This window comes from Pseudoduganella sp. SL102, from assembly GCF_027856995.1.
In the GTDB taxonomy this organism is placed as follows: domain Bacteria; phylum Pseudomonadota; class Gammaproteobacteria; order Burkholderiales; family Burkholderiaceae_D; genus Rugamonas; species Rugamonas albidiflava.
The window spans coordinates 6,655,755-6,769,570 of record NZ_CP115554.1; the positions used below are offsets into that span (position 1 = coordinate 6,655,755).

Sequence of the window (113,816 nt, forward strand, 5' to 3'; positions counted from 1 at the left end):
GTGGACGACGTGATCCAGGTACCCGACGACGACGCCGTTGCCTGGTGCCACCGCCTGGCGCGCGAGGAAGGCATCCTGGCGGGCGGCTCGTCCGGCTGCGTGGCGGCCGGCATCGCGCGCCTGCTGCCGAAGCTGTCCGGCCGCGTGGTCACGGTTTTCCCGGACTCCGGGGTGAACTACCTGTCCAAGTATTTTTGACCGGCGCCAGCCAGCGCAGGCACAGCGCCAGGCCCGCGATCACGTAGGCCAGCCCGCCCGGGATCCACATCACCAGGCCGCCCAGCTGCTGGTCTTCCAGCGGCATCAGGCCGAAGGCCAGCGGCCCGTCGCCATAGGCCGGATACCAGACAGTGCCCGACAGCGCGAACAGCGCGCCGAGCGCACCGGTGTGCATCATCGTCGTGAACAGGTACAGCATCGCCGCGCCCGGCGCCGGGCCGCGCGCGCCCAGTACCGCCCACCAGAACAGCAGCGCCGGGAACAGGAAGCTGGCGTGCTGCCACGCATGCACGGTGTCGTCGCGCAGCGCCAGCTGGAACAGGGCCGGCGCATGCCATACCCACAGCGCGGCGAAGTGGATCAGCCAGGCGGACATCGGCCGCGTGATGGCTTGCCAGGTTACCGCCCAAGGCCGCCAGTGCACGCCGTGGCCGATGGCGCGGCGCCAGGCGGCCGGCAGCGCCCACAGCCACGGCCCGAACGGCCGGCCCAGCACCAGCAGCGGCGCGGCCACGATCATCAGCAGCTCGTGCTGCACCATGTGGGCCGCGAACAGCATGGCACCGGCCGGATCGAGCGGCGAGGCCAGCGCCGCCGCCATGGCCAGCCAGCCGGTGCCGAAATACGCGGCGCGGCCCAGCGCCGGTCCCCTGCCCTGCCCCAGCCGCGGCCACAGTTTCGCCAGCCCGGCCGCGTACAGCAGCAGCGACAGGGCCAGGCAGGCCAGCACCCACCAGTCCGCGCCCCAGCGGAGTGCTTCTGGCTGCGCTTTCGACACGATGTGCGCATGACCAGGCAAAGGAGCCACCAGCAAGATTGCAACCCCCAAGGCAAACCCCGGGGTCGGACCCGGCGGGTCTGACCCCCGTTTCTGATGTGGGGTTGAACAGCATCTCCCGCCCACACCCATCACATCCTCGCCCCGAAGTACACAGTGGCATAGATCGGCAGCCAGCTGCCCACCACGAAATACCAGTAGCCGGCATTTTCGCTGACGTCGACGAAGCGCTTGCCGTCGATCGGCCCGGTGTGCATCAGCACCGCCAGCACGCCGGAATCCCACATGTCCGTGACCAGGTGCAGCGTGTGCAGGCCCATCATCATCCACACGACGGAGCCGTAGGCATCGTCGTCCCATGCGCAGTTGAGCGCCGTGAACTCCAGCGCGCGCACGGCAAGGAAGGCGACGGAGAACGCCATGCACCAGATCAGGCTGGTGCGCACGCGCCGCAGGTCCAGCCGTTCCGCGGCGCGCCGGGCCATTTCGTTGGGGATCATGCTGAGCAGCAGCACGGCCGTATTGAGCGTGCCCCACAGCAGGTCCGGCGGCGGGCTGCCCGACAGCGGCCACGCATCGGCCAGGCCGCGCAGGTAGAAGTAGGTGACGATGACCAGCGCGAACACGGTCGACTCGATCGCCACCAGCCCCAGCGTGCCCCACCACATGGGGCTGCGGTGGCCGAACGCGAAGGTGGGCAGGTGGCCGACGTGCAGGCAGCGCTCCTCTTCCTCGCCGTTCTTCCCCGGCCCCGTCATGGCCGCACCTCGCGCTGATGGCGCTGCTCGCTTTCACTGCGCCGCGGCCAGAACCACAACGTGGCGGTGATCGCCACCGGCAGCGTGGCCCACACCACGGCCCATGGCGTGAAGATCGAGGCGACGAAGAACACCGTGGTGGCCAGCGCCGTGACGAAGGGCCAGGGCGATGGCGACGGCATCAGCATCCGGTGGTCCGGCTCGGCCGCGGTCACGCTCGTCAGCAGCACTTCGCGCAAGCCCGGATCGATGCCGGCCACCCGGTCCGGCAGCGCGGCCGGCTGCCACAATGGATAGCGGCCGTGCACTACCGGCAGCACGTCGAAATTGGCGGCCGGCGGCGGCGACGCGGCGCGCCATTCCAGCGTGCCCGCGCCCCACGGATCGGCGCCGGCCAGCGCGCCCCGCTGCCGGCTGCGCCATGCGTTGACGATGAACAGCAGCACGCTGGTGGCGATCATGAACGCGCCAATGGTGACGCCCAGGTTGATGGTGTTCCAGCCCATGCCGTCCGGGTACGTGTACACCCGGCGTGGCATGCCTTCCAGGCCCACGATATGCATCGGGAAGAAGGTCACGTTGAAGCCGGTGAAGAACAGCCAGAACTGCCACTTGCCCAGCTTCTCGCTCATCATGCGGCCGGTGAACTTCGGGTACCAGTAGTAGAACGCGCCGAACAGCGGGAAGACGGCGCCGCCCATCAGCACGTAATGCAGGTGGGCGACGACGAAGTACGTGTCGTGCAGCTGCGTATCGAGCGACACCGAGGCGAGCATCAGCCCGGTGAGGCCGCCCGCCAGCAGGATCACGAAGAATGCCAGCACGAACAGCAGCGGGGTACGCAGCACCAGGCGCCCGGTCCACAGCGTGGCGAGCCAGCAGAAGATCTGCACCGCCGTGGGGATCGCGATCATCAGGCTGGCGGCGGTGAAGAATGTCTTGCCCAGTTCCGGCAGGCTGGTGGCGAACATGTGGTGCACCCACAGGCCGAACGACAGGAAGCCGGTGGCGATCAGCGACAGCACCATGGCCCGGTAGCCCACCATCGGGCGCCGCGAGAACGTGGCGATGATGGCCGAGATCACGCCCAGCGGCGGAATGAAGATCAGGTACACCTCGGGGTGGCCGAAGAACCAGAACAGGTGCTGCCACAGCAGCGCGTCGCCGCCCAGTTCCGGATCGTAGAAATGGGTGTCGACCAGCCGGTCGGTGATCAGCGCGGTACTGGCCAGCATCACGGCCGGCATCGCGAACAGCACGATGAACGAGGTGACCAGCATGGCCCAGGCGAACAGCGGCATGCGGTCCAGCGTCATGCCCGGTGCGCGCATCTTGAAGATCGTGACGATGATGACGATGGCTTCCATCAGCGCCGCGGTCTCGGTGAAGGTGATCATCTGCGCCCAGATGTCGATCCGCTTGCCGGGCGAGTAGTCGGCGTTCGCCAGCGGCACGTAGGCGAACCAGCCGGCGTCCGGCCCCATGCCGATCAGGAATGCCGCGAACAGCATCACGCCGCCGAACAGGAAGATCCAGAATGCAAACGCGTTCATGCGCGGGAAGGCGACGGTGCGGGTGCCCAGCATCAGCGGCAGCAGCCAGATGCCGATGGCCTGCATGACCGGCACGGCGAACAGGAACATCATCGTGGTGCCGTGCATCGTGAACAGCTGGTTGTACAGGTCCGGGCCGATCAGCCGGCTGTCGGGCCGCGCCAGCTGCAGCCGCATCAGCAGCGCGAGTATGCCGCCGAGGACGAAAAACGCGAACGCGGCGTAGAGGAAGCGCGCGGCGATGGTCTTGTGGTTGACGGCGCTCAGCCAGCCCCACAGTCCGGGCGGGTCGCGCCACGTCTGTTCCAGCACCACGGCGGGGGCGGCAGGCTCGGCGGGGGCGGCAACCTCGGGGCGGCTCATTCCAGGCTCTCCAGGTAATCGAGCAGCGCATGCATGTCGCGCGCCGGCAGCGGGCTGGGCGGCATGTTCGCGCCCAGCTTGAAGCGGTGCGGGTCGACGATCCACGCCTGCAGGTTGGCGCGGTCGTTGGGCAGCATGCCGGCGGCCAGCGTGGGCCGGCTGGCCAGGTGCGTCAGGTCCGGCCCCAGCGTGCCGTTGGCCATCGTCCCCGCTACCGTGTGGCAGGCGGCGCAGGCGGCGCGCACGAAGACCTCGCGGCCCAGGCGCCGGCTGTCGGTGGCCGGCTCCGGCGCGGCCCTGCCGCGTGCCTGCGCCCACTGGGCGAACTGCGCGGGCGCCACGGCCGTCACCGGCAACGCCATCAGCGCGTGCTGCAAGCCGCAGAATTCGGCGCATTGGGCGCGATAGACGCCGGGCTGGTCGGCGCGCAGGGCGATCGTCGTGGTGCGGCCGGGGATCATGTCGCGCTTGCCGGCCAGGTTCGGCACCCACAGCGTGTGGATCACGTCGCGGCTTTTCAGCGTGACGACGACCGGCCGGCCGACCGGCACATGCAGTTCGTTGGCGGTGGTCACGCCTTCTTCCGGATAGCGCACTTCCCACCAGAACTGGTGGCCGGTCAGTTCCACCTTCACGGCTTCGTTCATCGGCAGGCGGGCCAGCATGCGGCCGGTCCACACGTCCGCCACCAGCAGCATCACGAGGCCCACGGTGGCGATCGCCGTGCCCCACAGCACCGCGCGGTGCACGCGGTGCTCGGGCTGCTGCAAGGGTGCGAGGTCGGGCGCCAGGTCCGGTGCCAGGCCCGGCGAGGCGCCCGCCGCCCGCCCTGCGTTGTGTGCCCGCCACAGCGCCACGCACAGCGCCAGCACGATCGCCGCGAACACCACGGTGCACAGCGCCAGCGTGAAATTCCACAGGCTGAAGATCGTCGCGGCCTGCACCCCGGCCGGCCGCAATGCGCTCTGCTGCACCACCTGCGCGGCGGCGCTGGACGGCAGGCAGGCTAGCGGCAGGACAACCGTGGGAAGGGCCAGGCGGAACATGTTTTCATTTTTACAATGCAGTGTTCCGACTGTGCCAAAAATCCCGGCCATGCGACGCACGCCTGTGGCTGCTCAACCACACCTTCGAAGGCGATGCAGCGCCGCGAACGACCGCCAGAACGACGACAAAAGAAAACCGGTGACAGGGTCCGATTATTTTCGAAACATTTCCGCAAAAATGGAGCCTGTCACCGTTTTTTGAAAATGGAGCCTGCCACCGTTTTTTGAGCCCCCGTTTTTGCGGGCCGGCCGGGCGGGTTACTTGAGGAAATACCCCGACACGCGCCACTTGCCGTCGGCTTCCCGCGACGGGATCACCGTTTCCACGGCGTTGGCGCGATCGGCGAAACGCGTGGTGTATTGCAGTACCACGTACTGGCCCTGCGGTGCGCCCGGCAGCGTGGTGGTGTAGGTGGACGATGCCAGCGTGCGCTCCTGGAAGGCGCCGACCGGCATGCGCACGGCGCGGCCGGCCTGCTCCCACTGCGCGACCGCGACCGACTTGCGCAGCGGCTCGCCGGCCTGTTCCCAGGAAGCCTTGTACTGGCCGGCGTCCACCAGGGCCAGCCACTCGGTGGCGGCCTGTTTCGCTTCATCGATGGCTTGCTGGTTCTGCGCGTCCTGCGCATGGGCGAAGGTGGTGGCGGACAGCAGCAGCAAGGTGGCGAACAGCTTCATGAAGATCCTTTCATGGCGATAGTGGGGAAGCGCGGTAAACCCGCCCGCGCGACCCACGATGTTGCCATGAAATCAGCTGCGCCCCCGCGACGGTTGGGCCGCGTGCTATGCCACCTGCGGCAGCTTGTCGATCAGCTTGTCCAGCGTGACCGGATACTCCCGGATACGCACCCCGGTGGCGTTGTAGACGGCATTCGCGATCGCCGCCGCCACGCCGCAGATGCCCAGCTCGCCCACGCCCTTGGCCTTCATCGGCGACGACATGGGGTCGGTCTCGTCGAGGAAGATCACTTCCTGGTGCGGGATGTCGGCATGCACCGGCACCTCGTAGGTGGCCAGGTCGTGGTTGACGAAGAAGCCGATGCGCTTGTCCACCGCCAGCTCCTCCATCAGCGCGGCGCCGGCCCCCATCGTCATGGCGCCGATCACCTGGCTGCGTGCCGATTTGGGGTTCAGGATGCGGCCGGCCGCGCACACGGCCAGCATGCGCCGGATGCGCACCTCGCCGGTGTAGGCATCGACCGCGACTTCGACGAAGTGGGCGCCGAACGTGGATTGCTGGAATTTCTTGTCCAGGTCGCCGTACTCCATCTTGTCCTCGGCCACCAGCTCGCCACCGGCCGCCGCCTCGCGCAACGGCACGGACTTGCCGCCGGCGCGCACGGTGCCGTCGGCGAATTCGGCGTCCACGGCCAGGCCCAGCTTCTTCGCCACCGCTTCGCGCAGTTTCACGCAGGCCGCGTACACGCCCGCCGTGGAACTGTTGCCGCCCCACTGCCCGCCCGAGCCGGCCGACACGGGGAAATCGGAATCGCCCAGCTTCACCACCACCTGGTCGAGCCCCACGCCCATCATCTCGGCCGCGGTCTGCGCGATGATCGTATAGCTGCCGGTGCCGATATCGGTCATGTCGGTTTCCACGGTGACGATGCCCTTGCCATCGAGCCGCACGCGCGCCGCGGACTTCTGCACCAGGTTGTTGCGGAAGGCCGACGCCACGCCCTGGCCGATCAGCCAGCGCCCTTCGCGCACCTGGGCCGGTTGCGGATTGCGCTTGTTCCAGCCGAACCGCTCGGCGCCGGTGCGCAGGCATTCCACATAGCGCCGCTGGGAAAACTTGCGGGTGCGCTTTTCCGGATCGACCGTGGTGTCGTTGACGATGCGCAGCGTGACCGGGTCCATCTTGAGCTTCTCGGCCAGTTCGTCGACGGCGATTTCCAGCGCCATCATGCCCGGCGCCTCGCCGGGCGCGCGCATCGCGTTCCCTTCCGGCAGGTCGAGCACGGCGAGCTTCATCCGCGTCATCCGGTGCGGCCCAGCGTACAGCAGGCGGGTCTGGTTGACGGCCGTTTCCGGTTTGCCGCCCGGCAGGTCGCCGGACCAGCTTTCATGGGCGATCGCCGTGATGCGCCCCTCGCGCGTGGCGCCGATGCGGATGCGCTGGATGGTGGCCGGGCGGTGCGTGGTGTTGTTGATCATCAGCGCCCGCTGCAGCGCCACCTTCACGGGGCGGCCCGCCTGCTTCGCGCCCAGCGCGGCCAGCAGCGCCTCGGCGCGCAGGAACAGCTTGCCGCCGAAACCGCCGCCGATATAAGGCGATACCAGCCGCACCTTGTCCTTGGCGATGCCGAGGGTCTTCGCCATGTCGCCCTTGCCCCAGTCGATCATCTGGTTCGAGGTCCACACGGTGAGCTTGTCGCCCTGCCACGCCGCCACGGAGGCATGCGGCTCCATCATCGCGTGCGTCTGGTCCGGCGTGGTGTAGGTGGCGTCCAGTTTCACCGGCGCGCTGTCGAAGGCGCCCTGGAAATTGCCGGCACTGCTTTCCGGGTCTTCTTCCTTCTTCGGCACCTTGGCCGAGTCCTTCGCCTTGGCCAGGTCGTACTCGCCCTTGATCGGCGAATACTCGACCTTGACGAGGGAAGCGGCGGCGCGCGCCTGTTCGAACGTTTCGGCCACCACCAGCGCGACGGCCTGGTGGTAATGCTCGACCTGCGGTCCGGCCAGCAGCTTGGCGGTGTTGTAGTCGCCCTTTTCCAGCTTGCCGGCGTTTTCGTGGGTGACGATGGCGATCACGCCGGGCGCGCGCCGCGCGGCGGCGCTGTCGATCGCCGTGATGATGCCCTTGGCGACCGTGGCGCCGACCACGTAGCCGTAGGCGGCATTCGGCGCCACGTCGTGCCGCTCGTAGGCATAGCGCGCAGTGCCGGTGGTCTTGTACGGCCCGTCGATACGGTCGACGGGCTTGCCGACCACCTTCAGCTGGTCGATCGGGTTGGTGGTGGCGGGAGTGGTGAACTTCATCGCATCATCCTTTCTTTGCTTCCGCCAGCACGGCGTCGATCGTGCGCTGGACGAGGGGCACCTTGAAGGCGTTGTCGTGCATCGGCTTGGCGCCGGCCAGCAATTGCTCGGCCACTGCGCGGCCGCCGCGCGGCAGGCTCTGGTCCGCCGCCGGCACGCGCCACGGCTTGTGGGCCACGCCGCCCACGGCCACGCGGCCGGTACCATCCGGCTGCACGATGGCGGCTACCGACACCAGCGCGAACGCATACGACGCGCGGTCGCGCACCTTGTGGTACAGCTGCCGCCCGCCGACCGGCTTAGGTAGCGTTACCGCGGTAATCAGCTCGCCGGGCTGCAGCACATGTTCGATGTGCGGCGTGTTGCCCGGCAGCTTGTGGAAATCGGCGATCGGGATGGTGCGCGTAGCGCCGTTCGGCTGCACGGTTTCTACGCTGGCTTCCAGCGCCGCCATCGCCACCGCCATGTCGCTCGGGTGCGTGGCGATGCAGGCGTCGCTCGTGCCGACGATCGCGTGGTGCCGCGTGAAACCGCCGATCGCGGAACAGCCGCTGCCCGGATCGCGCTTGTTGCACGCCTGCGCCGTATCGTAGAAGTACGGGCAGCGCGTGCGCTGCAGCAGGTTGCCTGCGGTAGTAGCTTTGTTACGCAGCTGGGCCGAGGCGCCGGCCAGCAGCGCGCGCGACAGCACGCCGTAATCGCGGCGCACCCGTTCATCCGCGGCCAGGTCGGTATTGCGCACCAGCGCGCCGACGCGCAGGCCGCCGTCGCGGGTCGGCTCGATCTTGTCGAGGTCCAGGCCATTGACATCCACCAGGTGCGGCGGCGTCTCGATTTCCAGCTTCATCAGGTCCAGCAGGTTGGTGCCGCCGGCGATGAAGCGGGCGCCGGGTACGCGCGCGGCGGCGGCCGCCGCCTCTGCGGGGGTGCGCGCCTTTTCATAGGTGAAGACTTTCATGCGGGCCTCCCGGACACTTCGACGATCGCGTCGACGATGTTCGAATAGGCGCCGCAGCGACAGATGTTGCCACTCATCCGTTCGCGGATTTCCAGTTCCGTCAGCGGCGGGCGTTTGGTCAGGTCGGCGGTCACGTGGCTCGGGATGCCCTTCCTGATTTCATCGAGCACCGAGACGGCCGAACAGATCTGGCCGGGGGTACAGTAGCCGCACTGGTAGCCGTCGTGCTTGACGAACGCCGCCTGCATCGGGTGCATCTTCTCGGGCGTGCCGAGGCCCTCGATGGTGGTGATCTCGGCATTCTCATGCATCACTGCCAGCGACAGGCAGGAATTGATGCGGCGGCCGTCGGCGATCACCGTGCAGGCGCCGCACTGGCCCTGGTCGCAGCCTTTCTTGGTGCCGGTCAGGTGCAGCTGTTCGCGCAGCAGGTCGAGCAATGTGGTGCGGGTATCGACGGCCACGCTGTGCTGCTGGCCGTTCACCTTCAGCGTGACTTTCGAGGAAACCGGGGTTTGCGGCTGGGCCGATCCGGTGGCTGTGGCGGCAGCGGGCTGCGCGCCCGCTACCGTGGGCACGGCGGCGGCCGTGGCGGTCAGTGCGCCGGCGATGAGCAGGTCGCGCCGGGTCGTGTCGATATCATCCATGTGTTGGCATCCTTTGGCGGTGGGGTATGGCCGGGGAAGGTTCGCTGCGCACAGGCGGGCTCGTGGCCGGGGCGCGAACCGACAATGATAGTAATGGCAATACGGGAAATGGCCCAACACGGTTGGGATGCCCCGGGAAGCGCGCCGATACCGCGAGATGAAGCGCGAATAAAGACCGTTCGCGGCGGCATGGGATGGAAAAAGGGCGCTGTTGCAAACAGCGCCCTCTTGCTTCGATACGGCTCACACCGGCTGGATCAGAACTTCCAGAGCAGGCTGGCGGTGGCGCTGGCGATGTCGCTTCCCGGCTTTTGCAGTTCGACGCGGGCGGACAGGTTGCCCGTGACGTGGTAGCCCAGGCCCACGCCGAAGATGCCTGTGTCGACATGGCCCTCGCCGGGGTAGCCCGCGCGGTCGGCCTCGAACCGGCCGTAGCCGTAGCCCACGCGGGCGAACAGGTCAAGGTTGCGGCTCAGCGGCGTCGAACCGACCAGGGAGAATTGGGTCTCCTTCAGTTTGACGCCGGTGCCGTAGTAATGCCATTCGCCATGCTGGCGGTAACCGGCTTCGAACGCGAGACCCTGGTTGAAACCGTAGCCGGCGAAGGCGCCGAAGTGGGACTTGTTGCCGTCCAGGTCGCTGAAATGGGTGGCGCCGGCATTGACGCCGGCATACAGGCCGGCCGGGCCGGCGCAGGCGGACGATGCGGCCAGCGCCAGCGCGGCGGCGGCGAGAGAGTTGCGAAACATGTTTTCCTGTCGTGGTTGCGATCCGTGCCGGATCGGAGGGCAGGAATTATGGTTCCGGATTGCCTGTTGCACAAGCTGGCTTGCCTGTTGCATGCGAATGGTACGATGCCTCCATGAATCGACCCATGAAATTCCTGCTGAAGGTGATCGGCACGCTGGCCGTGATACTCGCCGTGCTCGGCGCCTTCCTGCCGCTGCTGCCGACCACGCCGTTCCTGCTGCTGGCCTCGGCCTGCTTCGCGCGCAGCTCGGTGCGGGCGCACAACTGGCTGCGCACCAACCCGCTGTTCGGCAAATACCTGCGCGACTGGGAAGACGGCCGCGGCCTGCCGCTGCGCGGCAAGGTCGTGATCCTGCTGTTCATGTGGGGGTCGATGGGCTATTCGTTCACGCGCGTGGCGCACATCCCCGCGCTGGTGGCGCTGCTGGCGGCGATCGGCCTGGGCGTGACCGTGTTCCTGCTGCGCTTCGTGCCCACCAAGCGCTGAGCCGCGGGGCTTCTTACCGCCCGGTGCGCCGCCGGGCCGCCAGGCCCAGCAAACCAAGCCCGCCGAGCAGCATGCCGTAAGTGGCCGGTTCAGGCACGGCGGCCACCGACAGGTGCAGGTCGTTGACGGTGACGAAGCTGTCCGGAATATTGTCTTTCCAGACCGTCAGCGAGGTCAGGTGGCCGTCCGATACGAAACCGACGAACGAGTCCACGTCCGGCGCGTCGATGGTCCATGTCAACGTGGCTCCGGTGCTGTCGGTCGCGGTCAGCTGGATCGCGTCGATCGGCATCGAGGTGCCGTTGTACCAGGAGCCGAAGAAGTAGCCGCCGGCGCCGGCGATGTCCGGGCCGAAGCCATCGAAGGTCAGCGGATTGTGGCTGTAGCCGGTGGACATCCACCAGTCCACGCCGTCATCGGTGGCGCCCCAGTATTCCGGGGCGGCGGCGCCGGCCGTGACCGTGTAGCCGAACCCGCCCGCCTGGCGCGGCGCGGGAGTCGGGTAATTCAGCAGCGCCAGGTCGTTGAACGTGTCGACACCGGTCGTGCCGGTGGCGGCCAGGTACTCCGCCTGGGTGGTGTAGGCGGTAATGCCCGCGTTGGCGGACGTGGCGAGGATCAGTGAAGCGACAGCAACGGCCTTGTGGGAGAGGGACATACGCACGATGGGACTCCTCGGGGTGGTTGGGAAGTGTCGATGGCATGGCAACATCAGCGCTGCGGCATTGGGTGAACCAACCCGCCCACTGTAGCGCTACCACGACCGTTCCGCACTCCCCCGATGGGGGAGCGGGTGATTCCGGAATGGAATCGCAAACACCGCCGCGTGATCGACGCGCCGGCGCCGGTGCCCGACGATGAAGCCGTTGCATTCATCGATGGAAGGGGCACGATGCAAGACACTTCAGGACGGGGCGCCAGCCGGCGGCAGGTGCTGGCGATGCTGGGCAAGACGCTGGGCGGCGCGGCGATGTACCACGGCATGGCCTCGCTGGGCTTTGCGCAGCCGTCGACGTTTTCCGGGCCGTTGCGCCTGGATGGGGCGCCGAAGGGCAGCCATGTGCTGGTGCTGGGCGCCGGCATGGCGGGCCTGTCGGCCGCCTACGAATTGCGCAACGCCGGCTACCAGGTCACGGTTCTCGAATACAACGGGCGTGCCGGCGGGCGCAGCTGGTCGATCCGCGGCGGCGACCGGTATACCGAACTGGGCGGTGCCGAGCAGGTGTGCCACTTCGCCAAGGGGGAATACGTGAATCCCGGCCCGTGGCGGATTCCCTACCACCACCACGCCATGCTCGACTACGCCCGGCGCCTGAACGTGCCGCTCGAACCGTTCATCCAGGTGAACTACAACGCCTACCTGCACAGCACGGCCGCGTTCGGCGGCCAGCCGCAACGCTACCGCACCGTGCAGGCCGACTACCACGGCCACGTGGCCGAACTGCTGGCCAAGGCCGCCAATGCGGGGCGGCTCGATGGCGACATCACCGCCGAGGAGAAAGACAAGCTGCTCGAATCGCTGGCGTCGTTCGGCGGCCTGAACAAGGACAAGCTGTATGCGAAAGGCTTTCCCTCCAGTGACCGGCGCGGCTTCGACGTGGCGCCGGGCGGCGGCCTGATGCCCCGCGCGCAGTATTCGGCACCTGGCGACCGCGCCACGCTGATCCACTCCGGCCTGTGGGAACACCTGGCCGTCGCACACCAGTATGAATTCCAGAGCAGCATTTTCCAGCCGAAACACGGCATGGACCAGATCGCGCTGGCGCTGTACCGCCAGGTCAGGCAGCACGTGCAGTTCCACGCGAAGGTCACGAAAATCGACCAGGATGCGCGCGGCGTGACCGTGACGGTGGAAGATGCGCGCCATCCGGGCCAGGGCATCCGCCAGGTGAAGGGCGACTGGTGCGTGTGCACGATTCCGCTGTCGATCCTGAGCCAGGTGGACGTCACGGCCGGGCCGGACCTGCTGGCCGCGATCGGCGCCGTGCCCTACGCGGCGGCGTTCAAGGCGGGCCTGCAGTTCAGGCGCCGCTTCTGGGAGCAGGACGAAGGCATCTATGGCGGCATTTCGTATACCGACCAGCCGATCGGCCGGATCTGCTACCCGCCGTCGAACTTCCAGGCCAGGGGGCCGGCCGTGCTGCTGGGCGCCTACATGTTCGGCCCGAACGCCTTTGAATTTTCCGCGATGGACACGGAAGAGCGGCTGCGCGAAGTGGTGCGCCAGGGCGGGCAGATCCACGCCCAGTATGAAAAGGAATTCGACAACGGCATCACCGTCGGCTGGCACCGGGTACCTTGGATCAACGGCTGCCTGGCCATGTGGACCGAGCAGGCGCGCGCGCAGCACTACGACAAGCTGTGCGCGATCGATAACCGCCTCGTGCTGGCGGGCGAGCACGCCTCGTTCATCGGCGGCTGGCAGGAAGGCGCCGTGCTGTCGGCGCACGATGCGATCACCCGGCTGCACGCGAAAGCCAGGGCCACCACGGGGAAAGCGGCATGAAAAAACTGATTCTGACGGCTGCCCTGTACGCATCGGCCGCCGGCGCGGCCGACGTGCCGCAGATGTCGAGCGGCTATGTGTTCGCGCAAAAGGATGGCAAGGCGCTGTATGCGGCCAGCTGCCAGGGCTGCCACATGGCCAAGGGCGAAGGCGCGCGCGGCGCCGGCTTCTATCCGAAGCTGGCCGGCAACCCGCTGGTGCAGAGCCCGGAATACATCGTTTACCGCGTGGCCAACGGCTACCGGGGCATGCCCGCGTTCGCCGGCATGATGAACGACGAGCAGATCGCCGCCGTGGCGACCTATGTGCGCCAGTCGTTCGACAAGCCGGACGCGCCGGCCGTGACCGCCGGCGACGTGCGCAAGCTGCGCCAGCCTTGAAGGCGGCGCGCGTTCAGGCGAAGGCGAGATCGCGGATGCGCGCCAGCGACTTCGTCATCGACACGAATTCGGCCACGCCGCCATGCGGCTGGCGCGAACCCTTGGTGATGATGGCCACTTCGCGCTCGGCCACCGGCTGGCCCGCCACCGACATCTTGTGGATGCGCCGCGCCGCGACCGGGTGGCTGAAGACGCGCTCGGGCAGCAGGCAGCAGGTATCGGTGCCGGCGACCTGGTCGAGCGCCGCGATCAGCGAACTGGACGAGTACACCGTGGCCGGCATGCGCCAGCCCCAGCGCGCGAACACCTCGCGCAGCGCATCCTGCGGGTGCCTGGCACTGTTGGTCTCGCCGAGCACCAGCCAGGGCCGCTCGGCCAGCGCGGCGCCATCGGCCGCATCCGCCGGGCCGCCGCGGCAGGCGATGAACAGCGCTTCGCGGTAGATCGGTTCGACGCACAGGTTACCGGTGTTCAGCCCGCCGGGCAGCTCGGACACGACAAGGTCCAGGCGCCCTTCGCGCAGCATGTCCACCAGGTCGCCCGGCGCGCCCTGCTGGATATGCACGTTGGCGTGCTGGTTGCGGCGCTTGAAATCCTCGGCAACACGGGGCACCAGGGTGAGCGCCGGATCGAGGCTGGCGCCGACCACGACCGTGATGCGCTCGGCCAGCCGTTTCGCATCGAGCATGGCCATCGCATCGTCGACGTCGCGCAGGATGGCCCGCGCGTAGCTGAGCAGTTGCCGCCCCGGCTCCGTTAGCAGGACGCCCGATTGCAGGCGCAGCACCAGCTCCACGCCGTGCGCGGCCTCGAGCTTGAGCACGCTTTTCGTCAGCGCGGCCTGGGATACGCGCAGCGCCCGCGACGCCGCCCGATAGCCGCCGTGCTCGATGACGGCCACGAAGTCGCGCAATTGCTGCAGTGTCATGCTCCTCCCCGGACGTTGTTATCCATCGATCGTTATGCGATTTTCGTGCCAACAACTTTTCCAGCGTTTCGCCATGCCCAGGGCCCTTGCCGCGTCAAAGCGGTGCGGCCGGCTTCTCCGGCTGGTGCACCAGCACCGCCACCGTACCGAAATGTTGCGCGAAAAACGGTGACAGGCTGCATATTGAAAGCGCATGCATTCACCCCAACAGCGAAGGGCTGGGGTCAGACCCGCCGGGTCTGACCCCGGAATTTGCCCTTGGGTGGACTGGAGCCTGTCACCATTTTCCGAGAAACATTTCCTGAAAATGGTGACTGTCACCGTTTTTTGTGTGCTGGGGAGCAACGTACCGGGCGGCTGTCACATCGTGTTACATCGCGTACTTTGCCGCGATTGAAGCGCGGCGGAATGGGCGTATATTCGGTACACGAATCGAAAAGGACTTTTATCATGAAGAAATTCATACGCATGGCAGGCGTTGCCGTGCTGCTGGCGGCGTCCAGCGTGGCCAGTGCCGGTGCCAAGGTGACGTATGTGGAAACCGCGAAGATGACGGATGTGCCGCGTTTCGCAACCGACCGGGAATCGATGGAAATCCACTTCCGCGAACACTTGGAGCTGCTGTCGAAGCAATTACCGGCGGGCCAGCAGCTGAACGTGGAATTCCTCGACATCGACCTGGCCGGCGACCAGTTCCCGCGCGTGGCGATCCAGGACGTGCGCGTGCTGAAGGGCCGTGCGGACTGGCCGCGCATGCATTTCCGCTACACCATCGAGCAGGATGGCAAGGTGGTCAAGAGTGGCGAGCCGAAGCTGGCCGACCCGAATTACCTGATGGGCTCGAACCGGTGGAACAACGAGCAGTACAGCCACGAGAAACAGATGCTGGAAGACTGGTTCCGGAAGGATGTGCTGGGCAAGTCGCGGTAGCCGGAGGGGGGTGCGCCGGGCAGTGGCCAGTGGCGGAATGCCCGGGCAGCGGCAAGCATGACGGTAGCCGCCTGAACAGATACCTTGCGAGATAGCCAATATATGCGCGCGCATGTATGATTGCGGATCATCCACTGTCCGATTTCCATGCCAGCGACCATCGCAGCCACAGAAGAAAAGCAGAGCAGCGGTGCGAGCTCGAACGACATTGCCGACGATATCGCTTCAGCCATCGCGGCGCGCAAGCTCCCCCCAGGCACCAAGCTGCGCGAGGAAGCACTGTCACGCCTCTACCATGTCAGCCGCACCAAGATCCGTGCCGCGCTGCTGATCCTGTCCAAGGACAAGCTGATCCGCATCGTGCCGGACAAGGGCGCCTTCGTCAGCCAGCCCAGCGAAAAGGAATCGCGCGACATCTTTGCCGCGCGGCGCATCATCGAGGGCGCGCTGGCCCGCGAATTCGTGGCCAAGGCCACCGCGGCCGACTATCGCAAGCTGGAAAAGCACCTGGAAGCGGAGCGCCGCTCGCTGGAAGGCGACCACAAGGTGCGCTCGCGCCTGCTGGGCGATTTCCACGTGGTGCTGGCCGAAGTGGTGGGCAACGACGTGGTGCGCGAGATGCTGCATGAACTGGTGGCGCGCAGCTCGCTCATCACGATGCTGTACCAGTCCGACCGGGACGCCGCCTGCTCGGCCGACGAACACGCCGACTTCATCGCCGCCGCGCGCTCCGGCGACGCCGACCTGGCGGCGCGGGTGATGCTCGATCACCTCACCCACGTGGAAGCGGCGCTGCGCTTCGATAGCGGTACCCAGGTCGAGAAGGACCTGGTGTCGGCGTTGCTGAAGTAATCCGGCCGGGAAGCACCTTCTGGACGAGCCGAGCGGCGCCCCGGGCGCCGCTTTTCGCATCACGAGCCAGTGCTCACCCTCGCGGCTCCCCGACTCAGGCGGCTTTGCGCGTACCCGTCTTCAGCGCCAGCTCGCTGGCCAGCGCATTGTGCCGCTCGATCACCACCGGCAGGTCGACCGTTTGCAGCTGGCCGTCGCGCACCACCACCTTGCCGTTGATGACGCTGTGCGTGACGTTCGACGGCGTGCAGAACACCAGCGCCGCGACCGGATCGTGCAGCGCGCCGGCGAAGCCGATCTGGTCGAGCCGGAAGGTGACGATGTCGGCCGACATGCCCGGCTTCAATGCGCCGATGTCATCCCGGTTCAGCACCTTCGCGCCGCCCAGCGTGGCGATTTCCAGCGCCTGGCGCGCCGTCATCGCATCCGGACCGAAACCGACGCGCTGCAGCAGCATCGCCTGGCGCGCCTCGCCCAGCATGTGGCCGGCGTCGTTCGACGCGCAGCCATCCACGCCCAGCCCGACCGGCACGCCGGCATCGATCATCTTGCGGATCGGCGCGATGCCGGAAGCCAGGCGCATGTTCGAGCACGGGCAGTGCGCGATCCCCGTGCCGGTGCGGCCGAACATGTACACGCCGTCGTCGTCCAGCTGCACGCAGTGGGCATGCCACACGTCGTGGCCGACCCAGCCGCAATCCTCCGCGTACTGGGCCGGCGTCATGTTGAATTTCTCGCGGCTGTAGGCGATGTCGTTGACGTTTTCCGCCAGGTGCGTGTGCAGCGACACGCCGTAGCTGCGCGCCAGGCTGGCCGCTTCCTTCATCAGCTCGCGCGATACGGAAAACGGCGAGCACGGCGCCACCACGATGCGCTGCATGGCATGGCGGCCGGCATCGTGGAAGGTTTCGATCAGGCGCTGGGTATCCTTCAGGATCGCCGCTTCCTCCTCCACCACGGCGTCCGGCGGCAGGCCGCCCTTCGACTGGCCCACGCTCATCGCGCCGCGCGCGGCATGGAAGCGCATGCCGATCTTCTGCGCGGCCTCGATGCTGTCTTCCAGCCGGCAATCGTTCGGGTAGATGTACAGGTGGTCGCTGCTGGTGGTACAGCCGGACAGGATCAGTTCCGACATCGCCGTGAGCGTGGAGACATGCACCATCTCGCCGGTGAGGTTGGCCCAGATCGGGTACAGGTTGGTCAGCCAGTTGAACAGCTCGCCGTTCTGCGCGGCGGGGATCACGCGCGTCAGGCTCTGGTACATGTGGTGGTGGGTATTGACGAGGCCGGGCATGACGACATGGCCGGTGGCGTCGATCACCTCGTCCGCCGTTTGCGGCAGGTCGGCAGTGGCGCCGACCGCTTCGATGACGTTGCCGCGCACGAAGATGGCGCCATGGTCGATCTCGCGGCGGTCGTCGTCCATCGTCACGACGACGCGGGCATTCTTGATCAGCAGTGTTTTGGTCATGTCATTGATTCCATCAAGGAGTATGACACTGCGGAAACAATGCTAGTGGTTCGCACTACGGCACCGCGGAAACAATGTCGAAAAATGCCGCGCGGCCTTTCGTTGGCCGCGCGGCGTCAGGAGAGGAAGCTTACGCCGCCTCGATGTTTTTGACCAGCAGCGGTTGAGGCGGTTCTTCGGACTCCTCGTCGTGCGCTTCCGCTTCGCGGCCCGGCAGCACCAGGTTCAGCAGCACGGCGACGATGGCGCCGGTGCTGATGCCCGAACCGAAGATCTCGCTGACGATGGCCGGCATCTTCGCCAGCAGTTCCGGACGGGCGCTGACGGCCAGGCCGCAACCCAGCGACACGGCGATGATCAGGCCGTTGCGCTTGTTGTGCTCCATGCTGGCCAGCATCTGCACGCCGGCGGCCAGGATCATGGCGAACATCATCAGGCCCGCACCGCCCAGCACCGGCTGGGGAATCGTGACCACGACGGCGCCCAGTACCGGGAACAGGCCGGCCAGCAGCAGGAACGCGCCGGTCAGCGCCACCACGTGGCGGCTGGCCACGCCGGTCAGCGAGATCACGCCGACGTTCTGCGCGAAGGTCGACACGGCCGGGCTGCCCAGCACGGACACGAAGGCGGAACCCAGGCCATCGCACAGCACGCCGCGGCACAGGTGCTTGCCGCGCACTTTCGTGTTGGTGGCCGTGCCCAGCGCCATGAAGGTGCCGGTGGTTTCCACGATGGTGACCACGTAGGCCAGGCCCATGGCGAGGATGCCGCTGAGCGGGAAGGTCATGCCGTATTGCAGCGGTTGCGGCAGCGCGAAGGTGGTGGCCTTGGCAACCGAGCTGAAATCGACCAGGCCCAGCGCCAGGCAGACGACATAGCCGATGGCCATGCCGATCACGACGGCGGCGGCGGAGATGATGCCTTTGCCGAACTGCACCAGGCCGATCACGGTCACCAGCACGAACAGCGCGATACCCAGGTTGATCGGCGCGGCGTAGTTGGCGGCGCCCTTGCCGCCGGCGGCCCAGTCGATCGCGACCGGCACCAGCGACAGGCCGATCATCGTGACGACGACGGCCGTGACGGTGTGCGGGAACAGCTTGCGGATCTGCGGCATGAAGAAGCTGCCGACGATCATGATCGCCGAACCGGCCAGCGACGAACCGAGGATGCCGGGCACGCCGTGCTCGAAGCCGATGCTGATGGCGGCGCCGACGAAGGCGAAGCTGGTACCCATCACGCAGGGCAGGCGGATGCCGACCGGCCCCACGCCCTTGCACTGGATGATGGTGACGATGCCGGAACCGAGCAGCGCCGCGTTGACGAGTGCGACGATCTGGTCGGCCGGCAGTTTCAGCACGGCGCCGATCACCAGGGGCACGGCGATGATCCCGCCCAGCGCGGCAAGCATGTGCTGGGCGGCCAGCAAGACAGTCGTGAGCATCGGCGGACGGTCGTCCACCTGGTAGAGCAGGTTGTTCATCTGTGTCTCCAAGATGTTGTGGTTGAACTTGCGTTCTGTTCGGCATGCCTGCAGATCGTCGCGCCTGCTGGGAATATCGAGGGTGGGCATATCAGGATCAGCGTCTGCATCGGCCGGCACCCGGGTCGGGCGCCCGCTTTGGCGGGCAGGGCAATCCGGGCTTTCCGGTGTCGCACTGCCTGGACGGGTTTTCCGAGGATGCCTCGGTGCCGCTCTCCGGCGGCTTTGATGGGAAGTCATGGTGCCCAGTCGCGAAAAAGTTGTCAACAGATTTTGTATACAATTTTAAGCATGTTGGGTATGGGATGGCATGCAGGTCACACCCGATAATGCCAGGGCGCGCGCGCCGATATTGACTACTGGAAATGTCGAAGCGGCGCCTGTCGCCCCGGGACGATGAAACGCGTATATTGGCCGCGCGATGTCCAACCAACCAGCCAAGGAGACCATGACATGAACGATGCGGCCGCAGCCCCCTCCCCCACCGACCTGATCGATGCGCGCATCCATGAACTGGCGGACTGGCGCGGCGCCGCGCTGGCCCGCGTGCGCGACGTGATCCGCCAGGCCGATCCGGGCGTGGTCGAAGAATGGAAATGGAATGTGCCCGTGTGGTCGCACGGCGGCATCCTGTGCACCGGCGAAACCTACAAGAAAGCCGTGAAGCTGACGTTCGCCAAGGGCGCCGCACTGGCCGATCCGGCCGGCCTGTTCAACTCCAGCCTGGACGGCAACACGCGGCGCGCCATCGATATCCACGAAGGCACGACGATCGATGCCGCCGCCTTGCAGGCGCTCGTCAAGGCGGCGATCGCGCACAACGCGGCGACGGCAAAGAAGACGGCACGCAAGCCTGCCTAGGCCGCGTGCGGGTAGCCGGGCATGGCGGCGAATCCGCTGGCATTCCCTAAACGCTGTTTGGAAAAGCTCACCCCAAGTGCAAATTCCGGGGTCAGACCCGGCGGGGCGTAGCCGGGGTTTCGAGGAGCATCGCTCCTTGCCGGCGTAGCAGTGCTCGCCTACCGGCGAGCACTCCTCCCTGACCCCTGCCCTTCGCTGTTGGGGTGAATGCATGCGCTTCCAATGTTTCAGGTAACGCTTTACTTAGCGACGTTACTGCCATTTCCGGTCTTTGCGGCTTTTATTGGCGCTTGCCGCCTCTTCTTAACCCTTACTGCCGCTTGTTGCCGCTGGCCGCCACATCCTGCCGCTTGCCCATGATGTAGGTGCGCTCCACCGTGCGGTCGTCGCCCAGCGTTTGCAGCACGAACAGTTTTTCTTCCAGCGTGGTGGCGCGCGCCGAACGGAACTTCAGCAGCTCGGTGGCGTTCGGATTGAGCACGACGAAGTCGGCCTCGTTGCCGGCCTTGAAGCTGCCGATCCGGTCGTCCAGGTCGAGTGCCTTGGCCGCGCCGAGCGTGGACAGGTAGAACGACTTCAGGGCGGTCAGCGGCTTCTTCTCGGCCGGGGTGTCCGTGAAGGCCTTGTGCAGCTGGATCACCTTGTAGGCCTCGCCCATCGTGCGCAGCGCAGAGAAGCTGGTGCCGGCGCCCACGTCGGTGCCCATGCCCACTTTCACGCCATGCTTTTCGGCGGCCTGCAGGTCGAACAGGCCGCTGCCCAGGAACAGGTTCGAGGTGGGGCAGAATGCGATGGCCGAGCCGGTCTTCGCCAGCGAGGCGAATTCGTCGTCACGCAGGTGCACGCCATGCGCATACACCGAACGCTTGCGCGACAGGCCGAAGCTGTCGTACACGTTCAGGTAGCCGGTGGACGACGGGAACAGTTCCTGCACCCAGGCGATCTCTCCCTTGTTCTCGGACAGGTGGGTGTGCATGTACACGTCCGGGTATTCCTGCAGCAGCTTGCCAGCCATGGTCAGTTGTTCCGGCGTGGACGTCGGCGCGAAGCGCGGCGTGACGGCATACAGCGCGCGGCCGCGCTTGTGCCAGCGGTTGATCAGCGTCTTCGAATCGGCATACGAGGTTTGCGCCGTATCGAGCAGGTAGTCGGGCGCGTTCCGGTCCATCATGACCTTGCCGGCGATGATGCGCATGTTGCGCTTTGCCGCTTCCTCGAACAGCGCGTCGACCGATTCCGGGTGCACGGTCGCCATCACCAGCGCGGTGGTGGTGCCGTTCTTCACCAGTTCGTTGACGAAGGTCCTGGCGACGCCTTTCGCATAGTCCTTGTTGCCGAACTGCTTTTCGGTGGGGAAGGTGTAGGTGTTCAGCCACTCCAGCAGCTGCTCGCCGAAGGAACCGATCATTTCCGTCTGCGGGTAGTGCACATGGCTGTCGATGAAGCCCGGCACGATCAGGCGGCCGCGGTAATCGACCACCTGCACGTTCTGGTGGTTCGACAGCACGGTGCTGGCCGGACCGATGGCCTTGACCTTGCCGTCCGCGCCCACCAGCAGCACGCCATCCTCGTAGTACTCGTACGACTGCTGGGTGGCCGACGGATCGCCGGTGAAGTGCAGGACGGCGGCGCGGTACGCCACGCTGCCCTGCTGCTGTTGCTGCTGCTGGTTTTGCTGGCTGGCCTGCGCGGAGGGCGCGGCCGTCGCGGCGGTCGCGGCCAGGGCGGCGGCGATCGCGGCGGTCAGGCATGACAGTCGTGCTTTGTTCATGGTGTCTCCAATGTTGGGTTGTTATGGTGCTGTGATACGGTGCTGTGCTCGCACCTTGTCGTGGTTGGATGCAGAAGTTCTCCCTGCCGGGCTGCCAGCCCTCTCCGGTTCTTGCGCGCAGGCGTCCCCGCATGGCCGTTCCTGGCGGCCATGGCGCGTCGTCCCAACGTGGTGTCGGTGTCCGTGCTGTTGTTGAACCGGCGTGACGGCCGGTGTGCAGCGTGAGGAAGAGTGCTGTCGAATTCGACAGTGGCGGAAGAGAATGTACCGCCAGAAGCCGGCCGGCTTATATGGCGCCGGATATCATGCTTATCAGCATTGGCTACTGGCGGCGAGGAGAAAGGCGCTGCTTAGCCCTTGCTGCCGCGCGCCCAGCGCAGGCCGAAGCCGTACTTCCGGTCCATCGCCTCGTGGTTGCTCATCTTGCCGTCCGAGACGATGTAGTCCACCAGCTTGGTAACCTGCAGCTGGCCGTTGCGGTTCTCGATCGACGCGATGGCGCACATGCCACCGGCGCCGCCGTGGTCGAGCCGCACTTCGACCGGCGCATTGTCCGGCACCTCGATCGTGACGACGCCATCGGTAGCGGCCCAGTTCGGCACCCCCTGGTAGATGAACGTGAACACGAGGATGCGCTTGATCTGGTCGAACTGGTCGCCGTTGATGAACAGGTTCTCGCCATTGGTGCTGGTGCCGGTGCGGTCGTCGCTATCGAGCTTGATGAACGGCCGGCTGTCGAAGCTGCCCCACGAGTCGCCCAGTGCCTGCACGCCGCCCGGCGTGCCGTCGGCCAGTTCGTACAGGCAGCCCAGGTCCAGGTCGACGCCGTTGGCGCCTTTTGGCCGCAGGGCGCCACCGAGCATGCCGAACAGGCCACCGCTCTTCTGCTCCGGCTGCACGCCGGAAGGATTGCGGTTCCAGTTCAGGTTGACGCGGATGCGGCCAAAGCCGCGGCGCGATGCGCCCTTGGCCAGCGATACCTTGTCGCCGCGTTTTTCCAGCGTGACTTTCGACAGCGACACCTTGGGTGCAGGTGCCGGTGCCGGTGCTGGCGCGGGTGCCGGCGCAGGTGTGGACGCAGCGGCAGCCTCGGTACCGCCGAAGTGCGCCAGCAGCGCCGACAGGCCGCCATTGAAGCCCTGGCCCACGGCACCGAAGCGCCACTGGCCATCCTTGCGATACAGCTCGCCCAGCATCACGGCCTTTTCTTCCTGGAAGTCGGCGCCGGACAGCGCGAACGTGGCCGCCTCGCCCAGCACCATGGCGCCGCTGCCGATGCCGCGCATGGTGCCGTTGCCATCGATCGCGCCGGTGAAGACCAGCTTGTCGACAGCCGCCGGCAGCGCATCCAGGTTCAACTGGAACTGCGCCCGCGAACCGGACAGGTTCACGCGGATCGCCCCTTCGGGACTGGCCAGCTGGTTAAAGAAAATCATGTAGCGGTCGTCGGCCAGTTTGCCGGCCGCATCGAGGCCGAAGCACGACAGGTCGACCGACATGCCGCTGGCCGGCAGGTCGATCGTCACGTTGAAGGCGGCGCCCAGGCCAAGGTCGGACAGCTTGGCTTTCTGGCCGCGGATGATGGTTTTCATGGAGGTCGTTCCCGTTCTGGTTATTACTGCTTATATCACTACTTGTCACTGGAAATGGCGATGGTAAGGCATGCGCGGCGGAGGCGGTACCGTCCCCCGCTTACGCCGCAGTTTTTGTAACCGCCCGGCACAAAAGACCAGGCACCATCGATTTTCTATAGCGTAAGCATATGGTAAGCAAGGGTACTTAGGATCAACCATAGCCGACTTATCTTAATAAGCTGTGCCTCATAAAATTATTGGAGACAAAAAATGGAACAAGACATGGTTCGACGGGTCAAGGCCGACCCGAATTACCAGAAACTGGTCAAGACCCGCTCGCGTTACGGGTGGATGCTGACCTGGGCCGTGATGATCGCCTATTACGGTTTCACTGCGCTGAATGCGTTCGACAAGGAATTCATGGCCGCCAAGATCGGCGACGGCGTGATGTCCCGCGGCGTGCCGCTCGGGCTGTTCGTGATCCTGTTCACGGTGGCTGTCACGGCCATCTACGTGCGCCGCGCCAACCGCGAATTCGATGCGCTGACCGACGCCATCCACGCCAACGCCGCCGCCGGCCAGGCCGCCTCGGCCGGCGCCGCCAATGCCGCACCGAAAGAGGTGCGCGCATGAACCGCCCCGTGACCCGTAGCGCCACCGCCCTGGCCTGCCTGGCCGTGGCCGGCAGTGCCCTGGCCGCGCCCGACCTGGGCGAAGCCACCAAGCAAGCCACCAACTGGACCGCGATCGCCATGTTCGCGGCGTTCGTGCTGCTGACGCTGTTCATCACCAAGTGGGCCGCCAAGCGCACCCGTTCGGCATCGGACTTCTACACGGCTGGCGGCGGCATCACCGGCTTCCAGAACGGCCTGGCGATCGCCGGCGACTTCATGTCGGCCGCGTCCTTCCTAGGTATTTCCGCCGCCGTGTTCGTCAGCGGCTTCGATGGCCTGATCTACGCGATCGGCTTCCTGGTCGGCTGGCCGGTGCTCACCTTCCTGATGGCCGAGCGCCTGCGCAACCTGGGCCGCTTCACCTTCGCCGACGTGGCCGCCTACCGCTTCGCCCAGAAGCCGGTGCGCATGTTCGCGGCATCCGGCACGCTGGTCGTGGTGCTGTTCTACCTGATCGCCCAGATGGTCGGTGCCGGCCAGCTGATCAAGCTGCTGTTCGGCCTGGACTACTGGATCGCCGTGGTGCTGGTCGGTGTGCTGATGATGGTGTACGTGCTGTTCGGCGGCATGACAGCCACCACCTGGGTGCAGATCATCAAGGCCGTGATGCTGCTGGGCGCCACCAGCTACATGGCGTTCGCCGTGCTGGCCCTGTACGACTTCAGCCCGTCGGCGCTGTTCGGCAAGGCCGTGGAAGTGCACGCCAAGGGCGACGCCATCATGGGCCCGGGCGGCTTCATCAAGGACCCGATTTCCGGCATTTCGTTCGGCATGGCGCTGATGTTCGGCACCGCCGGCCTGCCGCACATCCTGATGCGCTTCTTCACGGTACCGAGCGCCAAGGAAGCGCGCAAGTCCGTGCTGTGGGCCACCACCTGGATCGGCTACTTCTATGTGCTGGTGTTCATCATCGGCTTCGGCGCGATCGTGCTGGTCGGTACCAACCCGGTCTTCAAGGATGCCGCCGGCGCCCTGCTGGGCGGTAACAACATGGCCGCCGTGCACCTGGCGAACGCCGTCGGTGGCGACATCTTCCTGGGCTTCATCTCGGCCGTGGCCTTCGCCACCATCCTGGCGGTGGTGGCCGGCCTGACCTTGTCCGGCGCGTCGGCCGTGTCGCACGACCTGTACGCCACCGTGATCAAGAAAGGCAAGCCGGCGCCGGGCAGCGAACTGCGCGTGTCGAAGTTCACCACGATCGTCCTGGGCGTCATCGCCGTGTTGCTGGGCATCGTCTTCGAGAAGCAGAACGTGGCCTTCATGGTGTCGCTGGCCTTCGCCATCGCCGCCTCGGCCAACTTCCCGGTGCTGTTCATGTCGGTCCTGTGGAGCAAGTGCACCACGCGCGGCGCCACCGTTGGCGGCTTCCTCGGGCTGATCACCGCCGTGACGCTGACCGTGCTGTCGAAATCGGTGTGGGTCGACGTGTTCCACAACGCCGAAGCGATCTTCCCGTACACCTCGCCGGCGCTGTTCTCGATGACCGCGGGCTTCGTCGGCATCTGGCTGTTCTCGATCACCGACTCGAGCAAGCGCGCCGCCATCGACAAGGCCGGCTTCGAAGCGCAGGAAGTGCGTTCGGAAACCGGCATCGGCGCATCGGGAGCGCACGCGCACTGATGCCCTGATCCGCATTCGACGGCCCGGGCGTGCAAGCGCCCGGGCCGTTTTTCATTCCTGCCCGGCCAGCACGGCCTGCGCTGCCGCGCGGGTGGCTTCCATCGCCCGCAGGTAAGGCGCGGGGCCATGGCTGATGCGCGCGACGCCCGCTTCGGCAAGGCTGCGGCTGTCCGCCATGCCGGGCATGACCATCACGTTCAGCGGCAGCGCGATGGTGGCTGCCAGTTCGCCGATCAGCGCCAGGTCGACCAGGCCAGGCACGAAAAAGCCGGAGGCCCCTGCCCTGGCATAGTCGGCCGCTCGCTCCCTTGCTTCGTCCAGCAATTCGGCGGGCCGGGCCTGCGCATCGAAGAACAGGTCCGTTCGCGCATTGATGAACAGGTCGGCGCCGCGTGCGCTGGCCATCGCGCGGATCGCGGCAATGCGTTCGCACTGCGCATCGATGCAGTACAGGCCGGCGCCGCCGACCACCCGGTCCTCGACATTGATGCCGGCCACGCCGTGATCGAGCAGGAGGGACACGTTGTGCGCGCAGGCTTGCGGGTCGGCGCTGTAGCCGCCTTCGATATCGACGGTGACCGGCAGCGCGACCGAGCAGGCGATCCGGCCGAGCACCTGCTCGACCAGCGCCAGCGGAATCGCCTCGCCATCGTCATAGCCATGCGCGGCGGCCACGGCCCAGCTGCTGGTGCCGATCGCCCTTGCTCCGGCGCCGGCGATCGCTTTCGCGCTGCCGGCATCCCAGGCGTTGTACAGCACCAGCGGCTCGCCCTTGCGGTGCAGGGCGGCGAAGTGGCGGGCGAGTTCGTTCGATGGGTTCATGCAAGGCTCCTTCAGGCTTGGCGTGGTGGGAACCGGATCATCGCGCCATGCCGCGCGACGATCAATGACCGGGCATTGCGCGCCGCCATAACCTCGCAGGTTATGGAGCAGCGCTGGACAATTGGTTAAGATCGCGGGATGGAAAACGGATCAATCAGTTATGCGGCCGGCGCGGATGTCGGCGCGATGCTGCGCGAATGGCGCCTGCTCCGGCGCCTCTCCCAGCTTGACCTGGCACTGCACGCGGATGTCTCGGCGCGGCACCTGAGCTATGTGGAAACCGGCCGCTCGAAGCCGAGCCGCGAAATGATCGTGCGGCTCGCCGAATCGCTGGCGGTGCCGCTGCGGGAACGCAATGCGCTGTTCATGGCCGGCGGTTTCGCGCCGAAGTATCCGGAAAGCGGCCTGGATACACCCCGGCTGGCGCAGATACGCTACGCGGTCGATGCCATCCTCGCCCAGCAGGAGCCCTACCCGGCCTACCTGTGCAACCGCCACTGGGACATCCTGATAGAGAACCAGGCCGCCAAACGACTCAACCGCTACCTGCTCGATGGGCGCGACAGCAGGCACGCCAACATGCTGCACCAGTTCTTCGATCCCGCCGACTTGCGCGGCGCGGTGGAGAACTGGGAAGAGATCGCCGGCAGCCTGCTGCGCTACCTGCACAACGAAGTGGCCGCTGCCAGGGCCGAAACGCGGGCCGAAACCCGGGCCGCCGGCCTGCTGGAGGAAATGCTTGCCTATCCCGGCGTGCCGGCGCACTGGCGCCATCGGGAGCTGGGCACGGCACCGGCGCCGGTGCTCACCACGTGCTTCGGTCACCATGGCACGCGGCTGGCATTCTTCTCCACCATCACGACCTTCGGCACGCCCCGCGACGTGACGCTGGACGAAGTGTTCATCGAGTCGTGCTTCCCGGCCGATGAAGCGACGGCGGCATTCTGCCGCCGCCTGCAGGCGGAAGGCGCCTGATCTACCGGGCCGCTGGCAGGTAGCGATAGTGCCCGGTCACCGGGTAGGCAAACAGGACATCCTCCAGCTTCGCGCCCGAGCCGATATTGTGGATCACCAGCGGCGTGCCGGCCGGCGACACCTGGTCGGCAACGATGCCGATATGATTCAGGCCCCCCTGCAGGCGCCATGTGACGACATCGCCGGGGCGATAGTCGCCAGGCTTGGCGCTGGGCGGCAGCGAAGTGCCGTGACGGCGGAAGAAGGCGGCCTGGTTCGGCACGCGGCGATGGTCGATGTTGCGGTCGGTGGCTTTCCCGGCTGCGCGCAGCTGTTCGTGCACGCGCTGCTGCAGGTCGATGCCGATGGCGCGATAGGCGCGGATGACCACATCGGTGCAGACACCCCGCTCGCGCGGCACGTCGCCGTTCGGGTAAGCGATGCGCTGGTAAGCGGGATCGTAGCTGAGGGTGACGCCGATCTGCGCGCGGGCGGCGCCCACCAGGTCTTCGGCAGGGCCGGCCAGGGCCTGGGGTGCGAGGGTGGCGGCGAACAGCAGGGGAATCAGGCGGGGCATGGAGATCTCGGTTGGTGAGTGCGGACGATCGCCGGCAAATGCGTTCTGGCGGCCCTACTCCGCAATCAGCAGCTCGATGCCGGCATCCAGCAAGCCATCGCGGTATTGCGCGCTGATGCCGGCATCGGTGATGACGGTGTGCACGCGATCCAGCTGGACGATGCGATGCAGGCTGACGCAGCCGAACTTCGACGCATCGGCAAGCACGATGACTTTCCGGGCGCGCTCCACCATCTTGTGGTTCAGGCTCGCTTCGGCCTCGTGGTGGGTGGTCACGCCGAACTGCAGGTCGAAGCCGTCGACGCCGAGGAACAGCTTGTCGAAACTGTAGGCCTGCAGGCAAGCCTCGGCCTGCAAGCCCTGGATCGACAGCGATTGCTTGCGCAGCAGGCCGCCGGTGAGGATCAGGTCGACACCGGGCGCGTCGGCCAATTCCCAGGCGATGTTGAGGCCATTCGTCATCACGGTCACGTTGTGGGCCTCGCGCAGGTGGCGCGCCAGCGAGATGGTGGTGGTGCCCGAATCGATGATGATGTTCTCGCCCGGCTTCACCAGGCGCGCAGCGAGGGCGCCGATGCGCTCCTTCTGCTCGTGATTGAGGGCATCTTTCTGCGGCACCGTATGTTCGGTCGGAGGGGTGCGCGCCAGCGTGGCGCCACCGTGGCTGCGGCTCGCCAGGCCCTGCGCCTCGAGCGCGCTGAGATCACTGCGGATCGTCACCGCCGAGACGTTCAACTGCTTCACGAGTTCGTTGACTTGTACCGACCCGTGTTCGGTAAGTGCTTTCAGGATGGTGGCGCGGCGCTGACCGGTTTGTCCCATGGTTGGGCGAATAGTTCTGAACAAAATAGCAGCTTAACAGATCGGGGCTGGGGCGGGACTACTTGCGGGAACCCTGCCGCTGCTATCCGGCAGGGATAACGCCCGCGACGCCGGTGGCTGGCCGCGTTGCACCAGTACCGATTTCAGCAGCAGCGCGTGCCTGGCCCGCTTGCGCTGGAATCACCCATCAATCGAGCTGGATGGGCGGCTTGAGAGCAGCCGTGACAGGGCAAGGAAGGAGATCCCTTCGCTGTCCGGTAAAAAACACAGCGCAAGGGTATGACCTCGATAACCGTACCACACATGGACCCAATTCCGGCCGGATTGGTGGTTTACCGTTGACTCCTTGAAGATTCCGAGCGCATCTTCCAGTGTTGACTTGAATGAAAGACCGTAAGGCAGAGCGCCTGGATATTGTGCAAGGCAGCTGTCGTTAACCGCTCCATATACCTGCACTGACGAGAATATCATGCCGCCTTCCTCGGGCTGCGGGCCATAGCGCCTTTGATAGCCGCCCCTGGTATCGAACTTCAAGACAAGCCCTTGCTTCGGAAGAATGATGTTTTCTACCGGCGTTCCTTTGAAAACCGGCCTGTTCTGGATTCCATGTTCCGTCAAAAAGGCGTCAAATTCCTTGTTCTCGACGGGCAGTCCAAGAAATTCAGATACTTCATCGATGCGCATTCTTTTCCCCGAATTATTTTTTCGACGAATGATATCTGGCTTACATCGGCAATACTATAAATGGACGCTTGCTCAAGCTCATCGAAGGCATCAAAACCTTTCTCAAGAATGAATTTGTATTCATTCTCACGAATGGGAACCAACCACAAAAACTCGATGTCCAAAGTAATGTCCCAGTACAACGGTACGGTAGATCGAAATGGAGCATCCTGTCCGAATCATCGGCCACACCTGCGGCATTCTTCAATCACACCTTCATTGCTGGCAGAAAGCGGGTCAATCATGACCTTTCAAAGCCTCTGGTTCATACCAGACGTCCTCGTATCCCTCGTCATCGACGAAGAACTTGAAGCCTGGCGCCAGTGCCAGATAAGGCAGCACCTGAGGCAGGATGTCAGACACGTGGCTCAAGTGAACCGGCTTGTAAAAATCAGGCGCATCGCTGTACTCGCCGCCATAGATGTACCATCCATTGGTTCCGTTCGCGGGATGCACTCGCGTCGCGGTAATCGGCATTTGGCTCAGCGTCTCGATGGCGATGCCCATCTTTGAATCGGCATCCGGAAAATTCACCGGAGAGCCGAATTTTTCGCAAATCTGCTGTTGAATCTTGGCCAGTTCCTGGCCATGGCGCGTATCCGTCATTATAGTTTCGATCCCATACATTTAGAAAAGGCTGATGCCATGCCCCCTTGCCTTCTGGAGCAGGAAGGACAATGTGGCTGAACAGCGGCCACACTGGTTTGATGCGCCACGTCATTGGTCCCTGTTCGATAGTGCTCCACTACGAGCGGATCGATATGATCCGCAACCATTTTCGGGTCCGTCGCCCCGCAGACAACGCAGGCTTTACCTTGTACCGACGCAGTCTGCTGCGTCGAGGGACCACAGGCTGAACTACGCTTGTATTTCGATATGCCTTTTTTTGGCTCGAATACTTCACGATCGGGAATCCCGTATTGATTCACTGGAACCTGATTTCCTTTCGCATCAGAGCTGAATCCGGAAAGGCCCAATGGATCAATCCAGGACAGAGGGTTTTTAACGTAAGCAAATGCGTTAATTCCCCCATCCAGTCCGATCGGATCAAGGCTTATGAACCTGCCTGTTTTAGGATCGTAATATCGGAACCTATTGTAATGCAATCCGGTTTCGTCATCAAATTGCTGCCCCTGGAATCGAAATGGCTGCACAACCGCAGGCGACGGATTGCCTGAGGACGTTCGATCCCCTAACGGGAGCTCCATCTTGCGTATTGTTCCTTCTCCCCACACCCGGTAATCGGCCGCCCACACAATCCGGCCTTCGTCATTGGTGAGCTCCTGGGGGGTTCCAATCTGGTCGCATTGGTACCAATACACGAGATCATTTTGAATGGTCGCCAGCGGGACAAAACCATGCGGGTCGAATACGAAAAGCGCTGCGTTAATGCCGCGCCGGCTCTCGATCATGAGGTGCCGGTCCCACAGGTATTCGGTCACGCCGAAGATGTCTATCTTGCGGGTCCTCCTGCCGAATGCATCGTACTCATAGCGCGTGGTCTGGGTCACGCCATGACGCGTCACAGTCGCCTGGCGTAACTGATGATCCGCATTCCACGTGTAGGCAGCCCGTTCATGCGCCCCTTTCAGGCGCGACGTCACGTTCCCATGAGCATCGTACTCATAGCGCAGGTCCTGGTATACCGCCAGGCGATTGCCCCGGACGTTCGCCACCGCATGCCCGGGCTGGCCCCCGATCAGGTTGCCCGCAGGATCGAACGCGAAATATTCGTCCTGGCGGCCGGTGGCGGCGAGGATGCGGCCGGTGGGATCGTAGCGGTAGGCTTGGTCGCCGCGCCTGGAATCCAGCCTGGCTGTCAGATTGCCTGCGGCATCGTAGCGATAGCCGCGCTCGATACCGGCAAGCGTGCCTTCGCCGCTGGAGGCACCGCCGAAGCCGCCTGCCCGCCTGACGCGGTGCCGGGCCAGGCGCCCCATGGGGTCGTACTCGTACTCGCTCTGCAGCGAACCCTGGCTGCGCGAAATTTCGCGGTGCAGCGCATCGCGCTCGATGTCGGAAATGGTGCGGTGCTCGCCGTTCACCTCGAGGTTGACCTGGTGCAGGTGCCCCGATCCGTAGAACAGCCAATGCAGGCGGCGCCCGTCCGGCAGGCTGGTCCGGATACGGTTGCCCAAGGGATCGTAAGCATGCGCCAGCACCTGCGGCGCGCCGCCGGCCAGGGTCTGGGTTTCGCTCAGCAGCTGGCCGATGGGATCGTAGGCAAAGACGATAGCGGCGGCAGGATTGTCGGCTGCGACCAGCCGCCCTGCCCGGTCGTACGTGAAACTCGCGTGGCAAGCCGCATCGCCTTCGGCCCGCTTCGATAGCAGGCGGCCCAGTGCATCGCGTTCGAAGTGGGTTACCTTGCCGGGACCGGCGTCGCTGCCCCCCGTTTCCACCAGGTGCGTCAATTCACCGGCCGCGTTGTAGCAGTAACGCTGGTGACGCCCGTCGAAGCCGATTTCATCGCTCAGCCGGTCGGCAAGGTCATAGCCGAAGTGCGTTGCCTCGCCATTTTCATTGACCAGCCGAACCAGCCGGCCTGCCGCATCGTAGATGTATTGCAGCGTGTGGCCATTGGCATCGCGCCTCAGGACAGGTTCACCGTGGCTGTTATAGCGGTAGCGGGTGATGGCACCCAGCGGGTCCGTGTAGCCGAGCAGTCTGCCGCCCGCGCTCCATTCGTATCGGTGGGTCGCTCCCGTCGGCTCCGTCATCGCGGTCAGCCGCCCGGCGGCATCCCACTCGTAGGCTGTAACGTGGCCCAAGGCATCGGTGCGGGCCTGGATTCGGCCCATGCCGTCATGACTGAAGCTGGTGCGCTGGCCGGAACAGTCGGTGATGGAGGCGAGGTTGCCGGCGCCGTCCCACTCGAGATGATTCAGGCCACCGCGCGCATCGGTGATGGCAACGACTTGTCCGCGCCCGTCACGTGTATAGCGCGTCGCCTGATCCAGCGGATCGATGGCAGCAACCAGATTGCCGCACGCATCGTATTCGCTTCGCCAGGCATGGTTCAGCGGGTCGGTGAACTGGACCGGCAAATCGAGCCCGTCGTAGGCGATCGCGATGCGCCCTCCCGCCGCGTCCACCACTTCGGTGAGATTGCCGCGCCTGTCGAAGCGGTAGTGCGTCTGCCGTCCCAATGGATCGACGGGACCGCGTGCGTTGCCGTTGGCATCGAAGGGCGTCTCGATTCTGGCCCCGTCGGGACCGGTAGTGGCGACGATATCTTTACGTGCGTCATATTCGTAGAAGGTGCTGCGGCCTAGCACGTCGGTGATGCGGGTCGTGCGCGCGCGGTCATCATAGGCAAAACGTAAGCCGCGGCCATCTTCCTCCGCGTAAGAATGCAGCACGCGTCCGAACGGAGAATACTCGTCGTACTCGGCGCAATACCGCGCTCCATCGGCGCTGGTATAGGCCACCAGCACGTGGTTGCGCCATTCGTAGGCGCGGCTTGCTCCGCAGGCATCGATGTGCTCGACCAGGTCGCCCTCGTCACTGTACGTATAGCTGGCGAGGGTCAGCGGAGGCGCGACCGGATCGATCTGGCACTGGACGGCCACCAGCATGCCACGCCGGTTCCATTCCAGGTGCAGGCGCCGGCCGGCCGAATCGACGATCACGCGCGGGCGCCACGGCGCGAACGGGTCCTCTTGCGGCGCAGGGTACTCGAGGACGACGCGATTGGCGTTCCGGTCGGCGATGAATGACAGCGGCAGCACGAACAGATCGTCCCGCAGGCGCTCGAAGCACTCGGTGCGGCCATCCTTGAAGGCGATCTCCCAGCGGTCGTCCGATGGGCGGCGCAGCGTGAATGCCTCGTAGGCGTCGAAGTGTTCATTGCCGGTCGCGATGAACGGCAGCGCGATGGTACGTCCGCCGGCTTCATGATACGTCACCCCGTCCGCGGCGAGCCGCAACTCCACTGCCAGCGCCATGCTCCAGCCCTGGCCAAACCAGCTATCGCGCTCGTCGCCCGAACGGTAGCTGCGACGCCAGTTCAGCGCGATCGGCCCCGGCAGGTCGAAGTCATTCTCCACCAGGCTCTTTTCGCCGGTGGCGATGATGACAGGGCTGCCCGTGGCGCAGGCACAGGTGGTCTGCCTGGGCTTAGCCTTGGTACCCACCACCACGTCCTTGTCCGAGTTCTGTTTGCCCTTTGACTTGCCCGAGAGCTTGGGCAATGATTTGCCCAGTGCGGCCAGGATCGCTGACGCGCCCACCCTGATAAGGAACGAAGCCAGCTTTTTTCGCTCGGCCGCGATCTGCGCAGGGCTCATCGGCTTGCTCCAGCGCTCCATCATCTGCGTCAGCTCATCGGCCGCTCCTTCGACCGATTCGATCGCCGCGCTCAGGCGCTGCACGGCAGCGGCGCCGCCGGCAAGCTGCCCCACCACCGGCACCGCCGACAGTCCCATCAGCGCTGCCGTCTGCGCCAGGGCGATCAGCGTGTCGGTGGACATCAGCGCATCCATCAACGCTGCCGCATCCTCGCTGGCCGCTTCGCCGAAATCCTCCGGCGACAGGCCCTGCGCAATCTGGGTGCCGTTTTCGACGGCTGTCTTCAGGCCGGGCGGCAGCATGCTCCACAAGGCATTCACGCTGGTCTGCACGCCGTGCATGACCGCGTTGCGCCCTTCGATGTAGACGTTCTTCATCCACGACATGAAGCCGTTGTCGCCGTCGACCTGGCCGGTGTTGCGACCAGCGATAACGATCGGCACATGCTTGCCCGCCCCCAGGTAGCTGTCCTTGGTGGCCACCTTGGTATTCTTGTTGAACACGGTGCCGGCCGCATTGTTGATCGAGGTGCTGATGTTGAAATGCGGCGCCACGCCGGGATCGCCCTTGGGCTTCAGGAATACCGGGTCCGCCGGCTGAAATACGGTGCCCCTGGCGAACTGCGTGACCAGGTCCTTGTCGCCGGTCCTTACGTTGGTAGGCATCTTGTCCGGGCTCCGGGTTAGTGAGGGGAGCGTTCGAGTACGCAGGCGGCAACTTGCCCGGCCGGGTCGACCGACCAGCTCAATACCGTGTTGACCCGTTCAACCTGCTGCCGATGCAGCCCGGACAGCAGCAACCAGGCGATCACGCCGCCCGCATTGCCTACCTGCCCGAACAAGCTGGCGGGCAGCCAGTGCGGCAGGGCGGCCGCCGCGCTGAAAATCACACGGTTCAACGCCGCCGCTTCGAGGCGTGCGCGCCAGTCCGAGCCATCCATGTCGCTCTGCAGATGGCTGATATGGGTGGGTCCCATCGCGCTCCCGGCCAGTGCCGCCGCCAGAGCCTGGCTCAAGGAGCCGGGATCGGGATCGTCAAGCCCCGGCCCGAAGCGCTGCGGTGCCTGCACCAGTGCCGGCCGGTGCACGGCGAAGCCGCCCGCGGGCACATCGTCGATGGTGCGCGCGCGCTGCAGCAGCACACAGGCGCCCGCCTCGCCGGCCACGTAGCCTTGCTCGTTGCCGGGCCTGAGCAGCCAGTCGGCGTGCGCGGCCTGCTGCAAGACCGCGGGCTCGCACGCGCTGTCGACGGCGGCCAGCATGATATGTCGCAGGTGGGGGCTGGCGGCGAGCGCCCGGTAGGCGTGTTCCAGAGCGACCCAGGCGCCGGCCGCACCGGCACGCACCACGAGGCGGCTGCGTGCGCGACCCGACCAGGCCTCATAGGGCAGTACCCAGGTCGACAGCAATGCGCCCAACTTGGCGCAAGCCGCGTCGTCGAGCCAGGCCGGTACCAGCAGGATCTCCAGGCATTCGCCGTCGCCTTCCAGGTGCGCGGCGCCGTCGAGCGCTTCGGCCACCGCCGAGGCCAGCAGCGCGGCCAGCCGGTCGACACCTGCCAGGCCATCCGTAACGCCCTGACAATCGGCGATGGTGAACGGATCGGCGAAATCCTCCAGGAAAAGGCGCCGCGTGCGGCGGCTTTCGGCGCACCAGGAAGCCAGTGTCTGCGCCGCGGAATTGCCGATGACCGTGACCATGCCATGCGATTGCAGGGCCAGGACCGGCGCGGGTGGTAAGGACATGGTAACCATTTTCTCAATAAGAAGACGGAAGGTGGGAAGGCCCGGCAGTCAGGTTGTTCGCATCGCATCGACGAAGTCGGCGGTCATCAGTGCCGCGTCCTGGCGCCGCGCAATATCGAGAGGCGACAGCGCGAAGGCATGCCCGGCCAGGCTGGCGCGTTCGATGTACAGCCAGCGCCGCAGCGCATGCGACACCTCGGGCAACGCGCGCCCCAGGGGCGGCACGCCGGCAGGCAAGGCCATGCCGTCGCGCAGGCGGACACTGGCTGCCTGCGCCGGATCGGCCAGGATGGCGCCGGGTTCCCAGGGCCCGATATCGGCGTCGTTGCATACGCTGACATGCGCGTGGCGGAACGCATGCAGGACCAGTGCGCGCAAGGCGCGCGATTTGTCGGCCTTGTCGTTCGGTTCGCAGCGTGCCTCGGCCGGAACGGCACCCAGTGCCAGTTCGAGCAGGTCGGCCTGGGCCGAGGTGACCGGCCCATCGGCAGCCGCCATGGCAGCGCAGGCGCCGATGATGCCGGCCGGGTGGCCGGCCAGGGCGGCGATGCGCATGTGCAGCCCGGCGGGCAGGTCGCCTCGGGTGGCGGCATGGTCGAACACTTTTCGCGCGTCACGGCTGGCGGCGATCGCCCATGCCGCATCGGCGCTATCAGGATCCACGCCCAGTGCCTGCCGGAGCAGGTCTTCGTCGGCGATCCGGGGGTCGCACGCCATCAATTCCATCGCCACGCCGATTGGCCCTGGCTTGCCCGTTGTCATGCATTGCGCGGCGTAGTGTCGCGTGGCGGTGGTGGCTTGGCCCATGCGTGCCAGCGCGACATGGGCCGGAGCCGCACACTCCGGATCGTCCAGCAGCGCCTGCAACTGCCCACGCAGGCGTGTTTCCCCGCGCAGGCCCGCCAGCTCGATGGCCAGGTGGCGCAGCGTAACCTGCTCCGAGCCGGCGTCGAACAAGCCCACCAGGTAGCCAGCGTTGTCGCTCAACGGCCCATTCGGAACGGGATAGAACCAGCAGGCATCGCGCACGGCGCGCGGAAACGCTTCGAGATGGCGCGCCACCAGTTCCTCCAGCGCTGCGTCGCGCGTGTGTACGGCCAGGCCGATGCGCAGGAAGACCGCGGCTTCCCGTGCGCCACCCGCCAGCCTGCCGATGCGCGCATCGAGTTCGGCCGCCGCGTCATTGCCGTACATGCCGGCTGCCTGCACCAGCCGGTCGAGCGTGTTGTCGGCCACGCGCAGCGCGTTCAGGTTCAGTGCCGGATTATCAGCCGCCATGACGCGGCGGCGCCGGGCGCGCATGGCTTCGTCGAGCATGTCTTCCAGCAGCCCGGCCAGCGGCGGCAGGCGCCGGCAGATGCGCGGTATGTCAGTTGAGGTCAATGCTGGCTCCTTCGATCCGGTGCGAACGCATCGCCGCCGAGACGATGTCATTGCCTTCGATGTGTACCTTGCCATCCAGCGTCATGCGCAGTTGCGCATCGCCGCATTGCAGCTCAATGCAGGCGAGTGCCCCCAGGTTCAGCCGCGCCGACTGGATATGCAGGGTGCCGGTTGCCGGGTCGAAGTGCAGCGGGAAGTCTGCACCGTCGCCGCCGGTGGGCCAGGCGGCAACGACAAGGCAGCCGGCATCGGGGCCGCCATCCAGCACCGCCACGCGCTGGCCGGGGGACACGCCAAGGATGTGGGTGGCAATGGCGCATCGGCGCGGGATGCCATCGATGTCGACCTCGCAGCCCTTGTCCGATACGGACTTGACGATCGCCATGAGGTGGTGCATCGCCTGGGCCGAAGCTGGCCGAGGGACCGAGGGGCTGTGGTTATGCATGGGATTTTCCGGGCTCTGGTTGAGTGCGCATGCTAGGCGGCGGGGTTATCGGTCTTGAACAGGCGCACCGTGCGTACGCTATCGGCCTGCGCGCCCGCGGGAATCAGCACCCGCCACACCACCGACAGCCGGTCGTGTTCAGGTTCGATGACTAGCGTATCGGGCGTCATCGGGAGCGCGGGGTGCGTGTGGCCTGCCGCGGTTCGCGCCTGCACGGCCAGTGACAGTGAAGGAAAGGCGCAATCGATCGCCGGCTGTTGGCCGAGGTGAACCAACCGGATCGGCGTTCCCGGTATCGGCGGCGCAGGCAATTGCAGATCCTTGTGCGCGCAGTTGTAGAAACGCGGATCGAAGTCCGCAGGCAGGTCGGGGGCACGCTCCTGTTGCCATGCATCGTCGTAGGTGCCCGAATACATGGACCGGTGGGCAGCGTTCTCGGGCCAGAAACCAAGGCCCGCCGGCACGCGCGCATGCCTGCGGGGCCTGCTGGCCGCATCCAGCGCCTCGATCCAGGGCAGGTACACAGGCCGATCGCCTTGCTCTGCCGGCTCGCCGCCCGCAAAGCCCGAGTCCCAATCCGCCAGCGCATAGCTCAGCGGGACCCGGGCTACCATCGGCCCCACCGGCCTGGCCTCGTAGCCCAGCCAGAGGCGGTGCCAGTAACGCGGCGCAAATGCCCGCATGCCGGCCTTGTGGTTGCCGATGCGTATGCCAGCATCGATGGACAGGCGCGCATGACCGGCCGGCGCGGTGGCATAGCCGGCCACGATCACGTCGAACGCCGGTTTCGGGGGCGCCAGGTCATGGTCGAGCCAGACCACTTGGTCGGCAAGGCGGGACTCCAGTATCTTGGTTTGCACCGGGTCGAGGTCAAGATCGCCCAGGCAGACACTGACCGCCTGCATGTGCAGGCCCGCCTGCTGCTCGGCTGGCGCAAGCCGGCCGGTACTCAAGCGCCAGGTCGCCTTGGCGATCACCAGCACATGGCTTTGCAGGGAATGGTCCCGGTACGGGCGCAGCGTGGCCGGCAACGGCGTCTGGTTGGTCAACAGACAGGACATCCGCCGCCCTAGTTGTTGTGAATGTTAGGGCTGATCAACGAGATGTTATCCGTGCCGGCGATCGTCAGTTTCTCGCCCGAAATCTCGATTTCCCCTGACTTCTTCATGTGGATCGTCGATTTGCCGATCGTCAGCGTAATACTTTCTCCATCCATCCTGAGAACGCTGCCGCCGCTGCCGCCAGCCTCGACCGTATAGCTGCTGCCGGCGGAGATGGAGTAGTCCACGCCGACCTTGGTGATCCGGTTGACGCCAGTGACGGTCAACATGGTCAAGCCCACGTTCAGGCTGTACCCCAGCCCGACATTTTCAAGGCGCCCCATGCCGACGTTCTGCATGTAGGCCATGGCGACGGTCTCGGTCTTCGACTTGCCGACGTAGGTGGACCAGTTGCGCGCGATGTCGTCCTTCTCGTTGCGTTCGACCGACTTGCTGCGGTTGCCGCCGATGCTGATGGTTTCCTGGCCATCGACCCGTTCGCTGCGGTTGTGATGGACCGTGATGGTTTCGTCGTTGTCGACCGTCTCGGTGCGGTTACGCTTGATGTGGCTGGTCTCGTCCCGGTCGATGGTCTTGCGGCGGTCGTTGCCGACCCACTTGTCCTCGTCGTGCTCGACTTCGGTCAGCTGGTCCTTCTCGGCGTGCAGCCACAGCTGCTCGCTGCCCTTCCTGTCCTCGAAGCGGATCGCATTGGCGTTGTCGTAGCCGCCACCAGGCGTGGAGCGCGACAGGATGCCGCTCTGCGTCTTGCTGGCCGGCAGTGGCCAGGGCGGCATGGTATCGGCGTTCGGCACCATACCGGTGATCAGCGGGCGGTCGGGATTCCCGTCGAGGAACTGGACGATGACTTCGGTGCCGATGCGGGGGATCGACGTCATGCCGAAGTTCGAGCCGGCCCAGGCCGTGGCGACACGGATCCATGCCGAGCTCTTGTCGTCGTTCTGCCCGATCCGGTCCCAGTGGAACTGCACGCGGACCCGCCCATACTCGTCGGTGTAGATCTCTTCGCCGGCCGGGCCGACGACGGTCGCCGTCTGCAAGCCGAAAATCTTCGGCTCGGTGCTGTTGTAGCCGCGCCCCGGACGCCAGGTGACCCTGCTCCGCGTGCAGGTGATCCGGTTGGCGTAGCGCGACGCAGCCGTATGCGCGTTCTGGTAGTTGTTGGTGGCCGTGTGGTGCACGTCCAGGATCAGGAAGTCCAGGTCGCCCGTGCTGGCCTCGTCGAAATGCCCGGTCAATTCAAACCGCCGCCCGGCCTGGGCGGTACGGTCGTTGCCGATGCCTTCGAAGTACTTGCCGCTGGCTTCGATTTCCTCGATCCGGATTCTGCCCTGGGCTTCGCCGTCGTCGGTATCCTTGAAGCCGTAGGCGCCGACGAATTCATAGCTTTCCAGGCGCAGCACATCGCCCTGCTCGTTCACGGAGGGCATATCGACGACGGCGGGACGCGGCTTCTTGAAGTCGTAGCTGGCCAGCGCGACGCTGGCCGGCACCAGCTGGCGCACCGGCGTCCACTCGCCCAATGCGTCGTCCTCCATGCTGCCGGCCTCGCGCTGGAAGGGAATGTCGATGCGCGCGCCGTCGATCGGCGGGGCGCCGGTCGAGTCGTCGCAGAGGATCAGCTTGTGGCCAGTGGCGGTATGTTCGTACCAGTAATACCAACCGAGGGCTTCCCACCGGCGGTGCAGGTAGTTGTAGTCCGATTCGCCGTACTGGCATGCATAGGTCATCTCCGGATCGGCGCCACTGATGCGCAGTTCGGCCGATTGCACCGGGTAATCGGCGAAGATGTCGTCGGTCTGCTCACTGAGCGACATGTGGTGGAACAGATAGTTGTCGCGCCGCAGGCGCAGGTAGGCCAGCCAGGGCCCGAGCACCATGCTGTAGTAGACCAGGCCGCCATCGGTGGATTCGCGGCGGAATTCGAACACATAGCCGTTGAAATAGCGAAGGGTGCCGTCTTCCCGGACCAGCTCGATGGTGACCAGCTTGCCCTGCACGTCTTTCAGGGCGATGCTCTCATCATCGGACAGCACCTCGACGACGAACCGGAAGTCGCGCGACAGGCTTTCCCTGGCGTCGAGCCGGTTTGCCAGCAGAACCGCCGCCGGCCCGTCGCTGTTCGGGAAACTCAGGCGCAGCAGCCGGTTGTGCTGGCGCAGCTTGTTCAAGAACTCGATTCCCGCCTGGATGAGAGTGGTCATATGGGCCGTCGCGTGATTGGCATACGAGAGGCGAGATGGCCGCGCAAACTCGCCCAATGCAAACAGTCCAGTGTAGCGGCCTTGGCATTATAACCACGAAATCTTGGAAAAATGCGAATGTCGAGCGGACCGTAGCGTTGGCCGGGAGTAGTGGCAAAGTGGCTTTCTGTCGAAAGTTAGCCGGTTTAAGGCGGAATTGGCTGGCTTTCAGGCCCCGCGACGATACCGCTGCGCGAGAATGGGGTGGACTCTGGTGGGCATGCCCGACATCGGGGATCGCTGCTTATCGGACGACACTGTCAATGACCTGGCACCGCGGCGGTGCGGGGAGCGAAAATGCGCTGGCGGCGGGATGGCGGAAAACAGCACGGCTGGAGAATTGGTAGGCCTCCCCGGAGTCGAACCGGGCACCAACGGATTATGAGTCCGCTGCTCTAACCAGGCATGAGCTAGAGGCCCTGAGGTAGTGCGGATGCGCTGGCGAATGCTGGCGCGGATGTATCGGAGCCGGTGAAACCCGCCCTGACACGAATTCGTTAGGCAAACATCTACAAAACGAACTCGGCAGAATAGGGCCTGCACCGGCTCCCGTCAAGACTTAGTTGCCTGACCGGCTTGGCTGGCTGACGACGCCAGCCAACGGTCAATTACCCTCGAGGAAGCTCTTCAGCTTGTCCGACCGCGACGGATGCCGCAGCTTGCGCAGCGCCTTGGCTTCGATTTGCCGGATGCGTTCGCGCGTCACGTCGAACTGCTTGCCCACTTCTTCCAGCGTGTGGTCGGTCGACATTTCGATACCGAAGCGCATGCGCAGCACTTTCGCTTCACGCGGCGTCAATGAATCGAGCACGTCCTTCACCACGCCGCGCATGGAAGCGTGCAGGGCCGCATCCGATGGCGCGAGGGTGTTGTTGTCCTCGATGAAGTCGCCCAGGTGGGAATCGTCGTCGTCGCCGATCGGCGTTTCCATCGAAATCGGTTCCTTGGCGATCTTCATGATCTTGCGGATCTTGTCTTCCGGCATCTCCATCTTGATCGCCAGGGTGGCCGGATCGGGTTCGGCACCGGTTTCCTGCAAGATCTGGCGGCTGATCCGGTTCATCTTGTTGATCGTTTCGATCATGTGCACCGGGATGCGGATCGTGCGCGCCTGGTCGGCGATCGAGCGCGTGATGGCCTGGCGGATCCACCACGTCGCATACGTGGAGAATTTGTAGCCGCGGCGGTACTCGAACTTGTCCACGGCCTTCATCAGGCCGATATTGCCTTCCTGGATCAGGTCGAGGAATTGCAGGCCGCGGTTCGTGTACTTCTTGGCGATCGAAATCACCAGGCGCAAGTTCGCTTCCGTCATTTCGCGCTTGGCCTTGCGCGCCTTCATTTCGCCGGCCGCCATCTGGCGGTTGATGTTGCGCAGGTCCGGCAGCGGCAGCACGACGCGCGCTTGCAGGTCGATCAGCCGTTGCTGCAGTTCCTTGATCGTGGGAATGTTGCGGCCCAGGATCGCGCTGTACGCGTGGCCGGCGGCCACTTCGCTGTCGACCCATTCCAGGTTCGTTTCATTGCCGGGGAAGACCTTGATGAAGTGGGCGCGCGGCATGCCGCACTTGTTCACGGCCACGTCGAGGATCTGCTTCTCGATGTGGCGCACTTCGTCGACCTGGCCGCGCAGGGTGTCGCACAGCTTTTCCACCACCTTGGCCGTGAAGCGGATGCCCAGCAGTTCGTTCGAGATCGCATCCTGCGCCCTGACGTACGACTTCGAGCTGTAGCCTTCCTTCTCGAAGGCCTTGCGCATCTTGTCGAACTGGTTGGCGATTTCATCGAACTTGGCCAGCGCATTGTTCTTCAGCGTTTCCAGCTGCTCGGCCGAGTAGCCGGCCGCCGCGCCCGAAGCGCTGGCCTCTTCTTCTTCCTCTTCTTCCTCTTCTTCTTCCGCTTCCTCGTCGTCCTCGTCATCGGCCGCGACCGGCGGTGCCGGTGGCGCGGGCGCATCCTCGTTTTCATCGACGAGGCCGTCGACGATCTCGTCGATCTTGATCTCGTCCTGGCGGATACGGTCGGAGGTGGCGATGATTTCGGCGATCGTGACCGGGCAGGCGGAAATCGCCTGGATCATGTCCTTCAGGCCATCCTCGATGCGTTTCGCGATCTCGATCTCGCCTTCGCGCGTCAGCAGCTCGACGGAGCCCATTTCGCGCATGTACATGCGCACCGGGTCGGTCGTGCGGCCGAAGTCGGAGTCGACGGTGGACAGCGCGGCCTCGGCCGCGGCTTCCGCCTCATCGTCGCTGGTCACCGTGGCGACGTTATCGGACAGCAGCAGCGTCTCGGCATCGGGCGCGTGTTCGTACACGGCAATGCCCATGTCGTTGAACGTGCCGATGATGCCTTCGATCGCTTCCGGGTCGACGATATTGTCCGGCAGGTGATCGTTGATCTCGGCGTACGTGAGGAAGCCGCGTTCCTTGCCGAACTTGATCAGCGTTTTCAGCTTCTGGCGGCGGCGCTCGAGCTCTTCCTCGGTGGCTTCCGTATCCGACGAGAACGCATCCTTCAGCAGCGCCTTTTCCTTGGCCTTGCGGTCCTTGGCTTTCGCCTTGTCCACGGCTTTCAGTTCGGCGCGCTCGACGGCGTTCAGCGCGGCGACTTCGTCGTTCTCGGGCTGGAACTCCTTTGGCTTGCGACCGCGCCGGCCCGGTACTTTCACGGACGGGAGCACGTAGCCGGACGTGTCGATCGCGGCAAGGGTGGCCGCATCGGTGGTCTGGCTGACCCCTGGCGGTGCCGCGGGCGCGCGCGAATCCACGCCCGCCTCCGTGCTGATTTCGGACTTGTCGGCCGTCTTCGCTGCCTTGGCGGTCACTTTGCTGGGCTTTTCAGCCGCTTTGGTTTCAGGTTTCTTTGCTGGCACAGGCGCTTTCGATGTCACAACGACTTGCTTTACGGGTTAGGACGATGCCGTAATCACCGGAGCCCACGCAGCAACCGCTGCACACACTGCGGGACTCCCATCCGGCACTGCTACAAAACTTCCTTGCTCATTCCCGGCGACAGTCCTGAAGCTGCCGGCAACCGCTCGATGTTATTGAACGGCCATGTTTGGCAGAAATTCTACTGTATGACTGCGCGCGGGGGCTAGGGGCACGAATGGTGTGAGGGTCCAGGCTGTTTTGCCTGTGCGGCGACAAGAAACTCGCGCCGTCTCAACCAAGTCCGGACCCGGCCTCCAGCACACCGCATTTACCATGCATCCTGCACCGGCCATGAGCCCAACTTACTGAAAACAAACACAAATTTTGAATTGAAGTACCTTGCCAAGGTATTGAAATACTTAGCGTTTTATTATAGCACGCCACCTTTTCAATGCCAGGAGTGCGGCCTTGGCACCGCATCTCCCGGTGTTTCGGGATTATCTGTTACTCAGCGTCGATTGCTCTTCGCGCGATAACATGTCCTGCATCGCCTTTAATTCGTGATACCGGGTGCGCAACTCGTCGGTCAGCTTCCCTGCCGACATAATCTGATCCAGCTCGGCTTTCACGGTTTGTTCCTTCAGCTGGCGTATCGTCGCTTTCAGCCACAGGCGCTCGGCTTCCATATCGGGCTCTTCCGCGGCGGCGATTTCACCGATGAGCGCATCGTATTCCGGCCCCTCTTCCTTCATTTGCTGGGCCAGCGCGGCAAAGGTGGCGCTGTCGCCCAATGCCTGCGCCGTTTGCACCAGGTGCACCAGGTACTCGCACTGTTCGGCGCCGAACTGCCGGAACGCTTCCATCGCGGACTCGTCGATCTGCAGCGACAGCGACGGGTGCGTGATGAGGCAGCGGATGATCTTCAATTCCAGCCCCACCGGCTCCTGGCGCTTCGACTTCGGCGGTGCCCGCCGGCTGGCCGCCACAGGCTTGCTCAGCTCGAACAATGCCTCGATTTCGCCTGGCGTGCTCTGCGTCATCGATGCCAGGCCCCGCACGATCTGCAGGCGCAGGGCCGACGGCGCCATGGCCTGCAGCATCGGCTTGGCATCGAACTGCGCGCGGGCGCGGCCTTCCGGTTCCGCCAGGTCGTGCTCGCCCGCCGCTTCGCGCAACAGGAACTGGGACAGCGGCATGGCTTCCTGCACCTGCTGCTCGAAACCTTCGGCACCGAACTCGCGGATATAGCTGTCCGGGTCATGCTCCGATGGCAGGAACAGGAACTTGATGGTCTTGTCGTCCGCCGCGTAGGGCAGGCAGGCTTCCAGCGCGCGCCGCGCCGCCTTGCGGCCGGCCCGGTCGCCATCGAAGCTGAAGACCACGTTATCCGTCTGCCGCAGCAGCTTCTGCACATGGATCGGCGTGCAGGCGGTGCCCAGCGTGGCCACCGCCTGCGGGAAGCCCATCTGGGCCAGCGCCACCACGTCCATATAGCCTTCGGTCACCAGCACATACCCGGCATCGCGGATCGCCTGGCGTGCCTCGAACAAGCCGTACAGTTCCGAACCCTTTGAAAATAAAGGCGTTTCGGGAGAATTCAAGTACTTTGGCTCGCCCTGTTCCATGATCCGGCCGCCGAAGGCGATCACCTGCCCCTTGGTATTGCGGATCGGGAACATCACGCGTTCGCGGAAACGGTCGTAGCGCTTGATGTGGCGGCCTTCCTCGTCGACCTTGTCGATGACGAGGCCGGCTTCGGCCAGCACCGGCGCATCGTACTGGGGGAACACGGCGCGCAGGTTGTCCCAGCCTTCCGGGGCATAGCCGAGCGCGAAGCGGGCCGCGATCTCGCCCGTCAGGCCGCGGCCCTTCAGGTAGCCGATCGCATTCGGCGCCTTGCGCAGCGCGCCTTTATAGAAATCGGCGGCCAGCGTCATCGCCTCGGACAGCGCCAGGCTCTGCGCCTGCATCTGCGCGCGCTGGGCCGGCGGGATCTTGTCGTCCGCTTCGGGTACCGTCATGCCCACGTTTTGCGCCAGGTCCTTGACGGCATCGACGAAGCCCAGGCCGGAGTATTCGATCAGGAAGCCGATCGCGGTGCCGTGCGCCTGGCAGCCGAAGCAGTGGTAGAACTGCTTGGTGGGGCTGACGGTGAAGCTGGGCGATTTTTCGTTATGGAACGGGCACAGGCCCTGGAAATTGGCGCCGGCCTTTTTCAGTTGCACATAGCGCCCGACCACGTCGACGATGTCGACGCGGTTCAGCAAGTCGGAAATGAAGGATTGTGGAATCACTGTGGCAACCGCGGTTCTTCCATATTGTTACAGATCAGGCTATAACGCCGTGCCTGGCTGGAACTTGATCCAGCTCAACGGCACATGACGTCTGCAAGATGCCAGCAAAAAGCGGCGGGTTCAGGCGCCCGTCAGCGCTTTCTTGACGAGACCAGAGACGGCGGTCATGTCGGCACGGCCAGCCAGCTTCGGCTTCAGGATGGCCATCACCTTGCCCATGTCCTGCGGGCCGGCGGCACCGGATTCGGCCACGGCAGCCTTCACTTCGGCGGCTACTTCCTGGTCCGACAGGCCGGCGGGCATGTAGGCGGCCAGCACGGCCAGCTCGGCCTTCTCGATGTCGGCCAGGTCGGCGCGGCCGCCGGCTTCGAATTGCGTGATCGAATCCTTGCGCTGCTTGATCATCTTTTCCACGACGGCCAGCACCTGGGTATCGTTCAGTTCGATCTGCTCATCCACTTCCTTGCGCTTGATGTCCGCCAGGATCAGGCGGATCGTGGCCAGCTTGCCGGCCTCCTTGGCGCGCATCGCGGCTTTCATGTCATCGGAAATCTGGGCTTTCAGGCTCATGGGTGTCCTCGGGCAAATGTCACTGGTAAAAACAGTGCGGTAAAAACGAAAACCCGCTGCGGACGATGCCGGAGCGGGTGATCGCTACGCAAGCGGACCGGAGGCGAAAAGCGCCGTCGACGGCCCGGTCTGCGAAGGCGAGAATTAGTACAGCTTCTTCGGCAGTTGCTGGCTGCGGATGCGCTTGTAGTGACGCTTCACGGCAGCGGCCAGCTTGCGCTTGCGCTCTGCGGTCGGCTTTTCGTAGAACTCGCGTGCGCGCAGTTCGGTCAGCAGACCGGTTTTTTCGATGGTGCGCTTGAAGCGGCGCATGGCAACTTCGAACGGCTCGTTTTCTTTAAGGCGGATAGTGGTCATGTAAAATTCAAACCGTTAGAGGGTTTTTAGGAAGACGGCGATATTATCAGCTTTTGTCCAGACAGACAAGAGGCTTCGTGCCTACCCTCGTGCCTACTCGTGCTTACTCGTGCTGATCAGTACAAGCACACATCAATACACATCCGAACACAACAGAACCCGCACAGTGACAGCATTGGCGGGTCCGGCATCATATCAGACTGCCAGCCCCGCGGCCATCCCCGAGGCCCAGGCCCACTGGAAGTTGTAGCCTCCCAGCCACCCCGTGACGTCGACGGATTCGCCGATGAAATACAGGCCGGGCACGCGGTTGGCCATCATGGTCTGCTGCGACAGTTCTTTCGTGTCGACGCCGCCACGGGTCACCTCGGCCTTGCGGTAGCCCTCGGAGCCGTTCGGCGTGATGGTCCAGGCGTTGACGGCCTGGCCGAGGCGGCGCAGCTGGGCGTCCTGCATGTCGGCCAGGCGCGCATCGGCCTGGAAGCCATGGGCCTGCAGCAAGCCTTCGGCCACGCGCGCCGGCAGCCATTGCGCCAGCACGTTGCCCAGGTGCTTCTTGATCGTGCCCTTCCCTTCGAGCAGCGTGGCGGCCACGTCGAGTTCCGGCAACAGGTTGATCGTGATCGGCGTGCCGGGTTGCCAGAAACTGGAAATCTGCAGGATCGCCGGGCCGGACAGGCCGCGGTGCGTGAACAGCAGGTCTTCGCGGAAGCGCGCCCCCGTGGCCTTGCGGCCCTTCAGCGTGCCGGTCTCCACGTCGACTTCCAGCGACACGCCGGCCAGCGGCACGAACGGCTGCCATTGCTGGGCATCGAAGGTGAGCGGCACCAGCGCCGGGCGGGGCTCGACGATCGCCAGCCCGAACTGGCTGGCGATGCGGTAGCCGAAATCGGTGGCGCCGATCTTCGGGATCGACAGGCCGCCGGTGGCGATCACCACGGCACCCGCATCGATCAGGCCGGCACTGGTCTGCACCAGGAAACGCTCGCCCTGTTGTTCCACGCTCTGCACCGTGGCGGGCATGCGCCAGCGCACGTTGCCGGCGTTGCACTCGGCTTTCAGCATGTCGATGATTTGCTCGGCCGAGTCGTCGCAGAATAGCTGGCCCCTGTGCTTCTCGTGGTAGGCGATGCGGTATTTCTTCACCAGCGCAAGGAAATCCTGCGGCGTATAACGCGACAGCGCACTCTTGGCGAAGTGCGGGTTCTCGGACAGGAAATGGGCCGGCCCCGCATTGATATTGGTAAAATTGCAGCGCCCGCCGCCGGAAATGCGGATCTTTTCAGCCAGCTTCTCGGCATGGTCGACCAGCACGACGCGCTTGCCGCGCTGCCCCGCCGCCGCCGCGCACATCATTCCGGCCGCGCCCGCACCGATTACCACCACGTCAAACTGTTCCGCCATCACGCCCGTCCCGCCAGTCAAACCGGGCATTCTACCGCAATGGGGGGAAGGCCGGGCTATTGCCTCAGCCGTGACGGGCACGCACTTCGCGGGCGACGGTGACGATGTGACCCACCTGCTGGGCGATCGGATCGGGCACCGGGACCTCGCCGCGCAGCACGGCCTGGATCCAGGCGGCGGTGGCGGCGGCGCTCTTGTCTTCAGGCAGCGCAGGCTCGGTGTCGGCGATCATTTGCCGCTCGACGAGCACGGTGCGCTCGCCATCGTGGAACCAGTCGATCTTTTGCGCCTTGTTGGCGTTCGCCACCGTTTCCCCTTCGGTGCCGCGCATGAGGAATGCGTCGCCGCGGGCATGCGGAGCGGCCGTGGTGAAGTACTCGCCCAGCGTTTCCAGGTATTCCGGATGCGTGTACGACACCAGCCGCAGCGCCGGAGCGGCGAACGGCTGCAGGATCTTGACGATCGTGTGCGTGGAATTGCGCACGCCGAGGATGCGCCGCAATGCCAGCTGATGGGCCAGCCTGGGCGCCAGCGTGTCGATCGTGATGAAGCTGACATGGCCTTCGGCCAGCGCGCGTTCGGCCTCCGCGGCCGAGGCGGCGGCAGCGATGCCCAGTTCGGCCAGCACCTCGGCGGTGGCGATACGGCCCACGTCATGCGCGACGCCGTGCACCAGCACCGGCACGCCTTCGCGCGCCAGCAGCAGCGCCAGCAGCGCTGTCAGGTTGGCCATCTTGCGCGCGCCGTTGTAGGTGGGAATCAGGACCGGCGCATACGGGCCGGCGGGCGCCTGCAGCGGCGTGAACGACGCTTCGGCGGCATCCAGGAAGCCCGCCAGCTCGTCCACGGATTCGCCCTTGATGCGCATGGCCAGCAGGATGCCGCCCAGCTCCAGGTCGGACACGCGGCCATGCAGCATGGCGTCATAAAGCGTGAAGGCATCGGCACGGCTCATGCTGCGCGCACCCTTCACGCCGCGGCCGATTTCCTTGATGAACGGCGCGGCAACGAAGCGGTCCGCCGCGGGTGCCCATGTGGACGCCGCTGAGGCCGGCGAGGTGGATGGCAACGTGGAAGAAGATGTGTTTTCGATACTCATGGAAACAGCTTACCGCATTTCGGCTACACTAATCGACTACCCATAAGAAAACCTGAAGCCGACAGTGCATTACCGAAGCATCGTCGCGAGCCATGGCCACGAAGCCTCCAGGAACAGCCCGATACATCGTCCCCAAGCACAGAAACAAGCCATAGAACTGAAGCCATGACTGCCCTCGACCTCGAAAACATCAATGTTACCTCGTTCGCGTCCATGCCCACGCCGGCCGAACTGCACGCGAAGCTGCCCATGACGGACACGGCATTCGCCACCGTCACCAGGGGCCGCGAAGACTTGCGCAACATCCTCGACCGCAAGGACAGGCGCCTGTTCGTGGTGGTCGGGCCCTGCTCGATCCACGATCCGGTGGCCGGCCTGGACTATGCCCGCCGCCTAAAGGCGCTGCAGGAAGAAGTCAAGGACACGATGCTGCTGGTGATGCGCGTGTATTTCGAGAAGCCGCGCACCACCACCGGCTGGAAGGGCTACATCAACGATCCGTTCATGGACGATTCGTTCCGCGTGGATATCGGCATGGAAAAGGCGCGCCAGTTCCTGCTCGACGTGTGCGAGCTGGGCCTGCCCACCGCGACCGAGGCGCTCGATCCGATCTCGCCGCAATACCTGGGCGACCTGATCGCCTGGACCGCGATCGGCGCGCGTACCACGGAATCGCAGACGCACCGCGAGATGTCGTCGGGCCTGTCGACGCCGGTCGGCTTCAAGAACGGCACCGATGGCGACATCAGCATCGCCATCAACGCGATCCTGTCCGCCGCCAACCCGCACGCTTTCCTGGGCATCAATGGCGAAGGCAGCGTTTCCGTCGTGCGCACGCGCGGCAATGCCTATGGCCACGTGGTGCTGCGCGGCGGAGATGGCCGCCCGAACTACGATTCCGTGTCGGTCACGATCGCCGAGCAGGCGCTGGCGAAAGCCAAGCTGCCGGCCAATATCGTGGTCGACTGCTCGCACGCGAACAGCTACAAGAAGCCGGAACTGCAGCCGCTGGTGATGACGGACGTGACCAACCAGATCGTGCACGGCAACCGTTCTCTGGTGGGCGTGATGATCGAATCGAACATCTGCGCCGGCAACCAGAAGATCCCGGCCGATTTGTCCGAACTGAAGTATGGCTGCTCGGTGACGGACGCCTGCATCGACTGGGAAACCACGGTGCAGATGCTGAAGTCGGCCGACGCGGAACTGCGCCGCCGGCCGTAAGCACGCCGGCCACGCTTCCTCTATGGATAGGTGCTGGCCAGCGGCGCCACGCCATACGTGCCGGCCAGCGCCGCTTCCGCGCGGCTGGCCGGCGCGTTCAGCTCCAGCAAATCCAGGTAGATCTTGCCGTCCTCCACCTTGACGCTGTAGCGCCGCGTGCAACCGTGCTCGGGCGCCACCGCGCAGCCCGTCTCCAGTGCGATATTCCAGTGATGCTGCGGGCACGCCACATGCTCGCCCAGCACCATGCCCTGTGACAGCGGGGCGCCCTTGTGCGGGCAACTGTCGAGCAGCGCATAGATGCGATCGTCGGCCGTGCGGAACACCGCCACGCCCGGCAACTCCTGCCATGCCAGGCCGCGCGGCACGTGGTGCGCACTTCCCGGCACGATATCCTTGACCTTGCAAACCAGTTTCCAGTGTTCGGGCATTGCCTCTCCTTCCACGGCGGGTCGCCGCAACGCTGTAGAAGTAGCAAGAGCGATGCCATCGCCATGGCGGCAAAGCTCCCCGCCTTGGCCCGCCACCGCACTGCCGCGGTGCGGCCGCGCCCCGCGATCGCCCTTCCCTCCTGGGCTCGGCCTTGATGGAGCCCCGGCTGAAGTGGCCGCGGCTTTCCGATACAATGGCGGATTGCCCGTCATCTTCAGCCCTTATTTTCCTGCCCCTACCATGATCGTTCTCGGCGTCGAATCCTCCTGTGATGAAACCGGCCTGGCCCTGTATGACACCGGCCGCGGCCTGCTTTCGCATGCGCTGCATTCTCAGGTGGCCATGCACGAGGAATATGGCGGCGTGGTGCCGGAACTGGCTTCGCGCGACCATATCCGCCGGGCCATCCCGCTGCTGCAGCAAACGCTGGAAGGGGCGCAGATCGCGGCGGCCGATATCGATGCCATCGCCTTTACCCAGGGCCCCGGCCTGGCCGGCGCGCTGCTGGTCGGTTCGTCGATCGCATGCAGCCTGGGCCTGGCGCTGGACAAGCCGGTGCTCGGCATCCACCACCTGGAAGGCCACCTGCTGTCGCCGCTGCTGGCGTCCGATCCGCCCGAGTTTCCGTTCGTGGCGCTGCTGGTGTCGGGCGGCCACACGCAGCTGATGCGGGTCGATGGCGTGGGCCAGTACGAACTGCTGGGCGAGACGCTGGACGATGCCGCCGGCGAGGCGTTCGACAAGTCGGCCAAGCTGCTGGGGCTGGGCTACCCGGGCGGGCCGGCCATTTCGCGCCTGGCCGAGTTCGGCGATCCGGCCGCGTACAAGCTGCCCCGGCCGATGTTGCACTCGAAGGACCTGAACTTCAGTTTTTCAGGGCTGAAGACGGCCGTGCTGACGGTCGTGAAAAATGCCGGCGCCGCCAATGTCTGCGAGCAGGACAAGGCCAATATCGCGCGCGGCTTCGTCGATGCGATCGTCGACGTGCTGGTAGCGAAGTGCGTGGCCGCGCTGAAGCAGACGGGCCTGAAGCGGCTCGTGATCGCCGGCGGCGTGGGCGCGAACAGCCAGCTGCGCGCCGCGCTGAACGCGGCGGCAGCCAAAAAACGCTTCCGTGTGTACTACCCCGAACTGGAGTTCTGCACCGATAACGGCGCGATGATCGCCTTTGCCGGCGCGATGCGGCTGTCGATCAATCCGGGCGCGGCGAAGCGGGAATATGCGTTCAATGTGCGGCCGCGCTGGCCGCTGGATGAATTGAAGGTTATCTGAACGCTGGCGCCGTTCAGGCGCCCAGCAGCATTGCCGCCAGCCCCACCAGGGCCAGCAGGCCGCCGGCCGCCACGGCGCCGGTCTTCACCTGTTTCTTGCGTAACTCTTCCATGCGCTCGGTGCGCGGCGGCTTGGCCTGCTCGCGTGGAGCCGACTTCGCGGCGGTCGAAACTGATTCGTTCATGGTGCGCTCCTGGCGAAATATGTCTAGACGAGACAATGTAGCAGCAATTGGCGTGCCATGGCCACGAATTTGAAACGGTCGTGGTTGGATTGACAATGGCCGGGCGTGCCGCCCGGCACCTTGCGAGTGTCAGCGCGGTTCCTGCGGCAGCGCCTCGCCGCAGCTCTTGCAAAATCTCGCGTCGGCCTCGTGCCCGGAAGCCAGGCAGCGCGTGCAGACGCGCGCCGAAACGGGGCGCAAGCCGCGCTGGTGCGTGATTTCGGAACTGATGATGCCGGTCGGTACCGCCAGGATGCCCCAGCCCAGCAGCATCATGCACGAGGCGATGGCGCGGCCCAGATCCGTCTTCGGCACCAGGTCGCCGAAGCCGACCGTCGTCACGGTCGAGATGGCCCAATAAACCGCCGTGGGAATACTGGTGAAGCCGTGCCGCGGTCCCTCGACCACGTACATCACCGTGCCCAGCAGGAATACGATCATGAACACGACGGAAAGAAAGATCAGGATTTTGCGCCGGCTGGCCAGCAGGGCATTGCCCAGCATGCCGTATTCCTGGATATACAGCGTAAGCTTCAAGATCCGGAAGATGCGCAGCAGCCGCAGGATCCGCACGTCCAGCAGCACATGCGAACCGGGCACGAACAGCGATACATAGCTGGGCACCACCGACATCAGGTCGATGATGCCGAAAAAGCTGCGCGCATAGCGGTCCGGCCGCTTCACGCACAGCAGCCGGCCGATGTACTCGACCGTGAACAGCAGCGTGAACAGCCATTCGGCCGCCAGCAGCCACGGCCCGTACGCGCGCGCCACCGGCGCGATCGACGTCAGCACCACGGTGACGACGGACAGCACGATCGCACCGATCAGCACGAGGTCGAAGATCTGGCCCGTGCGCGTATGCGACTCGAAGATGATCTCGTACAGCTCTTCGCGCCAGCCGCCCTCCGGCTTGCCGAAATGCTGGTGCGGATCGGCCGAGAGCTCGGGCGGCGCCGGGGCCTTGGTGGGACGCTCGTTCATGGGGGTGTTCATGGGGAACTCACGCGGTGGGCCTGGATGGTCGCGGGGTGGCTCAATGTAGCGCAGCGCCCAGCAGGTCGGCGCGCGGATACGCCCAGCGCGGCACGTTGCCGCACGGTTCGCGGCTGGCCTGGGCAAGGTCCATCGTCGTGAAATTGCCGCGCGGCGTGGCCGAGAAGCGCAGGTCGCTGGCCACTTCCGCATCCACCGCCGGCATGCGCGCAAAGCGCAGCCAGGCGTTCACGTGGCAATCGTTCCTTGCCAGCGTGCGCAGCGTGGCCAGGCTGCCCTGCCAGGCGGAGGCAAAGCTCACCCCGGCCGATTCCGTGTCGCGGGCCGCCGGATCGGCCAACGCGGCCGGGCAATGCGCGAGCACGTCCGGCGCCAGGTTGAGCAGGCCACGGCGGATGCGGTAGCTGCCCTGCCCGGCATTTTCCTCGATGCTCACGAACGACCAGCACAGTGGCTGGGCCGGGAAGGCCGTCATCGCCACGTCGAGCACGCGCGATGCCGGATCGGCCCGTTGCAGCGCCGCTTCCACGCGGGCCCGCCCCACCGACGAGGTGCCGCCCTGCACGGCAATGAAGGCCACCGACACCAGCGCCGACAGGGCCAGCGCACGCCGGCTCTGCATGCGCGTGATGCGCAGCGCCGCGATGATGCCGCCCATCAGCAGCAGGCCCGCCAGCGCGACCGGATCCAGGTAGCCGCGCCAGGTGACGTAGCCCAGGAATGCCGCCAGCCCGGCCAGCGCCACGCCGCGCAGGAAGCGCCGCGGGATGGCCAGCGCCAGCGGCACGCCGAAGGCCACCCAGAACACCGGTTCGACGATGAACACCAGGCCGCCATAGAACCAGCGCGGATCGAACGGCGCCAGTGGATGGATGCCGTACGAATACAGGAAATCCATCGCCATGTGCAGCAGGAAGCCGAGCCCGATGGCCAGCCCGAGCCCGAGCCGCGCCTGGCCGCTGTGCCGGAGCAGGCGCCGCGCGTTCGGCCACAGCAGCCACAATGCCGCGAGCAGCAGCAGTGCCTGGGGTATCGCATACAGCAGGGTATGGGTATGGCCGCGGTGGTGCAGCAGGTAGCCCAGCGGTGCCGGCAGCAGGTCGGTCAGCACCAGGTCCAGGTCGGGGAAATTGCTGGCCACTGCGCACGCTGTTAGCAGCAGGCGGTGGCGGGTGCGCTGCCGCGCCTCGTCGGGCTCGGCAGGCAGCGAGCGTTGTACCAGTTCGCCGATGCCGAGCCCGACGAAGGTGTGGGTGACGTTATCCACTCAGCGGCTGACCTCGACCCCGTGCCAGAACGCGATGCGGCCCTCGATGGCCTTGGCCGCGTCCTTCGCGGCCGGGTAGTACCAGGCGGCGTTGCGGTTCAACTGGCCATCCACTTCCACGTCATAGTAGCTGGCCACGCCCTTCCAGGGGCACAGCGTGGTGTGGCTGCTGTCCTTCAGGTATTCGCGCCTGACGCGCTCGGGCGGGAAATACACGTTCTGCTCGACGATCTCCACCTCGTCGGCGGTGGCCTCGGCGATGACGGCGCCGTTCCAGATGGCTTTCGGCATGGCTGTTCTCCTGATGTCTGTGGTCCGATGATACGGTGCTCGCTGCGCGCACGCTTCCCCACTGTGGATGGCGGGATGAACAACATTTCGTGCCGCGGCAGTGTAGCTCAAAAGACCCGGTGCGGTCACACCGGCATGCGGATCAGGTGCCTGCCAGGATTTGCCGCAGCGCACCTTCGAACACCTCGGGCGGCTGGCCGCCGGAAATGAGGTGGCGCTGGTTGATGACGACGGCCGGCACCGATCGCACGCCGGCTTGCTGCCAGTATTGTTCGAGCATGCGCACCTCGTCGGCGAACTGGCCGGATTCCAGCACTTGCCGGGCGGCGGCACGGTCCAGCCCCACCCGCTCTGCCGCGCCCAGCAGCACCTCGTGCGAGCTGGGGTCTTCGCCGTTCGTGAAGTAGGCTTCGAGCAGGGCGTGCTTGAGTTCCTTCTGGCGCCCCGCTTCCTCGGCCCAGTGCAGCAGCCGGTGGGCATCGAAGGTGTTGTAGATGCGGCTGCGCTTGTCCATCGCGAACGTGAAGCCGACCGCCGCGCCGCGCTGGCGGATCATTTCGCGCGACTGTTCCTGCTGCTCCGGCGTGCTGCCGTATTTTTCGGCGATGTGTTCGGTGATGTCCTGCCCTTCCGCGCCCATGTCCGGGTTCAGCTCGAACGGCTGGAAGTGGAATTCGGCGCTTGCCTCGGGAATGCGGGCCAGCGCGGTTTCCAGCGACTTCAGCCCGACCGCGCACCAGGGGCAGGATACGTCGGAAACGAAATCGATACGGAGCGGTGCGGGTGTGCCAGGTGTGGAGGTCGTGGAGATGGCGGGTGTGGACATGGCGGCCTTCATGGATGCGGGGCCGCCGGCGGCGGCCGATCGCCGGATGATGAGGGCCGCTGCCGGGATTGCAAGCCGCTTTTACAAGTTACTTCTTCTTGGCACCCGCGGTGGCGCCCTTGCTCTTGCTGCCGATGCGGCTTTCCTTGCCGGCCATCAGGTTGCCGATGTTCTTCGCATGGCGCCAGATCAGCAGGCCGCACATGGCCACCACCGCGAACAGCTGCGGCTCCACGCCGAACAGCAAGCCGTAGTACAGCGGCGCGAACACGGCGGCGATCAGCGCGGCCAGCGACGAGTAGCGGAACGCGTAGGCGATGATCAGCCAGGTGGCGAGCGTGGCCAGGCCGAGCCAGATATCGAGCGCCAGCAGCACGCCGGCGGCCGTGGCCACGCCCTTGCCGCCCTCGAAGCGGAAGAACACCGGCCACAGGTGGCCGAGGAAGACCGCGATGGCGACCAGCGCGATGGTGCCGTCGCCGACGCCGAGCTGGCCGGCGAAACGGATCACCAGCCAGACCGCCAGCCAGCCCTTGAAGGCGTCGCCGACCAGGGTCCAGATGGCGGCGCCCTTGTTGCCGCTGCGCAGCACATTGGTGGCGCCCGGGTTGCCGGAGCCGTAGGTGCGCGGGTCGGACAGGCCGTAGACCTTGCTCACGACGACAGCGAAAGAGATCGAGCCGATCAGGTAGGCGGCAACCGCCAGCAGGAGGGTAGTCATTTCCTGTAATTATCCTATGGAGTATGGGTGGAGCACGTGGCGATCAGTCGGCCAGCGCGCAGGTGACCGGGCGCGCGCCCAGCACCTCGGTCAATGTGCGCGGGGCGATGCCCACCAGGAAACCGCGCCGGCCGCCATTGATATAAATTGTTTCCAGTTGGAGGATGGATGCTTCGACGTATACCGGCATCGCCTTGCGCGTGCCGAACGGCGACGTACCGCCCACCATGTAGCCCGAATGGCGCTGCGCGACCTCCGGCTTGCACGGTTCGACGGATTTGCAGCCGATGTTGCGCGCCAAATTTTTCGTCGACACCTTGCGATCGCCGTGCATCAGCACAATCAATGGCTTGGCGGCTTCGTCCTGCATCACCAGTGTCTTGACCACGTGGTGCTCGTCGACACCCAGTGCGCGCGACGACACCGAGGTACCGCCATGTTCTTCGTACTCGTAAGGGTGTTCGCTGAACGGCACCTTGTGCTGCCTGAGCAGCGCGGTTGCCGGGGTCTCTGAAATGTGCTCTTTCTTGGCCATGCCGTGTTACGATCGTTTGAAAAGGAGTTTCTCATTATGCAGGAAGAAATTCGCTTTGCGACCTTCAACGTCTGCAACCTCGCCCCGCCGGGCGTGAAATTGTACGACAACCTCGAGCCCCTGACTCCCGAAGGCTACGACGCCAAGGCGAACTGGATCGCGCAGCAACTCGATCAACTCGACGCGGACGTGATCGGCTTCCAGGAAATCTTTTCGCAGGCGGCATTGCGCGATGTCCTGTCCCGCACCCGCAAGTATGGCGAAGCGCTGCATGCCGGCTTCGACCCGGATCCGCGGGCGCACCGCCTGACGCCGAGCGTGGCCATCGTGTCGCGCCTGCCCTTCGCCGGCACGCCTGCGGTGTATGCGAGTTTTCCCGCGGACGTACCCTGCGATTCCGGCAATCCGGACTCCGACCGCTTCGCTCGCGCGCCGCTGCATGTGCAAGTGGTTCTGCCCGGCGAGCGCACCGTGGACGTGGTGGTGGTGCACCTGAAATCGCGCCGTCCCGATTACCGCAGCGGCGACAGCGGTGAAGACCCGCTGCACTATGCGATGGCCAGCCTGCGCTCGCTCGTCTGGCGCGGCACCGAGGCGGTGGCGCTGCGTGTGCTGCTGTCGAAGATGATGCGCGAGGCACGCCGCCCATGCGTGGTGCTCGGCGACTTCAACGACACCGCCGATGCCGTCACCACCACGATCGTGCTGGGCACCGGCGGCACGCGCAGCCTGGCGGAAGACGGGAGCGCCCTAGGCGTGGCGGGCGAGCGAGGAAGGCGCAGCGGTGCGGATGGCGTCCAGGCCGAGGAGCGCCGCGGCCGGCTGTACGACAGCAACCAGATCCAGCTGCGCCAGGACCACTTGCGCCACGTGGGCTATACCAGCATCCACGAAGGGCATTACTCGACGATCGACCACGTGCTCGTGTCGGAGGAATTCAACCGGCATTCGCCGCGCGCGATCGGCGAGGTGGTCGACGTCAGCTATTTCAACGACCATTTGCGGCTGGAGCGGCCCGAGGCGTCCGACCATGGGCAGGTGCTGGTGCGGATGCGGCTGTTCTGACGCGCCTTACGGCAGCCCGGCATCCGCCCTGCCCTGGCCAGCCAGGCTACCCACACTGCCCAGGCCGCCCTGGCCGCTGTCCTGCACCGCCGCTTCGGCCTGGCGGCCCTGGTACAGGTCGCACCCTTCGCCGCGCAGGAAAGCCAGCTGCCCCGGGGTCTCCACCCCTTCCGCGATCACCGTCATCCGCATGCTGCGCGCCATCGCGATGATGGTGCGAATCACCGTTTCATCGCCGCCATCGCGCAGGAAAGCTTGCGCGATCTTCAGCTTGTCGATCGGGTAATCCTTCAGCTGCCCGAGGCGCGACCAGCCGGTGCCGAAGTCGTCCAGCGACAGCCGCACGCCCAGCGCGCGCAGCCCGTGCAGCGTGGCGGCAGTGGCGCCGCCCCCCTTCATGATGATGGACTCGGTCAGCTCCAGCTCGAGGAAGCGCGCTTCCAGGCCGGCCGCTGCCAGCGCGGCACGCACGCGGTCGACCAGGTCGCGCTGCATGAACTGCGTCAGCGACAGGTTGACGGCCACCGCCACCGCCTGGCCGCCGTCATGCCAGCGGCGCGCGTGGCGGCAAGCCTCGCGCAGCACCCAGTCGCCGATCGGCACCATCAGGCCGGCCTCTTCCGCAACGCCGAGGAAGCGCTCCGGCAACAGCAGGCCCAGCTCCGGGTGGCGCCAGCGGATCAGCGCTTCCAGCGCCACCAGGGTGCCGGTGGCGATGTCCAGCTCCGGCTCGAACGCCAGCTCGAACTGCCCTTCGGCCAGCGCGCGGCACAAGCCCTGCTCGAAGGACGCGCGTTCGACGATGCGTTCGTTCATCTCGGCGCTGAAGAACTGGAAGTTGTTGCGGCCGCCCTGCTTGGCGTGATACATCGCGATGTCGGCGTTCTTCACCAGGGTGTCGATATCGTCGCCATCGCTGGGGAAGATGGACACGCCGATCGACGTGGACACGTGCAATTCGTGGCTGCCGATCGCATAGGGCTGGCAGATCGCCTGCCGGATCGTGTCCGCCACGTGCGCCGCGTGGTCGATGCCGCCGATGCCGGCCAGGATGATGACGAACTCGTCGCCACCCTGCCGGCTGACGGTATCGACCTTGCGCACGCATTTCAGCAGGCGCGCGGCCACTTCCTGCAGCAGCTGGTCGCCCACCTGGTGGCCCAGCGTGTCGTTGATGCGCTTGAAGCGGTCCAGGTCCAGGAACAGGATCGCCAGCATGCTGCCGTTGCGGCGCGCGGCGGACAGGGCCAGCGACAGGCGGTCGAGCAGCAGCACGCGGTTCGGCAGGTCGGTCAGGAAATCGTGTTCGGCCAGGTGGCGCGTCTGTTCTTCCGAGCGCTTGCGTTCGGTAATGTCGGAAACGATCGCCATGTAGTTGCTGATCTGGCCGTGGCTGTCGCGGATCGCCGTCAGCGCCAGCCAGGCGGGAAACAGTTCGCCGCCCTTGCGGCGCGACCAGATTTCGCCCTGCCAGTGATCGGTGGCCTCGATCTGGTCCCAGACGGCGCGGAAGAAGGTTTCATCCTCGATGCCGGAACGGTAGACCGACAGCGGCTTGCCCGGCATGTCGCCGCTGCCGTAACCGGTGATTTCCGAATACGCGCGGTTGATCGAGATGACGTGGCGGTCGCGGTCCATCAGCAGGATCGCATCGCGGCTGTTCTCGAAGACCTGGGCCGCCAGGTACAGCGTGCGCTCGGCGTGCTTGCGCGCCGAGACGTCGACGTCCATGCAGAACACCTGCGTCAATTCGCCTTCGTGGTACACCGGCACCAGCGTGGAATACAGCCACAGCTCGTGGCCGCTGGCGGTGCGCACGCGCCAGTCGCCGATCGGCGAATGCTGGCCGGTGCGCCAGGCTTGCTCCACCAGGGCGTCGTGCTCGGCTTCGCGGTCGCCGCGCGAGAACAAGCCCTTCAGGGGCTGGCCGACCACCGCTTCCGGCGCCACGCCGGACAAGTCGGCACAGGCCCGGTTGCAGAAACGGATGCGGCCTTCGCGGTCGATACTGCACACGGCCACCAGTGGCGTGTGTTCCAGCGCCGCCACGAGGCGGGCGATCAGGTCGAGGGCGGCCAGCGCCGGATTCGGCGCGGCTCGCTGTGCGGAGGGGGAAAGGTGATCTTGCGGGGCCATCGTGCCATTCTTGCCGCCCTGCCAGGCGCGCGCTTGCGCTGGCTCAAGAATGGCTGCTTGTACGGCAATTTTGTTGCCCAAATACAAAAGCGGGAACCGCCAGCGCTCTCCGGACAAACCTGCCTTGCAAGCGGTGGCCGGTTTCCGATGTCCGCTACGGCAGGGCGGTTCAGCCCTGCCTGAGCACCGTGGTGTTTTCCTCGCAGCGCGGTTCAGCCCTGCCTGAGCACCGTGTGTTCTCCTCGCAGCGCGGTTCAGCCCTGCCTGAGGGCCGTCGTATCTTCCTCGGCCTGGCCTTCCTCGGCCTGGCCCTGTTCGACCCGGCCTTCCTCGACCCGGCCTTCCTCGACCTGGTCTTCCTCCGTCTCGTATCCTGCCGTGTCGGCCTGCTGCTCGCCGGCCGGGCGGTGCTTCGCCTCTTCCTTGCGCTTGGCCTTTTCCTCGGCCTTGCGCTTCTTTTCCAACTCGCGTTGCCGCTTCTCGTACTGAAAATTCGTTTTTGCCATGACTGCCTCCGTTGCCGACATTATGCGACAGATTAGCATCGCAGATTTTTCAACCCCGCGGATGATGCAGCGCATGCAGCTGTTTCAGCCGTTCCCGCGCCACGTGGGTATAGATCTGGGTGGTCGAAATGTCGGCATGGCCGAGCAGCAGCTGCACCACGCGCAGGTCGGCGCCATGGTTCAGCAGGTGCGTGGCGAAGGCATGGCGCAGCGTATGGGGCGACAGGGGCGCGGTGATGTCCGCCTTGCGCGCGCATTTCTTCACGACCACCCAGAACATCTGCCGCGTCATCGGCCCGCCGCGGCCCGTGACGAACAGCGCATCGTCCTGCTGGCCATTCAGGATCACGCCGCGCCCGTCGCGCAGGTAGCGCTCGATCCATTGCCGGGCTTCGCCGCCGAACGGTACCAGGCGGGTCTTCTTGCCCTTGCCGGTGATGCGCACCACGCCCTCGTTCAAGCCGAGCTCGGTGACCTTCAGCGCCACCAGTTCCGAGACCCGCAAGCCGCTCGCATACATCAGCTCGAGCATCGTGCGGTCGCGCAGGCCCAGCGGCTCGCGCACGTCCGGCGCGGCCAGCAACGCTTCCACGTGGCTTTCCGACAGCGTGTGGACGAAGCGGGCCGGCTGCTTCGCCGATGCCAGCTGCAGGCAGGGGTCCTCGGCGATACGCTGGCGGCGCAGCGCCTGCTGGTAAAAGCGTTTCAGGACCGACAGCCGCCGGTTCGACGAACTGGCCTTGGTGTCGCCATGCCGGGCGGCGAAATAGCCGGCGATGTCGCCGGCATGCACGGCCAGCAGGCCGGTGCCGGGACGGGCCTGCGCCAGCCAGGCGGAAAACAGCTTCAGGTCGCGCCGGTAGGCATCCAGCGTGTTCTTCGACAGGCCGTCTTCCAGCCACAGCGTGTCGCAGAATTCATCGATCAGAGCAGGGTCGTTTGCTGCCATGCGTATTCGCGATGCCCTTCGTGCGCCAGCAGCCAGCGCTTGACGTCCAGCGTGAAGCCGTTGCGGTCGTCGCTGCCGGCGAAGCCGCCCAGGCCTTGCGCGCCCGTCACGCGGTGGCATGGAATGACCAGCGGAAAATAATTTGCGCCGCACGCCTGGCCCACCGCACGCGGCATCGAGCCGACGAACTTGGCGATCTCGCCGTAAGTGCGCACTTCACCGCGCGGGATCGCCCCGATGGCATCCCACACCTTGCGCTGGAATGCGCTGCCGACCTGCGCCAGCGGCAAGTCGAAAACGAAATCGGCATCCTCGCAGTAGCGCCGTACCTGCGCGGCGGCGCGTTCGGCAACCGCATCGGTGGGCGCCTTGTCGGCGAAGCTGGCCGGCAGGTACACCAGCTCGCTGACGACGGCGCCACCGGTGCGAATGCCGAGCGCGCCGAACGGGGTGGAAACGATGGCCGCGAACAGGTCGGCGGCTTGTTGTATTTGCGTCACAATTAACTCCAGACTACTGTGGCAAACATGCTACACGAACGCCGCATGGCGTACCAGAGCTCCTGTGGACGGGGCGTTTCGCGGTGCATCGCTGCCGGACTCGCCATGACGTTTCACCACGGCGATCCAGGGAGAGCCAGGGAGCGCCATGAATGCACGGACGAAAAAAAACGCACCTTCTGGTGCGTTTTAAGTATTGCTTTGGCGCGGCTCCGGTTGTTTGGTCCTGCCGCGGCTGGCTTTTGGCCGCCTTCAGCAGTGATGCCAACAACATACTGTGAACCGCGTGTCTCCTCGATTTATCGCCGTCTCCGGCATGCCGTTTTTATTACCACTCCCCACTAACCCGCATATTCGTTGCTACCTTGGTGCATATCGATATGTGCTGCACCAAACAGGAGCGATCATAACTGATCCAAACGCGCATTTCTCCTGTTTTTTTGTAGCAAGAAAATATTTGCCTTGAGCATAAATTAACTATGGCAATGTTTTCGAAAGTTTGCTAGGCGCGTCACATTTTCGTCACATCGGTCGCCATATCGGCCGTCACATCGGGCCGTACACAAGCCGGGGCAGCCACAGCGAAATTTCCGGCACGTAGGTCACCACCATCAGGAAGGCCAGCATCGTCAGCAGCCATGGCATCACGGCCACGGTCAATTCCGAGATGCCCATCTTCGTGATGCCGGATGCCACGTACAGGTTCAGCCCGACCGGTGGATGGCACATCCCCACTTCCATGTTGACGACGATGAGGATGCCGAAATGGATCGGGTCGACACCCAGCGCGACCGCGACAGGGAACAGGATCGGCGCCATGATCAGCACGATCGACGACGGCTCCATGAAGTTCCCCGCCGCCAGCAAGATCACGTTCACCACCAGCAGGAAAGCGATCTTGCCCAGGCCTTGCGCCGTCAGCCAGGCGGCCATTTCCTGCGGAATGTTTTCGCTCGTCATCAGGAACGAGAACAGCACGGCGTTCGTGATGATGTACAGCAGCATGGCCGACATCGAGGCCGAATCCAGCAAGACCTTGCCGACCTGGCGCAGCTTCAGGTCCTTGTACACGAACACCGCAATGACGAAGGCATACACGGCCGCCATGGCCGCCGCCTCGGTGGGCGTGAACAGGCCGGAGTAGATGCCGCCCATCACGATCAGGATCAGCAGCAGCCCCCATGCGCTCTTGCGGAATGCGCTCAGGCGCTCGCCCCAGGTGGCCTTGCGCATGCGCGGATAGCCGCGCTTCTTCGCCAGCGCCCACGTCGTCAACCCCAGCAGGAACGCCAGCATGATGCCCGGCACCACGCCCGCCATGAACAGCGCGCCGACCGAGGTGTTGGTGGTGACCGAATACATCACCATCACGATCGACGGCGGGATCAGGATGCCCAGCGCGCCCGACGTGGTGATCACGCCGGCACCGAAACGCTTGGGGAAGCCCTGCTTCACCATGGCCGGCAGGATGATCGAGCCGATCGCCACCACCGTGGCCGGGCTGGAACCGGACACCGCCGCGAACAGCGCGCACGCCAGCACGCCGGCCAGCGCCAGCCCGCCATGCCAGTGCCCGACCATCGACGTGGCGAAGTTGATCATGCGCCGCGCCACGCCGCCGTGGGTGAGGAAATTGCCAGCCAGGATGAAGAACGGGATCGCCATGATCTCGAACTTCTCGATGCCGGTAAACAGCTTCAGCGCCACCGCCTCGATGGGCACCTGCGTCATCGTGAACAGGAACGTGAGCACCGTCAGGCCCAGCGAGATGGAGATCGGCATGCCGGTCAGCATCAGCACCAGCAGCAGTGAAAAGATGATCAGCGCGTTCATGCCTTCGCTCCCAGTTCGTCATCCAGGCCTTCGACATGGGCGTGGTCGTGTTTCGGCAGGTCGCCGGTGCGCACGAAATGCACCATCACCTGCAGGAAGCGGAAGCACATCAGCCAGGAACCGGCCGGCACGGCCAGGTAGACCAGCCACATCGGCACTTCCAGGTCGGGCGAAGTCTGGTCGGTGTGGCCGATATCCCACACGAACGAGGCGCCCAGCGCCCCGACGATGCCGGTAAACAGCGCACCGGCCAGCAGGCCGAACACGATGAACTTGTTGCGCCACGGCGTGGCGAGGCGGTTGATGACCACGTCGACACCGACGTGGATGCCGGTGCGCACGCCGTACGCGGCGCCGAACTTGGCCATCCACACGAACATGTAGATGCACAGTTCCTGTGCCCAGCTGGTATTGATCTGAATGAGTTCGTCCTGCAGCCAGGGAATCGGCAAGCCGGACAGGTAGCGGTGCACCACCGCCACGAAGATGATGAAGGTGGCCGCGCCCATCAGGGACGCGATGAGCCACTCTTCCAGGTGGTCCAGGAATTTCATGGGTGACTTTCGGGGGAGCCGGCCGGGAGGCCGGTACGTCAGGAACAACGGGGCGGCAAGCTGCCGCCCCACGGCGAATTACTTCGCGCTTTCCTTCGCGATCGCGTTGACGAGGTCGGCGCCGATGCGGCCTTCCATCTGCTTGTGTACCGGCAGCAGCACCTTCTTCCACGCTTCCTGCTGCTGCTGATTGAGGGTGATGAACTGCGTGCGGCCGGACTTCTTCATCGCGTCCAGCGCCATGTCGTTGTCACGCTGGGCGATCGCCTTTTCATACGTGGTGGCTTCGCGCATCGCCCCTTCGAGCGCGGTGCGGATATCGGCCGGCAGGCCATCCCAGAATTTCTTGTTGACGATTACCGCGTAGCCCAGGTAGCCGTGGTTCGACACCGTGGCGTATTTCTGCACTTCGTGCATCTTCTGGGTGTACATGTTCGACGGCGGATTCTCGGTGCCATCCACCACGCCCGTCTGCAAGGCCTGGTAGACCTCGGAGAAGGCCAGCACCTGGGGGTTGGCGCCCAGGGAACGCATCTGCGCATCGAGCACCTTGGAGGACTGGATGCGCATCTTCAGGCCGCGGAAATCGCTGGGCAACGTCAGCGGCTTGTTGGCCGACATGATCTTGAAGCCGTTGTCCCAATAGGCCAGGCCCGTGATGCCCTTGGATTCCAGTTTCTTCAGCAGGCTCTTGCCGATCGGCCCTTCGGTCACGTTGTACAGTGCCTGCTTGGTGGGGAACGCATACGGCAGGTCGAACACCTCGAATTCCTTCACGCCCAGCGGCCCGAACTTGGCCAGCGACGGCGCCAGCATCTGCACGGCGCCCAGCTGCAGGGCCTCGAGTTCTTCCTTGTCCTTGTACAGCTGGCTGTTCGGATAGACCTCCACCTTCACGCGGCCGTTCGTGGCGCGCTCGGCCAGCTGCTTGAAACGGGCGGCGGCCTGGCCTTTCGGCGTGTCCGTCGCCACCACGTGGCTGAACTTGATGACGATCGGCGATTGAGCAAAGGCGTTGGTGAAGCAGGCGGTCGCGGCAAGGGCGACCAGGATGGTCTTGAGCTTCATGCGTGTGTGTCCCCAAATATGGAAGTTACATTTATTATTCCTGCAATTACATTCTGCATAACCCCCCGGCAAGGGGATACTGTGGAAAACCACAATACCCGGCAGGACCAGAATGGTTACCCTCCGACAATGACCTCCCTTCGTTCCATGGCGGCGCGCCTGCCGTTCCCCAGTTCCGCGCGCTGGCTGATGCCCGTTGTGCTGGTGCTGCTGTTCCTGGCCATTCTAATCTGGCTGCCGTGGCAGGCGCGCCAGATGGAAAGCAACGAGCGCCAGGAGCAGCTGATCGCCGACACGCTGTGGGTCGAGCAGACCATCCGCTTCCAGCTCGGCCGCCATGAGGAAGACCTGAAAAGCGTGGCCAACGAAATCCTCGCCGGCGCCACGGTCAAGCGCCTGCACGACCGCATGGCCAGCGAATTGAAGACGGGCCTGGAACTGAAACGCGTGATGTGGGTCACGCCGGAAGGCGACGTGGCCGCATCGAGCGAGGAAGCGCCGCCGCCGGTGGCGCGGCTGTCGGCCGCCTCGCGCGACGCCGCCGAGCGCGCCCGGCTCGGCCGCAGCGGCGTGTACAGCGAGCCGGCGCCGCAAACGGCGTATCCGGCGGCGGGCACGCCGGGCGCGATGATGATGGATTACCACTTGCCGCTGTACCGGGGTGCCACCTACCTGGGCACGCTGGTGGCCACCTACCAGCTGTCCGCCATCCTGGAAGAAATGGTGCCGTGGTGGTTCGCGCAGGATAACCAGGTGACGCTGCTGAACCGCGACGACGAGATCCTGGCCCGCCGCGCCGCCGCCGGGCCGGGGCACGGCGTGTACACCCACAAGCGCGCGCTCGACTTGCCGGGCGCCACCATCACGCTGATGACCGACAGCGTCAAGGCCGCGCCGAAGCTGCTGCCGAACCTGCTGGTGGGCTCGGTGATCGTGCTGGCGCTGGCGCTGCTGTGGAGCCTGCTGGCGCTGTGGGGCCACATTTCCCGGCGCCTGGCCGCCGAGGAGGCGCTGCGCCAGCAGATGGCGTTTCGCACCGCGATGGAAAATTCGCTCGTCACGGGCCTGCGCGCGCGCGACCTGGAGGGGACCATCACCTACGTCAACCCCGCGTTCTGCCAGATGGTCGGCTACACGGAAGAGGAACTGGTGGGCCGCCGGCCGCCGATGCCCTACTGGGCGGCCGAAGTGATGGCCGAATACGAGCACCGGCTGCACAACGTGCTGCAGGGCACGGTGACCCCGCAATTCGAGACCATCTTCCAGCGCCCGGACGGCACCCGCATCCCCGTGCTGATCTTCGAGGCGCCGCTGGTGGACAACGATGGCCGCCATACCGGCTGGATGGGGTCGATCCTGGACATCACCGACCGCAAGCGCATCGAAGAGCTGAACCGCGAGCACCAGGAAAAGCTGCAGGCGTCCAGCCGGCTGGCCACGATGGGCGAGATCGCCTCGATGCTGGCGCATGAACTGAACCAGCCGCTGGCGGCCATTTCCAGCTACACCACCGGCGCCTTGAACCTGCTGGCGCGGCCGGGCGTGGATCCGGCCACCCTGAAGCCGGCGCTGGAACAGGCCGGCACCCAGGCGCGCCGCGCCGGGCAGATCATCCGCAGCGTGCACGAATTCGTGCGCAAGCGGAAAACCGAGCGGCTCGACGTGGAAATTTCGACGATGATCGAAGGCATCCGCGCGCTGATCGAATTGCAGGCGCGGCCGCACCGCGTGGCGCTCCAGGTGGCGCTGCCGGCCGACCTGCCGCAGGTGCGGGCCGACCGCATCCTGATCGAGCAGGTCTTGCTGAACCTGGCGCGCAACGGCATCGAGGCGATGGCTGCCGTGCCCTTGCAGCGGCGCGTGCTGCGCATCGAAGGGCAGCAGGACAGCGCGACCGGCCAGGTCATCGTCAATGTGATCGACAATGGCCATGGCATCCCGCAAGAGGTGGCCGAACGGCTGTTTTCGCCGTTTTTCTCGACCAAGGCGCAGGGCATGGGCATGGGCCTGAACATTTGCCGCACGGCGATCGAGTTCCATGGCGGGACGCTGACGCACCGGGACAACCCCGGAGGCGGTACCATATTCACCTTCACGCTGCCGGCATCCGTCCCGGCCGCGGCGCAAGCCTAGTTTCTGGAGACATTCATATGCTGCATATCGTCGATGATGAAGAAGTGGTGCGCGACTCATTGTCGTGGCTGGCCTCGTCGCGCGCCATTCCCGCCACCACATACGATTGCGGCGCCAAGTTCCTGGCCTATGTGGAAGCGGGACAGTTCGATCCGGCCGGCGATTGCGTGCTGCTCGACGTGCGGATGCCGGACATGAACGGCGTGGCCGTGTTCGACCAGCTGCATGCGCGCGGCCTGGCGCAGCGCCTGCCGGTGATCTTCCTGACCGGCCATGGCGACGTGCCGATGGCGGTCGATACCCTGAAGCGCGGCGCGTTCGACTTCTTTGAAAAGCCGTTCAACGACAACGACCTGATGGACCGCGTGCAGGAAGGCCTGGCCCGCTCGCAGCAGGCCAGCGCGCATGCGGCCGTGCACGCCAGGCTGGCCACGCTGTCCTCGCGCGAGCGCGAAGTGCTGGACCTGATCCTGGCCGGCAAGATGAACAAGGTGGTCGCGGACGAACTGGGCATCAGCATGCGCACCGTCGAGGTACACCGCGCCCATATCTTCGACAAGATGCAGGTGAAGACGGCCGTCGAACTGGCCGGCTTGCTGAAATAGCCATGGCGATGTCGCCCGCGTTCGCGATCAGCATGGCGCTGCTGCGCGACACGGTGCCGGACTTCGAGCGCTATCCGTTCTCGCTGCCCGCGGTGCGGCACCTCGACAAGCTGGCCTTCCATCCCGCCGTGACGTTCATCGTGGGCGAGAACGGCAGCGGCAAGTCGACCCTGCTCGAAGCGCTGGCGGTGGCGCTGGGCTACAACGCCGAAGGCGGCAGCCGCAACTTCAACTTCGGCACGCGCGCCTCGCATTCCGACCTGCACGAGCATGTGCGCATCGCGCGCGGCTACCGGCGGCCCCGTGACGGCTACTTCCTGCGCGCCGAGAGTTTCTTCAACGTGGCCACGGAGGTGGAACGGCTGGGCATCCCGCTGGACTCCTACGGCGGCCGGCCGCTGCACGAACAGTCGCACGGCGAATCGTTCATGGCACTGCTGACGCACCGCTTCCGCGGCCAGGGCCTGTATTTGCTGGACGAGCCGGAAGCGGCCCTGTCGCCCCAGCGCCAGCTGGCCGCGCTGGCGCGCATCCACCAGCTGGTGAAAGGCGGCTCGCAATTCATCATCGCCACCCACTCGCCGATCCTGATGGCCTATCCGGATGCGCGCATCTACGCCTGCCTGCCGGACGGCTTGCGCCGCACCGACTACGAGGACACCGAGCATTACCAGGTGACGCTGGACTTCCTGCGCAACCCCCGCCGCATGCTCGACACGCTGCTCGGCGAGGAACCGTGACCGGTCCCGGCGGCAAGGTTCGCCCTGCCCCGTCCGGCCGCCAGGCCCCTGACCTGAACTCCCCTGACCTGAACTCCCCTGACATGAACTCCCCTGACCTAAGCTCCCTGTCTTGAAAAAACTGGTTGAAATACATAAGCGCTTATGTAAATATGGCCGCATGAAACAAGGACTCGGCACCCAGTTGCGCCACCTGATCGAATTGCTCGATGGCGCCGTGGCTGCTTCCTACGCGGAAGCGGGGATCGACTACCGTCCGCGCTATACGCCGGTGATGCGCGCGCTGGCCGAAGGCACGCCGCGCAGCGTGGGCCAGATCGCCGAAGCGGCCGGCATCACGCAGCCGGCCGCCACCCAGACGGTTGCGCTGATGCAGAAGGAAGACCTGGTGACGACCATGCCTTCGCCGGCCGATGCGCGCCAGAAGCTGGTCCGGCTGTCGGCGCGGGGGCAAGCCCTGCTGCCGCGCCTGCAGCAGTGCTGGGCCGCCACCAGCGCCGCCGCGGCCAGCCTCGATGCGGACTTGCCGTACCCGTTGTCCACCACGCTGGCGCAGGCGATCGAGGCGCTGCGACAGCAATCCTTCGGCGCGCGGATCCGTGCCGCGCGTGTCCGGCTTTCGCCGGTCCCTCCCTCGCACGACCACCAGGAGAAACCATGAGTACCGCATCGTTTTCGGCCACCTCCCGCCCCTCGCTGGGCAAGCGCCTGCTCGCCAACGGGTTCGTGCGCACCCTGCTGGGCATCCTGGCGGTGCTGGTGCCCATGAGCGTGGCGCTCGGCCTGTCCGAAATCGTGCCCAAGCCGTACCGCCTCGGCTGGCCCTTCCTGCTGGCGGCCGCCGCGATCGTGGCCGGCTACCGGTTCTACGTGCGCAAGATCGAACAACGCGAGGTGACGGAACTGGCGCTGCCGGGCGCCCGGGCCGAGCTGCTCAACGGCCTCGGCATCGGTGCGCTGCTGATGCTGGCGTGCAGCGTGCCGCTGCTGGCCGGCGGCGTCTACACCTACACCGGCCTGGCGCACTGGAGTGTTGTGCTGAAGCCGCTGCCGGAACAGGTGTTCGTGGCCTTCATGGAAGAGATCCTGTTCCGCGCCGTGCTGTTCCGGCTGCTGGAAAAGGCGTGGGGCACGTCGATCGCGCTGGCGGTGTCGAGCCTGGTCTTCGCCGCCGCCCACCTGCCGAGCGAGCACATCAGCATGGTCGGCGTGCTGGCCACGGTGGCCGCCTCGGCCGCGCTGTCGGCCGGCTACATCGCCACGCGCCGGCTGCGGGTACCGATCGGCATGCACTTCGCCTGGAACTATCTGTTCGATGCCGTGTTGTCGATCCCGGTTTCCGGCCACGCGGCGCGCGGCTGGATCCAGGTCACCGCCAGCGGCCCCGAATGGCTGAGCGGTGGTGCCTACGGCATCGAAGGCTCGGTCATCACCATCGTGGCCTGGGGCGGTGCCGCCATCGTGCTGCTGCTTGCCGCCCGCCGCAAGGGGCAGTGGCTGCCGCGGCCCTGACGCCAGCCGTGCTACAGGTCAGCCGTGCTACAGGTCAGCCGTGCCGGGCCAGCGCCCAGGCCACGTGCTCGCGCACCAGCGCCGACGGATGGTCCAGGCGTGAACGCAGCGCGGCGAGGATGGCGGCATCGCCGCGGGCGCCCAGCGCCGCGGCGTTGCCGAGGCCGACGGCCAGGTTGCGCAGCCACCGCTCATGGCCGATGCAGCGGATCGGGCTGCCTTCCATGTTGCGGTTGAATTCTTCTTCGCTCCAGCCGAACAGCGTGATCATCGAGGCATGGCCCAGGCCATGGCGCTCGTCGAAGTCCGGCAGCGTGGCGCGGCCGGCGAACTTGTTCCAGGGGCAGGCGGTCTGGCAATCGTCGCAGCCGTACACGCGGTTGCCCAGCAGCGGCCGCAGGTCTTCCGGGATGCTGCCCTTCAGCTCGATCGTCAGGTAGGAAATGCAGCGGCGCGCATCGAGCCGGCCGGGACCCAGGATGGCGCCGGTCGGGCACACCGTGATGCAGGCGCTGCACGCGCCGCAGTGTGCTTCCGTGGGCGGGTCGACCGGCAGCGGCAGGTCGACGAGGATCTCGCCCATGAAGAACATCGAGCCGGCCTCGCGGTTGATCAGCAGGGTGTGCTTGCCGCGCCAGCCCAGGCCGGATTTTTCCGCCAGCGGCAATTCCATCACCGGCGCCGAATCGGTGAACACCCGGTAACCGAACTCGCCCACCTCGCCGCGGACGCGGTCGGCCAGCTGCTGCAGGCGCGCGCGCAGCACCTTGTGGTAATCCCTGCCCCGCGCGTACACGGAAATCACGGCGGCCTGTGGATCGGCGAGCCGGGCCTGTTCCCGCGCGCGCCAGCCGGCATCGTGCGACGCCGGCAGGTAATCCATCCGCGCCGTGATCACCCGCACGGTGCCTGGCACCAGCTCGGCGGGACGGGCGCGCTTCATGCCGTGCGCCGCCATGTAGTCCATCTCGCCGTGCATGCCGGCGTCGAGCCAGGCCTGCAAGCCCGGCTCCGCCGCGGCCAGGTCGATGTCGGCGATGCGCACTTCGGCGAACCCGAGTTCGCGCCCCCACCGCTTGATGGCGGCGGCCAGGGTGGACAACACTTCGGGAGAAAGGGACATCGGGCGGTACAATGGCGGCAGCAATCCACCATTTTATGCGATCCCACCCATGAAAGCCCACCTGCGCGATGAAAGCCACACGCACGCCCTCGGCGTTTCGCTGGCGCGCGCCCTGCTGCCCGGCCTGTCGATCCACCTGCACGGCGACCTCGGCGCCGGCAAGACGGCGCTCACGCGCGCGCTGCTGCACGCGGCCGGCCACGCGGGCACCGTGAAGAGCCCCACCTACACCCTGTCCGAACCGTACCGGGTCACGCTCGACGGCCAGCCCGTCAACGTGATCCACTACGACCTGTACCGCATGGGCAGCCCGGAGGAATTCCTCGACGCCGGCTTCCGTGAAGACTTCGACGGCCACAATATCTGCATCGTCGAGTGGCCTGAAAAAGCCGAAGGCGTGCTGCCGCCGCCCGACCTGAGCGTGACGCTCGGCGTGGCCGGCGACGGACGTGATGTAGAATTGCAGGCGTTCTCCGCATTAGGTTTGTCATGCCTGCAACGCCTCCACTTCCCGCAGATCCTCTGATCGCCCCTTCGCGCGGCCGCACCCGCCGCACCTTGCTGAAGGCCGGCGGCACGCTGCTGCTGTCGGTCCTGGCGCCGCTGCCGGCCCGCGCCGCGCAGATCCTGGCCGTGCGCGTCTGGCCGGCGGAGGACTATACCCGCGTCACGCTGGAAAACGACGCCGAGCTGAAGACCTCGCATTTCATCGTCAAGGATCCGGAACGCCTGGTGGTCGATATCGAAGGCCTCGACCTGAACCCCGAACTGAAGTCGCTGGTGGCGAAGATCCAGTCGAACGACCCGTATATCCGGCAGGTGCGCGTGGGCCAGAACCGGCCGGGCGTGGTACGCCTGGTGTTCGACCTGAAGGAGCATATCCGCCCGCAGGTGTTCACGCTGGCGCCGGTGGGCGAGTACAAGCACCGCCTGATCTTCGACCTGTATCCGGTGCACGAGGTGGACCCGATCGCGGCCATGATCGAGAAGGGCGAATGGTCCAGCGACGGCGTGCCCGTGGGCCAGCCGCAGGTGGCCGAGCAGCACCCTGCCCCGGGCCTGCCGCTGCCGGACAACCGGCTGCCCGCGCCGGGCGTGCCGTCCGAGGCGGTGCCGCGGCCGGACATCGCCAAGGTGGAACCGCCCAAGCCGGAAGCGCCGAAGAAAGCCGACAAGCTGGTGCGCATGCTGACGATCACGCTCGACCCCGGCCACGGTGGCGAGGACCCCGGCGCGATCGGCGGACGCGGCAGCCGCGAAAAGGATATCGTGCTGGCGATCGCCAAGCGCCTGAAGGAAAAGCTGGAACAGCACCCGAACATGCGCGTGATGCTGACGCGCGATGGCGATTACTTCGTCCCGCTGAACAAGCGCGTGGAAAAAGCCCGCAAGGTCGATGCCGACCTGTTCGTCTCGATCCACGCCGATGCGTTCGTCAAGCCCACCGCGCGCGGCTCCTCCGTGTTCGTGCTGTCGGAAAAAGGCGCGAGCTCGTCGGCGGCACGCTGGCTGGCGAACAAGGAAAACCAGGCCGACCTGATCGGCGGCGCCCAGTCGGGCGGCGGCGACCCGCAGCTGGCCAGCGTGCTGTTCGACCTGTCCACCACGGCGCAGATCAACGACAGCCTGAAGGTGGGCAAGGCCGTGCTGCAGCAGATCGGCGGCATCAACCGGCTGCACAAGAACGCCGTCGAACAGGCCGGCTTCGCCGTGCTGAAGGCGCCGGACATCCCGTCGATCCTGATCGAGACGGCCTTCATCTCGAACCCGGAAGAAGAAGCGCGCCTGCTCGACAACAACTACCAGGACCAGATCGCGGACGCCATCGTGAAGGGCATCCGCTCGTACTTCGCCAAGAACCCGCCGCTCGCCAAGAACCGGCTGACCTGAGGATCCCGCATGCAAGAGACAACGTTCGGCCAGCTCCCGGCCGTGAGCATCACCGCGCCCGACGGCGCGCAAGCGACCATCGCGCTGTACGGCGCGCACCTGGCGTCGTGGCGAACGGCCGATGGCCGCGAGCGCCTGTTCATGAGCGAAGCCTCGCCGCGCGACGGCAGCGCCGCGATCCGCGGCGGCGTGCCGGTGATCTTCCCCCAGTTCTCCACCCGCGGCCCCGGCCAGCGCCATGGCATCGCCCGGCTGTCGCACTGGCGCCTGGGCGATCATGGCAATGACGCCACCACGGCCTGGGCCGAGTTCCTGCTGACGCAGGAGGACGTGCCGGCCGAACTGGCGCAGGGCTGGCCGCACGCCTTCGCGCTGGCGCTGCGCTTCACGCTGCAGCCCGACGGGCTCGAGATGCGCTTCCACGTCCGCAACACGGGCGGCGAACCGTTCGATTTCGCCTGCGCGCTGCACACCTATTACGCCGTCGACGCATTCACGGGCACGGTGCTCACCGGCTTGCCGGACACGTCGCCGCTGCACTTCGGCCCGCCGCTGGACAACGTCTATCCGGCTCCGGCCGGGCTGACCCTGCAGCCGGGCAGCGGTACCGTGCAGCTGGCACAGCAGGGGTTCACCGAGTTTGTCGTGTGGAACCCGGGTGCCGAGGCCGCCGCCAGGCTGACCGACCTGCGGGACGACGAATGGCAGCGCTTCGTCTGCATCGAACCCGCGCGGGTCGACCAGCAGCCGCTGGCCGCCGGTGCCGACTGGACCGGCGTGCACACCATCACGGTGGCCCCGTAACCAGGCCGCTCCGGCAAGCGCCGGACAAAAAAACGGGCGCATCGCTGCGCCCGAATACTACCCCTCACGGAAAAGTCGCTTCACCCGCATCGATCTGCCACCTGCCGAGCCCGTGTCAGCGTGCCTGACACCCTGACACGGGCTCGGCAGCAAGATGGCCTACTGCGATCCCTTGCCTACTGCGATTCCTTGATCATTCGCCCCGCGGCCGCCTGTACCGGCCGGGCATTGAGCGGATACAGCCGCGAGAACAGGGCCATCTGCTCGGGCGAGGCCTGCACCGGCTCCTTCATCACCAGCCACAGCACGCCTTCCGTGCAGGGCGGCTCGGTCAGCGAACCCATGTAGGTGTAATAGTCGCGCCGTTGCGGCAGCAGGTCGTTCGGGTTGAACACGATCGACGGCGTGAACGTATCCTTCTTTTCCAGCGGCAGGTTGTTCCATACGGTCTGGATCGCCGCCTGCGGGCGGCCACGCTGCAGCATCAGGGCCAGCACCGCGGTGCGCCCTTCGATATCCTTGTGCACCAGGTGGATGCCCATCTCGTAGGTCTTGCCGTTGACGCGTTCTTCCGCCGGGCGGTGGAAATGCAGCTGCTGCAGCTCGTAGGTGCGTCCGGCCACGGACAGGAAATTGCCGGTGCCCAGCGCCACCTGCACGGTATGGCCGTTGTCGGTCACGGAAAAGCCGGACGGGCGGTAGTCGAAGGCGATCTGTTCCAGGTCGACCTTGATGCCGTCGCGGATATCGATCGGCGACTGGCGTTCGCCGCCATTGCACTTGTTCCAGGCGGCGTTGATCTTGCTCCAGTTGGCCGGCCCGAACTCGCCTTCGTACGTCCAGAAGGTGCCGTTGGCGGGCGGCGGCTGGGCCGGCACGTAGGCGGCCTTCGCGGCATGGGCCTGCGCCGCCTTGCGCGCCCGCGCGGCGGCCGCGGCGCGGGCGGCCTGGTTGGCTTTCATCTGCGCCAGCCGCTCGGCGATCCTGGCCGACAGCTCGGCTTCGGCCTGCTCTTCCTCCTCGCGCGCCGACAGCTTCCTGGCCGGCTTGCCCGGCTTGGCCTTGGGATTGCCGATGCCCATGGCATCGTCGCGCGCGGGCGAAGACGGCTGCACGCCGGTAATCCTGGACGGGGCGTCGTTGGCGCTGGCCGAGCCGAGGGCCAGGCAGCACGCGGTGAGGGCAATCAGCTTGCGCATGTCAATCCGGGGCAGAAAACAGAATTGCCCCGGTTAACGGATGCCGTACGGAAAAACTTGAGTTTTTTTTGCTTGAGAGAAATCAGCGGCCCAGCATGCGGCGGCTCATCTTCCACAGGCCGCCCAGCGCCACCGGGACCACGGCCACGCCCACGCCGATCAGCACGATCGTGGTCAGGTTGTCGCGCACCAGCGGCATGTTGCCAAAGAAGTAGCCCGCCGTGCACAGCGACCCGACCCACAGCACGGCTCCGGTCACGTTATAGAGCTGGAAGCGGGCAAAGGTCATGTCCGACACGCCGGCCACGAATGGCGCGAAGGTGCGCACCACCGGCACGAAGCGCGCCAGGATGATCGTCTTGCCGCCATGCCGCTCGAAGAAGTTGTGGGTGCGCTGCAGCGCGTCGCGGTTGATCCACCGGTAATTGTGGGTAAACATGCGGTTGCCGATCGCTTCGCCGATCCAGTAATTGGTGGTGTTGCCGATCACCGCGGCGGAAATGAGCAGGAAGATCAGCAGCCCCAGGTGCATGTGGCCGGTGGCGCAGAAGGCGCCGGCAATGAACAGCAGCGTATCGCCGGGGAAGAAGAACAGGACCACCAGGCCCGTCTCGCAAAAGATGATGGCGAACAGGATCGCGTAGACCAGCGTGCCGTACTGCGCAATCAGCGTGTCCAGCGCCTTGTCGACGTGAACCAGCATTTCCATCAAGTGAACGAATTCCATAGTAGTCCTGTAAGGTTGCGGCGGGAATCATACACCAGCCCATTGGGAGAAATTCTTGCCGGCGCAACAAAGTTTTCAATAAATCAGCTTTAAAGATTACAATTTTTCAGCCCGCCCGGGCAAGCATCCAGGAGATCCGATGACCCGCTGGCCCCTCTATTTACTCGCATCCCTCGCCGCCACGCCACTGGCGGCGGCAGAACTGCCGCCGAAAGCGTCGGTGGCCGACGTGATCAAGGCATCGGCCAGCGCCGAATGGCGCCCGCTCGACCCGGCCAGCACCCTGTACCTGGAACTGCCGGCGGGCCGCGTCGTCATCGAGCTGGCGCCCGTGTTCGCGCCAAGGCATGCCGACAACATTCGCGCGCTGGTGCGCGACGGCTATTTCGACGGCCTGGCGATCCTGCGCGCGCAAGACAATTTCGTGGTGCAGTGGGGCGACCCGGACGAAGCCAATCCGCGCCCGCTGAAAACGGCCAGGGCCAAGCTGGACGGCGAATTCACGGTGCCCCTGAAAAACGTCAGGGAATTCACGCGCCTGCCCGACCGCGACGGCTATGCGCCGCAGGTGGGCCATTCGAACGGTTTCCCGTCCGCGCGCGATCCGAAGAGCGGCCAGGCCTGGCTGGCGCACTGCTACGGCATGGTGGGCGTGGGGCGCGACGTGGGCGCCGACAGCGGCAACGGTAGCGCCCTGTACGCCGTGATCGGCCAGGCGCCACGCCAGCTGGATCGCAACATCACCGTGGTCGGCCGCGTGGTCGACGGCATGCCGCTGCTGTCGGTGATGCCGCGCGGCCCCGGCGCGATGGGCTTTTATGAGGACCCGGCCCAGCGCGTGCCGATCCGCTCCGTGAAGCTGGCCGCCGACGTGCCCGAAGCGCAGCGCAGCAAGCTCGAAGTGATGCGCACCGGCTCGGCCAGCTTCAAGGCGGTGGCCGAAGCGGCGCGCAACCGCGGCGGCCCGTGGACCAAGGTGGCGGCCGGCCACGTCGACCTGTGCAACGTGCCGATCCCGGTGCGCCAGCAGGGTTCGTGACGGCTGCCGCCTCGTTGCGGCATCGCTCCCGCGCCGCCGGCCTCGGCCTGGCGGCTGGCCTGCACGCGGCCGTCATCGCCGTGCTGCTGGCGGACGCGGCGCGCCCTCCGGCGCTGCTCCCGGGCCCGGCCCGGGCCTTCCATCTGGTGCCATTGCGCGCCCCCCGGCCGGCGGAACCGCCACCGGCCGCGCCGCGCCGTGATCCGCCGACGGGACGGCAGCACCGTGCCGCGGCGCGGCCGCCCGTCAGCTCCCTGGTGCCGCCCTCATTGCCACCGCTGGCCGGTGCCATCACGCTGCCGCCGCCAGCGGCGCCGGTCTCCCCGGCCATGCCGGTGGCCCCGGCCGATCCGTTCGGGGCACCGGCCGCGCAGCCGTCCCTCGCCGAGCGCGCCCGCAGCAGTGCCGGAAAAATCGCCCGCGAACTCGCGCAGGAACCGGGGCAGCGCCCGCAGGAGCGGCTGGCGGCCAGGCGCAACCGGCATTTCGACCGGCCTTACGAGCGCGGCATGCATGGCTTCACCGAGGATCGCTACGTGTCGCCCGACGGCACCAGCGTGATCCGCCGGAAGAGTTCCGGCGAGGTGTCGTGCCATATGCCCGAGCCTTACCAGCTGCGCGCCATTCCCCGTTCAAGCTCGAGCGAACGGCGCATCAACTGCCCGCCCGACAACGCCGGATGGGAACGGCACTGATGCCGCGCTAATGCAGGGCTCCTGCGGCGCCGGTGGGCCCAGGTGCCGGAGCTGCGGCGCCACTCCGGTATAATTTCGCCACCATGAACGCCCCGATTCCGCCCCGCCCGATCCGGGCTCTTCCCGACCAGCTCGTTTCGCAGATCGCCGCCGGCGAGGTGGTCGAGCGCCCGTCCGCCGTGGTCAAGGAGCTGCTGGAAAACGCGCTGGACGCGGGCGCCAGCCAGGTCACGGTCCGCCTCGAGGAAGGCGGCGTCAAGCGCATCTGCATCACCGACAACGGCAAGGGCATTCCGCCGGAGCAGATGCCGCTGGCGCTGGAGCGCCACGCCACGTCGAAAATCGCCTCGCTGGACGACCTGGAAAATGTCGGCACGCTGGGCTTTCGCGGCGAGGCGCTGGCCTCGATCGCCTCGGTCGCGGTCGTCACGCTGACCTCGCGCACGGCCGACGCGGCCCATGCCTGGGAACTGCAGGGCTCGCACCTGGGCACGGTCGTGCCATCGTCCGGCGCGCCGGGCACCACCGTCAACGCGCAAGACCTGTACTACAACACGCCGGCGCGCCGCAAGTTCCTGAAGTCCGAGCAGACCGAATTCGGCCACTGCGCCGAAGTCGTGCGGCGCATCGCGCTGGCCCGGCCGGACGTGGCCTTCACGCTCACGCACAATGGCCGCACCGTGGACCACTGGATGGCCAGCGACATGGCCAGGCGCAGCGCGCAGATCCTCGGCGAAGCGTTTGCCGAGGCGCGCATCGCGATCGACGAAGCGTCCGGCGTGCTGCGCCTGCATGGTTTCGCCGGCCTGCCGACCGCCTCGAAGGCGCGTGCCGATTGCCAGTACTTCTATGTCAACGGCCGCTTCGTGCGCGACAAGCTGCTGGTGCACGCGGTGCGCGCCGCCTATGAAGACGTGCTGCATGGCGACCGCTTTCCTTCCTATGTGCTGGCGCTGGAGCTGGATCCGGCGCTGGTGGACGTGAACGTGCACCCGTCGAAGATCGAAGTACGCTTCCGCGACAGCCGCGCCGTGCACCAGTTCGTGTTCCACGCGGTGCAGCGCGCGCTGGCGCAAACTTCCGCCACGGCGCACGGCAATATTCCCGCCCCACTGCCCGCCGCGCAGACGCTGGGCGGCGACGTTCCCCTCGGCGGCCACGCCTGGCGCCCGCAGCAGCAAACGTCGTTCGGCGCGATGATGAACCCCACCTATACGCCCACCTTCTCGCCTTCGCCCTTCGGATCGCGCGACGGCGGCGGCGTGGCGCAAAGTACGGAACGCTACGGCGCGCTGTTCGCGGACCCGGAACCCCCGCGCGCCGCCGGGCAGGCCGCGCCGTACACGATGCCGCAGCCGACCAGCTACACGGCCACCGCGGCCGCGCTGGCGCACGAGGAATTCCCGCTCGGCTTCGCGCTGGCGCAATTGCACGGCATCTATATCCTGGCGCAGAACAGCAAGGGCCTGGTGCTGGTGGACATGCACGCCGCGCACGAACGCATCCTGTACGAGCAATTGAAGAACGCGCTGGATGCACAGATCGCCGGCACCGACATGCAGGTGCAGGCGCTGCTGATTCCCGTCACGTTCTACGCCGACCCGGTCGAAGTGGGCACGGTGCAGGAACATGGCGACACCCTGGCGGCCCTGGGCTTCGATATCGCCGTGCTGTCGCCCACCACGCTGGCGGTGCGCGCCGTGCCCAGCCTGCTGAAGAACGCCGATGCGCAGACGCGGGCGCGCGACGTGCTGCGCGACGTGCGCGAATTCGGCGGCTCGCGCGTGCTGATCGAGCGCCGCAACGAGCTGCTCGGCACGCTGGCCTGCCACACGGCCGTGCGCGCCAACCGCATCCTGACCACGCCCGAGATGAACGCGCTGCTGCGCCAGATGGAAAGCACGGAACGCGCGGACCAGTGCAACCACGGCCGCCCGACCTGGGTCCAGGTGGAAATCTCCGCCCTCGATAAACTGTTCCTCCGCGGGCAGTAAGCTGCATGAACCAACACGCCAAGCGGCCGCTCGCGGTCGCCATCATGGGCCCGACCGCGTCGGGCAAGACGGCCGCCGCGCTGGCGATTGCCGAACGCATTCCGTCCGAGATCATCTCCGTCGATTCGGCGCTGGTCTACCGCGGCATGGATATCGGCACCGCCAAGCCCACCCGCGAAGAGCGGGCCGCGGTGCCGCACCACCTGATCGATATCCTCGACCCGCTCGATGCCTATTCGGTCGCCCAGTTCCGCACCGATACACTGCGCCTGGTGGCCGACATCGCCGCGCGGGGCAAGCTGCCGCTGCTGGTCGGCGGCACCATGCTGTACTTCAAGGGCCTGGCCGACGGACTGGATGACCTGCCCGGCGCCGATCCCGCCGTGCGCGCCGAACTGGAAACGGAAGCGCAGCGCCTGGGCTGGCCGGCACTGCATGCGCGGCTGGCCACGCTGGACCCGGCGACGGCCGCGCGGCTCAATCCGAACGATGCGCAGCGCATCGGCCGGGCGCTGGAAATCATCCGGCTGTCGGGCCAGCCCATGTCGGCCCTGCTGGCGCGGCGCGAAAAGGAAGCGCTGCCGTTCGAGCTGGTGTCGTTCGCGCTGGAGCCGAACGACCGCGCCGTGCTGCACGAGCGGATCGCGCGCCGCTTCGACATCATGCTGGAAGACGATGCGCTGATCGACGAGGTGGAAGTGCTGCGCCGGCGCGGCGACCTGCATCCCGGCCTGCCATCGATGCGCTGCGTGGGCTACCGCCAGGTGTGGGAATACCTCGACGGCCACATCGGCTACCAGGACATGCGCGAGACCGGCATCATCGCCACGCGCCAGCTCGCCAAGCGCCAGCTGACGTGGCTGCGCGCCATGCCCGAGCGGATCGTGATCGATTGCCTGGCGCCCGACGCGGCCGGGCAGATCCTGGCGCGGCTGCCCGTGCCGCTCGGCTGAACCAGGCGCTGTTGCGTTCATGGCGCGCATTTGCGCTGCACGTCGCTGATTTGCGCTATATTGTTCGATTGTCCATCCCCAGCGCGAAATTGGCGCTTTCCTTGACAGGGTGGGTGGCACCCGGCATAATGCCTGCCGTTGCGGTGATATAGCTCAGCTGGTTAGAGCACAGCACTCATAATGCTGGGGTCGGTGGTTCAAGTCCACCTATCACCACCACCAGAATTCAAGACGAATGACCTGACCGGCGACGGTTCAGGTCATTTTTCTTCAGGAACAGTGTTGTACAGTTTGCGGTGATATAGCTCAGCTGGTTAGAGCACAGCACTCATAATGCTGGGGTCGGTGGTTCAAGTCCACCTATCACCACCAGATGTGAAAAAGCCGCCGGTCGCGAGACTGGCGGCTTTTTTCATTGTCCGGCCGAATGTTAAAAATCGTTCACCCGCGTACACCCTGTGTGCTCTCCCCGACCATCTGCCGGTACACCGGCAGTGCCCGCGCCGCGCAATCGAGCATCCGCCGCCCCACGGCAGCCTGCCGCGCGTCGCCGCTGCGCAGCAGTTCGCGGCCCACCTTGTATTGCGATGGATAGTTGTGGTGCATGGCGGCGTAGAGGTCGATACTCGACAGCGCCTTGTCCACCCTGGCGCGGCGCGGGTGCGATACGCCGGCCGCATCGCCGATGGCCGCGTACAGCGCGCCGATGTGGTGTTCCTGCATCCATTCGAGCAGCGAAATCGTGCGGAACGGCATGGCATCGTCGGGCGCCTGCTGGCCGTCCCGCGACAGGTACACCTGCACTTTCGCGAGCCAATTGCCATGCCGCGCCGCGCGGTGCAGGTCGCGCAGCATGGCTGGATCGCCGCGGCTGCCAGGCAAGCCGCGCAGATAGGCGTCGACTGCGTCCAGCAACGGTACCGGTCCCACCTCGGCGGGCAGCTTGCAGACGAAGCGGGCCGTGTCCTGGTAGGCCGTCACATCCCGCATCGCCTTCTCCAGCAGCCGTTCGACACGCGCGTCGAGCGTTTCGGCGGCAAAACGCGGCGTCCCGCGTGACGGGCCGTGCCACGCAGCCGTCCGTACCGCCGCGTCGGCACCGCGCCGCTGCGATTGCACGGTGTCGCGCGGGTATTGCGCGGCCGAGTAGATCAGGCCGCCCGCCAGCAGCAGCAACACCGCCAAGGTTCCCTGGTTTTTCATGCATTCCCCCGTTGTTGGACTGTTCTGAATGCCACTCTAAGCGGGGCAGCCGGATGCGAAATTGCGGCAACGCATTCCTTTGAGCAATCATTGCTTCATCTCAGCAACAACATTCCCACCCGGCGGCAGACTGTGTGTTTTCACCACACAGGAGGAACCATGGTCGATCTGATGCCCCCCATCTCGCGCGTGATCGGCGAGCACCGCGCGCAGATTCTGCAGAAACTGGACGGCAAGCCGGGAGAGTGGACAGTGGCGGCGCTGCAAAACCAGCAGGCGATGGATACCGTGATCGGCTGCTGCTACGAGCTGCTGCCCGGCCTGGTGCGGCTGGCCGTCAAGGAGCCGGCGTTCCGCACGTTCATGATGAACAACCGCGACCGCATCATCACGCAGCTGGTGCCGCCTGCCTGAGCAATACCCGCGCGGAAATGGACGGGCGGCCGAACAGAGCTGCCCGTCCTGACGCCTCTTCAGCGCGGCCGGCGGCTGCAGGGCCGTCGATCGCATGTCCAACCCGGCCAGCAGGCTGTCTTTCGGGCTTAACCCGGCCTGGACGGCATTCCCGCCAACAGGATGCACCGTCACTGTTCGCAAGGCCGCCATGGCGGCCCGTTTTGTCGCGCCCGTTTCAGGCAGCCTGCCATGCGCCCCGCTGGCTGTCACGGCGGTCCTGCGCCTTGCGCGCCGCCCACCGCACCAGCAATACCGACAGGCCCGCCAGCAGCATGATCCAGGTGCCGGGCTCCGGTATGGCTGTCACGCCGATCGCGTACTCGAAGCCGAAACCGCCGGCGTCGTTCAGCGTGAATCCGGTCGTCAGCACGAGCTCTTGCGCCCCCGCCGCCAGCATGCCCAGTGTCAGCGCGTGATCGTCGAAGAACAGTTGCGCCTCCGCGACGCTGGTGAAGTCTTCCGAGAACAGTTCGGTGCCGTTGTTGCTGACCGTGAATGACAGTGCCTGGAAGCCGGCACCTTGGGACATGGCCCCGGCCAGGCCAAGCACCAGCGTGCCCTGCTCCGCCGTGGCGAACTGGAAGCTGGCCGAGGTCTCATACGTGTAGGCACCGAACCCTTCGCCTTCCGCATCGCCGGCATAGTACGCGGCGCTGGCGCCGATGCCGATCACGCTGCCGGCCCCCAGGACACCGGCCACTTCCGGCTGGTCGGACAGGACCCCGATCACATCCCCGGCGGTCGGCGCGGCGGTCGCGAACGACACGGCGCCGGAATATTCCATTGGCCACATCGGTTCACTGTAGGCGCCCCCGACGCTGGTGGAGGTGCCTGCGCCAGTGTAAGTGCGCCCCTTCGCCCTGGCGTACGTCGACACCAGCATGCCATCGCCGTCGGACGTGCTTTGCGCGGTCGCCGTGGTGACCTGCCCGGTGGCCCCGGCGGCAGCGTTATTGCTCGCGGCGCCATGGGCCCACGAGCGCGCCGTGGCGTCGGCCTGCGAGCCGGTGGCCGTGGCACCGGCACTGGCACTGCCGAAGCCGCCCCGCGCTTCCGCGACCGCCACCCCATCGTTCTGCATCCAGGGGCTGCCACCGCCGGTGGCACTGGCATACGCCTGCGCGATATCGGCGGACTGGGCGAACGAGTGCGCTTCGGCCCGGCCACCGGGCGTCTGGTTGTTATAGCCGGCGCCGCCCCGGGCGATGCTGTTGCTGTAGGCCTGGTCCGCCGCCGATACCGATGCGCGCGCCAGCGCACTGCCGCCCATGCCGCTGGGGTACTCGGGGCCGCTGTTGCCGCCCCGTGCGATCGAATCGGCGGTGACATGGGCGCCCGCCACGGTCGACGTCAGGTCGACCATGGTGTCGGCATTGCCGCCGCCGCCGCCAGCGATGCCGGTGTTGACGCCCCGTCCACCGGTGCCGCCCTCGGCGACGACATTGGTCCTGAGCAGGCTTGCACCGCTGTCGGTCAACGTCAGGTGCGACGATGCCGCCCCGCCGTCCGCCGCGAGTGCGTCGCTGGCTCCGCCTTCACCGCCGATCGCGGTTTGCGCCATGAACAGGTCGCCGGTGGTCGAACCGCTGACGCTATCGACCAGGTTGACCGCGCCACCGGCGCCCCCGGTCGCGCCAAGGCCACCGGCGCCGCCGGCCCCGCCCGTGACCGTGGCGCCCACGTTGACCGATCCCGATGTCGAATGCCCGCTGGCGGTGGCAGTGCCGGAGCCTCCCGCGCCGCCCTGGTTGCCGAAGTCGATGCCGTTGCCGCCCGCGCCGCCGGTCGCGGTGGCGAAACTGTAGACCAGCACGCCGCCGGTATCGACCGCGGTACTGCTGGCCTGGCCATTGCCGCCCGCCCCGCCGTTGCCGGACCGATGGTTGCCGCCCCGGCCGCCGGTCGCCTTGGCATCGGCGTAAGTGCGCGCGCTATTGCTGGCGTCGACCGCGGCCCTGCCGAGTCCCCCCGCGCCGGCCGTTCCCGCACCGAATTCGTCGCTCACGCTGCCACCGTCGCCACCGGTGGCCGTGCCGAACAGCGAAAGATTGGATCCGCTGGCGTTGCGCTGCAGCGTCAGGTCGGCGATGCCGCCAGCGCCGGCGGCGGCATCGGCGCTGTCGCCGCCCCGGCCGCCGCGGCCCTCCAGCGACAGGATCATATTGCCTGGGGTACTGCCGGAAAACACGTTGGCGGCCGTCACCCCGGCACCCGCCCCGCCGGCGGCACCGGCCCGGCCGGCACCGCCATCGCCACCGGTGATGGCCGCGCGCAGCGAGACGGCGCCGCCGCCCGAGGTGCCGGCCACCGTCACCGCGGCCGTACCGCCCGCGCCGCCCGTATTGCCGCTGCCGGCCGCTTCGCCGCCGCTGCCGCCACGCGCATTGCCGGTCAGGGACAGCAGGCCGCTGGTCCCGCCGGTGCCGGCCAGGGCGGCGGTGGCTGCGCCACCCGCTGCCCCGCTGCCGGTGGCGAGGCCGGCCGATGCCGCCCCGCCCTGCGCGGTTGCCGTGCCCGACACGCTGGCCGTACCCGCGACGGTCAGCAACGCATCGGCCGCCCCGCCGGCCGCCGACATGCCGCCGGCAGCACCGGCAAGCGCGCCCGCGTTGCCGCCGGTGGCGGTGGCGGTGGCGGTTACACCGCTGCCTCCTTGCGCGCTGCCCTCGACAATGGCGCCGGCGTATCCACCTTGGCCGGCCATGGCGCCCGCACCGGTCGCGGCACCGCTGCCGGCCGCACCCGGCTCGCCGGCATTGCCGCCGTTGCCGCCGAGCGCGATGGCGGTCGCGGTGGCGGCGCCGCCGGCCGGATGCGATCCCGCCGTGGCCTGGGCCGCGCCACCGGCGCCACCCGCACCGGCCGCGCCGCCGTCCTGGCCAGGGTCGCCGGCCGCGCCGTTGCCGCCCGCGCCGCCAGCGCCGCCGGTGGCCGTGGCAACGTTGCTGTTGCTGTTGTTCGGCCCCGAGGTGGCCACGGCCGGCTGGCCGGGTCCACCCGCGCCACCGGCGGCGCCGGGGATGGCCCCATGGGTGCCGGGCGTGCCGGGGTTGCCGGTCACCGTGCTGTCGGCGTGGGCCGGACCGGCCGCCACCGATAACAGCAGTGCCAGGAGAGGCAGCAGGGGTTCCAGCCGGCCACCGCGGGTGCGGCATGGCGGCAGGGTCGACGAAGTGGCGACGCGCATGATCCAGTTCCTTCACTCATTGAGCAATTCCGGAAATGCCCTTCACGCGGCACGGGCTTCCACCCTGTGCCGTGACGCTTCCGGCGCCGGGCACAAGGCGCCTGATGTCCTGCTTCATGCCGGCCCATGGCCGAGCCGCCCGGCGGCCAGTGTCAGGTGACCAGAGTCGGGTTGGCAAAGTCTGGCGGCCAAAGTCTGGTGGCCAAAGTCTGGTGGCCAATGTCGGGTGGCCCAATGTCTGATGACCAAACCCTGGTGGCCGGCGTCCGGTGTCCGATCCCTGGCCCGCAGAGTCGCGCGGCCAGGTCTGGCGGCCATGCTGCTCCTGCCTTCCCTGCTCTTCCGTAGCGCCAGTGCGCGCCTTGTCGCGGCGCTGCCACAGCCGGTGCGAGCCATGCCAACAAGGCGCGCTGGGCAGATTGCGCCTGACTTGCAAATATGCTATCAACAGACGATACGGACGCACCCTGGACCGCCAGCCGCGCCTGCGCTGCGTGCCTTGCAGAGCACCCCGGCAAAGCGCTTGCGATTATCAGTATCGGGTTGATATGTCTGAAAATCCTTTGGCTTCCCTGAATCCGCTCTTAAGCGGAGCTGAGCGGCCTGCCCGCAGCACGCTGCTGCAGGTCGGCGCCTTCGAATTGTGGCCAGCGGCGCGGCGCCTGCGGCTGCGGGGCAAGCCCGTGCCGCTCACGGCCCGCGCCTTCGACGTGCTGGCGGCCCTTGCCCTGCACCACCCCGGCATGGCCAGCAAGCGCGCCTTGCTGGCGGCCGCGTGGCCGGGGCTGGTGGTCGAGGAAAACAACCTGCAGGTGCAGGTTTCGCTGTTGCGCAAGCTACTGGGCAGCAACGCCATCACGACGGTCCCCGGCCATGGCTACCGGCTCAACCTGCCGGTGAGCGGCGGCCATGGCGTTGCCGTGGAAGAGCTGCCGCCGCCCGCCGCCCCGCTGCTCGGCCGTGACAGGGACCTGGCCGACCTGGGCGACATGCTGCGCCAGCATCGCCTGGCGAGTTTGCTGGGGGCGGTGGCGTCGGCAAGAGTACGCTGGCGCGGCATGCCGCCACCGGCGCCGCGGCGGCCGCCGGGCTTGCCGTTGTCTGGGCCGACCTGGCCGAGTGCGCCGGGCCCATCGACGTGCTGGAAACCGTCGCGCGCGCGGCGGGTGCCGACGATACCGCGGCCGTTCCGCTGGCGCGCCACCTCGCGCAGCGGCCCTGCGTGCTGGTGCTGGATAATGCCGACCGCGTGGCCGGCGACGTGGCCGGGCTCGTCGCCGCGCTGCTGGCCCATGCGCCACCGGTGCGGCTGCTGGTCACCACCCAGGTGCGGCTGCACTTGCCGGAAGAGCAGGTCTACCGGCTGATGCCGCTGGCGGTGCCGCCAGCCGGCTGCACGCTGCAGGCGGCGCTGCAATACGGCGCGCTGGCCTTGCTGCAGGCGCGCGCCCATGGCCACGACCACCGCTTTGCGCTGACCGAGGCAACCTTGCCCATCGCCATCGCGCTGTGCCGCGAGCTGGACGGTTTGCCGCTGGCGCTGGAACTGGCGGCGGCGCGCATTCCGGCCCTGGGTGTCACGGAAGTGCTGCAACGGCTGGGCGACCATTGGCTGCTGCTGAAGACGATCAACGGCAACGGCCCGGCGCGCCACCGCAGCCTGGCCGACACGCTGGAATGGAGCTTCCGGCTGCTCGACCCGCCGGCGCAGGCGCTCTGGTGCGAGACGGCGGCGATGCCACCGTGGTTTTCGCTGGACGACCTGATGGCGCATCGCGGCGGCAGCGATGGGGCGGCGACCCTGGACCTGCTCGGCACGCTCGTGGACCGCTCGATGCTCACTTTCGAAGCGGGCCGCACGCCGGGCTATACCCTGTCGGCATGCCACCGGGCGTTCGCCCTGCAGAAGCGCTCGGCCCACGGTGCGGGCACGCCGGTATCTGCCTAGATGATCCCGCCCACCACGTAGCCACCCGTCATCGCCACCACGAGCAGCGCGCCGATCGGCGTGGGCGGCGCCGGGGAAGGTATATCGCAGGCGCGGCACACGGCGCCGATCGCCAGGCCCAGCACCGCACCGATCACCAGGGCGCTCATCGCGAGCCCCCTGCCTGCGGCGCCGCCTGCGCCTTCGCATCGAGCGCATGGCCACCGCAGTGGCGCCGGTTCTCGGCCGCGCGGCGGGCCACGTAGCGGTCCACCAGCCAGTAGCCGCTGCTCATCATGAACACCAGCAGCGCGCCGGACAGCACGGGCGGCGAGGCGGCCGGGATGCCAAACTTGCGGCACGCCAGCCCGACGACGAACGACAGCACCAGCCCGGCCAGGATCTTCACGTAGTTCATCGCCCCTCCGTCAGAAAGCAAAGCAGCTGCAGCCGAAGGCGCCCCAGAAGCCGGCGTAATCCGAGACCGGCACGGTGGACTTGCGCGCCACGTCGTGCGAATGCCGGTGCACCGCGCAGGCGCCGGCGCACTGGTGCGGCAGCAGTCCCTTTTGCGCCGCCGGCGCCGCCGCGCGATAGTGGCCGGGCACCTTGTTCACCGGCGACCAGTCCGGCAAGACCGGCAACGGCGGCGGCCCCAGCTTGTCGAACTCGGCCTGGGCGAACACGATCTTGCCGCCGACCACGGTGAGCACCGATTCGATCGACTTGATCGCTTCCTCGTCGACATGGAAGAAGTCGGCCGACAGCACGGCCAGGTCGGCCAGCATGCCTTCCTGGATGCGGCCCTTCTTGCCCTGCTCGCTGGAGAACCACGCGCTGCCGGCGGTCCACAGTTCGATCGCCGTCGCGCGGTCCAGTTTCGCGCCGGCGTCGTACAGGCGCAGGCCGCCCACGGTGCGGCCCGATACCAGCCAGTACAGCGCCGTCCACGGGTTGTAGCTGGCCACGCGCGTGGCATCCGTGCCGGCGCCGACCGGTACGCCGTTTTCCAGCATGCGCTTGATCGGCGGGGTGTGCTTCGCCGCTTCCGCGCCGTAGCGGTCGACGAAGTACTCGCCCTGGAACGCCATGCGGTGCTGGATGGCGATGCCGCCGCCCAGCGCCTTGACGCGCTCGATATTGCGCGGCGTGATCGTCTCGGCATGGTCGAACAGCCAGTGCAGGCCATCGAACGGGATGTCGCGGTCGACCTTCTCGAACACGTCGAGCATGCGCGAGATGGATTCGTCGTAGGTGGCGTGCAGCCGGAACGGCCAGCGCTGCTCGACCAGGTGGCGTACCACCTGTTCCAGCTGCGCTTCCATCTCCGGTGGCAGGTCCGGGCGCGGTTCCAGGAAGTCCTCGAAGTCGGCGGCCGAGAACACCAGCATCTCGCCGGCGCCGTTGTGCCGGTACCAGTCGCTGCCATCGCCCGGCTTGACGATCTCCGTCCACTTCCTGAAGTCCTGCAGTTCGGCGCCCTTGTTCTGCGTGAACAGGTTGTAGGCGATGCGGATCGTCAGCTGGTCCTGCTCGGCCAGCTGCTGCACCACCTGGTAGTCTTCCGGATAGTTCTGGAAGCCGCCGCCGGCATCGATCGCGCTGGTCAGGCCGAGCCGGTTCAGTTCGCGCATGAACTGCCGGGTCGAATTGACCTGGTGCTCCAGCGGCAGCGCCGGGCCCTTGGCCAGCGTAGCGTACAGGATCATCGCATTCGGGCGGGCGATCAGCATGCCGGTGGGGTTGCCCTGCGCGTCGCGCTGGATCTCGCCGCCCGGCGGTGCCGGCGTCGTCTTGTCATAGCCCACGGCGCGCAGCGCGGCACGGTTCAGCAGTGCGCGGTCGTACAGGTGCAGCACGAAGACCGGGGTATCGGGCGCCGCGGCATTGATCTCGTCGAGCGTGGGCATGCGCTTCTCGGCGAACTGGAATTCGTTCCAGCCCCCCACCACGCGCACCCACTGCGGGGTGGGCGTACGCAGCGCCTGCTCCTTCAGCATGCGCAGCGCGTCGGCCAGCGACGGCACGCCTTCCCAGCGCAGCTCCAGGTTGTAGTTCAAGCCGCCGCGGATCAGGTGCAGGTGCGAGTCGTTCAGGCCGGGGATCACGGTGCGGCCGTTCAGGTCGATCACCCGGGTATCCGCCGCGGCATGGCGCATCACCTCTTCGGTGCCGCCCACGGCGAGGAATTTGCCGTCGGCGATGGCGACGGCCGTGGCGACGGGGTTGGCTTTGTCGGCGGTGTGGAAGCGGCCGTTGGTCAGTATCAGCATGGTCTTGTAGGTGGTCGATGAGGGTGGACGATGGGTGTGCCCCATCATACGCACCTGCCGTGCCCCGTCATCCCTAGACGGGGCACACCATGCCTATGCCGAAAGAGGTAGGCCTTGCCGGTCTTGCCGGCCTTTACTGCTTCTTCGCCAGCACCAGCGCGATCAGGCTGAGCACCGCGGCGATCGACAGGTAGTAGCCCACGTACTGCAGGCCGTAGGTGGTGGCCAGCTTGGTGGCGATGTACGGCGCCAGCGAGGCGCCGATGATGCCGGCCAGGTTGAACGTCAGCGAGGCGCCGGTGTAGCGCACCTCGGCCGGGAACAGTTCCGACAGGATGGTGCCCAGCGGGCCATATGTCATGCCCATCAGGCCCAGGCCCAGCGCCAGGAACAGCGTGACCTGGACCGCGCTGTTCGAATCGAACAGCGGGCCGAATACCAGGCCGAACAGCGCGATCGCCGCCGACACCCAGATCAGCGTGCCGCGCCGGCCATGGCGGTCGGCCAGCAGCGCGGCCACGGGAATCGTCAGGCCGAAGAACACCACGGCGATCAGCTGCTGGATCAGCATCTGCTGGCGCGAGAAGCCCAGGCCCGCCACGCCCCAGTTCAGCGTGAACACCGTCATCAGGTAGAACAGCACGAAGGTGGCCATCGCCATCATCGTGCCCAGCACCAGCGCGCGGGTATGCTGCACCAGGACCGCCTTGACGGGCACCTCGACGCGCTCGCCCTTGTCGAGCACTTTCTGGAAGTCCGGCGTTTCCGTGATCTTCAGCCGCACATACAGGCCCACCAGCACCAGCAGCGCGCTGGCCAGGAACGGCACACGCCAGCCCCAGCTGAAGAACTGCTCGTCGGTCTGTACTTCGGACAGCAGCAGGAAGATGCCGCCGGACAGGAAGAAGCCGATCGGCGCGCCCAGCTGCGGGAACATGCCGTACCAGGCGCGCTTGCCCGGCGGCGCGTTCTCGGTGGCCAGCAGCACGGCGCCGCCCCACTCGCCACCCAGGCCCAGGCCCTGGCCGAAGCGGCACAGCGCCAGCAGCGCCGGGGCCCAGGCGCCGATCTGCGCATAGGTGGGCAGCATGCCGATCACCACGGTGGAAATACCCATCGTCAGCAGGGCGGCCACCAGCGTTGCCTTGCGGCCGACGCGGTCGCCGAAGTGGCCGAACACGGCCGAGCCCACCGGGCGCGCGAAGAACGCGATGGCGAAGGTGGCCAGCGACTGCAGCGTGGCGGCGGTGGGGTCGCCGGCCGGGAAGAACAGGTGGGGAAACACGAGGACGGCGGCCGTCGCGTAGATATAGAAGTCGAAGAATTCGATCGTGGTGCCAATCAGGCTGGCAAACAGCACGGTGCCGGGCGAGTTGACTCGGCCGGCCGGGTGAGGCTGGGACATGCGTACTCCGGGGTGATGGGAAAAACCGAAAGGGTGCCGTCAGCCGGGTGGGGCGATCTGGGCGAACGCGTCGCGGATCTCGGCGGCGGATTCCGGCCGCACCACGCGCGCCACTTCCTTCCCGTCTTGCAGGAAGATCATGGTCGGCCAGAGTTTGACACGGAAGGATCGGCCCAGCAAGCGGCCGGGCCCGTCCTCCACCTTGAAGTGGCGGATCGCCGGGTAATCCGCGTAGGCTTCGGCCAGCGGCGCCTGGGCGGCGCGGCAGTAGCCGCACCAGTTGGTGCCGAATTCCAGCAGTGCCGGACCGGCCAGCGCGTCGATATCGGCCCGCGACGGGGCGGCCTCCTGGTAGGTGCGTTCCATGATGTGCTCCGCAACGATGAAGGCCGCACCTTATCACGGCCGCGCGGCGGCGGGCGCCAGGATCGGCGGTGGCCGATGCTAGAATTGCCTGTCCCTACTACCGGCGATCACGATGCGCCTTGGCATCACCTCCATCCAGCGCAACCGCCAGCCGTGGATCGTCGAATGGCTGGCCTTCCACATGCTGGCCGGCTTCGAACGCTTCTACCTGTACTGCCACCGGTGCGACGACGGCATGGAGCAGACCCTGGCCAGGCTGGCGCGGCATTATCCCCTCACGGTGTACACGGTGGGCGACCGCGACAGGCCGCAACTGGCCGCCTACCAGCACGCATGGGACAAGCACCAGCGGGAAGTCGACTGGATGGCCTTCATCGACGGCGACGAGTTCCTGTTCCCCACCCGCGCCGCGACGATGGCCGAGGCGCTGGCACCCTACGCGGACAAGCCCCTGTCGGCACTGGCGGTGTACTGGATCTGCTACGGCAGCAACGGGCATGTGCGCGACCCGGGCGGCCTGCTGCTGGAAGACTACCCGCGCCACAGCGAGCCGGGCTTCGGCCCGAACCGGCATGTCAAGTCGATCGTCCGTTCCGGGCAGCCGGTACGCTGCACCGGATCGCATGTCTTCACCACGCCGCTCGGCACGGTCGACGAGCTGCTGCGGCCGCTCACGGCGCCGATGCTGCAAGACCCGGCGCTGGCGCCGTCCCACGAGCACTTCCGCATCAACCACTACGTGACCCAGCACTACGACTACTTCAGGCAGGTCAAGCAGAACATCGGCGCGGCCGACCGCACGCCGCACATCGTCCGCCCCGACCACTGGTTCACCGGCCATGACCGCAACGAATGCGACGACGGCGTCGCCCGCCGCTTCCTGCCGGCCCTGAAGCGGAAAGTGGCGGAGCTGGAGGCGGTGCTGAAAGCGGGCAGTTGACCTGGGGCCCGCTTGGTTGAGCGAACCCCAAATGCAAAATCCGGGGTCAGACCCGCCGGGTCTGACCCCAGCCGTTCGCCGTTGGGGTAATAGAAATCGGTGACAGGCTCCATTTTTTTGCAACGAATGCAGCAGAAAAACCGGTGCCTGTCACCGTTTTTGGTTATCGGCTTGGCAGTACCGTTATGCCGACAGCGTGGTGTTGTACTCCTTGCCGCCGATCTTCACGCGGTTCAGCTTCAGCCCGCGCACGTTGTACAGGAAGTACGGGTGCTCGGTGCTGACGGTGGTGCCGAAGTCGCAATCGCTGATCGTCACGTTGGTGACCGGCGGCACCTGCGGCATCGGCTGCGGGCCATTGTAGTTGTTCGAGACCGGGCCGAGGATGACGATGGCCTGGTAGCAAGCCGCCTTCTGTCCCTTCCTGGCGCCCTTCTTCACTTCCACGTTGCCGACCGTGACATTGGAAATCTGCACGTTGTCCACCACCGGCGGACGGGTGCGCACGGTGTCGGCGGTCGGCGTGTAGTCGCAGTCGAACGTGACGACGGCGCCGGCGGCCACGGCCACGGTGCGCGCTTCGATCGGCGAATTGGGCAGCGATGCGTAGAACGACGGGCTGGTCTGCACGCCATTCGGGATCTTCACGTTGCGCACGTAGAAGTTCTTCAGGTAGCCGCCGCGGTTCATGTTGGTCTTCAGCCGGATCGCGGTGTTCAGCGGATCGGTGGCCCAGTGGATGTTCTCGAACACGAGGTCCTGGGCATACACGTTCTGGATGCCGCCGGCCATCTCGCTGCCCAGCGTGACGGCGCCGTGGCCACTCTGCATGATGCACTTCTGCACCACGATGTTCTGCGACGGGCCGTATTGCGTATCGAGGTCCTTGCCGGCCTTGATGGCGATGCAGTCGTCGCCGGTGTCGAAGGTGCAGCCCTCGATCAGCACCATGTCGCACGATTCCGGATCGAAGCCGTCGCTGTTCGGGCCCTTGCTGTTGCAGTGCACGTTGCGGATCACGATGTTGCGGCAATGGACCGGGTGGTGCTGCCAGAACGGCGTGTCCTTCAGTTCATAGCCCTCCAGCAGCACGTTGGTGCAGCCGATCAGGTGCACCATCGTCGGCCGCAGCATGTGGCCCAGGCCGAACACGCGCTGCCCCAGCGGTACGCCCGCCTCGGACAGCGCCGGCAGGTACTGCTCGTCGGCGCGCCAGCGTTCGCCCTCGCCCTGGATGTGCAGGCGCTCCGCTTCCGTGAGGTGCGGCGCCACGTCCTTCAGCGATTTCGGGTTGATCGGGTTCGGCACGCGCTGCGTCAGCTTGCCTTCCACGTAGCCAGGCGTGTTGGCCTGCGAGGCCGGATTGATCGTGCGGTTCTTGCCCTTCCAGGTCCACCAGCAGTCGCCATCCTTGCCGTTGAAGGGCACGCCGCCCTGGCCATTCAGCACGCTGGTCCAGTCTTCGCCCGTCAGCGCGATGTTGTCGGCACCGTAGGCGTAGACCGGCGAGGCGAAGTTCAGGCAATCGTTGCCCTGCCAGCGCGTGATTACCAGCTTGCCGTGCTTGCCGCAATCGAATTCGCCGTACTTCGCATAATCGGCCGGCTGCGTAGAGAACAGCACGTTGGCGCCCTTCTTCAGGTGGACGTGCACGTTCGACAGCAGCACGATCGGGCCGGCCACGAACCAGTTACCGGCCGGGATCACCACGCGGCCGCCGCCGGCCTTGTGGCAGGCCTCGATGGCGGCCCTGATCGCCGGGTAGCAATCGTGCGAGCCCGGCGCATGCGTGTCGACCGTCGCCTGGTCGTCGTGCGAGATCCAGGCCCTGATCTTGACCAGCTTGCACTGCGCGGCGCCGAAATCGGTGATCGGGAAGTCCTGGTCGCGGAAGCGCAGGGGCTTGCTCAGGCGGTCGACGATTTCCTTGGCGCGGCCCCACGGGTCGTCGCCGATCGCCGCGCTGGCCGAACCGGTCGCCAGGGCGGCGCCGCCGCCGGCCAGCGCCAGGCTGGAAGCCGATACCGCCTTCATCATCGCGCGGCGTTTTTCATTGACTCGCTGGTCGTTCATGCGCTGGTCGTTCACATGGTGATGGTTCATTTCGTTCATGCTGTCTCCTACTCGTGGGAGTTGTTGAATTCTGCCAGGTACACGTCCGGCGGCAGGGGCTGCTTCCCGTAGCCCAGGTGGTTGACGGGGTCGAAGCCCGCGTTCTTCAGGTTCTTGAAAAAATCATCCGATGAAAACTGCGCCGGGCGGTAAGCCAGCGTGCCGGGCGCGTTCCAGTCCGACCATGGCCTGGCGCGGTCGATGTGCGCGCCGATGCGCGAATTCATCACCACCATCTTGCCGACCGTTTCCAGCACGGTGGGCGTGATCGTGCCCTTCGGGGCCTGGTAGGCGCTGGCGGTACTCAGCGTGCACGCATAGCCGGCCACGGCCACCGGCGCGTACGGGCTGCAGCGCGAGTTGTGGAACCACTGGCGCGCCAGGTAGAACTTGCCGGCCAGCGCGTTCGGCGAACCGTCGCTGGTGAATTTCACTTCGTTGAACACGAAGCCGTACTTCGTGCGCCAGTTGGTGTTCGGCGCGCCCACGTACGACATCGTGCGGTCGCCCAGCGACTTCACTTCGCTCCGGTAGAAATAGGCGGTGGTATCGCCGAAGATGAAATCGACGTCGCCCTCGATATACGAGCGGTGGAAGAAGCTGCGCGCGGTGACGCGGGTCTCGCCCGACTTCAGGTAAAGCGTGTCCTGGAAGCCGATCAGCCGCACGTTCTCGAACTGGGCCTTGTCGGCGCCTTCGACCAGCAGGGCCACGGCCTGGTGGCTGACGCGGGCCTGCGGTTTCTCCGGCGTGCCGCACACGCGCTCGCCGCATTCGTCGCGCGCATTGCCGGTGGCCTTGTTGTAGGCATTCTCGATGGTCAGGTTGCGCGCCTGGAAACCGTGATTGCGGGTCCACACCGTCATCGAACCGCTGGTCGAGATGGTGGGCGCGCGCGCCGCGATCTGCGCATGCATTTCCACGATGGCGGGGGCCAGCCGGGCAAACTGCGCGCCGTGCTGCCTGATGTAGTCGGCCACCGGCACGGCGGCATCCAGCCCGGCCGAGATCACAGTATCGGCCGCCGTGGCGCCCTCCCCGTACAGCGTGATCGGCCGCGCCGATGCAGGCACGTAGACCAGCTCGCGGTAGGTGCCCGGCTTGACGAGGATGTACTGGCGCCCGCCGCCCGGCTGAGCGGCCGCATCGACGATGGCGCGGTTGATGGCCTGCTGCACGCTGACGAAGGTCTTCACGCCATCGGCGCGGCCCGCCGCGTCGACCGTGTAGTCGGCCGTGAACGGAACATTGCGCGCCAATGGATCGGCCAGCGGATCCCACGGATCGGTTTTCTCCGCACCGGCACGGCCGGTGGTCTTGAGCACTTCGGCGATCGAAAAGCGTTTTGCTTCGGCTGCGCTGAGCTGCGGCCTGCCGGCGGCGCCGGTGTCCTGGGCCTGCGCAGCACCGGCAATGCATACGGCTGCCAGCAGCAGTGCCGCGCGCATCATTCGCCCTCCGGTTTGAACTCGGCCGCCACGGCGGGGATGGCCGCCTTCAGATCGCGTTCGACCATCGCGGCAAAGTAGTTCGCTCCTTTGGCGCCGAGGTGCGTGTAGTCGAAGGCGCTCTTGGCGGCGCCCTGCGGCTCGACACCCGCTCCCGCGGCGACCGGGGCCGCGGCCGGCTTCGGCGCCACCGCGAACGTGTCTGCCTGCGCCTGGCCCATCGCCTGCACGGCGGCGTAGCTGTCGGCATTGAGGTCCAGCAACGGCACCTGCTTTTCCTTCGCGGTGGCGCGGATCACGTCCGCCCATGGCACCAGCGTGTTTTCCAGCACGCCATCCCTGAACATGCGGCGCGTGAGCGGCGTCACCAGCACCGGCACGCCGTCCAGGGCCCTCACTTCGTCGACATAGCGGGCCATGTTGACGGGGAATTCGGTCTTCAGGTCGGTCGACCGGCCCGGCTTGCCCGGCTGGTCGTTGTGGCCGAACTGGATCAGTACATATGTGGCGCGGTAGGCGGCGGCGCCTTTCAGCAGGCCCTGCACCTCGTCCCAGCGCCCTTCGGCGCGGAAGCTCGACGAGCTGCGCCCGCCCTTGGCCAGGTTGATGCACGTGTGGGCGCGGTTCACGCGCGCACAGAACGCATCGCCATAGCCGCTGGCCGTGGCCATGGTGGAATCGCCGACGAGGATGAACCGCACCGGCTTGTCCGCCGCGGCGGCACTGCCGAGCGACAGCAGGGCAGCCAGGGCACCGCACAGGAAACGCTGTTTCATGTAAGACCTCCGCTCCATGGTAAAAAACCGCCGGCCACGGCAGTGATACTGCGCGTGGCGGGCGGCCCGGTTTCGCTTAGAACGTGTAGCTTGCGCGCAGGTTGTACGAGCGGCCGATCGGGCTGGCCGCGCTCGACAGGTAACCGAACGAGTAACCGCTGTGGTTGGTGACCGGCGGGGCCGAGTCGAACACGTTGGTGATGCCGAACGTCAGCTGCGTGTTCTTGAAGCCCTTGTAGCCCACCGTCAGGTTCCACGGCTTGTACGAGTTGATGTCGCGCCAGTATTGCTCGGCCACGAGATTCTGGTCTTCGTACTTCGAGTTGTAGTTCTGGGTGGCCTGCGCGGTCCAGTCGCCCAGCGCCCACGACATCTTCAGCACGTGCTTCCAGCGGTACGTGATGATCGGGAAGCTCGACGTGGTGCCGTTCGACGCGGCGCCGAAGCGGCCCACGTTGTTGACCCATTCTTCGCCCTCGAACAGCTGGTTGTCGAACTGCGTCAGGTAGGTGCCATCGAGTTCCACCTTGAAGTCGCCATAGGTACTGCGCGGGAAGCGGTAGGTCGCCGAGACGTCGATACCGGCCGCCTTCTGGCCGCCCAGGTTCATCGTGGTGTTGTTGATGAACGCCAGCGTGCCGTCGGCGTTGCGCACGAACAGGTGGGCATACTTGGCCGGATCCTGGAAGTACACCTGCTCCGGCAGGTTGGCCAGCATGTCCTTCATGCGGATGTTCCAGTAGTCGAACGACATCGTCAGCGACTTGGTCGGTTCCACCACCACGCCCAGCGTGAAGCCCTTCGATTTTTCCGGCTTCAGGCCATCGTTCGAGCCCACCTGCTTCGGCAGCTGCACGTTGCAGACTTCGGACGATACATAGCCCGGCAGCGCGGTGCCGGTACCGGTCACGCCTGGCGTGCCGCCCGGGCACAGCTGCGGGTCATCCCAGCGCGCGGAAGTCTTGCCGGTGGCGCCCGGCAGGCGGTAGCCATAGGCGTCGAACAGCGTCGGCGCGCGGAAGCCGGTGTTGGCCGAACCGCGGAACATCACGTTCTTGGTGGCTTCCCAGCGGAAGCTGGCCTTCGGATTGATGGTGTTGCCGAAGTCGCTGAAATAGTCGTCGCGCACGGCCAGGTTGACGTTCAGCGCGCTCGTGACCGGCAGGTCCAGCTCGGCGTACAGCGCGTACACGTTGCGCTGGCCTTCGCCGTGCGACATGGTGCTGTTCAGGTAGGTGATGCCGTTCTGCACCGGCAGCTTGTCGTCGCGCGTGGTCTGGTGGCTCGCGTCGGCACCCAGCGCAATCGCCGCGTCGCCGCCGCTCATCGCGAACAGCGTGCGGCTGGCCGAGAAGTCGATGCCCTTGTACGTGGTTTGCGAATCGCGGTTCTTCACGCCGTTCACGGTCAGCGTATCGAGATATTCGCGACCGGCCTGGTCCTGCAGGCCGAACGGGTTCAGGATGCCGTTCTTCAGGCCATCGAGCAAGCCCTGGCCTTCCAGGAAGCCGTTCTGGTAGAAGTTCTCGCGATCCGACAGGCCGATGACGAGGCCGGCACGGTAATCCCATTCGCCGAACTTGCCTTCGTCGACGAAGGCCAGGCGCTGGTTGACCTGCTTGTCCTTCTGCGCGGCCAGGCCGTAGTCGGCCACCGACCAGGTCACGGTCAGCGGCTGGCCGTTGATGCCGGCCATTGCCGGCACGCCGCCGCTGTTACCCGGATACCATTTCGACGAGGACGGCAGGATGGCCGACACGCCGTTCACCGGCACGGCCTGGGTCGGGTTGCGCGTGGCGATGATGTACGACTGCCCGCGGGTGTATTCCACCGTGAATGTGTGGTCTTCGCTGATCTGCTTGGCGGCGCGGGCATAGAAGCCGATCTGCTGGTTCTCGTACAGCGCGGTGCCGTACTCGTTGCTGTTCAGCGTGCAGGTATTCTTGGCGCCGATCGTCGAATACGGCTCGGCGCAGGTGGCCGCGTACGGGTTCTGCGCGTTCTTGTTGGTGGCCGTGGTGAAGTTGGCCGGCATGGCATAGCCGCCGGTACCCAGCGTGCGCGGACGGCCCAGCGAAGCCAGCAGTTCGTCGGAGCTGAATTCGGCGCGGTCGCGCGCCGCCAGGCGCGTACGGTCGTGGAAGTCGACGGTGGCGTAGGCCGACCAGCCGTCCCGGTTCAGGTTGCCCTTGCCGAAGGTCAGCGTGGCGCGGCGCTCGTCGCCGCCACCGCTGCGTTCCGGCGTCACGTACTGGCCGGTCACCTGCACGCCTTCGAATTCCTTCTTCGTGATGAAGTTGACCACGCCGCCGATCGCGTCCGAACCATACAGCGACGAGGCGCCATCGCGCAGGATCTCGACACGCTGCAGCGCGGAGAACGGGATCACGTCCAGGTTGGCATAGCCGGCGGAGATCGCCTCGTTGGCCAGGCGGCGGCCGTTCAGCAGCACCAGCGTGCGGTTCACGCCCAGGCCACGCAGGTTGATATTGGTGCCGGAACCGGCATTGCTCGGTGCCAGCGACGCCGATTGCGGCAGCGCCATCATCACGTCGGCCAGCGTGGTCATGCCGCGCTGGGTGAATTCCTCGGCCTTGATGCTGGTGACCGGCAGCGCTTCTTCATTGGCCAGTCGCTTGATCGAGGAACCCGTCACTTCGATGCGCTGCATCGCGGCCTCCTGTGCGGCTGCCCCGTTCGCCACGGCGATTGCCGCCAGTGCGATCGAGGTCAGAACCAGCCGTGGCTGGAAGCGGGTTTGCATACTTGCGCGCTTGTTCATGCTTGTCTCCTGGGTTTTCCGATGGTGTTCGCGCCGGCCTGCGTCCTTTGTATAGTGCGGCGGGCGGCGGTAGTGGAGCACCTCGCGTGCTCCGTGCCGCTGCGACGAAGGCCGGGGCCGGGGTCGCATGCGGTGGATAAACTTGTTGTTATGAGATCAGGGGCGCGGCTGCGCTGCGCAGGGGCGCGCGACGCCGGCAAAGGTGGCGGGTGGTTCCGCTGATGGTATCGAATACATCCTGTCTCCTGTCGCGGCGCCATTCGATGCGGCCCCGCGCTGCTGTAATTGCTGTAGTGCCGTTCCGGTACTGCTTGTTCTTGTAATGCCTGTGCCGGTACTGCCTGTCTTGTACTGCCTGTCCTGTGCTGCCTGTCCTGTGTTGCTTTTTTGCCGGCTTTTTTCTGCCTGCCCTGCCCTCAGCCGCGCGAGAACGTCCGCGTCACCCGTTCCAGGTGCGCGCGCATCGCGCGCCGCGCCGCGGCCGGATCGTGTGCGGCGATCGCCTCGAAGATGCGGCGGTGGTCCTTCAGCGTTTCCTGCCGCAGTTCTTCCGTCTGGAAGTGTTCCTTCAGCTTGTGCCACAGCCGGCCGCGCTGGTTCCACAGGTAATCCATCGTGCCCACCAGCGCGCCGTTGCCGGTGGCGCGGGCGATCGCCAGGTGGAAGTTGCGGTCGGCCAGCTCGTTGGTGGTCTTGTTGGCGTGGTGCGCCTCCATTTCCTCCACCGCCTTGAGGATCGCGTCGATCGCATTGTCGGTGGCCACGCGGGCCGCGATGGCTGCCACTTCCGCCTCGATCAGGCGGCGCGCCGACAACACTTCGAACGGCCCCGGCCCCGCTTCCGGCAGGCTCGCTTCCGGCTCCGCCTCGCATACATAGACGCCGGAACCGCCACGCACTTCGATCACGCCGCCCAGTTCCAGCGCAATCAGCGCCTCGCGCAGCGAAGCCCGGCTGACCTCCAGCCTGGTGGCCAGGTCGCGCTCGGATGGCAGGCGGGCGCCGGGGGCGATGCCTTCGTCACGGATCAGCTGCGCGATGCGGTCCGCGACCACGCGGTACAGCCGCGGCTCCTGGTGGTCTGGCGATGGGGGCGGACGTTTCAGCATCTTGCTTTTCATTATTGCATTTGGTCAGGCCATTCTAAACCGGTCAGACCAAATGAGCAATGTGGACTAGCCAAAAATTTGGGCATCTGTCATACTGAAGTCATCAGACAACTCGCCGGCACGTCAGATCGTTGCGCAACAACAACATGCGCCGATCCCACGCCGCCGGCCCCTCAGGACAGAACCATGACAGCGAGCACTCCGCGCCGTATCCTCATGCACGCCAACGATAACGTGGCGATCGTCGTCAACGATGGCGGGCTGCCGGCGGGCACCGTTTTCCCCGATGGCCTGACGCTGGTCGAAAACGTGCCGCAAGGCCACAAGGTGGCGCTGGCCGACATCGCGCAGGGCCAGAGTGTGCTGCGTTACAACGTTTCGATCGGCCGCGCCGTGCGCGATATCCCGAAAGGCAGCTGGGTCTCCGAGCAGTTGCTGGAAATGCCGCCGGCGCGCGAGCTGGACAACCTGCCCATCGCCACCGTGAAGGTGCCGCCGCTGGAACCGCTGGAAGGCTATACGTTCCAGGGCTACCGCAACGAGGACGGCTCGGTCGGCACGCGCAACATCCTGGGCATCACCACCACCGTGCAATGCGTGTCCGGCGTGGTCGAGTTCGCCGTGAAGCGCATCAAGGCCGAGCTGCTGCCCAGGTATCCGAACGTGGACGACGTGGTCGGCCTCGAGCACACCTATGGCTGCGGCGTGGCGATCGATGCGCCGGGCGCCAACATCCCGATCCGCACGATCCACAACATCAGCAAGAACCCGAACTTCGGCGGCCAGGCGATGGTCGTGTCGCTCGGCTGCGAGAAGCTGCAGCCGACCCGCCTGTTCCCCGCCAACTCGATCCAGATCCGCCGCAAGGACGATACGGTGGCCACCGAACCGCCGGTGGTGTGCCTGCAGGACGCCGGCAACGTGGGCTTCATGTCGATGGTCGAATCGATCATGCAGACGGCCGAGGCGCAGCTGGAAGTACTGAACCGCCGCCAGCGCGTGACCTGCCCCGCTTCCGACCTGGTGGTGGGCGTGCAGTGCGGCGGCAGCGATGCCTTCTCCGGCGTGACCGCCAACCCGGCCGTCGGTTTCGCCACCGACCTGCTGGTGCGCGCCGGCGCCACCGTGATGTTCTCGGAAGTGACGGAAGTGCGCGACGGGATCGACCAGCTGACGTCGCGCGCCGTGAGCGCCGAGGTGGCCGATGAAATGATCCGCGAGATGGCGTGGTATGACGCCTACCTGACCCGTGGCGGCGTCGACCGCAGCGCCAACACCACGCCGGGCAACAAGAAGGGCGGCCTGTCGAACATCGTCGAAAAGGCCATGGGCTCGATCGTCAAGTCGGGCAGCGTGCCGATTTCGGGCGTGCTGTCGCCGGGCGAAAAGGCCACCACGAAAGGCGTGAAGGGCCTGATCTACACGGCCACGCCGGCCTCGGACTTCATCTGCGGCACGCTGCAGCTGGCGGCCGGCATGAACCTGCACGTGTTCACCACCGGCCGCGGCACGCCGTACGGCCTGGCCGAATGCCCGGTGATCAAGGTGGCCACGCGCGACGACCTGGCGCGCCGCTGGCATGACCTGATGGACGTGAACGCGGGCCGCATCGCCACCGGCGAAGCGACCATCGAAAGCGTGGGCTGGGAACTGTTCCAGCTGCTGCTCGACGTGGCAAGCGGCAAGAAGACCTGGGCCGAGCACTGGAAACTGCACAACGCCCTGGTCCTGTTCAATCCGGCGCCGGTGACCTAATAAGGGCTGCAAACCTGCTGCGCGTTGTATTTCGAGTCTCCAGTGCTCACCGTACTAAAGTACGGCTGCGCGCTTCAACTCGAACTACTGCCGCTCGCGACGGTTTTCAGGCCCTTATCGGCTCGATCATTACAGGCTAAAATCCAGAGACCAATTTAGAGACCACTATGACGACGACGAAAAAACCTTTCAAGCGCCTGTTGCTGACCGGCGCGGCCGGCGGCCTCGGTAAAGTGCTGCGCGAGCGGATCAAGCCATGGGCGGACGTGGTGCGCCTGTCCGACATCGGCGACATGGGCGAGGCCGGCGAAGGCGAAGAGATCTTCCAGGCCGACCTGGCCGACAAGCAGGCCGTGCTGAAGATGGTCGAAGGCGTCGACGCCATCCTGCACTTCGGCGGCATCTCGACCGAGAACACGTTCGAGAACATCATGTTCGCCAATATCCAGGGCACGTACAACATCTACGAAGCGGCCCACCGCCACGGCGTGAAGCGCATCGTGTTCGCCTCGTCGAACCATGCGATCGGCTTCTATCCGCAGACCCAGGTGATCGACGCGGACGACCCGCCGCGCCCGGACAGCATGTACGGCATCTCGAAGGTGTTCGGCGAGCAGCTGTCGCGCTATTACTTCGACCGCACCGGCATCGAGACCGTGTGCCTGCGCATCGGTTCGTCGTTCCCCTCGGTGAACAACCCGCGCATGATGTGCACCTGGCTGTCCTATGACGACCTGCTGGAAGCGCTGCGCGTCTCGCTGCTGACCCCGCGCGTGGGCCACACGATCCTGTTCGGCGCCTCGAACAACAAGCGCCAGTGGTGGGACAACCGCAAGGCCGCCCACCTGGGCTACCAGCCGAAGGATTCCTCGGAACAGTTCCGCGCCGACGTGCCGGAGACCGGCGAATATCCGCCGGAAGACGATGCCACCTTCAACTACCACGGCGGCAAGTTCATCTTCGACGGGCCGATGTACAAGGATTGATGCAATCAAGGGCGCTGGTAGCGCCCTTTTTTCGGCTGCGGAATGTTGGTGCCCGCAACCCCAACGGCAGAGACCGGGGTCAGACCCCCGACGCCGTTACCAGCAAGCTCGGCCATCAGCGGTGCCGGGGGTCTGACCCCAGCGCTTGCACCTGGGTTGAAACAGCCGGTAGCGGCCTGCTGATTTTCCAGGCTGCGTATCGCTGGCTCACGCAAATCCAACGGCAGAGACCGGGGTCAGACCCCCGACGCCGTTACCAGCAAGCTCGGCCGTCAGCGGTGCCGGGGGTCTGACCCCAGCGCTTGCACCTGGGTTGAAATAGCCGGTAGCGATCTGCTGATTTTCCAGGCTGCGTATCGCTGGCTCACGCAAACCCAACGGCAGAAGCCCGGGGTCAGACTGAGATGTCCCGGGTTACGTAGACGCTTCAATTAAGCATCTGATGCTGTTTTTCGATTTCGATCGGGCTGCGGTACCCCAGCGTTTGATGGGGCCGCCGCAGATTGTAGTACAGCTCGATGTAGTCGGATATTTGAGTGATCGCTTCGGCCCGTGTCGTAAAGATGATGTGGCGGGTTTTTTCGTTCTTCACTGTGGAGAAAAAGCTCTCCGCCACAGCGTTGTCATGACAGTTTCCACGTCGGCTCATACTTGGGATTAAGTCGTTCGTCTCGAGCACGTTCCGATACTCCTTTGAGCCATAAACTGAGCCTTGATCGGTATGGCATATTAGTCCTGGTGCCGGCCGGCGCTGCACGATCGCCATCTGGAGCGCGGCAATCGGCAGCATTGCATCTTGACGAGGGCTCATGGCCCAGCCAACGATCCGGCGAGCAAACAGGTCAAGAACAATGGCCAGATGTAGCCAGCCTTCGCGGGTGTGGATGGTAGTGATGTCACTGACCCATGCCTTGTTCGGTAAGGGCACGGTGAAAACTCGGTCGAGCAAGTTAGGGGCCGGTGGCTCTGTGTGCTGATGGGCACGCATGACGCGAAACTTTGCCTTGCGCAGTGCCTCAATGCCCTCAAGTTTGCGTAATCGCGCAACGCGATGCTTGCCACACTCTACGCCATCGCTGTTCAGTTGGTGCCACGTCTTCACCGCTCCCAAAGCCTGGTGACTCGAGTCGTGCAGGCACCGAATTTTCTCACGTAGTGAGAGATCCTCCTGGCTACGTCGGCTAGGTGGCCGGCGGCGCCAGGCATAAAAGCCGCTGCGACTAATCTCCAGCACGCGACACAGCGCTTTCACAGGGAAGTGATTGCGGAGTTCTTCAATGGCGGCGTACTTCACTGCTTCTGTCGCTTCAAGTACGCGTCGAACTTTTTTAGGATGGCCAGCTCCTCCTGGGCGCGAGCCAACTGATGCTTTAATTGCACGATCTCACTTTCTTCACTCGCCGGCTTACGCCCTCGCGAACTGAAGCTGGCCTCCGGCCCCTTTTGCTCTAGGGCCTTGGCCCATTTATAGAGCTGATTGCGCCTGACGCCCAGCTCCAGTGCCAGCGCTTCCGCCGTCTGTTTGCCATCGTTAAGACGAGCAACAGCGGCAAGCTTGAATTGTTTGGTGTAAACAGAACGACGCTGCCGTTCGGCGGCAGCATCTTCAGATGGGGATTTTTCTGGCTTGGTTGTCATGGATTCCTCTGAGACGTATTGTCTCTTGTTTAGGATGTCCACGAAACCCGGTACACCTCAGACCCCCGACGCCGTTATCAGCAAGCTCGGCCATCGGCGGTGCCGGGGGTCTGACCCCAGCGCTTGCACCTGGGTTGAAACAGCTGGTAGCGGCCTGCTTATTTCTTGAACTTCGCGCAGGGATCGGCGCGCTTCTGCGCCGGGATGGTCCGCACTTCGTCGAACAATTCCTTCTGCCCGCCACCTTCCACGTAGCCGACCGCCTTCACGGTCAGCTTGCTGCCGAACGAGTTCAGCCAGCGTGGCACGCCGATATCCTTGCGCACGTGGCCGTTGCCGGCGATCAGCACCACGTCGCGCGGCCGCTGGTCGCGGATCAGCTTGGCCATCCAGATGTCGCGCGCCATCTGGGCATCGACCATGCCGGGAACCATCATGTCCGGCAGCATGTTGCAATGGCCGGTGCGGATTTCGTTTTCCTGCGCCTTGCGCCAGTCGGCCGAAATCGGTTCGCCCAGCCGGTACTCGGCGACCGTCTTCGCGTCGAAGCTCGATGCCACGCCGTCGCGCACCACTTTCGAGGCATTCGCGCGCGACAGGTTGACCGCCACGACCGGCAGATGCTTGTCCAGCGCCAGCTGGATCACCGGGTAGTACTGCTGCCAGTCCCAGCCCTTCTTGTTCATCACGCGGATCACGCAGCCGGCATCGACGCAGCCTTTCACCGCATCGTCGAGCAGCGCCTGGTCTTCGTGGTCGAACTGTTCCATGGCGATGACGGGATGCCAGCCGGCGTCGACGCGCTTTTTCAATTCCTCGAAACGCAGCTTGTGGCCTTGCGGGTTGTCGTGCACCTCGCCCAGCAGCAGGACTTGCGGATTGGCCGCTTCCTGCATGCCGGTTATGCGTCCGGCCGCGCTGTCTTTCTTGATGACGCCGCAGCCGGCCAGCAGGACGCCGGCCAGCACGGCAACGAGTGGAAGATGTTTCATGGCACGTGGGTTCGCTATCGAAGCCCGCAGTCTACCGCAACTCAGCGTCGCGGCAGACGGGCCGCCATGGGCCCGGGCTGGAACTGCACGGTCAGGAACTCGATGAACGTCCGCACGCGCAGCGGCAGGTGACGGGCATGCGGATACAGCAGGTAGAACGGCCGCGACGTGCCGCCGTGTTCAGGCAGCAGCTCGACGAGCTCGCCGCGCGCCAGGTCGTCTGCGACGATGAAGCGGTACGTCTGCGTGAGTCCCGCGCCGTGCCGCGCCAGCGTGGCGATGCCCAGTACATCGTCCGAGCAGGTGTACGGGCCGGTCGTGACCACTTCCCGCACCATGCCGCCTTCATGGAACAGCCACGGGATCTTCCTGCCCGTGCTGGGCAGCTCGAACTGCATGCACGGGTGGCGCGACAGGTCGCCCAGCGCCTGCGGTGCACCGGCGGCACGCAGGTACCCGGGGGACGCCACCAGCACCAGTTCCGCATCTTCCAGCTTGCGCGCCACCAGGTTCGAGTCGACGGGCTGGCGGCCGCGGATCGCCAGGTCGTAGCCCTCTTCCGCGAAATCGATGTTGCGGTTGCTGATGTGGACTTCGATCTCGACGCCGGGGTAGCGGGCGCGGAAAGCGGGCAGCGCGGGCAGCAGCCGGTGATGCGCGTAGGGCGTCGGCGCGCTGATGCGCAGCTGGCCCGACGGTTCCGCCTGGTCGCCCGTGATCTCGCGCTCCGCGTCCACCAGCTGGGCCAGCGCCTGCCGGCACTGCTCGAAGTAGGCGCGGCCGCTGTCGGTCAGCCGGATGCGCCGCGTGGTGCGCACGAACAGCCGCACGCCAAGCCGGTCTTCCAGCCGCGCCACCGAACGGCTGACCGCCGCCGGGGTCACGCCGGCTGCCTGCGCCGCCGGCGTGAAGCCCTCGTGCTCCGCTGCCAGCACGAACAACTCGATGCTGGCCAACTGGTTTTGCCGTTGCATGGATCGCCTCCATCTCTTTCGTGATTGATTACATGATGTATCAAGTCATTTACCCGACAGCCGGTTTATCGGCTGTTTGCGCAAAAGTATAGTGGACTCATCCCAACCACTCATGAAAAGGAAACCACCATGGATACCAAGACCGTCATCGTGACCGGCGCTTCTTCCGGCCTGGGCTATGCGATCGCCGAGGCGTACCTGGCGCGCGGCCATAATGTCGTCGGCAATGCGCGTACGGCCGAGCGCCTGCAGGCGGCAGCCGCGAAGCTGGGCAATCCACGCAACTTCGTCGGCGTGCCGGGCGACATCGGCGTACCGGCCACCGCGAAGGCGCTGTTCGCCCAGGCGATCGAGCATTTCGGCAAGGCCGACATCCTCGTCAACAATGCCGGCATCTTCATCGCCAAGCGGATCGGCGATTACACCGACGAAGACCTCGATGCCATCATCGCCACCAACCTGAAGGGATTCTTCTATCCGGCCCGCGAGGCGGCGCGGCACATGACGGCCAACGGCGGCGGCCATATCGTGACGATCACGGCCAGCCTGGGCACCGCGCCGACCGCGAAGGTGCCGGCACTGCTGCCGGTCCTGATCAAGGGCGGCCTGAACCAGGCAACGCGGGCGCTGGCGCTGGAACTGGCTGGCGCGAACGTCAAGGTCAATGCGGTGGCGCCGGGCATCATCGACACGCCACTGCATGCGGACGACGCGGCAACGCACGACTTCCTGAAAGGCCTGGCGCCGACCGGCACGCTGGGCACGGCGCAAGACGTGGCGGAGGCCGTGCTGTACCTGACGGGGACGCGCTTCACCACCGGTACCGTGCTGGCCGTGGACGGCGGTGCCACCGCCGGCAACTGGTAAGGAGACAGCCATGCCCTACATAAATATCCGCGTGACGGACGAAGGCGTGACGCCGCAGCAGAAGCTGGCGCTGATCGAAGGCGCGACCGACCTGCTCTCGCGCGTGCTGGACAAGGACCCGGCCACCACCTTCGTCATCATCGACGAAGTGCCGACCGACAATTGGGGAGTGGACCGCGACAGCGTGGCGAACCGGCGCCGACGCGGCAAGTGATGCGGTAAAAACGGGTCGATGCGCGCCGGCGGGGCCTGGACTACAGCATGAGCTCGTAATAATCCTGGCCATCTCGGCACGGATGGCCAGCAGGACGCCAGCCAGCACGGCAACAAGCGGGAGATGTTTGATGGACTTCGCATATGAGCGGGAGGAACGCCCAGCCTACCTCAACTGGAAACGGCTGTTGACTGGGCAAGGCTGCAACACTAGCAATCCGCTATTAACTTTAATATAACTTTTCGCGCCCGCGTATTGCATACTGGATGCCCCAAACCAGAGTACGGAGAAAACATGTTGAAGAGGGCTTTTGCCACGCTCATCCTGAGTACGTTCGGCGCCGCCGGCGTCTCGGCCGAAACGTTGACGTTCCAATATACGGGCTTCGAGAATGCCCTGAACGGAGAATTCCTCGCCGATTTCGTGTTGACAGGCGTCGTGACCGGCTACGATGCCAATCACGATGGCGCCCTGACGAGAAAGGAAATCCAGCGTTTCCGCTTTGGCGATCTGGATCTGGATGGCGAATATTATGGCAGCATCGACATCGGCGCCCCACTCTGCGGCGGCAACGGGGAAGGTTCAAGCTGGTGCCTGGAGAGTTTTTCCTACTCCGCGACCGGTGGATTGCAGTTCAAGGCGAACAGTGGCTACTCCGACGAAATGATCGGCTTCAGCACCTACGTTACGGCTGGCAGCACTTACCAATATCTTGGGTATCTGCCAGGGGAGGAGTACTACCTGAACTGGACACCGGAAACACGGTTCGAACACAGCATGAGCCCCTTGCCGGTGCCGGAGCCGGCGACCTACGCCATGCTCGGCCTTGGCCTGGCCGTACTTGCCGCACGGCGCCGCGCCGGTTAAGCCTTCCGTGTCTCGTTCCGGAAGGGCACGCCGGTCTTGCTGAAACTTGCAGTGACGAGCGCTTGCCTGGCTCAGCCGTTGGGCAGGCTGTATTCGAGCTCGTAATAATGCTTGCCATCCTCGACCCGGATGGCCAGCGTGCCGGCGATGCCGGCCAGTTCGCCGGTGCCCGAATCGGGCACGACGAGGATGCGCAGGCCGGCATGCGCGCCGCCCATCACGCCGGCATGCTGCAGCAGGAAGCTGCCGGCACGCCCGTCCAGCGTGCCCTCGACCTTTTCGATCGCGACATAGACGGCCGAGGTCGGCACCGGGCTGCGGAAGGACAGGAACTCGCCGCGGCCCGTTGCCGCCAGCGCACCGTGGTAGCGCTTGTCGAGCGTCATCCGCTCGATACCCGTGCCTTCGCTGCCTTCGGCCAGGATTTCCGGCACCAGTTTGACATCGAACTCGCCGCTTGCCTTCGCCATGCCCTCTCCCGGACTGTCAGGTTTCCATTGCCAAAGAATGCAATTTGGTAATAGTACTCCAGTTGCGGGTGGTCACGGCATCGCCCAGCAGGTTGCCCATCGCGGCGGCGGCACGGCTGGCCAGCACGCCATCCACGCACCAGATATAGGCAGCCCACTGGCCCAGGGCGAATGCTTCCGGCTGCCACTGCTGGTGCGCCAGCGCTTCCAGCTTGCCGCGGTCGGCCGGGTTGCTGAGCACGGCCACCATCAGCCGCGACGGATCGCGTGCCCGGTCCAGCAAGGGATTGGCCGCAACGATGTCGGCCAGCTGCTGTGCGTCGAGCACCGTCACGCGGGCCGGCACGCCGAGCTTCAGCACCAGTGTCTCTTCGATGCGCGCCGCGGACTTCGCCGCGTCGGCCGCCGGGCAGTCGAACACGGCATTGCCGCTGTTGAGCAGGGTGCGCACGCCGGTAAAGCCCAGGTCGCCCAGGACGGTTCGCAGGTCCGCCATCGCGATGCGCTTGGCCCGGCCGACATTGACGCCCCGCAGCAGGGCAACCTGTCGCTGTGTGCTCATGTATCCTCCAATGCCCGCAGTATGCGTCAGCCGCGGCGAAGCGGGCGCCCGGCTTGCAGCCCCGGCCTTACCGCTGCGGCATGGTGGTAAGATCGTCCGCAACGAGGAGGATGCGATGGAGAACCGCGATCTGCCGCTGGCGCAAGCGCGCGCCGGCATGGTGCTGTCGGGCGAACTGCGCGATGCGCGGGGGCAGGTTTTGCTGCCGGCGGGAGCGATGCTGACACCGGCGATGCTGGCCTCGTTTGCGCGCCACGGCATCGACACGGTGCCGGTGCGCGACCCGCACGGCGAGCGCATCGCCTACCTGTTCCGCAAGCTCGACGCGGGCAGTGCCGATGCCCCGGCCGGCGGCGCGCTGCGCGCCTGCCTGCACGCTTACCGTTCCGGAGCGAAAGGATGAACCGCCTGGGGTATGACGATGTCGTGCAGAATCTCGACGACTTGCCCTCCCTGCCCGTCATCGTGATGGAACTGCTGAACAGCATCGATGCGGAAGAAGTCGATATCGCCGTGCTGGCGAAAAAGGTGGCGCAAGACCAGGCGCTGACGGCGAAGACGCTGCGCCTGGCCAATTCCCCGCTGTATGGCCTGCAGGTCAAGATCACCACGATCCAGCAGGCGATCACCTATCTCGGCTTCCAGACCGCGCGCAACCTGATCACCGCCGCCGCGCTGACCGGGTGCTTCGCGGAGAACCGCTGTGCCGGCTTTTCCCACCCGGCCTTCTGGCGGCACTCGATCGCCACCGCCGTTTGCGCCAGGGTACTGGCCCGCCACTTGCGCTTCAACCAGGATTACGCCTTCACGGCAGGCCTGCTGCACGACGTGGGCCGGCTGGTGCTGGTCACCAGTTTCCCCGATCACTACGCCCGGGTGATCGCCTGGCGTAACGCGCACGATGCGGCATGGCTGGACGCCGAGCGCACGGTGCTGGGCATCGACCATGTCGACGCCGGCCTGGCGCTGGCCGAGCACTGGCATTTTTCCGACACGATGCGCTGCGCCATCGGCCATCACCATGCGCCGGAACTGCCGGGTGCCGGCTTCCTGGCCACCATCATCCACGTGGCCGATGCGATGGCCCATGCGCTGGACCTGGCCGGCGTGGCGGACGAACTGGTGCCACCCCTGTCGGCCGTGGCTTGGCATGCTGTCGGGCTGGACGAGAAAGCATGCCTGCGGGTGTTCGCGGAAACGGAAGCGCAGTTCGACGCCATGACCCGGGTGCTGGTGCCATAAATGGCGCTGTTCGCGTTGAATAGCTTTGCCGTTGAGCACGAAACTTCTTCGCATGCCGAGCGCGACAAAAGAGCTGATCAGCTAGTCCGACGCCACAGCAATGTGCAACCATTGGCACGGCGCCGTCAGCTCGGCGGCATCGAGCACGCGCAGCCAGCCGGTGTAATTGGCGAGATAGCGGCTGGCAACACCATTGAATCGCCGCAGCCAGGTCTTGAAGCGGCTATGCCATCCGTTGACACCCTGGATATGCAGTGCGCCGCGCGCTCGGATTCCGGCACGCCCATTGATTGCTTCGTGCGTGATGCCGGCCTGCTTCGCGAAAGCCTGGTACGCCTTGGCGGCATCGGTGACGAGCAGGACATCGGGCGCCAGCACGGGCTTCAGGTGTTTCATCAACTGGCCGGCGCTGACCGGGCCGCGGCCCGTGACGAAGTCACACGTTTGCCGGTTGCGGTCACGAGCCGCGAGGATGCAGTCCAGCTCGCTGCTGATGCCGCGCCGGCTGGCCTTGCCGCCGCGTTTGCGGGGCGGGCGGTTCAGGTGGCGCGAGCCTTTTTGTGATTCCAAATGGTACGTCTCATCGGCTTCGACGATGCCGGACAACTGCGGACGGGGCGCCCGGAGCAAGGCGGCGATGAAACGGTGGCGCCATCGAAAGCTGGTCGACTTGGCTACCGCCACGCGGCTGGCTGCCGAGCGCACGGGTGTCGACTCGATCAGGCATTGCAGGTATTGCAGCCACTTGTCGCGCATGCGCAGACGGGCCAACGGTGTACCGGTCACGGCGTTGAAGCTGCGCCGGCACAGCACGCAGCGATAGCGCTGCAAGCCACTGGCCTGCCCACAACGGTGGGACCGCCGGCACCCGCAATGCGGACATGGCGGCCTTCCGGCTTCCTCGATCAGGCGAAGGCACTGGCCTGGTTGCTCGACGTTGGCCAGAAACCTCTCCAACAACGCGACCTGATCTTTTGAAAGCTGTTGCTGGATCAACGCTTCGATCAATCCTTGAACATCCGCTGCGCCCATGTCGCCTCCCGGTATACATGAAGTAGCTCAACAGGAGCTCAGATCGTCATTCCGGCAGGAAGTTCCCTTAATTACCGCTCACAGCGCCCCATAAATACGGCTGTCATAAATTTACGTGACAATACGAAACGGCGGGCGCGATTGTGTCCCGCAGCGTGGTGTATGAAGACTTCGCCAGAGTTGGCGTTTAGGAAGGCAGCTTGAGGGCGGCCATTGTGATTCTTGAGGTAATGTTGGGTTTGCGAAGACCTTAACAAAACCACAGTAGGAGCCACAATGACCGACGCCACTATCGCATTATCCGAGCTCGCCGAAAAGGGGGCAGAAGCAGATTTCATCCGTCAAACGCTGCAGCACGCCCTGCAGCGGCTTATGGAGATGGATGTCGAAGCGCTCTGCCAAGCTGCATACGGCCAACGCAGCGATGAGCGCATTAACAGCCGCAACGGCTACCGCGACCGGGCTTACGAAACCCGGGCCGGCAAGGTTGATCTGAAAATCCCGAAGCTGCGCAGTGGCAGCTACTTCCCCGGCTTTCTCGAGCCAAGGCGCACTGCCGAAAAGGCGCTCACTGCAGTCATCCAAGAAGCCTACATCCAGGGGATCTCGACGCGCTCAGTCGATGAGCTGGTCAAGGCAATGGGCATGAGCGGGGTATCGAAAAGTCAGGTTTCCCGGCTGTGCGAAGAGATCGACGAGCGCGTACAAACGTTCTTGAATCGGCCGATCGAAGGCGATTGGCCCTACTTGTGGATCGACGCGACATACGTGAAGTCGCGCCAGGCCGGGCGGGTCGTTTCCGTGGCCGTGATAATCGCCGTGGCCGTCAATACCGATGGTGTGCGTGAGATTCTTGGCGTAGCAACTGGGCCTTCGGAGGCAGAGCCTTTCTGGACCGACTTCCTGCGCGGTCTGACGCGTCGCGGCCTACGTGGCGTGAAGCTGGTCATTTCCGACGCCCACGAAGGCCTCAAAGCCGCTGCCAGCAAAGTACTCAAAACGAGCTGGCAGCGCTGCCGCGTCCACTTCATCCGCAATGCCCTGGCCCATGCTGGAAAGGGCCAGCGACAAGCCGTACTCGCCATGATCAACACGATCTTCGTGCAGGAAACTGCGGAAGCGGCCAGTGCACAGTGGCGCATCGTTGCCGATCAGCTGCGGGCCAA

General features: G+C 65.9%; 105 protein-coding genes and 3 tRNA genes (2 of these 108 cut by a window edge). 38 read left to right on the forward strand and 70 right to left on the reverse strand.

The features are described 5' to 3' along the window. Window positions 1–198, forward strand: partial view of a PLP-dependent cysteine synthase family protein gene (locus tag OU994_RS28120; RefSeq protein WP_281608590.1) — the 3' end only. The gene continues 732 nt to the left of window position 1, outside the view; only the last 198 of its 930 coding nucleotides appear in the window; its start codon lies beyond the left edge, outside the window; the stop codon is at window positions 196–198. On the opposite strand, the gene OU994_RS28125 is transcribed toward OU994_RS28120, so the two are convergent. The 9 genes from OU994_RS28125 to OU994_RS28165 form a co-directional block, all read right to left on the reverse strand. Further along, window positions 149–997 carry a cytochrome c oxidase assembly protein gene (locus OU994_RS28125; RefSeq protein ID WP_281608591.1) on the reverse strand — a complete coding sequence of 283 codons (849 nt, stop codon included), beginning with the start codon at window positions 995–997 and terminating at the stop codon, window positions 149–151. The two genes, OU994_RS28120 and OU994_RS28125, sit on opposite strands and share 50 nt — an antisense overlap. Before the next feature lie 131 nt (window positions 998–1,128). Further along, window positions 1,129–1,755 (reverse strand): cytochrome c oxidase subunit 3, encoded by a 627-nt coding sequence (locus tag OU994_RS28130; RefSeq protein WP_281608592.1) that lies wholly within the window; start codon window positions 1,753–1,755, stop codon window positions 1,129–1,131. After that, window positions 1,752–3,671, reverse strand: a complete 1,920-nt coding sequence (ctaD, locus tag OU994_RS28135) for a cytochrome c oxidase subunit I (RefSeq protein ID WP_281608593.1) — start codon at window positions 3,669–3,671, stop codon at window positions 1,752–1,754. The genes OU994_RS28130 and ctaD overlap by 4 nt, the downstream gene beginning before the upstream one ends. Beyond that, entirely contained in the window at window positions 3,668–4,717 is a 1,050-nt protein-coding gene (coxB, locus tag OU994_RS28140) for a cytochrome c oxidase subunit II (RefSeq protein WP_281608594.1), read from the reverse strand. The genes ctaD and coxB overlap by 4 nt, the downstream gene beginning before the upstream one ends. 258 nt (window positions 4,718–4,975) lie before the next feature. After that, window positions 4,976–5,395: a DUF4019 domain-containing protein gene (locus OU994_RS28145; RefSeq protein ID WP_281608595.1), complete on the reverse strand. Its 420-nt coding sequence runs from the start codon at window positions 5,393–5,395 to the stop codon at window positions 4,976–4,978. Window positions 5,396–5,500: 105 nt separating this feature from the next. After that, window positions 5,501–7,699, reverse strand: a complete 2,199-nt coding sequence (gene paoC / locus OU994_RS28150) for an aldehyde oxidoreductase molybdenum-binding subunit PaoC (protein WP_281608596.1) — start codon at window positions 7,697–7,699, stop codon at window positions 5,501–5,503. 4 nt (window positions 7,700–7,703) lie between these two features. Then, window positions 7,704–8,657, reverse strand: coding sequence for a xanthine dehydrogenase family protein subunit M (locus tag OU994_RS28155; protein WP_131144057.1), 954 nt, complete (start codon window positions 8,655–8,657; stop codon window positions 7,704–7,706). Then, window positions 8,654–9,304, reverse strand: coding sequence for an aldehyde dehydrogenase iron-sulfur subunit PaoA (gene paoA / locus OU994_RS28160; protein WP_281608597.1), 651 nt, complete (start codon window positions 9,302–9,304; stop codon window positions 8,654–8,656). The genes OU994_RS28155 and paoA overlap by 4 nt, the downstream gene beginning before the upstream one ends. A gap of 257 nt (window positions 9,305–9,561) precedes the next feature. Then, a complete protein-coding gene (locus OU994_RS28165; protein ID WP_281608598.1) occupies window positions 9,562–10,053 on the reverse strand; it encodes an outer membrane beta-barrel protein in 492 nt (163 codons plus the stop codon). 125 nt (window positions 10,054–10,178) lie between these two features. Between OU994_RS28165 and OU994_RS28170 the strand changes: the two genes are divergently transcribed. After that, window positions 10,179–10,541 carry a YbaN family protein gene (locus OU994_RS28170; protein WP_281608599.1) on the forward strand — a complete coding sequence of 121 codons (363 nt, stop codon included), beginning with the start codon at window positions 10,179–10,181 and terminating at the stop codon, window positions 10,539–10,541. Window positions 10,542–10,554: 13 nt separating this feature from the next. On the opposite strand, the gene OU994_RS28175 is transcribed toward OU994_RS28170, so the two are convergent. Further along, on the reverse strand, window positions 10,555–11,199 hold the full coding sequence (locus OU994_RS28175; protein ID WP_281611742.1) for a PEP-CTERM sorting domain-containing protein: 645 nt from the start codon (window positions 11,197–11,199) through the stop codon (window positions 10,555–10,557). Window positions 11,200–11,433: 234 nt separating this feature from the next. Here OU994_RS28175 and OU994_RS28180 point away from each other — a divergent pair, with 234 nt between their 5' ends. Continuing rightward, entirely contained in the window at window positions 11,434–13,047 is a 1,614-nt protein-coding gene (locus OU994_RS28180; RefSeq protein ID WP_281608600.1) for an NAD(P)/FAD-dependent oxidoreductase, read from the forward strand. Beyond that, window positions 13,044–13,427, forward strand: coding sequence for a cytochrome c (locus OU994_RS28185; protein ID WP_131144053.1), 384 nt, complete (start codon window positions 13,044–13,046; stop codon window positions 13,425–13,427). Before OU994_RS28180 ends, OU994_RS28185 begins: the two co-directional genes overlap by 4 nt. 13 nt (window positions 13,428–13,440) lie before the next feature. On the opposite strand, the gene OU994_RS28190 is transcribed toward OU994_RS28185, so the two are convergent. Then, on the reverse strand, window positions 13,441–14,355 hold the full coding sequence (locus OU994_RS28190; protein ID WP_281608601.1) for a LysR family transcriptional regulator: 915 nt from the start codon (window positions 14,353–14,355) through the stop codon (window positions 13,441–13,443). 450 nt (window positions 14,356–14,805) lie between these two features. Between OU994_RS28190 and OU994_RS28195 the strand changes: the two genes are divergently transcribed. Next, a complete protein-coding gene (locus tag OU994_RS28195) occupies window positions 14,806–15,285 on the forward strand; it encodes a DUF3016 domain-containing protein (protein ID WP_281608602.1) in 480 nt (159 codons plus the stop codon). A 147-nt stretch (window positions 15,286–15,432) separates the two neighbouring features. Then, window positions 15,433–16,137 (forward strand): GntR family transcriptional regulator, encoded by a 705-nt coding sequence (locus tag OU994_RS28200; RefSeq protein WP_281608603.1) that lies wholly within the window; start codon window positions 15,433–15,435, stop codon window positions 16,135–16,137. Window positions 16,138–16,231: 94 nt separating this feature from the next. Here OU994_RS28200 and OU994_RS28205 read toward each other — a convergent pair whose 3' ends face one another. After that, window positions 16,232–17,608, reverse strand: a complete 1,377-nt coding sequence (locus OU994_RS28205; protein WP_281608604.1) for an 8-oxoguanine deaminase — start codon at window positions 17,606–17,608, stop codon at window positions 16,232–16,234. A gap of 130 nt (window positions 17,609–17,738) precedes the next feature. Beyond that, window positions 17,739–19,091, reverse strand: coding sequence for a uracil-xanthine permease family protein (locus tag OU994_RS28210; protein ID WP_281608605.1), 1,353 nt, complete (start codon window positions 19,089–19,091; stop codon window positions 17,739–17,741). A gap of 453 nt (window positions 19,092–19,544) precedes the next feature. On the opposite strand from OU994_RS28210, the gene OU994_RS28215 reads away from it, so the two are divergent. After that, complete coding sequence (locus OU994_RS28215; protein ID WP_131144047.1) at window positions 19,545–19,952, forward strand: DUF1801 domain-containing protein; 408 nt, start codon at window positions 19,545–19,547, stop codon at window positions 19,950–19,952. 310 nt (window positions 19,953–20,262) lie between these two features. Here the strand turns inward: OU994_RS28215 and guaD are convergent, their stop codons facing one another. Then, window positions 20,263–21,723 carry a guanine deaminase gene (guaD, locus tag OU994_RS28220; protein WP_281608606.1) on the reverse strand — a complete coding sequence of 487 codons (1,461 nt, stop codon included), beginning with the start codon at window positions 21,721–21,723 and terminating at the stop codon, window positions 20,263–20,265. A 350-nt stretch (window positions 21,724–22,073) separates the two neighbouring features. After that, window positions 22,074–23,315 carry a TerD family protein gene (locus OU994_RS28225; protein WP_281608607.1) on the reverse strand — a complete coding sequence of 414 codons (1,242 nt, stop codon included), beginning with the start codon at window positions 23,313–23,315 and terminating at the stop codon, window positions 22,074–22,076. 252 nt (window positions 23,316–23,567) lie between these two features. Between OU994_RS28225 and OU994_RS28230 the strand changes: the two genes are divergently transcribed. Together OU994_RS28230 and OU994_RS28235 are read left to right on the forward strand one after the other, a co-directional pair. Then, the gene (locus OU994_RS28230) at window positions 23,568–23,930 is read left to right on the forward strand and encodes a DUF485 domain-containing protein (RefSeq protein ID WP_281608608.1); all 363 of its coding nucleotides are present in this window, start codon (window positions 23,568–23,570) and stop codon (window positions 23,928–23,930) included. Then, window positions 23,927–25,591, forward strand: a complete 1,665-nt coding sequence (locus tag OU994_RS28235) for a cation acetate symporter (RefSeq protein WP_281608609.1) — start codon at window positions 23,927–23,929, stop codon at window positions 25,589–25,591. Before OU994_RS28230 ends, OU994_RS28235 begins: the two co-directional genes overlap by 4 nt. Window positions 25,592–25,642: 51 nt before the next feature. On the opposite strand, the gene OU994_RS28240 is transcribed toward OU994_RS28235, so the two are convergent. Then, a complete protein-coding gene (locus tag OU994_RS28240) occupies window positions 25,643–26,413 on the reverse strand; it encodes an isocitrate lyase/phosphoenolpyruvate mutase family protein (RefSeq protein ID WP_281608610.1) in 771 nt (256 codons plus the stop codon). 138 nt (window positions 26,414–26,551) lie between these two features. On the opposite strand from OU994_RS28240, the gene OU994_RS28245 reads away from it, so the two are divergent. Continuing rightward, the gene (locus tag OU994_RS28245; protein WP_281608611.1) at window positions 26,552–27,388 is read left to right on the forward strand and encodes a helix-turn-helix domain-containing protein; all 837 of its coding nucleotides are present in this window, start codon (window positions 26,552–26,554) and stop codon (window positions 27,386–27,388) included. Window position 27,389: 1 nt separating this feature from the next. Here the strand turns inward: OU994_RS28245 and OU994_RS28250 are convergent, their stop codons facing one another. The 17 genes from OU994_RS28250 to ybiB all read right to left on the reverse strand — a co-directional run bounded on the left by OU994_RS28250 (window position 27,390) and on the right by ybiB (window position 49,249). Then, window positions 27,390–27,944, reverse strand: a complete 555-nt coding sequence (locus OU994_RS28250; protein ID WP_281608612.1) for a DUF1287 domain-containing protein — start codon at window positions 27,942–27,944, stop codon at window positions 27,390–27,392. A 54-nt stretch (window positions 27,945–27,998) separates the two neighbouring features. Beyond that, complete coding sequence (locus OU994_RS28255) at window positions 27,999–28,766, reverse strand: DeoR family transcriptional regulator (protein WP_281608613.1); 768 nt, start codon at window positions 28,764–28,766, stop codon at window positions 27,999–28,001. A gap of 180 nt (window positions 28,767–28,946) precedes the next feature. Further along, entirely contained in the window at window positions 28,947–29,450 is a 504-nt protein-coding gene (locus OU994_RS28260; RefSeq protein WP_281608614.1) for a hypothetical protein, read from the reverse strand. Window positions 29,451–29,726: 276 nt separating this feature from the next. Next, window positions 29,727–30,095, reverse strand: a complete 369-nt coding sequence (locus OU994_RS28265) for a hypothetical protein (protein WP_281608615.1) — start codon at window positions 30,093–30,095, stop codon at window positions 29,727–29,729. Then, entirely contained in the window at window positions 30,095–34,444 is a 4,350-nt protein-coding gene (locus tag OU994_RS28270; RefSeq protein ID WP_281608616.1) for an RHS repeat-associated core domain-containing protein, read from the reverse strand. The genes OU994_RS28265 and OU994_RS28270 overlap by 1 nt, the downstream gene beginning before the upstream one ends. A 17-nt stretch (window positions 34,445–34,461) precedes the next feature. Beyond that, complete coding sequence (locus tag OU994_RS28275; protein ID WP_281608617.1) at window positions 34,462–35,523, reverse strand: hypothetical protein; 1,062 nt, start codon at window positions 35,521–35,523, stop codon at window positions 34,462–34,464. A 48-nt stretch (window positions 35,524–35,571) separates the two neighbouring features. Beyond that, entirely contained in the window at window positions 35,572–36,906 is a 1,335-nt protein-coding gene (locus OU994_RS28280; protein ID WP_281608618.1) for a hypothetical protein, read from the reverse strand. After that, window positions 36,893–37,291, reverse strand: coding sequence for a hypothetical protein (locus tag OU994_RS28285; protein WP_281608619.1), 399 nt, complete (start codon window positions 37,289–37,291; stop codon window positions 36,893–36,895). The genes OU994_RS28280 and OU994_RS28285 overlap by 14 nt, the downstream gene beginning before the upstream one ends. Window positions 37,292–37,383: 92 nt before the next feature. After that, window positions 37,384–38,400, reverse strand: coding sequence for a DUF2169 domain-containing protein (locus tag OU994_RS28290; protein ID WP_281608620.1), 1,017 nt, complete (start codon window positions 38,398–38,400; stop codon window positions 37,384–37,386). Window positions 38,401–38,420: 20 nt separating this feature from the next. Further along, a complete protein-coding gene (locus OU994_RS28295) occupies window positions 38,421–40,616 on the reverse strand; it encodes a type VI secretion system Vgr family protein (RefSeq protein WP_281608621.1) in 2,196 nt (731 codons plus the stop codon). 380 nt (window positions 40,617–40,996) lie between these two features. After that, a tRNA-Ile gene (locus tag OU994_RS28300) sits at window positions 40,997–41,075 on the reverse strand. Between the two features lie 184 nt (window positions 41,076–41,259). After that, entirely contained in the window at window positions 41,260–43,482 is a 2,223-nt protein-coding gene (gene rpoD / locus OU994_RS28305; protein ID WP_373922498.1) for an RNA polymerase sigma factor RpoD, read from the reverse strand. A 546-nt stretch (window positions 43,483–44,028) separates the two neighbouring features. Beyond that, window positions 44,029–45,825, reverse strand: coding sequence for a DNA primase (dnaG, locus tag OU994_RS28310; protein WP_281608623.1), 1,797 nt, complete (start codon window positions 45,823–45,825; stop codon window positions 44,029–44,031). Window positions 45,826–45,945: 120 nt separating this feature from the next. Further along, window positions 45,946–46,395 (reverse strand): GatB/YqeY domain-containing protein, encoded by a 450-nt coding sequence (locus tag OU994_RS28315; protein WP_281608624.1) that lies wholly within the window; start codon window positions 46,393–46,395, stop codon window positions 45,946–45,948. Between the two features lie 144 nt (window positions 46,396–46,539). After that, window positions 46,540–46,752, reverse strand: coding sequence for a 30S ribosomal protein S21 (rpsU, locus tag OU994_RS28320; protein ID WP_005665410.1), 213 nt, complete (start codon window positions 46,750–46,752; stop codon window positions 46,540–46,542). A gap of 195 nt (window positions 46,753–46,947) precedes the next feature. After that, window positions 46,948–48,156, reverse strand: a complete 1,209-nt coding sequence (locus OU994_RS28325; protein ID WP_281608625.1) for an NAD(P)/FAD-dependent oxidoreductase — start codon at window positions 48,154–48,156, stop codon at window positions 46,948–46,950. 64 nt (window positions 48,157–48,220) lie between these two features. Then, window positions 48,221–49,249, reverse strand: coding sequence for a DNA-binding protein YbiB (gene ybiB / locus OU994_RS28330; RefSeq protein WP_373922635.1), 1,029 nt, complete (start codon window positions 49,247–49,249; stop codon window positions 48,221–48,223). Window positions 49,250–49,420: 171 nt separating this feature from the next. On the opposite strand from ybiB, the gene OU994_RS28335 reads away from it, so the two are divergent. Beyond that, entirely contained in the window at window positions 49,421–50,479 is a 1,059-nt protein-coding gene (locus tag OU994_RS28335; RefSeq protein WP_131144027.1) for a 3-deoxy-7-phosphoheptulonate synthase, read from the forward strand. Between the two features lie 20 nt (window positions 50,480–50,499). Here the strand turns inward: OU994_RS28335 and nirD are convergent, their stop codons facing one another. Then, window positions 50,500–50,910, reverse strand: coding sequence for a nitrite reductase small subunit NirD (gene nirD / locus OU994_RS28340; protein WP_281608627.1), 411 nt, complete (start codon window positions 50,908–50,910; stop codon window positions 50,500–50,502). Between the two features lie 241 nt (window positions 50,911–51,151). Here nirD and tsaD point away from each other — a divergent pair, with 241 nt between their 5' ends. Then, window positions 51,152–52,183, forward strand: coding sequence for a tRNA (adenosine(37)-N6)-threonylcarbamoyltransferase complex transferase subunit TsaD (gene tsaD, locus OU994_RS28345; protein WP_281608628.1), 1,032 nt, complete (start codon window positions 51,152–51,154; stop codon window positions 52,181–52,183). A 13-nt stretch (window positions 52,184–52,196) separates the two neighbouring features. On the opposite strand, the gene OU994_RS28350 is transcribed toward tsaD, so the two are convergent. The 7 genes from OU994_RS28350 to ybaK form a co-directional block, all read right to left on the reverse strand. Next, a complete protein-coding gene (locus tag OU994_RS28350) occupies window positions 52,197–52,367 on the reverse strand; it encodes a hypothetical protein (protein WP_165497559.1) in 171 nt (56 codons plus the stop codon). Window positions 52,368–52,496: 129 nt separating this feature from the next. Further along, window positions 52,497–53,402 (reverse strand): ion transporter, encoded by a 906-nt coding sequence (locus tag OU994_RS28355; RefSeq protein ID WP_281608629.1) that lies wholly within the window; start codon window positions 53,400–53,402, stop codon window positions 52,497–52,499. 40 nt (window positions 53,403–53,442) lie between these two features. Continuing rightward, window positions 53,443–54,669 (reverse strand): metal-dependent hydrolase, encoded by a 1,227-nt coding sequence (locus OU994_RS28360; protein WP_281608630.1) that lies wholly within the window; start codon window positions 54,667–54,669, stop codon window positions 53,443–53,445. Beyond that, a complete protein-coding gene (locus tag OU994_RS28365) occupies window positions 54,670–54,960 on the reverse strand; it encodes a DUF427 domain-containing protein (protein ID WP_131144023.1) in 291 nt (96 codons plus the stop codon). It lies immediately after the preceding gene. A gap of 142 nt (window positions 54,961–55,102) precedes the next feature. Then, on the reverse strand, window positions 55,103–55,786 hold the full coding sequence (locus tag OU994_RS28370) for a DsbA family oxidoreductase (protein ID WP_281608631.1): 684 nt from the start codon (window positions 55,784–55,786) through the stop codon (window positions 55,103–55,105). Window positions 55,787–55,874: 88 nt separating this feature from the next. Next, window positions 55,875–56,507 carry a glycerol-3-phosphate 1-O-acyltransferase PlsY gene (gene plsY, locus OU994_RS28375; protein WP_131144021.1) on the reverse strand — a complete coding sequence of 211 codons (633 nt, stop codon included), beginning with the start codon at window positions 56,505–56,507 and terminating at the stop codon, window positions 55,875–55,877. 43 nt (window positions 56,508–56,550) lie between these two features. After that, complete coding sequence (ybaK, locus tag OU994_RS28380) at window positions 56,551–57,042, reverse strand: Cys-tRNA(Pro) deacylase (RefSeq protein ID WP_131144020.1); 492 nt, start codon at window positions 57,040–57,042, stop codon at window positions 56,551–56,553. 36 nt (window positions 57,043–57,078) lie between these two features. Here ybaK and OU994_RS28385 point away from each other — a divergent pair, with 36 nt between their 5' ends. Continuing rightward, on the forward strand, window positions 57,079–58,107 hold the full coding sequence (locus OU994_RS28385) for an endonuclease/exonuclease/phosphatase family protein (protein ID WP_281608632.1): 1,029 nt from the start codon (window positions 57,079–57,081) through the stop codon (window positions 58,105–58,107). Between the two features lie 6 nt (window positions 58,108–58,113). Here OU994_RS28385 and OU994_RS28390 read toward each other — a convergent pair whose 3' ends face one another. The 7 genes from OU994_RS28390 to OU994_RS28420 all read right to left on the reverse strand — a co-directional run bounded on the left by OU994_RS28390 (window position 58,114) and on the right by OU994_RS28420 (window position 65,653). Beyond that, on the reverse strand, window positions 58,114–60,243 hold the full coding sequence (locus OU994_RS28390) for a bifunctional diguanylate cyclase/phosphodiesterase (RefSeq protein WP_281608633.1): 2,130 nt from the start codon (window positions 60,241–60,243) through the stop codon (window positions 58,114–58,116). A gap of 254 nt (window positions 60,244–60,497) precedes the next feature. Next, window positions 60,498–60,749, reverse strand: a complete 252-nt coding sequence (locus OU994_RS28395; RefSeq protein WP_281608634.1) for a hypothetical protein — start codon at window positions 60,747–60,749, stop codon at window positions 60,498–60,500. A gap of 49 nt (window positions 60,750–60,798) precedes the next feature. Further along, a complete protein-coding gene (xerD, locus tag OU994_RS28400) occupies window positions 60,799–61,698 on the reverse strand; it encodes a site-specific tyrosine recombinase XerD (protein ID WP_281608635.1) in 900 nt (299 codons plus the stop codon). Further along, window positions 61,674–62,198 carry a methylated-DNA--[protein]-cysteine S-methyltransferase gene (locus tag OU994_RS28405; RefSeq protein WP_229420674.1) on the reverse strand — a complete coding sequence of 175 codons (525 nt, stop codon included), beginning with the start codon at window positions 62,196–62,198 and terminating at the stop codon, window positions 61,674–61,676. Before OU994_RS28405 ends, xerD begins: the two co-directional genes overlap by 25 nt. A gap of 546 nt (window positions 62,199–62,744) precedes the next feature. Further along, window positions 62,745–64,031 (reverse strand): TRAP transporter large permease, encoded by a 1,287-nt coding sequence (locus OU994_RS28410; protein WP_281608636.1) that lies wholly within the window; start codon window positions 64,029–64,031, stop codon window positions 62,745–62,747. Next, window positions 64,028–64,585 carry a TRAP transporter small permease gene (locus OU994_RS28415; protein WP_131144014.1) on the reverse strand — a complete coding sequence of 186 codons (558 nt, stop codon included), beginning with the start codon at window positions 64,583–64,585 and terminating at the stop codon, window positions 64,028–64,030. Before OU994_RS28415 ends, OU994_RS28410 begins: the two co-directional genes overlap by 4 nt. 78 nt (window positions 64,586–64,663) lie before the next feature. Continuing rightward, on the reverse strand, window positions 64,664–65,653 hold the full coding sequence (locus tag OU994_RS28420) for a TRAP transporter substrate-binding protein (protein WP_131144013.1): 990 nt from the start codon (window positions 65,651–65,653) through the stop codon (window positions 64,664–64,666). 129 nt (window positions 65,654–65,782) lie between these two features. Here OU994_RS28420 and OU994_RS28425 point away from each other — a divergent pair, with 129 nt between their 5' ends. The 5 genes from OU994_RS28425 to OU994_RS28445 all read left to right on the forward strand — a co-directional run bounded on the left by OU994_RS28425 (window position 65,783) and on the right by OU994_RS28445 (window position 70,643). Beyond that, complete coding sequence (locus OU994_RS28425; protein WP_131144012.1) at window positions 65,783–67,786, forward strand: PAS domain-containing sensor histidine kinase; 2,004 nt, start codon at window positions 65,783–65,785, stop codon at window positions 67,784–67,786. Between the two features lie 17 nt (window positions 67,787–67,803). Further along, window positions 67,804–68,391 (forward strand): response regulator transcription factor, encoded by a 588-nt coding sequence (locus tag OU994_RS28430; RefSeq protein ID WP_131144011.1) that lies wholly within the window; start codon window positions 67,804–67,806, stop codon window positions 68,389–68,391. A gap of 8 nt (window positions 68,392–68,399) precedes the next feature. Continuing rightward, window positions 68,400–69,131, forward strand: a complete 732-nt coding sequence (locus OU994_RS28435; protein ID WP_281611743.1) for an AAA family ATPase — start codon at window positions 68,400–68,402, stop codon at window positions 69,129–69,131. Window positions 69,132–69,291: 160 nt separating this feature from the next. After that, a complete protein-coding gene (locus tag OU994_RS28440) occupies window positions 69,292–69,792 on the forward strand; it encodes a MarR family winged helix-turn-helix transcriptional regulator (RefSeq protein WP_281608637.1) in 501 nt (166 codons plus the stop codon). Beyond that, window positions 69,789–70,643 (forward strand): CPBP family intramembrane glutamic endopeptidase, encoded by an 855-nt coding sequence (locus OU994_RS28445; RefSeq protein ID WP_281608638.1) that lies wholly within the window; start codon window positions 69,789–69,791, stop codon window positions 70,641–70,643. The genes OU994_RS28440 and OU994_RS28445 overlap by 4 nt, the downstream gene beginning before the upstream one ends. A gap of 34 nt (window positions 70,644–70,677) precedes the next feature. Here OU994_RS28445 and queG read toward each other — a convergent pair whose 3' ends face one another. Further along, complete coding sequence (queG, locus tag OU994_RS28450; protein WP_281608639.1) at window positions 70,678–71,766, reverse strand: tRNA epoxyqueuosine(34) reductase QueG; 1,089 nt, start codon at window positions 71,764–71,766, stop codon at window positions 70,678–70,680. A gap of 49 nt (window positions 71,767–71,815) precedes the next feature. Here queG and tsaE point away from each other — a divergent pair, with 49 nt between their 5' ends. Genes tsaE through OU994_RS28465 form a run of 3 tightly spaced genes read left to right on the forward strand, consistent with a single transcriptional unit; the run spans window position 71,816 to window position 74,460 of the window. Beyond that, window positions 71,816–72,292 carry a tRNA (adenosine(37)-N6)-threonylcarbamoyltransferase complex ATPase subunit type 1 TsaE gene (gene tsaE, locus OU994_RS28455; RefSeq protein WP_281608640.1) on the forward strand — a complete coding sequence of 159 codons (477 nt, stop codon included), beginning with the start codon at window positions 71,816–71,818 and terminating at the stop codon, window positions 72,290–72,292. Beyond that, window positions 72,256–73,656 (forward strand): N-acetylmuramoyl-L-alanine amidase, encoded by a 1,401-nt coding sequence (locus OU994_RS28460; RefSeq protein WP_281608641.1) that lies wholly within the window; start codon window positions 72,256–72,258, stop codon window positions 73,654–73,656. Before tsaE ends, OU994_RS28460 begins: the two co-directional genes overlap by 37 nt. A gap of 9 nt (window positions 73,657–73,665) precedes the next feature. After that, window positions 73,666–74,460, forward strand: a complete 795-nt coding sequence (locus OU994_RS28465) for a D-hexose-6-phosphate mutarotase (RefSeq protein ID WP_281608642.1) — start codon at window positions 73,666–73,668, stop codon at window positions 74,458–74,460. 176 nt (window positions 74,461–74,636) lie between these two features. Here OU994_RS28465 and OU994_RS28470 read toward each other — a convergent pair whose 3' ends face one another. Both OU994_RS28470 and OU994_RS28475 read right to left on the reverse strand, forming a co-directional pair. Continuing rightward, window positions 74,637–75,659 (reverse strand): carbonic anhydrase, encoded by a 1,023-nt coding sequence (locus OU994_RS28470; RefSeq protein WP_281608643.1) that lies wholly within the window; start codon window positions 75,657–75,659, stop codon window positions 74,637–74,639. A gap of 82 nt (window positions 75,660–75,741) precedes the next feature. Further along, window positions 75,742–76,368, reverse strand: a complete 627-nt coding sequence (locus tag OU994_RS28475; RefSeq protein WP_371861700.1) for a VTT domain-containing protein — start codon at window positions 76,366–76,368, stop codon at window positions 75,742–75,744. Window positions 76,369–76,525: 157 nt separating this feature from the next. On the opposite strand from OU994_RS28475, the gene OU994_RS28480 reads away from it, so the two are divergent. The 6 genes from OU994_RS28480 to OU994_RS28505 all read left to right on the forward strand — a co-directional run bounded on the left by OU994_RS28480 (window position 76,526) and on the right by OU994_RS28505 (window position 81,439). Next, window positions 76,526–77,425: a peptidylprolyl isomerase gene (locus OU994_RS28480; protein ID WP_281608644.1), complete on the forward strand. Its 900-nt coding sequence runs from the start codon at window positions 76,526–76,528 to the stop codon at window positions 77,423–77,425. Then, entirely contained in the window at window positions 77,422–78,120 is a 699-nt protein-coding gene (locus OU994_RS28485) for a hypothetical protein (RefSeq protein WP_281608645.1), read from the forward strand. Before OU994_RS28480 ends, OU994_RS28485 begins: the two co-directional genes overlap by 4 nt. Window positions 78,121–78,203: 83 nt before the next feature. Beyond that, window positions 78,204–80,114 carry a DNA mismatch repair endonuclease MutL gene (gene mutL / locus OU994_RS28490; protein ID WP_281608646.1) on the forward strand — a complete coding sequence of 637 codons (1,911 nt, stop codon included), beginning with the start codon at window positions 78,204–78,206 and terminating at the stop codon, window positions 80,112–80,114. A 5-nt stretch (window positions 80,115–80,119) separates the two neighbouring features. After that, window positions 80,120–81,067, forward strand: a complete 948-nt coding sequence (gene miaA, locus OU994_RS28495) for a tRNA (adenosine(37)-N6)-dimethylallyltransferase MiaA (protein WP_281608647.1) — start codon at window positions 80,120–80,122, stop codon at window positions 81,065–81,067. 142 nt (window positions 81,068–81,209) lie between these two features. Further along, window positions 81,210–81,286 (forward strand) — tRNA-Met (locus OU994_RS28500). 76 nt (window positions 81,287–81,362) lie between these two features. Next, a tRNA-Met gene (locus OU994_RS28505) sits at window positions 81,363–81,439 on the forward strand. Window positions 81,440–81,508: 69 nt separating this feature from the next. On the opposite strand, the gene OU994_RS28510 is transcribed toward OU994_RS28505, so the two are convergent. Further along, window positions 81,509–82,270 (reverse strand): hypothetical protein, encoded by a 762-nt coding sequence (locus OU994_RS28510; protein ID WP_281608648.1) that lies wholly within the window; start codon window positions 82,268–82,270, stop codon window positions 81,509–81,511. A 159-nt stretch (window positions 82,271–82,429) separates the two neighbouring features. Here OU994_RS28510 and OU994_RS28515 point away from each other — a divergent pair, with 159 nt between their 5' ends. After that, entirely contained in the window at window positions 82,430–82,684 is a 255-nt protein-coding gene (locus tag OU994_RS28515) for a hypothetical protein (RefSeq protein WP_131143998.1), read from the forward strand. Between the two features lie 217 nt (window positions 82,685–82,901). On the opposite strand, the gene OU994_RS28520 is transcribed toward OU994_RS28515, so the two are convergent. Beyond that, the gene (locus tag OU994_RS28520; RefSeq protein ID WP_281608649.1) at window positions 82,902–85,913 is read right to left on the reverse strand and encodes a PEP-CTERM sorting domain-containing protein; all 3,012 of its coding nucleotides are present in this window, start codon (window positions 85,911–85,913) and stop codon (window positions 82,902–82,904) included. Window positions 85,914–86,476: 563 nt separating this feature from the next. Here OU994_RS28520 and OU994_RS28525 point away from each other — a divergent pair. Beyond that, window positions 86,477–87,280, forward strand: coding sequence for a winged helix-turn-helix domain-containing protein (locus OU994_RS28525; RefSeq protein ID WP_281608650.1), 804 nt, complete (start codon window positions 86,477–86,479; stop codon window positions 87,278–87,280). 577 nt (window positions 87,281–87,857) lie between these two features. On the opposite strand, the gene OU994_RS28530 is transcribed toward OU994_RS28525, so the two are convergent. The 5 genes from OU994_RS28530 to OU994_RS28550 form a co-directional block, all read right to left on the reverse strand. Continuing rightward, on the reverse strand, window positions 87,858–88,010 hold the full coding sequence (locus tag OU994_RS28530) for a XapX domain-containing protein (RefSeq protein WP_281608651.1): 153 nt from the start codon (window positions 88,008–88,010) through the stop codon (window positions 87,858–87,860). Next, the gene (locus OU994_RS28535) at window positions 88,007–88,258 is read right to left on the reverse strand and encodes a DUF1427 family protein (RefSeq protein WP_281608652.1); all 252 of its coding nucleotides are present in this window, start codon (window positions 88,256–88,258) and stop codon (window positions 88,007–88,009) included. The genes OU994_RS28530 and OU994_RS28535 overlap by 4 nt, the downstream gene beginning before the upstream one ends. 10 nt (window positions 88,259–88,268) lie before the next feature. Next, on the reverse strand, window positions 88,269–90,113 hold the full coding sequence (locus OU994_RS28540) for an amidohydrolase (protein WP_281608653.1): 1,845 nt from the start codon (window positions 90,111–90,113) through the stop codon (window positions 88,269–88,271). A gap of 133 nt (window positions 90,114–90,246) precedes the next feature. Next, window positions 90,247–91,518 carry an MFS transporter gene (locus OU994_RS28545; protein WP_281608654.1) on the reverse strand — a complete coding sequence of 424 codons (1,272 nt, stop codon included), beginning with the start codon at window positions 91,516–91,518 and terminating at the stop codon, window positions 90,247–90,249. Window positions 91,519–91,557: 39 nt separating this feature from the next. After that, on the reverse strand, window positions 91,558–91,884 hold the full coding sequence (locus OU994_RS28550; protein ID WP_131143991.1) for a thioredoxin family protein: 327 nt from the start codon (window positions 91,882–91,884) through the stop codon (window positions 91,558–91,560). Window positions 91,885–91,996: 112 nt separating this feature from the next. Here OU994_RS28550 and OU994_RS28555 point away from each other — a divergent pair, with 112 nt between their 5' ends. Beyond that, window positions 91,997–92,824: a glycosyltransferase family 2 protein gene (locus OU994_RS28555; RefSeq protein WP_281608655.1), complete on the forward strand. Its 828-nt coding sequence runs from the start codon at window positions 91,997–91,999 to the stop codon at window positions 92,822–92,824. Between the two features lie 183 nt (window positions 92,825–93,007). Here the strand turns inward: OU994_RS28555 and OU994_RS28560 are convergent, their stop codons facing one another. From OU994_RS28560 to OU994_RS28580, 5 genes are all read right to left on the reverse strand, one after another. Further along, entirely contained in the window at window positions 93,008–94,927 is a 1,920-nt protein-coding gene (locus OU994_RS28560; RefSeq protein WP_281611744.1) for a glycoside hydrolase family 28 protein, read from the reverse strand. 17 nt (window positions 94,928–94,944) lie between these two features. Next, window positions 94,945–96,387 carry a pectinesterase family protein gene (locus OU994_RS28565; protein WP_281608656.1) on the reverse strand — a complete coding sequence of 481 codons (1,443 nt, stop codon included), beginning with the start codon at window positions 96,385–96,387 and terminating at the stop codon, window positions 94,945–94,947. Continuing rightward, window positions 96,384–97,160 carry a rhamnogalacturonan acetylesterase gene (locus OU994_RS28570; protein WP_281608657.1) on the reverse strand — a complete coding sequence of 259 codons (777 nt, stop codon included), beginning with the start codon at window positions 97,158–97,160 and terminating at the stop codon, window positions 96,384–96,386. Before OU994_RS28570 ends, OU994_RS28565 begins: the two co-directional genes overlap by 4 nt. A gap of 76 nt (window positions 97,161–97,236) precedes the next feature. Next, entirely contained in the window at window positions 97,237–99,942 is a 2,706-nt protein-coding gene (locus OU994_RS28575) for a TonB-dependent receptor (protein WP_281608658.1), read from the reverse strand. A gap of 416 nt (window positions 99,943–100,358) precedes the next feature. After that, window positions 100,359–101,051, reverse strand: coding sequence for a FadR/GntR family transcriptional regulator (locus OU994_RS28580; RefSeq protein WP_281608659.1), 693 nt, complete (start codon window positions 101,049–101,051; stop codon window positions 100,359–100,361). A gap of 186 nt (window positions 101,052–101,237) precedes the next feature. Between OU994_RS28580 and garD the strand changes: the two genes are divergently transcribed. After that, the gene (gene garD / locus OU994_RS28585; RefSeq protein WP_131143985.1) at window positions 101,238–102,806 is read left to right on the forward strand and encodes a galactarate dehydratase; all 1,569 of its coding nucleotides are present in this window, start codon (window positions 101,238–101,240) and stop codon (window positions 102,804–102,806) included. A gap of 167 nt (window positions 102,807–102,973) precedes the next feature. Further along, entirely contained in the window at window positions 102,974–103,792 is an 819-nt protein-coding gene (locus OU994_RS28590) for an NAD(P)-dependent oxidoreductase (protein WP_281608660.1), read from the forward strand. 427 nt (window positions 103,793–104,219) lie between these two features. On the opposite strand, the gene OU994_RS28595 is transcribed toward OU994_RS28590, so the two are convergent. The 4 genes from OU994_RS28595 to OU994_RS28610 all read right to left on the reverse strand — a co-directional run bounded on the left by OU994_RS28595 (window position 104,220) and on the right by OU994_RS28610 (window position 107,396). After that, window positions 104,220–105,086 (reverse strand): IS3 family transposase, encoded by an 867-nt coding sequence (locus tag OU994_RS28595; protein ID WP_281608467.1) that lies wholly within the window; start codon window positions 105,084–105,086, stop codon window positions 104,220–104,222. Beyond that, window positions 105,083–105,430 carry a transposase gene (locus tag OU994_RS28600; protein WP_281608468.1) on the reverse strand — a complete coding sequence of 116 codons (348 nt, stop codon included), beginning with the start codon at window positions 105,428–105,430 and terminating at the stop codon, window positions 105,083–105,085. Before OU994_RS28600 ends, OU994_RS28595 begins: the two co-directional genes overlap by 4 nt. A gap of 158 nt (window positions 105,431–105,588) precedes the next feature. Next, a complete protein-coding gene (locus OU994_RS28605) occupies window positions 105,589–106,422 on the reverse strand; it encodes a ChaN family lipoprotein (protein ID WP_281608661.1) in 834 nt (277 codons plus the stop codon). Window positions 106,423–106,463: 41 nt separating this feature from the next. Beyond that, a complete protein-coding gene (locus tag OU994_RS28610; RefSeq protein ID WP_281608662.1) occupies window positions 106,464–107,396 on the reverse strand; it encodes a LysR family transcriptional regulator in 933 nt (310 codons plus the stop codon). A 129-nt stretch (window positions 107,397–107,525) separates the two neighbouring features. Here OU994_RS28610 and OU994_RS28615 point away from each other — a divergent pair, with 129 nt between their 5' ends. The 3 genes from OU994_RS28615 (at window position 107,526) to OU994_RS28625 (ending at window position 109,344) form a co-directional block, all read left to right on the forward strand. After that, window positions 107,526–108,263: an SDR family NAD(P)-dependent oxidoreductase gene (locus tag OU994_RS28615; RefSeq protein WP_281608663.1), complete on the forward strand. Its 738-nt coding sequence runs from the start codon at window positions 107,526–107,528 to the stop codon at window positions 108,261–108,263. 10 nt (window positions 108,264–108,273) lie between these two features. Further along, window positions 108,274–108,477, forward strand: a complete 204-nt coding sequence (locus OU994_RS28620) for a 4-oxalocrotonate tautomerase family protein (protein WP_281608664.1) — start codon at window positions 108,274–108,276, stop codon at window positions 108,475–108,477. 294 nt (window positions 108,478–108,771) lie between these two features. Then, on the forward strand, window positions 108,772–109,344 hold the full coding sequence (locus OU994_RS28625; protein ID WP_281608665.1) for a PEP-CTERM sorting domain-containing protein: 573 nt from the start codon (window positions 108,772–108,774) through the stop codon (window positions 109,342–109,344). Window positions 109,345–109,415: 71 nt separating this feature from the next. Here the strand turns inward: OU994_RS28625 and OU994_RS28630 are convergent, their stop codons facing one another. Both OU994_RS28630 and OU994_RS28635 read right to left on the reverse strand, forming a co-directional pair. Then, window positions 109,416–109,814 carry a DUF3224 domain-containing protein gene (locus OU994_RS28630; RefSeq protein ID WP_281608666.1) on the reverse strand — a complete coding sequence of 133 codons (399 nt, stop codon included), beginning with the start codon at window positions 109,812–109,814 and terminating at the stop codon, window positions 109,416–109,418. 16 nt (window positions 109,815–109,830) lie between these two features. Next, window positions 109,831–110,376, reverse strand: coding sequence for a DUF1697 domain-containing protein (locus OU994_RS28635; protein WP_281608667.1), 546 nt, complete (start codon window positions 110,374–110,376; stop codon window positions 109,831–109,833). Window positions 110,377–110,491: 115 nt separating this feature from the next. On the opposite strand from OU994_RS28635, the gene OU994_RS28640 reads away from it, so the two are divergent. Both OU994_RS28640 and OU994_RS28645 read left to right on the forward strand, forming a co-directional pair. Continuing rightward, window positions 110,492–110,779, forward strand: a complete 288-nt coding sequence (locus OU994_RS28640; RefSeq protein ID WP_281608668.1) for a hypothetical protein — start codon at window positions 110,492–110,494, stop codon at window positions 110,777–110,779. Then, window positions 110,776–111,618, forward strand: coding sequence for an HDOD domain-containing protein (locus OU994_RS28645; protein ID WP_281608669.1), 843 nt, complete (start codon window positions 110,776–110,778; stop codon window positions 111,616–111,618). The genes OU994_RS28640 and OU994_RS28645 overlap by 4 nt, the downstream gene beginning before the upstream one ends. A gap of 81 nt (window positions 111,619–111,699) precedes the next feature. Here OU994_RS28645 and OU994_RS28650 read toward each other — a convergent pair whose 3' ends face one another. Then, the gene (locus OU994_RS28650) at window positions 111,700–112,650 is read right to left on the reverse strand and encodes an IS1595 family transposase (RefSeq protein ID WP_281608670.1); all 951 of its coding nucleotides are present in this window, start codon (window positions 112,648–112,650) and stop codon (window positions 111,700–111,702) included. Window positions 112,651–112,926: 276 nt separating this feature from the next. Between OU994_RS28650 and OU994_RS28655 the strand changes: the two genes are divergently transcribed. Next, window positions 112,927–113,816 carry the 5' portion of an IS256 family transposase gene (locus OU994_RS28655; RefSeq protein WP_281608671.1) on the forward strand. 307 nt of this gene lie beyond the right edge of the window, so only the first 890 of its 1,197 coding nucleotides appear in the window; its start codon is at window positions 112,927–112,929; its stop codon lies beyond the right edge, outside the window.

Coding starts and splice junctions, on each gene's coding strand:
- OU994_RS28130 (WP_281608592.1), bottom strand. CDS start 1,755: ATGACGGGGCCGGGGAAGAACGGCGAGGAAGAGGAGCGCTGCCTGCAC.
- ctaD (WP_281608593.1), bottom strand. CDS start 3,671: ATGAGCCGCCCCGAGGTTGCCGCCCCCGCCGAGCCTGCCGCCCCCGCC.
- coxB (WP_281608594.1), bottom strand. CDS start 4,717: ATGTTCCGCCTGGCCCTTCCCACGGTTGTCCTGCCGCTAGCCTGCCTG.
- OU994_RS28145 (WP_281608595.1), bottom strand. CDS start 5,395: ATGAAGCTGTTCGCCACCTTGCTGCTGCTGTCCGCCACCACCTTCGCC.
- paoC (WP_281608596.1), bottom strand. CDS start 7,699: ATGAAGTTCACCACTCCCGCCACCACCAACCCGATCGACCAGCTGAAG.
- OU994_RS28155 (WP_131144057.1), bottom strand. CDS start 8,657: ATGAAAGTCTTCACCTATGAAAAGGCGCGCACCCCCGCAGAGGCGGCG.
- paoA (WP_281608597.1), bottom strand. CDS start 9,304: ATGGATGATATCGACACGACCCGGCGCGACCTGCTCATCGCCGGCGCA.
- OU994_RS28165 (WP_281608598.1), bottom strand. CDS start 10,053: ATGTTTCGCAACTCTCTCGCCGCCGCCGCGCTGGCGCTGGCCGCATCG.
- OU994_RS28170 (WP_281608599.1), top strand. CDS start 10,179: ATGAAATTCCTGCTGAAGGTGATCGGCACGCTGGCCGTGATACTCGCC.
- OU994_RS28175 (WP_281611742.1), bottom strand. CDS start 11,199: ATGTCCCTCTCCCACAAGGCCGTTGCTGTCGCTTCACTGATCCTCGCC.
- OU994_RS28180 (WP_281608600.1), top strand. CDS start 11,434: ATGCAAGACACTTCAGGACGGGGCGCCAGCCGGCGGCAGGTGCTGGCG.
- OU994_RS28185 (WP_131144053.1), top strand. CDS start 13,044: ATGAAAAAACTGATTCTGACGGCTGCCCTGTACGCATCGGCCGCCGGC.
- OU994_RS28190 (WP_281608601.1), bottom strand. CDS start 14,355: ATGACACTGCAGCAATTGCGCGACTTCGTGGCCGTCATCGAGCACGGC.
- OU994_RS28195 (WP_281608602.1), top strand. CDS start 14,806: ATGAAGAAATTCATACGCATGGCAGGCGTTGCCGTGCTGCTGGCGGCG.
- OU994_RS28200 (WP_281608603.1), top strand. CDS start 15,433: ATGCCAGCGACCATCGCAGCCACAGAAGAAAAGCAGAGCAGCGGTGCG.
- OU994_RS28205 (WP_281608604.1), bottom strand. CDS start 17,608: ATGACCAAAACACTGCTGATCAAGAATGCCCGCGTCGTCGTGACGATG.
- OU994_RS28210 (WP_281608605.1), bottom strand. CDS start 19,091: ATGAACAACCTGCTCTACCAGGTGGACGACCGTCCGCCGATGCTCACG.
- OU994_RS28215 (WP_131144047.1), top strand. CDS start 19,545: ATGAACGATGCGGCCGCAGCCCCCTCCCCCACCGACCTGATCGATGCG.
- guaD (WP_281608606.1), bottom strand. CDS start 21,723: ATGAACAAAGCACGACTGTCATGCCTGACCGCCGCGATCGCCGCCGCC.
- OU994_RS28225 (WP_281608607.1), bottom strand. CDS start 23,315: ATGAAAACCATCATCCGCGGCCAGAAAGCCAAGCTGTCCGACCTTGGC.
- OU994_RS28230 (WP_281608608.1), top strand. CDS start 23,568: ATGGAACAAGACATGGTTCGACGGGTCAAGGCCGACCCGAATTACCAG.
- OU994_RS28235 (WP_281608609.1), top strand. CDS start 23,927: ATGAACCGCCCCGTGACCCGTAGCGCCACCGCCCTGGCCTGCCTGGCC.
- OU994_RS28240 (WP_281608610.1), bottom strand. CDS start 26,413: ATGAACCCATCGAACGAACTCGCCCGCCACTTCGCCGCCCTGCACCGC.
- OU994_RS28245 (WP_281608611.1), top strand. CDS start 26,552: ATGGAAAACGGATCAATCAGTTATGCGGCCGGCGCGGATGTCGGCGCG.
- OU994_RS28250 (WP_281608612.1), bottom strand. CDS start 27,944: ATGCCCCGCCTGATTCCCCTGCTGTTCGCCGCCACCCTCGCACCCCAG.
- OU994_RS28255 (WP_281608613.1), bottom strand. CDS start 28,766: ATGGGACAAACCGGTCAGCGCCGCGCCACCATCCTGAAAGCACTTACC.
- OU994_RS28260 (WP_281608614.1), bottom strand. CDS start 29,450: ATGCGCATCGATGAAGTATCTGAATTTCTTGGACTGCCCGTCGAGAAC.
- OU994_RS28265 (WP_281608615.1), bottom strand. CDS start 30,095: ATGACGGATACGCGCCATGGCCAGGAACTGGCCAAGATTCAACAGCAG.
- OU994_RS28270 (WP_281608616.1), bottom strand. CDS start 34,444: ATGCCTACCAACGTAAGGACCGGCGACAAGGACCTGGTCACGCAGTTC.
- OU994_RS28275 (WP_281608617.1), bottom strand. CDS start 35,523: ATGTCCTTACCACCCGCGCCGGTCCTGGCCCTGCAATCGCATGGCATG.
- OU994_RS28285 (WP_281608619.1), bottom strand. CDS start 37,291: ATGGCGATCGTCAAGTCCGTATCGGACAAGGGCTGCGAGGTCGACATC.
- OU994_RS28295 (WP_281608621.1), bottom strand. CDS start 40,616: ATGACCACTCTCATCCAGGCGGGAATCGAGTTCTTGAACAAGCTGCGC.
- OU994_RS28315 (WP_281608624.1), bottom strand. CDS start 46,395: ATGAGCCTGAAAGCCCAGATTTCCGATGACATGAAAGCCGCGATGCGC.
- rpsU (WP_005665410.1), bottom strand. CDS start 46,752: ATGACCACTATCCGCCTTAAAGAAAACGAGCCGTTCGAAGTTGCCATG.
- OU994_RS28325 (WP_281608625.1), bottom strand. CDS start 48,156: ATGGCGGAACAGTTTGACGTGGTGGTAATCGGTGCGGGCGCGGCCGGA.
- OU994_RS28335 (WP_131144027.1), top strand. CDS start 49,421: ATGACTGCCCTCGACCTCGAAAACATCAATGTTACCTCGTTCGCGTCC.
- nirD (WP_281608627.1), bottom strand. CDS start 50,910: ATGCCCGAACACTGGAAACTGGTTTGCAAGGTCAAGGATATCGTGCCG.
- tsaD (WP_281608628.1), top strand. CDS start 51,152: ATGATCGTTCTCGGCGTCGAATCCTCCTGTGATGAAACCGGCCTGGCC.
- OU994_RS28350 (WP_165497559.1), bottom strand. CDS start 52,367: ATGAACGAATCAGTTTCGACCGCCGCGAAGTCGGCTCCACGCGAGCAG.
- OU994_RS28355 (WP_281608629.1), bottom strand. CDS start 53,402: ATGAACACCCCCATGAACGAGCGTCCCACCAAGGCCCCGGCGCCGCCC.
- OU994_RS28365 (WP_131144023.1), bottom strand. CDS start 54,960: ATGCCGAAAGCCATCTGGAACGGCGCCGTCATCGCCGAGGCCACCGCC.
- OU994_RS28370 (WP_281608631.1), bottom strand. CDS start 55,786: ATGTCCACACCCGCCATCTCCACGACCTCCACACCTGGCACACCCGCA.
- plsY (WP_131144021.1), bottom strand. CDS start 56,507: ATGACTACCCTCCTGCTGGCGGTTGCCGCCTACCTGATCGGCTCGATC.
- ybaK (WP_131144020.1), bottom strand. CDS start 57,042: ATGGCCAAGAAAGAGCACATTTCAGAGACCCCGGCAACCGCGCTGCTC.
- OU994_RS28385 (WP_281608632.1), top strand. CDS start 57,079: ATGCAGGAAGAAATTCGCTTTGCGACCTTCAACGTCTGCAACCTCGCC.
- OU994_RS28390 (WP_281608633.1), bottom strand. CDS start 60,243: ATGGCCCCGCAAGATCACCTTTCCCCCTCCGCACAGCGAGCCGCGCCG.
- OU994_RS28395 (WP_281608634.1), bottom strand. CDS start 60,749: ATGGCAAAAACGAATTTTCAGTACGAGAAGCGGCAACGCGAGTTGGAA.
- xerD (WP_281608635.1), bottom strand. CDS start 61,698: ATGGCAGCAAACGACCCTGCTCTGATCGATGAATTCTGCGACACGCTG.
- OU994_RS28410 (WP_281608636.1), bottom strand. CDS start 64,031: ATGAACGCGCTGATCATCTTTTCACTGCTGCTGGTGCTGATGCTGACC.
- OU994_RS28415 (WP_131144014.1), bottom strand. CDS start 64,585: ATGAAATTCCTGGACCACCTGGAAGAGTGGCTCATCGCGTCCCTGATG.
- OU994_RS28420 (WP_131144013.1), bottom strand. CDS start 65,653: ATGAAGCTCAAGACCATCCTGGTCGCCCTTGCCGCGACCGCCTGCTTC.
- OU994_RS28425 (WP_131144012.1), top strand. CDS start 65,783: ATGACCTCCCTTCGTTCCATGGCGGCGCGCCTGCCGTTCCCCAGTTCC.
- OU994_RS28430 (WP_131144011.1), top strand. CDS start 67,804: ATGCTGCATATCGTCGATGATGAAGAAGTGGTGCGCGACTCATTGTCG.
- OU994_RS28435 (WP_281611743.1), top strand. CDS start 68,400: ATGTCGCCCGCGTTCGCGATCAGCATGGCGCTGCTGCGCGACACGGTG.
- OU994_RS28440 (WP_281608637.1), top strand. CDS start 69,292: ATGAAACAAGGACTCGGCACCCAGTTGCGCCACCTGATCGAATTGCTC.
- OU994_RS28445 (WP_281608638.1), top strand. CDS start 69,789: ATGAGTACCGCATCGTTTTCGGCCACCTCCCGCCCCTCGCTGGGCAAG.
- queG (WP_281608639.1), bottom strand. CDS start 71,766: ATGTCCCTTTCTCCCGAAGTGTTGTCCACCCTGGCCGCCGCCATCAAG.
- tsaE (WP_281608640.1), top strand. CDS start 71,816: ATGAAAGCCCACCTGCGCGATGAAAGCCACACGCACGCCCTCGGCGTT.
- OU994_RS28460 (WP_281608641.1), top strand. CDS start 72,256: ATGCCTGCAACGCCTCCACTTCCCGCAGATCCTCTGATCGCCCCTTCG.
- OU994_RS28465 (WP_281608642.1), top strand. CDS start 73,666: ATGCAAGAGACAACGTTCGGCCAGCTCCCGGCCGTGAGCATCACCGCG.
- OU994_RS28470 (WP_281608643.1), bottom strand. CDS start 75,659: ATGCGCAAGCTGATTGCCCTCACCGCGTGCTGCCTGGCCCTCGGCTCG.
- OU994_RS28475 (WP_371861700.1), bottom strand. CDS start 76,368: ATGGAAATGCTGGTTCACGTCGACAAGGCGCTGGACACGCTGATTGCG.
- OU994_RS28480 (WP_281608644.1), top strand. CDS start 76,526: ATGACCCGCTGGCCCCTCTATTTACTCGCATCCCTCGCCGCCACGCCA.
- mutL (WP_281608646.1), top strand. CDS start 78,204: ATGAACGCCCCGATTCCGCCCCGCCCGATCCGGGCTCTTCCCGACCAG.
- miaA (WP_281608647.1), top strand. CDS start 80,120: ATGAACCAACACGCCAAGCGGCCGCTCGCGGTCGCCATCATGGGCCCG.
- OU994_RS28510 (WP_281608648.1), bottom strand. CDS start 82,270: ATGAAAAACCAGGGAACCTTGGCGGTGTTGCTGCTGCTGGCGGGCGGC.
- OU994_RS28515 (WP_131143998.1), top strand. CDS start 82,430: ATGGTCGATCTGATGCCCCCCATCTCGCGCGTGATCGGCGAGCACCGC.
- OU994_RS28520 (WP_281608649.1), bottom strand. CDS start 85,913: ATGCGCGTCGCCACTTCGTCGACCCTGCCGCCATGCCGCACCCGCGGT.
- OU994_RS28530 (WP_281608651.1), bottom strand. CDS start 88,010: ATGAGCGCCCTGGTGATCGGTGCGGTGCTGGGCCTGGCGATCGGCGCC.
- OU994_RS28535 (WP_281608652.1), bottom strand. CDS start 88,258: ATGAACTACGTGAAGATCCTGGCCGGGCTGGTGCTGTCGTTCGTCGTC.
- OU994_RS28540 (WP_281608653.1), bottom strand. CDS start 90,113: ATGCTGATACTGACCAACGGCCGCTTCCACACCGCCGACAAAGCCAAC.
- OU994_RS28545 (WP_281608654.1), bottom strand. CDS start 91,518: ATGTCCCAGCCTCACCCGGCCGGCCGAGTCAACTCGCCCGGCACCGTG.
- OU994_RS28550 (WP_131143991.1), bottom strand. CDS start 91,884: ATGGAACGCACCTACCAGGAGGCCGCCCCGTCGCGGGCCGATATCGAC.
- OU994_RS28555 (WP_281608655.1), top strand. CDS start 91,997: ATGCGCCTTGGCATCACCTCCATCCAGCGCAACCGCCAGCCGTGGATC.
- OU994_RS28560 (WP_281611744.1), bottom strand. CDS start 94,927: ATGAACCATCACCATGTGAACGACCAGCGCATGAACGACCAGCGAGTC.
- OU994_RS28565 (WP_281608656.1), bottom strand. CDS start 96,387: ATGATGCGCGCGGCACTGCTGCTGGCAGCCGTATGCATTGCCGGTGCT.
- OU994_RS28570 (WP_281608657.1), bottom strand. CDS start 97,160: ATGAAACAGCGTTTCCTGTGCGGTGCCCTGGCTGCCCTGCTGTCGCTC.
- OU994_RS28575 (WP_281608658.1), bottom strand. CDS start 99,942: ATGAACAAGCGCGCAAGTATGCAAACCCGCTTCCAGCCACGGCTGGTT.
- OU994_RS28580 (WP_281608659.1), bottom strand. CDS start 101,051: ATGCTGAAACGTCCGCCCCCATCGCCAGACCACCAGGAGCCGCGGCTG.
- garD (WP_131143985.1), top strand. CDS start 101,238: ATGACAGCGAGCACTCCGCGCCGTATCCTCATGCACGCCAACGATAAC.
- OU994_RS28590 (WP_281608660.1), top strand. CDS start 102,974: ATGACGACGACGAAAAAACCTTTCAAGCGCCTGTTGCTGACCGGCGCG.
- OU994_RS28600 (WP_281608468.1), bottom strand. CDS start 105,430: ATGACAACCAAGCCAGAAAAATCCCCATCTGAAGATGCTGCCGCCGAA.
- OU994_RS28605 (WP_281608661.1), bottom strand. CDS start 106,422: ATGAAACATCTTCCACTCGTTGCCGTGCTGGCCGGCGTCCTGCTGGCC.
- OU994_RS28610 (WP_281608662.1), bottom strand. CDS start 107,396: ATGCAACGGCAAAACCAGTTGGCCAGCATCGAGTTGTTCGTGCTGGCA.
- OU994_RS28615 (WP_281608663.1), top strand. CDS start 107,526: ATGGATACCAAGACCGTCATCGTGACCGGCGCTTCTTCCGGCCTGGGC.
- OU994_RS28620 (WP_281608664.1), top strand. CDS start 108,274: ATGCCCTACATAAATATCCGCGTGACGGACGAAGGCGTGACGCCGCAG.
- OU994_RS28625 (WP_281608665.1), top strand. CDS start 108,772: ATGTTGAAGAGGGCTTTTGCCACGCTCATCCTGAGTACGTTCGGCGCC.
- OU994_RS28630 (WP_281608666.1), bottom strand. CDS start 109,814: ATGGCGAAGGCAAGCGGCGAGTTCGATGTCAAACTGGTGCCGGAAATC.
- OU994_RS28635 (WP_281608667.1), bottom strand. CDS start 110,376: ATGAGCACACAGCGACAGGTTGCCCTGCTGCGGGGCGTCAATGTCGGC.
- OU994_RS28640 (WP_281608668.1), top strand. CDS start 110,492: ATGGAGAACCGCGATCTGCCGCTGGCGCAAGCGCGCGCCGGCATGGTG.
- OU994_RS28645 (WP_281608669.1), top strand. CDS start 110,776: ATGAACCGCCTGGGGTATGACGATGTCGTGCAGAATCTCGACGACTTG.
- OU994_RS28650 (WP_281608670.1), bottom strand. CDS start 112,650: ATGGGCGCAGCGGATGTTCAAGGATTGATCGAAGCGTTGATCCAGCAA.